The following is a 114,125-nucleotide window of genomic DNA, read 5'->3' as shown; positions in this document are numbered from 1 at the left end:
ATCTCGGTCAGATGGCTATTGGTCTGCTCCGTCCCCTCTTCCACCTCCTGCAGATAGTTCATCACGCGGCCCTTGGCCACTGCGGCCACGGGATCCTTGATGAGTTCTGCACGCATGGCGCGGGTACGCTCGGCCAGCGCATCCTGGCGGTTCTGTGTCACCTCGACCTGGCCCAGCACCTTGTTGGCAGCTTCGCCCGTCAGGCGAGCGATATAGGACAGGCGGCTTTGCGCATCGGGCAGCTCCCCTGCACTGCCGCGCAAACGATCCGCATAGCCCAACTCGTTGAGCGAGTTATGCAACTGGCGCGTGAGCACGCCAATCTTGTAGTGGACGTTGGCGGAAGCCTGGTCGCTACTCATGGCTCAGAGGTCTAGTTTCTTGATGATGAGATTGACCTTCTCTTCCAGCGTGGCCTTGGTGAAGGGCTTGACAATATAGCCGGCCGCGCCGCCCTGGGCGGCAGCCACGATATCTTCCTTGCGGGCTTCGGCGGTCACCATCAGCACCGGCAGATGCTTGAGCTTTTCATCCTGCTTGATCTCTGTCAGCAGCTGAAAGCCGTTCATGTTCGGCATATTGATGTCGGTCACCACAAAGTCGAACTTGCTAGCACGCAGCTTGGTAATGGCCACCACACCATCTTCGGCCTCATCGGCATCGGCAAAGCCACTCTCCTTGAGCAGATTGCGCACGATGCGGCGCATGGTGGAGAAGTCGTCAACAATCAAAAATCGCAGGGCATTAGCCACGAGAGGCCCTTTCGGTCGGAATAGGTGCGTGGGAACAAGTTTTCACGCCGTGATGGTAACAATTTGTCAACCTCATGGCGTTGGACGTGCATTGTCAGGCTTTTCGACAGCCTCTGTAGCAACTTCAGGGTTTGTTACAACAAACTCTTCCTTGGCATCCAGAGACTGCTTGTCGACAGCGCTGGGTACTGCGCGCCGGGCCTTGGGTTGGTTGATCGTGCTGGCTGCCTCCTCGGCACTGGCCACGCGCTCCATGCTGCGCTCCTTGTCGTTGCCCAGCACACGGCGCTCGGCCTCCTTGGTCAGCACGGTAATCGTGATGCGGCGGTTCTGCGCGGCACGCGGCTCCTCCGGCAGCAGCAGGTCGCTGCTGGACATGCCCACTACGCGCGCCAGCTTGTCCAGCGGCATGCCGGCAGCCACCAGTTCGCGGCGCGATGCATTGGCGCGGTCGGCCGACAGCTCCCAGTTGCTGTAGCCGCGATCGGCATTGCCATAGGGCGCGGCATCGGTGTGACCCGAGAGACTGATACGATTTTCGGCATTGCCCATGGCCGCACCGATCTCGCGCAGAATGTCGCGCATATAGGGCTTGACCACGGCGCTGCCGCTGTCGAACATGGGGCGGTTCTGGTCATCGACGATCTGAATCATCAGGCCGTCATGCGTGATCTCCGTGCGAATCTGCGAGCGGAACTCGTTCAGGCGCGCATTGTTGGCAATCATGGTGTCCACCTTGGCCTTGAGCGCATGCAGACGCTGGGCGTCGCGCGCGGACTCATCGGCCCGCCCCATGGTCTGGCTGGAGCGGCGGTTGGCATTGTCTTCGGACTCGGAGCGACGCACCTGGCCGTGCACCTTGGAGAGGTCGTTGCCGCCGCCGGGCACGATGCTGGAGCTGTTGCCCGCACCGCTGCCGCCCGACATGGCCACCTTCAGCGGCGAATTGAAATACGCGGCGATCCCCTGCAGCTCGCCCTGAGCGGTCGAGCCCAGCAGCCACATCAGCAGGAAGAAGGCCATCATCGCCGTCACAAAGTCGGCATAGGCAATCTTCCAGGCACCACCATGGTGGGCATGGGCGGTCTTCTTGACGCGCTTGATGATGATGGGCTGCAGCTTCTTGTCAGCCATGGCAGGGCTCCATCACAACATCCTGATGAGAGGGCGCACTCATCACTTCTTACCCTTGACGTGCGACTCCAGCTCCAGAAAGCCTGGGCGCTCGGTGGAGAACAGCACCTTGCGGCCGAACTCGATGGCCGTGCCCGGGTTGTAGCCCTGCATGCTGGCCAGCAGCGTCGCCTTGATGCACTCGAACTCCTTGGCCGCATCCTGTGCACGCTGCTCCAGCAGCGCGGCCATGGGCTCCACCAGCGCATAGGCCAGCAAGATCCCGAGGAAGGTCCCCACCAGCGCCGAGGCAATCATGCCTCCCAGCACCGCCGGAGGCTGCCCCACGAAAGCCATGGTGTTCACCACACCCAGCACGGCCGCAATAATGCCGAAGGCCGGCAACGCGCCCGCCAGACGATTCAGTGCCATCACCGGCGCATGTGCCTCGGCATGATGGGCCTCGATTTCGCTGTCCATCAACGCCTCGATCTCGTGCGAGTTGAGATTGCCCGAAACCATCATGCGCAGATAGTCGGTCAGGAACTCGACGACATGGTGGTCGCCCATCAGCTGCGGATAGTTCTGAAACACCGTCGAGGACTGCGGATCTTCCACATCGGACTCGATCGACATCAAGCCTTCCTTGCGCGCCTTCTGCAGCAGCTCGTACAGAAGCGCCATCACTTCCATATAGCGCGCCTTGTTGTAGCGCGAGGGCTTGAGCGCCGAAGGGATCGCCTTGGCCGTGGCCTTGAGCACCTTGGGCTGGTTGCTGACGATGAAAGCGCCCAGGGCGCCACCGCCAATGGTCACCATCTCGAACGGCAGCGCCTTGACAAGAACGCCCACGCTGCCGCCGTGCAGCACATACATGCCGAAGATGCAGCCGAAGGCGACGATATAACCGATGAGAACAAGCATGGGAAGTGATTGTGAGGGGGCGGGCCGTGATTGTTAACGGAAAAAAGCCGGGTGATTGCTCTCTAGATCGGCAGCTTCAGGCTCTTTTGTAGGGCCGCAGCCGAATTGAAAGGTAAAGACGTACCTGTTCATGGGCTGTCATTGGGGGTCTTAACTCGCCGATGAGCAAGAGTGCGACAGGTATATTGAGGTGGCACCATATCGGGCTCTCTACGCACAGCACGCCAGTGCATTTTTTGCATTTCTCTGGGTACCAATGTCTTCCCCCTCCACCACCGCGAACTCAACACCGCAGCAAGCCACGCCATCGGAGCTTGAAGAGATCCATCAGCTGATCAAGACCAATCAGTTTGTGCCTGCGCTCACCGCCTTGATGCAGCAGGTAGCGCAGGACGTTCGCAATCCGAAACTGTGGCTGCTGATCGGCCTGGCCTATACGCGCATGTCGGACTGGAAGCCTGCGATCGAGGCGCTGCAGACGGTGCTGGAGCTTGATCCCAGGGAAGTCCAGGCCGAGCATCTGATGGCCATGGCCCTGTTCAGCACGGGACGCAAGCAGGAAGCCTGTGACCTGATAGACAAGGTTGTCAAGAAAGGCAATCTTGGCCCGCAATGGATGATGCGCGCCTACATCCACGCACACACCAGTCGTGACCCCATGCTGGCACTGCAAGCGGCACGCGACTGGGGCAGGCGCTTTGCCGATCCGCTGACGCGCAAGGCCAAACCCTTGAAAGTGGTAGACCGCAGCCCGCGCAAGAAGCTCAGGGTGGGTTACGTAACGGCAGACTTCCGCCAGCACTCGGTGGCCTTTTTCATGCAGCCCGTGCTGGCCCATCACAATCCTGACAACGTCGAGGTGCATGTCTACTCCAATGGTCCCAGCGACAGCACCACTGAACACATGCGCTCCCTGGTGCCGCATTGGCTGGATGTGATGGAAATGGATGATGAGGCGCTGTGCGAAAGAATCCGCCAGGACGAAATCGACGTGCTCGTGGATTTGTCCGGATTCACGCAAGGCCACCGCCTCGGCGTTTTTGCGCGCCGTGCCGCACCCGTGCAGGTGACCTGGTTGGGCTATATGCAGACGCTGGGTATGAAAGCTATGGACTACCGCTTGGGAGGCCCTGCAAGTGTTGAGAAAAATTATTTCGAGACATTGTTTCGTCTAGATTTCCCATTTTGCTATACGCCACCATTTTATGACCCGTTATGTGAAGAGCCTCCCATGCTTCGAAACGGGTATCCTACCTTAATATCTCTGAATAACTCCTCAAAAATAACCGATGAAATGCTTCGCCTGTGGGCGCGCATTTTGCATAAAAGAACAGATATTCGTCTGATCATTATGGTAAAAGAGGAAAATCCAGAGGCCGCACAAGCACATATGCAGCCCAGAGTAGAAGCCGCAAATTTACCGCTGGATCGCGTTTCGGTACTGCACCAGCAACCGCTGGATAGGTTCATGGAGCTTGGTCACATCGCGGATATAGCACTGGATACCTCGCCTGTTTCCGGGGGCACCACCACCTTGCATGCTTTATGGATGGGGCTGTTAATTGTTGCCTTGGATGTAAAAGAGGATATTGGAGCAACGACCAGCCGCGCCTTGCGCAGCTTGAAGCTTGGCGGGGAAATTGCAGAGAATGAGGACGACTACATAGATTGCGTCTTGAAAATAATAGATGATCCTTCGAGAATGCAACGGCAGCGTCATGAAGCGAGGGATCTATTAAGGAATAGTTTCCTGATGAATTTCCCACGAATGGTCAAAGGGCTTGAGAAAGCATATCGTCTGATGTGGCTCAACTTCATTAATGATAAAAAAGAATTTCTTCATGTAAATGAAAAAATAGAGAATTTTATCTAATTGGAGAAAACAATGGACGATAAAAAAAAGATAGACGTACTGCCTTTGCTGGTTCCAGATATTCCTGAGCCTCAAGAAATACTGCCATTCTGGGAACGTATACATGCATCAAGAAGCTACACGAATTTTGGTCCCTTGGTAAAGGAACTAGAAACCAGATTCTCAGAAAAATTTGACCTGAGTAATGAATTCATCACAACAGTCGCAAATGCAACCCTGGGTCTGGAGCTGGTGCTTCAAGCCTTGAATTTACCCAAAGATGCACGTGTTCTGGTGCCGGCTTTTACCTTTGTTGCCACAGCTACAGCGGTATTGCGAGCGGGGTATCAGACGGTACTGGCTGACGTGGATGTAGATACATGGATGCTGACCCCAGAAATAGCTAGGGCAGCCTGTGCCCAGACGCGGATCGATGCTGTGATGCCTGTTGCAACATTCGGTATGCCGCATGATATGGGTGCCTGGGAGCTCTTTGAGAAAGAGACCGGAATCCCTGTTGTCATCGATGCTGCTGCTGCATATGGTAGTCAATGGTTGCAAGGCAAGAAGGGGACTTTGGTATTCAGTCTGCATGCGACCAAAAGCCTGCCTGCCGTTGAAGGTGGGGTGGTCGTTTCTACACGGCCTGGCCTGGCTGAGCGTGTGCGGCAACTTTCAAATTTTGGAATCAATCTGAATCCGGCCGCTGGTTTACCTATAGGTGCACTCAGTCAATGTGGAACCAATGCCAAAATGAGCGAGTACCATGCAGCCATTTGCCTGGTGTCTTTACAGAAATGGGAGCAGCGAGCAAGGCAACGCCGTGAATTACAGACTGAGATGATCCAGGAGTTGGATAAAGCAAGTGCCTACCATCTAACATGGCAAAAAAGTGGTACTGGTGGCTCCTTGATGGCACCCACGTTGTTGTGTGCTCGTCTTCCTGATCAGGGAATGCGTAATCAGTTAGAAAAAAACTGTAAATCAGCGAATATTATGACGAGGCGCTGGTATCAGCCATTGCTATCCAATATGCCTGCATTGCATCCACCCCGTACTCTATGCCTGGATGCTCCTCACGCGCAGTTGCTGGACAAAACTCTGCTTGGACTGCCATTTTTCCTGGAAATGAACTCGTCGCAGAAGAATAGAGTCATCAAGATATTCGAGGATTTGTTCCAGAACTGAAATCTTTTAGCTTTCGATTTTATACTGCTTGAGCAACTCCACAATTTTCTGTGGAGGACACCACATAAGAACATCAAGCATGGAAAGATTTTTCTCAAAAATGTACCTGGAATTACCTTGCATGTAATTCTGGGTTTCATTCTTCATAAATCCAATATCTATATTATTCTTGGCGAAGCTTTCTTTTCTATATAAATCTCTGCCCCCTGCAGCATTGTGATAACTGCTACATTTCTTCAATTTGCAGATCTCGATAATTCTATCTTCTCCGCTGTAGGAATCAGAAATATTCAGTTCGGATGAAAAAGAGAATGAGCGCGGGATCTTCAGATATTGAAAAACACATATCAGCGTTTTTGAATTTATCTCTGCAACGTTAAATTCCTCCGACTGAAGAATTTCCTCAACCATACTCATCACTGGCGTAAAGAATGGGGCAGCCCTATAAGCCAAAGTGAGATGATTTCTGAATTTCCTGAAATCCTCAATATAAAAGTGTTCGTTTATCTTTTTAAACTGGCTGATGCCATGAATAGGTAGATTGAACCTGAAACGCTCTTTATTCAGGAGAATTTCGTTCCTGTTAATATAGCCCTTCTTTATGAAGTTGACATCATCAAAGAAAATAAATTCATCCACTGAATAAGCCAGCTGATAATATCCAATGTATGGAAAAAAATACGGCTGCATTATGCTTATTTTCATTTTCAATGATGCTTCACTAAAGACACATTGATTGCACAGATGAAACAGGTGCAATCAATGCATTGCGTTATTATTTCTTGAAATTCCAGTAATAGAAATCACCAAGTTTCATTTCCTGGTGGAAATCGGGAGGGTTTCCATCATTCCATTTCAGGAATTCTTCATATGTTATTCCTTTTGTCTCCTCCATACCTTTGGGAATATATTCCCTACCTCTAGGAGTTACGATGATCAGATTCTCACCTAGTTTTTTGGCTTCATTGAATGCGATATCTTGAAAAGGGGCCAGATATTGAAAAACGCGCAAGGCCACAATCGCTTTGTATTTCTTCTCAGGAGGCCATGGCGTTTTTCGGGCATCGTGTAGATACGTTGGATTTTTACCTTCATAGTTCCAATAACCCTCGATATCCATGGTTTCGCTGCCTGGCAGCAACTGCATGCCCACTGTACCAATTTCCAGCACCTCATCCGGATTGCTGATCTGCAGTGATTTCAGTATTTGAATCGATTTTTCATGGTACTCCCACCGGTTCTCCAACGGCTGAGTCTTCCAATGCTTGCTGTTATTGAGCTCAGCGATACGAACAAAATCTTCTCTAGTTATGAAGTCAACTGAGCATGGATGCTCATCGATAAAATTCCGGGCTTTCTCTATATTTTCCATATTGTCCTCTTCCAAATTGATGCACATTACTGTAGCACCCATCGATTTAACCAAATTGTAAATCTCTTCACCTTCATTCACAGAAATTTCTATCATCTCCTGGATTGATCTTGAGTTTTTTTGTGCATACCCATACCAATCATTAGAAGCGCCGGGGGTTTTCTGATGACGCTCCTTTAGGTTATCCAATATCTTTTCTGAAGATGCTTTGAAGTAAATAATTTTCCTGTTACGAAGAAGCTTCTGAACTTCGTTATATTTTTCTTTTGATTCGCCTAATATTTCTCTTGAAAAATTGTGAAATATGCCATCATCATTTATTAACTTCAAGTTCTTTGAGCTTGAAACAAGCTGATCCAATGTGATGATTTCTTCAAAATAATCACCAATGAACTTTTTCTGAAATTCCGATCGATTGAGTTTCTCTAAATTATCTCTCTTACGAGAAATTATCGTTCTGACAATGTCATCCGGCTCACTGATATCTTGAGTCTTTGCGATTTCTCTGACATCATCCATACCCAACCAAGAAGGGTTAATTACACTTTTTAAATGATTGAAAAATGTGGTTTTACCAATCCCGCTTGGCCCAATAAACTCGATTACTTTAAAGTTCATTTCTAGCTATCTATTTTTCTTCTGATTCAAGGTATTCTTTTTCTAGTCTTAGTGCATCCTGCTTTCTTGATCTTATTATTTTTGCAGGATTACCAAAATAGATAGTCCATTCTTTTGTGGACTTTGTAACCATTGAATTAGCCCCCACAGATGTTCCTTCTGCCAGAATGACCCCGGGGAAAATAATGGAGTTGGTTCCCACAATCGAATGCTTCTTGATCAGGATTGGTTTTTTAGTTTCTTTTCTGTAGCGCTCAGGAACTGTTGGGTTGGTCAGGGCATCGCCTGCATAGCTATCACTTTGGGTGAAAACATGACATCCGAAAGCAAGGCCAGAAAAATCCTCCAGAGTGATTCCCGGTCCCCCTCCAACCACATTGCAGAAAGTCGCAATATGCACATTGCGCCCAATTAGCAATGTCCCGGAAATGATGCAAAAATCATCAATACGGGAGTTGTCTCCAATCTGAATTCTCTCGGGGTTGTAAATAGAGGCTTTTTCGCTTATTTTTACATTTTTCCCTACATATTTAAAGCCGATATCATTTATCTGGTCTTGTGTGAGGAATGCCATGATTTTCCTTCATCAACTAAGCTGGTCGCGTCCCAGGAGTTCCAAATTTTGAGTTTCCACCAAGTATTTTCAATACTTCATTGGAAATATGTTCAACATCTTCTTGATTTAGTTGATGATTACATGGCAGAAGAACAATCTTGCTAACCAACAAGGTCAATACCCCAACTTCCTTAAGCTGATTGAAAACAGTCTCACACAAAATTCCGTGATGATGCAATGCAGTTATGAAAAAAGGTGCAGGAATGTGATCAGGCAGTACAAATGGAAAGAAATTTGGGGCAAAGTCTATATTCTTATTTTTCTCAAAAAATGAATAGCCTCCCAACTTCTCATTCAAGAAGTTGAAGTTGTATTGCGTTCGAGAAATCACAGATGGAGCAGAAATTCTTTTGAGCATGGCCATGCTCAAGGAACTCATGGCACCCACTGGCATGGGATTCTTGATAGTAATGGCCTGACTGAGGATTTCTGAAAAATCCTGAGAATTGCAATCTAATTGCTGCACCAGCAATTTCTGGCGCTGCTCAATCCATGAATTATCATCGGTGATTGTTTCAGGAGCAACTTCCTGCAAACTGGATAAACCATCTCCAACTAATATGCACCCATCTGGAACGCCCAGCACTTGGGCCGGTGTGTAGATGGTGACATTCGCTTCATTATTATGAGATGGAGTACTTGTTTGCGAGCGATCCTCGATCCAGTAAATATTCTTACGCGTTGCAATGGAATTCTTTATACTTTCCTGGAATGGTTGACCCAGCCAAGACTGAATCAAAATCGCATCGCCAGATTTTGCCTGCTCTATGAAATCTATATTTGGAGAAAAATCACTGTTAACACAATATATGTAATAGGGTATTTTCAATGCATCCAATTGCTCTATCAATGTAGAAGCAATAGTGCTTGGCAGCCACAAGGTTTTTATTCTCTGGTTGTACGCCCAACTTATCAAAGCTGAATTAAATGACGAGAATGTCGAGAATTCTTTATTCTTTGTCCAGCTTTTCCAAATGCTGTCTTCGACCTCGGCAATAATTTCTACATCCAGCTTCTTCATACCGCCAACTTTTTTATTTTTTGGCTGAGAGTTCTTTATTTTCTGCCATGGAGGGGAGTAATTCTTATCTTCTGGAAAGGCCAGTTCCATGGCATGGAATATCGGAGCATTATCCTTAAAGAATTTACTGCACCATTCTTCATACTTTTCCAGTATTCTTTGAGCTGCAGGAAGATTCCCCGTCTCAAGATGGTTGCTCACCATGTTGCGTATGGAAAGCAAAATCCTCTCTCGGATCTGATAATGGAATCTACCTGCAAAAAATTTATCCATTTCCTGATAAATATTTATCCAGCCATGGCCCTCCTTTTGGAAGAAAGTGCCTTTGTCTACATTTTGCAGCCATGAGAACCCGGTTTCATTTCTTCGCCAAACACTCATCACCTCATCAAAGTATTTTGTTTTTCCTTCGACCGCGTGCAGCATCAGTATGGCATGATCAAACGTCATCCACTTTCTAAACCACTTTGGAAGGCCTTCACTGAATCTATACCGAAAAACAAATGAGCTTGTATGCAGGAAGTAGTTGGAAATCAGTTCGTCGGCGTAAAAAATCCCTTCTCGAATTCTTTCGTCGCTGGAGGTTAAATCCTTGTAAACATATTGCTTTTGGTTGAATGTGGCTTTCTCGAACTGCATCTCCACTTTGTGGACACACACAGAGAAATCAGGATTCTCTTCTAGAAAATTTATTTGCTTTTCCAGTTTTGTATCCGAAACCCAGTAATCATCGCCTTCACAGAAGGCAATATATTTACTGCTGATGTATTGGTAGCCGTCAAAATGATTGTTGATACCGCGACTATTGCTCGGCTGCTCCAACAATGTAAGATTCTTATATTTCTTCTGAAATTCTTTTACGATATCCGCTGTTTTGTCGGTTGAGGCATCGTCGCAAACAACCAGCTCAAAATTAAAACTTGTTTTTTGCTCAAGAATACTTTTTAGTGCTTGCTCTATATACGGCGCATGATTATATGTTGCCATCAATATGGAAACCAGCGGAAGAGGATTATCATTATCTTTAATGATAGTCAGATTTTTCATTTTTAATGCAGATAGATGATGAAATACCAGACTCCCCCTTCAACAAGGGGAGATGGCCATGCGCATGCCACCGCTGGATTTCCGTCTTTGAGCCTGTGTGGCGGATAGCTGATGTTATCAGCGCTAGTGCAAGTGCCGAACAGCGAGAAATGATAAAAAAATAGCTGCTACTGCTTGCTATGCCTCGCTTTCAAATAGATTTCTATCTGAAAGCCAAGACTGGCAAGCGATAACAGCTTATTTTTTAAGTTGAGAGTTTGGGCGGCGTCGAAGCACCACCCCGAGACATTACTTTTGCAGCAGTTGCAGCACTTGCTGGGGAATCTGGTTGGCCTGGGCCACCATGGCTGTGCCTGCCTGCTGCAGGATCTGCGTGCGGCTCAGGTTGGCGGTTTCCTTGGCAAAGTCTGCATCGACGATGCGTCCTCGTGCGGCCGAGAGGTTTTCGGACTGGATGTCGATATTGTTGACCGCGTTCTCGAAACGGCTCTGCATGGCGCCCAGCGTGGCTCGTGCGCTGTTGATCTGATCCACTGCGCTGTCGATCTTCTGCAAGGCAACCCAGGCACCGGCCTGGGTGGATACATCAATGTTTTCGATGCCCTGGGCCTTGCTGATCGAACCTGCTGCAGGAGCGGCACCGCCGGTCAAGCTGATACCTGCAGGATTGGCGGCTGGGTTGAGGCCCACGCTTGCCGCACTGAAGTCCGCTCCGCCAAAGGTCACGGATACGGGGTTGCCGCTGCCGTCAAGCTTGTTGGACAGAATGTCCACCTGGTAGTTCTCGGAGCCATCGATCTTGGTCAGGTAGGCGGTCACGCCGGTATCGCCGGTCTTGTTGTTGATGGCTTCCACGATCTGGCCCAGGCGTTCCTGGGGGCTGCCTGCTGCCGCCAATGGCCCCAGGTTGATCGCCGCGCCACCGCCAACGGTGATGGTCACATCGGCTGCCGCCGCACTGAAATCAGCAAGGGGCTGGCCTGCGGCAATGGGCTGGGCAGTCGCGACCGAGGAGACGGTCGACTGCCCATAGGACACCGAGGACAGCTGCGAGGCCCGTGTATCGGCCAAAGCGCCCAGCGTGATGTTGTCGCCCGAGTTAGCGCCTACCTGGAACACTGCGCCCGCAAAGCTGCCTTCCAGCAGCTTCTGACCGTTGAAATTGGTCTGCTTGGCAACACGATCGATTTCCGAGGACAGTTGCTTGACTTCGGCCTGCAGCGCTTCGCGGTCGCTCTTGCTATTGGTCGCATTGCCGGCTTGGACGGCCAACTCGCGCATGCGTTGCAGCATGTCGCCGACCTTGCCCAAGGCACCTTCTGCCGTCTGGGCCAGGGAAATGCCGTCATTGGCATTGCGCGATGCGACCTGCAGGCCACGCACCTGTGTATTCATACGTTCGGCAATGGCCAGGCCGGCCGCATCATCCTTGGCGCTATTGACGCGCAGGCCCGAGGACAGGCGTTGCATGGAGGTCGCCAGCGAGGTGCCTGAGAGGGCTAGATTGCGCTGGGCGTTGATCGAGATGATGTTGGTGTTGATGGTAGCAGCCATGTCTAGAAACCTCCGGAATTAGGGCTTGGAGCATCGCTGCAGTGACCAAAGAGACTGGTTAAGCGATTGGCAAACCTAGCGATGAGAGGATTTTTCTATGAACCGCCGGCCTGCATACGACCGAATAAAGCGCCAATTCCCCGCCTTCTTGCTGCTTTCCCAGGCTTTGCAGCCAAGCCCCCCAGGCATCAGCGGCCAGCTCTCAACCATGGAGCTGACCCAAGTCAAAAAGCTTGAATGCGTTTTCTGTCAACCGCATGTTGCTATTGATGCGGAAGCTTTTGTCATGGAGCTGCCCGGCGCTTCAAGCCCTGGGACGACTTGCTGCAGGCGAGATGAAAAAACGCTAAAGAAAAAAAAATACAGCCCGATAACTGCATTGTACGGAGCAGGCAAGCCGCAAAAGCGGCAGGCAAAGCCCAAAGAGGCTCGCAATGCAAGGCTCCGGCAACCAAGCAAACCATTCATCCATACCGTCTGCATAAAGGAATTCCATCATGGCCATGACCATCAACACCAACGTTGTTTCGATCAATGCCCAGCGCAACCTGGGCCTGTCGGGCAGCTCGCTGGCGACCTCCATGCAACGCCTGTCCTCAGGCCTGCGTGTCAACAGCGCCAAGGATGATGCCGCAGGCCTGGCCATTGCCGAGCGCATGAGCACCCAGGTGCGTGGCCTGTCCGTGGCTTCTCGCAATGCCAACGATGGGATTTCTCTGGCCCAGACGGCAGAAGGTGCCTTGGGCAAGGTCGGCGACATGCTGCAACGCATGCGTGAACTGGCCGTGCAGTCGGGCAATGCCACCAATAGCAAGTCTGACCGCGAAGCCCTGCAGGCGGAGCTCTCGCAACTGCGTGACGAAGTGGATCGCGTCGCCAAGACGACCACCTTCAACGGTCAGAAGGTGCTGGACGGCAGCTTCACCGGTGGCGTGTTCCAAGTGGGTGCGAACTCGGGCGACAACATCACCGTGGGTGCTTTGGCTAATACCAAGGTGGATGAGTTGGGCAAGTCTGCTTATGGCGAGGTGACAGGCGGTCTGGCTGCGGCAACGGTCAAAACTGACGCACAGGCGGCAATTTCGGCTGGTGATGTGACGATCACGATCACCGGTGCCAATGGCAAGGCAGCAGCCAATGTCACGATTGCCAAGGATGCCAACGTAACCGAGGACGAGGCCCTGGGCAAGGTGATCGCAGCCATCAATACCCGGACTGCCGACACAGGAGTGACCGCTTTCCTGAGCGACGACAAGACGAAGATTGAACTGCGTGCGACCGAAAACCCCGCCAATGGCGATGCACTCTCCAATGTTTCTATCAGCAGCAGCATTGCCTCGGTGGACGCCGCAACATTCACCGAAGCCGGCGGCAAGGGCATTGACAAGGTAAACATCAGCACCCAATCCGGTGCCTGGGAAGCCTTGCAACGCATCGATCAGGCCATCGACAAGGTGAACTCGGCCCGTGCCGATCTGGGCGCCATCCAGACTCGCTTCGAGAAGTCGATTGAGAACATCGACATCCAGAGCGAGAACCTCTCGGCAGCGCGTGGCCGCATCACTGATGCCGACTTTGCCAAGGAGACTGCCAACCTGAGCCGCACACAGATTCTGCAGCAAGCTGGCACGGCCATGGTGGCCCAGGCCAACCAACTGCCTCAGCAAGTGCTGAGCCTGCTTAAGTAATGAGGTCAGGCCTTGACGATGCGCTCCTACAGCAAGGCCTGACATGAACACAAAGCCCTGCACTGCAACTCCCCAGCTTCAGTGCAGGGCTTTGGCAAGGACGGGTAGCCAGACTGCCTGAAAAAAGGAGTCGATGGAAATGCGCATGTTTCTCGTGTGTCAGCAACCATCGGATTCCATATCACCGAGTGAGCGTTAGAAAAAGGGGAAACTCAAATGGCAATGACCATTAACACCAACGTTGTGTCCATCAATGCACAACGCAATCTGGGGCTGTCTGGCAACTCGCTGGCGACCTCCATGCAGCGCCTGTCTTCGGGCCTGCGTGTCAACAGCGCCAAGGATGATGCGGCCGGCCTGGCCATTGCCGAGCGCATGAGCACCCAGGTCCGTGGCCTGTCCGTGGCATCGCGCAATGCCAATGACGGCATTTCCCTGGCCCAGACAGCTGAAGGCGCACTGGGCAAGGTCGGCGACATGCTGCAACGCATGCGCGAACTGGCTGTGCAGTCGGGCAATGCCACCAACAGCAAGAGCGACCGCGAAGCCTTGCAGTCCGAACTGTCCCAGCTGCGTGACGAAGTGGACCGCGTGGCCAAGACCACCAGCTTCAACGGTGCCAAGCTGCTCGACGGCGGCTTCACTGGTGCGGTTTTCCAGGTGGGCGCCAACTCCGGCGACAACATCACCGTGGGCGCTCTGGCCAACACCAAGGTCGACGAGCTGGGCAACTCGACCTATGGCAAGGCAGCGGATGTCACTGCAGCAACGGTCAAGACACAGGCACAGGCTTCGATCTCGGCTGGCGATGTGACAATCAAGATCACGGGCTCCAATGGCACCGAGACTTCGGTCAAGATTGCCAAGGATGCCAATGTGACTGGCGATGAAGCCCTGGGCAAGGTGGTTGCGGCCATCAACTCCAAGACCGCAGACACCGGCGTGACTGCCTTCCTGAGCGACGACAAGACCAAGATCGAGCTGCGCGCCACCGAAAATCAGGCCAATGGTGACGATATTTCCAAGGTCAAGATTGACACGGGCAGCAGCATTGCTGCGGTGGACGTTGCAGCCGGTGCCGCCACTGCGGGCGGCGGCAAGGGCATTGACAAAGTGGACATCAGCACTCAGTCCGGTGCCTGGGAAGCTCTGCAGCGTATCGACAAGGCCATTGACAAGGTGAACTCTTCCCGAGGTGATCTGGGTGCCATTCAGACCCGGTTCGAGAAATCGGTTGAGAACATCGACATCCAGAGCGAAAACATCACTGCAGCCCGCGGCCGCATCACCGATGCCGACTTCGCCAAGGAAACCGCCAACCTGAGCCGCACGCAGATCCTGCAGCAGGCTGGTACGGCGATGGTGGCCCAGGCCAACCAGCTGCCCCAACAGGTCCTGAGCCTGCTGCGTTAATGACGGTAGTTGCCTGCGTCGTCTTGATGAGAGGCATCGCAGGCAAGCTTTAGTGAAAGTTTGCTTTTTGATGGCGGTCTTGCGAATGCGAGACCGCCTTTTTTGCATGGACCTCTAGAAAGCACTCAAGTTCTCATTCAAAAAGCCGAGAAAGAGGCGGGAAAAGCTGCGAGCCAGGAGTCCAAAGCCGCGATAGACAAGGCCTCATGCTGCTTTTCATGCTTTTGAATTTTTCTTCTTGGCCCAGAATGGGCGGCAGTGATTGGCATGGACTGCTGGAGTCCACAGCCGCAAGGAGTAGAAAATGGCAGTTTCCTCTGTAGGTATCGGCAGTGGCCTGAATGTCTCGGACATCATCAGCAAGATGGTGTCGTTGCAGAAGCAGCCTTTGGCAGGACTGCAGGCCAAACAGCAGACCATCCAGACCCAGATTTCGACCTATGCTCAGATCAAGTCGCTGTCGAGCACGCTGGCCGATGCGAATGCCAAGCTCACGCGCGATAGCGGCTGGAATTCGATGACCATCAACTCCAGCAACTCCGCAGTGTCGATGACGGTGTCGGGCATCACCAGCGCAGCGACGTATGACGTGTCGGTGACCCAGCTCGCTCGATCGCAGACATCGGTGAATACTGCGCGAGCCGTGGATCAGAAGATGGGGTCGACAGGCACGTTGAGCATCCAGAACACCAAGACCGGTGTGCCGGTGAATGTCGACTACACCAGCAGCGACACACTGACCACGCTGGCCGCGAAAATCAATGAAAAGGCCTCCGGCATGCAGGCCCTGGTGATGCGCGATGGCGCGGGCAACGAGCAATTGATGCTGCGCTCCAAGGCGACGGGGGCAGATGCTGCATTCAGCGTGACGGATAGCGGTTCAGCGGTGGGTAGTTTCTCCATCCCTGCCAACCAAGGGGCGCAGGATGCCAAGATCACCATCAATGGCGTGACGCAAGCCTCCAGCACTGACAACTTCGACAATGTGTTGCCGGGCTTGAAGATCACGGTCAACCAGGTTACCGTTGATCAGGCGACCAATGTGGACAAACCTGCGCGCGTCTCCGTGACGGCCGACAAGGCCGCCACCAAGAAGAACATCCAGGACTTCATAGACGCTTTCAATGCCTTGAACGACTTGCTGACCAAGACCACCAAGGGCATGCGGGACGAGAGCGGCAAACAGACATCCTCGACCGACGAAAACGACCCGTCGGGACTGTTCCAGGGCGATTCAGCCACGATCAGTCTGCAAAGCAGCCTGCGCTCCCTGCTCAGCGGCTCGGCCAGCAATGCCACGGGCGATCTCAAGCGCCTGTCGGACATCGGTATCGAGTACAAGGATGGAACCTTGAGCATCACCAAGTCCGAAAAGCTGGACAAGGCACTGGACTCGCCCGATGCCCTCAAGTCGCTTTTCGCAGCCAAGTCTTCCAGCGATGGCACGGGTGGCGGCATTGCCGTGAGCATGAAGAAATTCACGGATGAACTGCTGGCCTATGACGGAACGCTGAACAGCAAGACCGACTCGCTCGAAACGCGCAAGAAGAACAATCTGAAGGACCAGGACAAGATCAATGCGGGAGCGACGACGCTGGAGGCCAAGCTGACGCGTCAATACTCGGCACTGGACTCGCAGATGTCCTCCATTTCGGCGCTCAGTACCTATATGCAGAACCAGATTGCTGCCTGGAACAAGAGCAGCTGAGGATTCGCGTTTTGTGTAAAACGGCTCAGTTCTGCACGGGGCCAAAAAAAACTTGATTTTGGAAAGCGACTGCCGATATCCAAGGCAAGTCGTTGACAAGGAAGCCTGCCATGTATACCCCCTCTTTTTCCCGCGCTGCGAGTGCCTATCGCCAGGTAGGTGCTCAGTCTGGCGTGGAAAGCGCATCGCCACATCGCCTGATTCAGATGCTGTTTGAAGGGCTGTTGCAGAACCTGAATGCCGCACGCGGCGCAATTGAACGCGGCGAAGTAGAGGTCAAGGGCACTCAGCTGGGCCGTGCGGTGCGTATCCTGGAAGAAGGCCTCAAGGGCAGCCTCAACCGCGAACAGGGCGGAGAGCTTGCCGCCAATCTGGGCGCCTTGTACGACTATTGCATTCAGCGCCTGACTCACGCCAATTTGCGCAATGACGTGCAGGCCGTGGAAGAAGTGGTCTCGCTGGTGGAGCCTGTCGCCCAAGGCTGGCAAGAAATCGGTTCCGTTCCTGCTGCTGCAGCTGGGCAATAAAACAATGCATATATGGAGCACACATTGATCGACTTCTACCGCGCCATTGAGGAAAGCAGCGCCAAGATGCTGCAGGCCGCCCAGGCCAAGGACTGGGACGGTGTTGCGCGCTATGAGGGCACTTGTGCCGTGCTGATCGAGCAGCTGCGCTTTCGTTCGCGTGACGAAAAGCTGGCGCCCGAGCTGCGCAAGGAAAAGGCGCGCATCATGCAACGTATCTTGCGCAACGATGCCCAGATTCGCGTTCTTGCCGAGCCCTGGCTGGCCAGCTTCGAGCATATGTTCGACGGCCAGCCGCATGTGATGCACTGATTGCAAAGTCACTCAAAAAAAGCCCTGCTGCAGCGATGCAACAGGGCTTTTTGCATGCAGCGACGATCAGGACATCCATGAACCCGATGCCGCAGAACGCCACACGCTATCGATAGTGATAGCAGAAGAATGCAGCCAGGCCGCTGCGTTGCAAAAACAAAGCCGCCGCGTGGGCAGATGGGATCTGCTCAAGCGACGGCTTCTGTTCTGGTCAATGGCCCGCTCCTGGCGGACTGCTTCAGGTGATCAATGCGAGCGCATCTTGGTGCGCAGGCGGGCGATGGCCTGGCTGTGCAGCTGGCAGACCCGCGATTCGGTCACGCCGAGCACGGCGGCGATTTCCTTGAGGTTCATGTCGTGCTCGTAGTACATGCCCATCACATATTGCTCACGCTCCGGCAGGGCCTTGATGGCCTCGACCAACGCAGAGCGCATGCGCTGGTCGCGCAGCAAGGCAAAGGGGTCGGCGCCCGAGTCGGCCACATGCCGCTCCAGATAGTCGTCGCCATCGTCGCCGTCACCGCCGCCTATGTCCTCGAGATAGACCAGCTGCGTGCCGCGCACCTTGCCCAGCAGGGACTGGTAGTCGTCCAGGGCCATGCCCAGCTCGGCCGCGATTTCCGACTCCAGCGGGGGCCGGCCCAGGCGCTGTTCCAGACGGTTGAGCGCCTGCTCGATCTCCTTCTGGCTTTTGCGCGAACTGCGGCTCATCCAGTCGCCTTCGCGCAGTTCGTCCAGCATGGCGCCACGGATGCGCTGGCTGGCGAAAGTGTCGAATTGCACGCCTTGCTCGCTCTCGAAGCGCGACAGCGCTTCGGCCAGACCGATCATGCCGACCTGGATCAAATCATCCAGCTCGACGTTCGGTGGCAGTTTGGCGATCATGTGCAAGGCAATTCGACGCACAAGCGGCACATGCTGACGAATCAGCGCGTCGCGGTCGAGTTGGCCTTTGGCGGTGTACATGGCAGTCAATGGCTCCAGACAAGAGATTCAGATGCGGCAGCCGTCGTAGGCTGGGCATGCATGGGCAGGATGCAGGCCGTCTTGAGCATGTGCAGCGTGAGCTGATGCAGATCGCTGGCCTGACGCCAGCGCAGGCGCATGAGCACCGGGGCATCGCCCAGATGGCGCTGCGAACACTGTAGCAGTGCATTCAGGCGCTGCAATCGTGTCTGAGCGTTTTGCTGGGCCGTCCGCGAGCTGCTCTGCTTGCGGCTCCAATCGTATTTCTGCGGACCATCAGCCGCGAGCGGCGCTTCCAGCGCGGCAATCGTGCACTCCACACCGGCAAACAAGGCCAGATGCTTGAGCTGACGGTAGCTTTCAATGAGGTGTTCGGAATCGGGCGGCACGACCAACAGCGGCTGCAGGCCCTGGCCTTGCAGCAGCGGCGTCAGGGTCTCGCTGCTCGCATAGATGAGAACGGTGGTATAGCCACGCACATAGGCTTGCAGGGCCGTCAGCATGTCCAGCCCCATCTCGTCGGCCGAGGCCTTGAGCTGCTTGAGACCTACCCGCGCGGGCAGGCTGGCCACCGACTGGGCGTCGCCGACGCTTGCGCGCAGTCCCGCCTGAGCCTGCCAGGCATGCTGTGCCAGCAGTTGGGCAAGACCTGGCGTGTGAAAGGATTCGGCCTGACTGCCATCGAGCACCAGCACCTTCTGCCCCAGGCGCTGCAACTGCGCGCACAAGGGCCAGAGCACGGCCTGCTCGGCAGTCGCGCCGGTTGCGCTGTGCAGCACGGCGAGCACGCGCAAGCCGGCGGTGCTGGCATCGCTCACATGCAGAGCCATGCCCTGATGCAATGGCGAGCGACGCTCAAGCATGGGCTGCCTCCGCGCTGCTGGCGGACGAGGGGGTGAAGAAGAAGTCCAGATCCAGCGACTGGGGATCAAAGGCTGACTTGGCAGCCGAGCGCATGGAGGCCGAAACCAGCAGTTGCGCATTGGCGCGCTCGAAGTCTTCGGGCACGCGCTGGCCATTGGTCACGCCACGCAGCTGGATCTGATGACGAATCAGCGTGTCCACCGATGGGCCGACCTTCACGGCTTCATCGACCTTGGTGAGGATGGCATGTTGCGAGCCGCGCGCCTTGAAGGCCTGCATGACATCGTCCTGCGCATCGCCCTGCGCGGCCGCATTGACTGCCAGCAGCTGCTGCACACCGTCAATGGCCAGCACATCCATGATCTCGTCCTTGCGCGGATCGCGTGGGGCCACGCCAGTGGTATCGATCAGAACCATCTTCTTGCTTTGCAGCAAGCCCAGCAGGTCCTGCAACGCCGCCTTGTCATGGGCCTGATGGGCCACCATGCCCAGCATGCGGGCATAGGTGCGCAACTGGTCATGGCCACCGATGCGATAGGTATCCAGCGTGATCAGGCCCACGGAGGCGGGACCGTGCTTGGCCGCACACAGCGCAGCCAGCTTGGCCGTGGTCGTGGTCTTGCCCACGCCGGTCGCGCCGACCAGGGCAAACACCCCGCCTTGCTCGTAGATGGCGGGCTGGGCGGCATCGGTGCGCAGATTGCGCTCCAGCACCTGCATCAGCCAGCGCACGGCGTCGCCGGCGGAGAGCGTCTCGGGCAGCTTCTCGATCAGTGCACGCGCAAGTGCGGGCGAGTATCCGGCGCGGATGAGCTTGTGCATCAGGCTGGACTGGATCGGGTTCTGACGCGTCTGGCCCAGCCAGGTCAGCGTATTGAAGCGCTCCTCAATCAGATCCTTCATGGACTGCATCTCCTGCATGAAGTTCTGAGGTGCAGCCACGCTGGCGGGTCTGGCGCTTTCCTTGAGCTGAATCTTCTCGGGGCGCAGAGGATTGTGGCGGACCACCGCAGCGCTGGCCGGCTGAGACTTGGCAGCCATGGTCGGGCGCTCGTTATTGCGCTCCTGCACGCGCTGGGCAAAGGTGGGCAGCGCTTCGCTGCTGTCCAGCGACGACTCATGGCGGCGGCGCAGCATGCGCTCGCGCACATAGTCCTGAAAGGTCAGCGTGCTCATGGACAGTTGCTCCACATCGTCTTGCACGGAATGCTGGGCCAGTTCATTGATGGCCTTGACCGGCTTGGCCTGAATCTGCATCTCGCGGGCCTGCTCTTCCTTCGCCGCCTGGCGCGCCTGCACATGCTCCAGCGTGCTCATGGCTTCACCGCCCGGGCTGCGCCTGGCAGCAGCGGGTGCCAGAGGCGAGTGCTCCTTGCGCAGGCTGATGCCTTCGTCGCTTGCGCGGCGCTCCAGCGCTTTTTGCAGCGGCGAGCCGGTCTGCATGCCTGCATCCATGTCCTGAAGGGTCTCTTCGGCCGTGGCCATGACTTCCACTCCGTCCGGCGTCTGGCGGTTGGAGAGAATCAGGGTGCCGTCGCCAAAAACCATGCGCGCCTTGGCCAGGGCCTCGCGGGCAGTCGGGGCGTAAAAGCGTTTGATATTCATGCGGTTGCACCTTTAAGAATCGGGCCGATGCGGATGGTGTGCGTCTCGGGAATCTCGCTGTGCGCGAGCACCTGCAGACGCGGCGCCACACGGCGCAGCAGCTTGGCAAGAGAGTTGCGGATGACGTCCGGCACCAGCAGGCAGGCGGGCAAGCCCAGCTCTTCCTGTTGGTTGGCCACATCGACCGCTTTTTGTGTGAGGATTTCAGCCACGCCGGGGTCCAGCGATGGCGCATTGGGGTTCGACAGTGCCTGCACCAGCAGACGCTCCAGGCCGGGCTCGATGGCAATCACGTTGAGCTCGCGGGTCGGACCGTATATCTGCTGCACGATGGCAGGCGACAGCGCAATGCGCACGCGACGCGCCAGCTCCACCGGATCGGCCGTCTGCGTGGCGTTTTCGGCCAGCGTCTCGATGATGGTGCGGATATCACGAATGTGCACAGAGTCCTCCAGCAGCAGCTGGAGCACTTTCTGGAACGTTGTGATGGGCACCATTTTCGGGATGACTTCTTCGATGAGTTTGGGGGCCAGCTTGGCCACATGGTCAACGAGCTGCTGCGTCTCGGTACGAGACAACAGCTTGGCCGCGTGCACTTGCATCAAGTGTGACAAATGCGTCGCCATCACGGTTTCCGAATCAACGACGGTAAAACCAGCCATTTGTGCCGCTTCCTTTTGCCGCTCGTCAATCCAGTGCGCGGGCAGGCCAAAGGCCGGATCGGTCGTGGCCGTGCCGATCAGCGGCGTGGTGATGCCGCCAGGGTTGATGGCCAGGAACATGCCAGGGAAGGCTTCACCCTCACCCACCATGACGCCGCGCAGCGTCATGCGATAGGCACTGGGCTTGAGCTCCAGGTTGTCGCGCACATGCACGGCCGGCGGCAGAAAGCCCACCTCCTGCGCAAACTTGCGGCGCACGCCCTTGATACGCGTCAACAAGTCGCCCTGACGGCTCTTGTCCACCAAGGCAATCAGGCGGTAGCCCAGCTCCAGGCCCAGCAAGTCCACGGGCTGCAGATCGTCCCAGCTCGCTTCACCGTCACTCTGCGTAGCCTGCTGCTGGGGCGCCGCGGCACTGTTTTCTTCTGCGACGCGGGCTTTCTCCCGCTTGTCCAGCATCCAGGCACCCCAGCCCAGCAAGGCGCCCATGCTGATGAACACCAGATGCGGCATGCCGGGAATCAGGCCCAGCAGGATCATCACGCCGGCCGTGATGCCCAGCACCTTGGGCGACATGAACAGCTGCTGCACGATCTGGCGACCCATATCGGATTCCTTGCCCACGCGCGAGATCACCATGGCCGAGGCCACCGAGATCAACAGACCCGGAATCTGCGCCACCAGCGCATCGCCCACTGCCAGCAGGATGTAGCTGTCGGCCGCCTGGCCCGCGGTCAGGCCGTGCTGGGCCATGCCGATGATCAGGCCGCCGATGACGTTGATCACCAGAATCAGGATGCCGGCAATCGCGTCGCCGCGCACAAACTTGCTGGCACCGTCCATGGAACCGAAGAAATTGGCTTCCTCGCCCACTTCGGCACGGCGGCGCTTGGCTTCCTTCTCGTCGATCAGGCCGGCGTTCAGATCGGCGTCCACAGCCATCTGTTTGCCGGGCATCGCGTCCAGCGTGAAGCGGGCCGAGACTTCGGCAATACGCTCTGCACCCTTGGTAATCACCACGAAGTTGATGACAACCAGAATGCTGAACACGATCAGACCCACGGCAAAGTTGCCGCCGATCAGGAAGTGGCCGAAAGCCTCGATCACCGCGCCCGCAGCGCCGGGGCCGGTGTGGCCCTCCATCAGCACCACGCGCGTCGACGCCACGTTGAGCGACAGGCGCATCAGCGTGGTCAGCAGCAGCACCGAAGGGAAAGCCGCGAAATCCAGCGGCTTGATCATGTAGGCCGCCACCATCATCACCATCAGCGCCACGGCAATATTGAGGGTGAAGAAGGTGTCCAGCAGCCAGGGCGGCACGGGCAACACCATCAAGCCCAGAATGGCCACCACCAGAATGGGAGCAGTCATCCCTTGCAGGGCACCGGCATTGGAGCCAGACCACTTCTGGAACAGTTGCAGACGATTCGACGACATCACAGATTACCTTCTTGCTGCGCAGCAGCATCGACCGCCGCAGGCTGGGTGCGGCCACGGTGCGGATCCAGCTCCACGGGTACGGGGGGCTCGCCCAGGGCATCGGGCATGGGACCCTGGCCGCTCAGTGCGGCCTTGAGACGATAGACATAGGCCAGCACCTGGGCCACGGCCGTGTAGAGTGCGGCGGGGATGGCCTGATCCAGATCGGCATGGGCATAGAGAGCGCGCGCCAGCATGGGCGACTCCAGCACCGGGATCTGATGCGTGCCCGCGATTTCGCGAATCTTGAGCGCCACCAGGTCCGTGCCCTTGGCTATCACCTGGGGCGCGGCCATGGTGGCGTCGTCATAACGCAGCGCCACGGCATAGTGGGTAGGGTTGGTGACCACAAAGTCGGCTCTGGGCACGGCCGAGACGCTGGCCCGGTCGGCGATCTCACGCTGCTTCTGGCGAATCTTGCCCTTGAGCTGCGGGTTGCCTTCGGACTCCTTGTGCTCCTGCTTGACTTCCTCATGACTCATCTTGAGGCGCGACTTGAAGAGAAAAGCCTGCAGTGGCACGTCGATCAGGGCCACCAGCAACACCACGATCAGCAGCAAGGTGACGCCCGTGGTCAGCCAGGACCCCACCATGGCGAGCGCCATGGGCGATGGCTGGGCCGAAATCGATGCAATCTCGGCAATATTGGCACTCATGTACTTCCAGGCCACGAAGCTCAGCACGATGGTCAGGAACACCATCTTGACCACCGTGGTCAGTTGCTGCTTGGAGAACAGATTCTTGAGGCCAGACAAGGGATTGAGCTTGCCAAAGCGCGGCTGAATGGGTTTGAAGCTGAAGATCCAGCCACCTGCAGCCACGCCGGACAACACCGAGGCAGTGGTGGTCACCAGCGCGAAGATCACGGAAATTCCAAGACCCAGCATCAGCATGGACTGAAAGCGCTCCAGCATCAGCGCCGGAGTCTTGGCTGTCGCGGCATTGAACACCAGTTGCTGGGCCATGGCCTCGCGCAGATGATTCATCATGGGCTGAGTGCCCATCAGCACCAGCAAAGCGCCCGTGCCCAGAATTGCCAGGTGCGACAGATCGCGCGAGCGCGCACCCTGGCCGTCTTCACGCGTCTTCTGCAGCTTGCGTTCGGTGGCGGGCAGGTTTTTGTCTTGGGATTCGGACATGGCGCACGGACGGATTGGATGTCCCAATTGTCCGAATCCGGCGCCCCTGCAATGCGTGGATAAGCGGCAGCCAAGCCCTGCTTATGCACGACTCTGCCCCACAGCATATTCATCAATTTGATAGCTTCTATCTCGCACCTACAATGGGATAGAGCCTGTTTTCAGTGAATTTTCATCCAGACACTCAGATCTGAACCTGAGGCATGCCCAGCCTGAGTTCACTGAGCATGCGCAGCAGCATCCGGTTGAGGTCCTCGGCCTCCCACTCCTCCTGCTCTCGCAGCTGCCGGATGGGCGCCGGGTCGCGGCTCTCCAAGGCCTGGCTCATCTGCAGCACAGCTGCATAGGGACCGGTGTGCGCGACGATGGCATCGAAGATGCGCTCGTTCAGCGGTGTGCGTCGCAAGATGGTGGCCACCGGATCATGCAGCAGCAGATCCAGCTGCGAGAACAGGCTGCACAGATACATCTCGCGCTGCAGATCCAGGCTCACCCCGGCCTCGATCAGTTGCTCGGCCAGCCTTGCGCGCAGCACGACCTGAGTGCGCAAAGGCACCAGGTCCTGTTCGGTGCAGGCATGGGGCAGCTGGTCGGCCAGCCAGCGCTCCAGCGTGCCCAGCCCCAGCATCACCAGCCCGCGGCGCAGAGAGTCCACGCCGCGGCGCAGGCCCAGCGCGGCCGAGTTGGTGTAGAGCAGAAAGCGATAGGCCAGCACCGGGTCCGAACCCAGTATCTCTTCCATCACATCCAGGGGCTGTTCCTTGTCGATGGCCTTCATGAGCCTGAAGAGCGCATCGCGCGAGGGCTGGGGCTGCTGCAGCCGAAAAGCCTGCATGGTGTCTGCCACGGGCCAGCCGGCCACGGCGGCCGCTTCGTGCTCGTCGAGACAGGATCGAGCCAGCTCCAGGCTCTGCAGGCTCTGGTACATCTGGCCGTCCAGCAGATTCAGGGGCTGGTGGGCAAAAAAGCCGGAAGCGGCCTCCCTGTCTGCATCCTTTGCCGGCTGGCTTGGACGCACCACATTGGGCAGTCCCGCAGCTCCTTCTGGCGGCAGGCTCAGCAGGCTGCTGGCAAAGCAGCGCGCCGCATCGGCATCGGGCACATCGGCCAGCGATCCTCCCCAGACCAGCATCAGCCCCCGCGCCTTGGCCTTCTGCACCAGCTCGTAGATACCTTCGTCCTGCTGCAACCAGTCGCCGCGCACCTCGATCCAAGGGCTACCCGGAGGTGCATGTTCGAGAAGATTGCACAGGACCTGACGGGACTGTGGCGATATCAGCAGCGGCGGCGCCTGACGGCTCCAGATCTCATCCACAGTGCGCAGAAAATGCGCCATGTCGGCAGAGGTGCCAGAGTCCTCGTGTACATAAAGCTGAATTCCTGCCAGGCGTCGCGTACGTCCCCAGAGCGGCCGATAACCAAGAGTCAAAGAGCTAAGGGCAGACTGGGTCATGGAGGATTTGAACAGGTGAACGACGAGACATCAAGGCGGGCAGAGCCCGCAGGAATCAGCCGATGTAGTTGAACAGTGACAGCTTCTGGATCTGAGCATAAGACTGCAGAGCCGCCTGCAAACCCACGGTCTGGGTTTCTTTTTCAGAAAGCGCGGGAATCATATCCAGATCTTCGGCTCTTGAGCGGTCAGCCTCTTGCTGCAACGACTGTGCGGACAGTCCGGTTTCAATGCGATCGGCACGGTTTAGCAAATCACCCGCAAAGCTCTGCACGGTCTGCATACGGCTCATGCCTGTATCGATTTCCGCCAGGCCCTTGGTGATGGCATGGGTCAATGCCCCCGTCGCCGTCGAGCCGTCGGTATTGCTGCCGTTGCGCACGGCTTCGATCACCTTGTCCAGCACGCTGAAAATGTTCGAGCGCTGGCTGGGTGACACAGTAAAGCTGTCGCCAGCGGCAGGTTCGCCCGTGATGGTCAGCTTCATGCCGGCCACTTCGATCGCCTCACCCGATTTGTAAGGCTTGAAGGTCGCTCCGCCATCCAGGCTGTACTGAGGCTTGCCGTCGGCATCCATGGAGAACTCGACGCTGACAGGCGTGGTCAGCGCCGTTGCGGCGGACGGATCCGAGATCACGCCCACATCGGCCCAGGCCTTGCCCTTGTTGCTCTGGTTTGCATTGACTTCCAGCACGCCGTTTCCGGTCGGCACATTCATCCATGCAGCTGCACCATCGAGCGAGTTGGGAATGCTGTTGTCGCCGCTGCCGGACTGACCGGGCTGGCCCGCAAACGTGTAGCCCTGCACGGGCTGCTCGGAGCTGTCGAGGCCGCGAAACAGCGGCAAGCCATTGCTGTCCTTGCGGTTGGCATAGCTCATGAGCTGGTCGCGCAGGCTCGTCATCTGCGCCACCAATGCATCGCGCGAGGTCTGGTTGAACGTGCCATTGCCCGCATTCACCAGCAGATCGCGGAAATCCTGCAAAGCCTTGTTGGCCTCGCCCAGAGTCGATTCACCGTAGGAGATGATGTTGCGTTGCGCGTCCAGAGAGCGCTGATCGGACTCGGTGCGTGTCAGCCTGGTACGGGCGCGCTCGGCCTGGGCGGCCGCCACCGGGTCGTCGCTGGCGCGCAGCACGCGCTTGCCAGCGGTAATCTTGTCCATCAGATCGACCAGATTGCTCTGGCGCGAATTGATGTTGCGAACCGAGCTGTCATACATGCTGGCCGTGCCAACGCGGGCGATATTGGTCATGATTGGCTCCTTGTTGCGGATCAGCGGCCCACGGCCTGAACCACGCTGTCAAAAATTCCCTGTGCCACCTGCAGCATCTTGGCCGAGGCCTGGTAGGCCTGCTGGAACTGCAGCAGCTTGGCGGCTTCCTCATCGAGGTTGACTCCCGACACAGCCGTGCGGTCAGCCTCCAGATTGTCGGCAATCGTGCTGGAGAGCTTGGCGGCGTAATTGGCACTCTGGGTGCGTGTGCCGACCTGTGCGATCAGCGCCGAGTAACCGTCGCTGAGGCTGGTACCACCATCAAACACCTTGGCGTCGCGCAGATTCATGAAGGCACCTGCATTGCCGGCATTGCGCGTATAGGCGTCACCATACTGAGGATCAAGCGCATCGCCCACCAGTACCGAATCGCCGTCGTGAGGCGTCCCCGTCAGCGTAATGGACCAGCCATCGACTTCAATAGGTTGGCCGGACACATAGGGCTTGCCACTGACGTTGCTGCCGGCGTTGCTGGACCCCGAAACGGTATAGCTGATATTGCCTTGTGCATCGGTTTGAAAGCTCAGTTGCACACCGGTAGTCGTAGGCGGCAGCGTGAAGTCACCCGAATTGACTTTCAGTCCCGCCAACTGCAGATTGCCTTTGTTGCTCTGCGACATGCCCGCTGTAATGGGATTGGCTGCAGCCAGATCGCGCGGTGAGGACACCAGGGCCTTGAAATCATGCGCGACATTGGCATAGGGCTGAAACAGAACGGACTCGCCTTTTGCTCCGGCACCCGACACATTGAAGCGCAGACCATCAACCGTGGTCGTTGCCAGCTCATTGATATCGGCAAAATCCGTGACCTTGTTGTCCGACAGACGAATCAGCGACAACGCGCCGTTGTCCTTGAACAGCACCTTGTAGTCGGAGGCTTGATATCCTGTGTAGTCCAGCGGCGTCTTTGGAATGCTGGTGGAAGCCGTATCCACAAACTGCGCCTGCGCCGTGATGCCTGCAATCGAGGTATGCCCCACCACCGTGCTGGGCACGGTGAACAGGGCAGAGCCCCTTTTGCCGTCCAGAGTCAGGCCGCTTTGCTGCTGCTGATTCATGGCAGCGCCCAGCGTGGCCGCCATGCGGCCCAGCAAATTGCGGCCCTCGGTCAGGTCGGAGTTCTGAAATTGCAGCAGACCCGCCAGCTCACCGCCACCCACCATATTGGCAGTCAGCTCCACCGCCTGTCCGCTGCCTTGCTGGAAGTACAGGCTCATCTGGCCGCTGCCAGGGTATTGCACAGACTCCTTGAGACTGAGTTGCGCGGCAGTCTGCCCCATCACCAGCGGCTGGCTGCCGCCTACGAACAGCGTGATGGAGCCATCGCCGGCGTCGACCTGCGAGGTCTGCACATATTTGTTGATGTCACGCACCAGCTGATCGCGCTGATCCAGCAGGTCGTTGGGCACACCGCCAGTCGCCACAGCCCGGCTGATCTGCGAGTTCAGCGACGCAACCTGGCTGGCCAGGCTGTTGACCACGTTCACATCGTTGGTCATCTGCTGCTTGGTGTTGTAGTCCAGCTCATCAAGCTGACCGGAAGCCGAGCGAAAGCGCGCAGCCAGCTCATTCATGCGTGTGAGCACCACGTTGCGCGAAGTCAGATCCGTGGGAGCACTGCTCACATCGGCAAAAGAATTCAGCATGTCGTTGACTGCAGCGCCCAAGCCATTGCTGCCACCCGAAAACACTTCCTGCATCTGATTGAGCGACTGCGAGCGCGCTGCGTCCGATGCGCTGACCGCGCTGGCCGCTGCGGCCTGGCGGTTGAGCAACTCGCTGAAGTTGCGCAGGATGGTCGCCACATCGGCGCCGTTGCCGATATAGCCGTTGCCGATGTTCTGGCCCGCCGAGGTCTGGAAGGCCACGCTCTGGCGCGAGTAGCCGGCGGTGTTGACGTTGGCGATGTTGTGCCCTGTGGTTTGCAGGGCGATCTGGTTGGCCATCAGGGCGCGTGCGCCCACGTTCAGAAGACTCATGACTGGTTCTCGGTGATCTTGTTGATCTGGGCGGCACGGGCGCTGGCGCCCAGACGGCTTGCGACGTTGGTGCTGCCGGCGTTGGCTACTGTGACCTGGGCCACGCTCTGGATGGCGCGGCTGAGCTTTTGCGCATAGGCCGGATCGGTGGCGTAGCCGGCCTTTTGCAGCTCGCTGGCATAGGCCTGGGCAGAACCGGTCTGGGCCATGGCTTTTTCGTAGCGCGGATTGCTGCCGATCAGGCGTGCGTAGTCGCGGAAGGACTCCTCGTAGGAGTCATAGGCGCGGAATTTGGCCGTCACCTTCTTGGGCGCGCCATTGATATATTCGGTGGTCGTTACTTCGGCAACCTTGCCCGTCCAGCTGCCGCCAGCCTTGATGCCGAACAGGTTGAACGAGTTGCTGCCGTCCTTGTTGCGGATCTCGCTCCTGCCCCAGCCCGTCTCATGCCCTGCCTGGCCGATCATGTAGTGGGCCGGGATACCGCTCTCGCTGGCCACGCGCTGGGCCGCGCCGGTATGCGCGGTGACGAAGTTGTCGCGCCCCTTGGGAGCCGGTGCATAAGCATTGATCGTTTGCGCAGCCTGGCTGCGGCTGCCACTCCAGGCACCGTTGCTGCCCACATTGCGCCAGGCATTGCGGCTCAGACTCAGGGTGGAAGGCACGGCAATTTCAGCATCCTCGGCGGCGTCGACCCCCATGCTGCGCGCCAGCTGCTTGCTGATGGCATCGGTGAGACCGCCGGGCTGTCCCGCCATGGCCACCGAAAGTTGTTGATCCAGCAGGTCGGTGCTGAGATTGCCCTGCGCGCTGTCGAGCAGACCGGACTTCATGGTCGCCTCACGCATGCTCTTGATCATCTCGCGCATGAACAGCGATTCGAGCTGCTTGGCGGTCTCGCGCGCGGCCTGGGGGCTGTTCTCGCCGGCCGCCGTCTTGAGCGCATTGAGAGAACGTGCATCGACAGCCAGCGCATTGCTGGCCGCCAGGGATGAAGAATGGGGCAATGACGTGCTCATATCACCTCCAGCTCGGCGTCCATGGCGCCCGCGGCCTTGATGGCCTGCAGGATGGCCAGCAGGTCCTGCGGCGTGGCACCCAGTGAATTCAGTGCCCGCACCACATCGGTGAGCTGGGGCGAATTGGGCATGTTGATGACCTTGCCGGGCTCCTGCTTGACCTGGATATCGGACTTCTGCGCCACCACGGTCTGCCCCTGCGAGAACGGTGCTGGCTGGCTGATGACCGGCGTGGTGCTGATGGTGATGGACAGGTTGCCGTGCGCAATCGCGCAGGGGCCCAGGGTCACCGCCTGATTGAGCACGATGGAGCCGGTGCGGGCATTGATGACCACCTTGGCCGCCGGCTTGGAGGTCTCGATGGGCATCTCCTGAATCTCGGCAATCATGCGCACGCGCGAGCCCGGGTCGATCGGTGCATTGACCTGCACCGTGCGGCCGTCCAAGGCCATGGCCGTACCGGCCCCCATGCGCTGGTTGATGGCGCGCACCATCTTGTCGGCAGTCTGGAAATCGGTCTGGTTCAGGCCCAGCGTGATCGTGTTGCCCTGGTTGACGGGGGTGGGCACTGCCCGCTCCACCTGTGCGCCCTGCGGCACGCGGCCCGCGTTCAGGTGATTGACCTGCACCTTGGAGCCACCGGCCGCAGCCCCGGCTCCGCCGACCACCACATTGCCCTGGGCCAGGGCGTAGATCTCGCCGTCCGCGCCGCGCAGCGGTGTCGCAACCAGCGTGCCGCCCTTGAGCGACTTGGCGTTGCCCATGGAGGAGACATTGATGTCGATGGCCTGGCCGGGCTGTGCGAAGGCCGGCAGCTCGGCCGTGATGATCACCGCCGCCACGTTCTTGAGCTGCAGCTGGGCCGCATTGCCCGTGGCCGGCAGGGCGATGCCCATCTGCTCCAGGTAATTGGCCAGCGCCTGCTTGGTGTAGGGCATCTGCGTGGTCTGGTCGCCCGTGCCATCGAGGCCGACCACCAGACCGTAGCCTGTCAACTGGTTGCTGCGCACGCCCTGTATGGCGGCAACCTCCTTGATGCGTGTGGCATGCGCAGGCAGGGTGAGCCCGCTGGCGCCGAGGGCTGCGACCACCAGCAAGGCGGTGTGCGCAGGGCGCAGTGACAGGAGCGTGGACAGTACTTTCATACTGCCCATTCTCGGAAGAATCAGAACGGCATAACGTTCAAAAAGAACCGGGACAACCAGCCAATTGACTGGGCTTCACCGGCCTGGCCACGGCTGCGCGATTCGACGCGCAGATTAGCCACCTGGGTTGATGCCACGGTGCTGCCCGGACGCAGCGAACGCGGGTCCACCGTGCCCGTAAAACGCAGCACATCGACGTTGTGGTTCACGCCGATCTGCTTCTCACCGGCAATCACCAGATGGCCGTTGGGCAGCACATCGACCACGGTGGTGGCAATCGAGCCCGTGAAGGTATTGTTGCTGGTGGTGGCACCCGAGCCCTTGAAGTCGTTCTTGCTCTCAGCCCCCAGGGTGAGCGCATCGGCAACCGTCTTCTCGGCGCCGCCCCTGAGCAGCGGCAGCGAGGTAATGCCCGTGCTCAGCTCGTTGGCTCGCCCGACCTTGGAATCCGTGCTCTGGCTGGCCGAAACGCGCTCCACGATCTGCACCGTCACCGAGTCGCCCACCATGCGGGCGCGCTGATCCTCGAACATGGGGCGGTAGCGGCTGGCATTGAACAGGCTGCCGGTGGGATTCTGGGCCGTCTGCTCGCGCGGCTGCAGCACGGGAGGCGCCGTCGAGGGCATGTCCACGGGCGGCGGCGGATTGAGCGTGACGCAGCCCGAAACCAGCAGGGCCCCGGCGAGGGCACAAAGCGGCGGGCAATGGGAAACAATGGCTTTGAACATGGCGGCAAGTCCTTGGCAGTCAGGCGCTTCGCCCCTTGTGCCCTGCGTGCGCAATGCACGCTATTGAAATCAGAGCTTTTAGCGCTTTCCCCGAATGGAAATCAGCATCAAATTGATCTGAAAACCATATGTGTCAAGCGCAAGCTGCTCCTCAATACATGGTGATCAATCAGAGCTGCGCCAGCTTGGCCAGCATCTGGTCGGAAGTCTGGATCGCCTTGGAATTCATTTCGTAGGCGCGTTGGGTCTGGATCATGGTCACCAGTTCCTGGACCACGTTCACGTTCGAGGCTTCCAGATAGCCCTGCTGAATCGTGCCCAGGCCGTTGGTGCCGGGCGTGCCCTGCTGGGGCTGACCCGAGGAGGCGGTCTCGACGTAGAGGTTCTGGCCGCGCGGCTCCAGGCCTGCGGCATTGATGAACTGGCTCATTGCGATATTGCCCACCTGCTGCGGCGCGGCCTGGCCGGGCATGGTGACGCTGACCACGCCGTCATGGCTGATGGACACCTTGGTCGCGCCCTGCGGGATGGTGATGCCGTTGGCCACGGGCAGGCCGCTGGACGTTACCAGCTGGCCCTGGGAATCGACCTCGAACGAGCCATCGCGGGTATAGGCAATCGTGCCGTCGGGCATGTTGACTTCGAAGAAGCCGTTGCCGTTGATCGCCACATCCAGCGCATTGCTCGACTGCTGCAGGCTGCCCTGCAGAAAGTTGCGGCTGGTGGCCACGGTTCGCACGCCCAGGCCCAGATGCAAGCCGGTGGGCAGCTGGTTCTGCTCGGTGGTCTGCGAACCCGACTGACGCAGGTTCTGATAGATCAGATCCTCGAAGACCGCATTCGCGCGCTTGTAGCCCGTGGTGGAGACGTTGGCCAGATTGTGCGAGATCACGTCCAGCTGCGTCTGCTGGGCTTCCATGCCGGTCTTGGCAATGAACAGCGAATTGATCATGACGTATTCCTTTGGCTATCAGCCGTTCATGCTCAGCAGCTGGCTGGCGGATTTATCGTTGGTTTCTGCGGTCTGCAGCAGCTTCATCTGCTGCTCGAACTGGCGCGAGGCGGCGATCATGCCGACCATGGTTTCGACGGAGTTCACGTTCGATCCTTCGATCGAGCCCGACAGCAGGCGTGCCGTCTCGTCGTTGGGCAGCGCATCGCCCTGGGCCGCGCGGAAAAAGCCGTCATCGCCGCGCACCAGCGGCTCGTCGACGGGCGGCGTGACCAGCTTCACTCGGCCCACGGCCACAGGCAACTGATTGCCCATCTTGGCGGTCAGCGTGCCGTCCGAGCCCAGGGAAATCGTGGACTCGGGCGGGATATCGATGGGCGCACCGCCGTCGGAGAGCACGGCCTGGCCGTTGCTGTTGACCAGTTGCCCTTCGGGCGAGATCTCGAACACGCCGTTGCGCGTGTAGGCCTCCTGGCCGTCAAGTCCCTGCACGGCAAACCAGGCGCGCCCCATGGCCATGGCATCCAGCGCACGGCCGGTGCGCTGGGCCGGGCCGGGAGTTTCCTGATAGCCGGAGGTGGCCTCCAGCGCAAACACGCGCGTGCCGGCTCCCGTGCCCTGCAGCGGCACCGAGCGGAAGGTGGACATCTCGGCGCGAAAGCCGTTGGTGCCGGCATTGGCCAGATTGTGGGCCAGCACGGCCTGACGCTGGGCAGCCGCATTGGCCCCAGTCATCGATGTATAAATTATTCTGTCCATGCTGACCTTTCTTGCGTCAAATCACTCGCTTTTTCCGCCTCCCCCCCGGATGCCGGCGCTCAGCCAGGGCGTCCAGTCAGGAGGCGCAAAGCGCCTCGGAGGCTTACCCGTTACCGCAGATTCACCAGGGTGGAGAACACCTGATCCTGCGTCTTGATGGTCTGGGCATTGGCCTGGTAGGAGCGCTGAGCCGTCATCATGTTGACCAGCTCGGCCGTCAGATCGACGTTGGACTCTTCCAGCGCACCCGACTGCAGCGAGCCGAAGGTGCCGGTCTGGGCCGAACCATTGAGCGCAGGACCGGAATCGGAGGTGGCCACCCATTTGTTGTTGCCGATGGAGCCAAGCCCCTGGGTATTGGTGAAGGCCGCCAGGGCGATCTGACCTTCGGTACGTGTGACGCCGTTGGAGTAGGAAGCCACGATGGAGCCGTCGCGGCCCACATTGATACCGGTCAGCGCGCCCGAGGTATAGCCGTCCTGCTTGAGGCTGCTGACGGCAAACTTGGTGCCGAACTGGGTCAGGCCGCCGAAATCGAAGGCCACGTCGAATGCGGGCAAGCCATTGGGATTGGCCGTGCCGCCGCTGATGCTCAGATTCAGCGTGGAGCCCGATCCTGTGGTCGGTGCATTGGGGGTAACGCTGGTGAGCTTGCCGCTGGTATCGAACACGGCCGTACCGATGGGCGTGGCCGAGGCATCGAGCGAGTCGAAGATGTTCCAGGTGTTGCCTGTGGCATCTTTCTCGAAATACAGATTGACGGGAATGGCCGTGCCCTGGGTGTCATACACATTGAGCGAGGTGCCATAGGTGGCACGCGGCGTGGCAGCCACGGGAGGCGTGGCCGTCGCGTCGCCGGCGGCAGCCGTGGCGCGCGCATCCAGATTCAGTTCCACATTCACCGTGGAGGTCTGCTTGGCAGGAATCGGCTGCCCTGTGGGAAAGCTCATCGGCACGGGAGTGGCGCCCGACTGGATCTTGCCGGTCGTAGGATCGACCACATAACCCATGACATTGTCGTTGTCCACGGTCTTGAGGTTGCCCTCCTTGTCCAGACCGAAGTTGCCGGCGCGCGTGTAGGCGATGCTGCCGTCGCTTTGCTTGACAACGAAAAAGCCGTTGCCGTTGATGGCGAGGTCCAGGTTGTTGCCCGTCGAAGTGATGGAGCCCTGCCGGAACTGCTGGGACACTGCGGCCACGTTGACGCCAATGCCGCTGCTCTGCCCGCTGGCCGAGCCGATGGCGCTGGCGATCATTTCAGCGAAGTCGGCGCGCGATGCCTTGAAGCCCGTGGTGTTGGAGTTGGCGATGTTGTGGCCGATGACGTCCAGATTCTTGCTGGCGGCGTTCAAGCCCGAGAGACCTTGTTGAAAACCCATGATGTGCTCCTCAATCAGTAAACGGCCTTGATGCCGGAATAAGCCACGCTGCTGCCGTTATCGAGTTCCAGTGACAGCGCGCCGTTGGCCGAGCTGGCGGCGATCACGGCATGGGGCGCCAGCGGTGTGGATGCCACGGCGGTCGTGCCATTGGTGGCCACCACGCTGTAGCGCAGCTGCGAAGAGTCGCCGCTGTATTTGTCCTTGCCTTCCCAGGTGAAGTAGTTGCGACCGGCCGCGCCGGCACCCAGATCGATGGTGTCCACCAGCTCGCCGCTGGCCGTGGTGATCTGGATCTTGACGCTGGCCGCCTGGTTTTCCAGATCGAAGGCGGCGGTATGCGTGCCGTCTGCCGCCACGCCCAGCGTGTTGCCCTCGGTCAGCACCGTGCGGCCGATCATGGAAGTGCCTTGCAGCACCTGCATGGCGGAGAACTGGCTGGACATGGAAGCCATGGTCTGGTTCAGCTGCTGGATGCCAGTCACGGTGTTGATCTGCGCCATCTGCGAGGTCATTTCCGCGTTGTCCATGGGATTCATGGGGTCCTGGTTGTTGAGCTGGGCCACCAGCAGCTTGAGGAAACGGTCCTGCGCCTCGTTGGGGTCGGTTACCGAGTTCTTGGTATTGCTGGTGGTGTTGGTCGTGGTGCCGTCCACGCTGCTTGCGCCGTAGATCATGTGTGTGTTCCCGGGCTTACTGGCCCATTTGCAGAGTCTTGAGCAGCAGCGTCTTGGCCGTGTTCATGACTTCCACGTTGTTCTGATAGGAGCGTGACGCCGAGATCATGTTGACCATCTCGTCCACGGCGCTCACGTTGGAGTGAGTGACATAGCCCTCGCCATCGGCCAGCGGATTGCTGGGGTCGTGGATGCGGCGTCCGGGCGTGTTGTCCTCGCTGATGGCATTGACCTTGACGCCTGCGCTGCCGTCATTGCCCATGGGAACGGTCTGGAACACGACCTGGCGCGCCTTGTAGACGCTGCCATCGGGGCCGGCCACGGCATCGACGTTGGCCAGATTGGAGGCCACCACGTTCAGACGCTGGGACTGGGCGCTGACCGCGCTGCCCGAGATATTGAAGATGGAAAACATGGACATGGTTTAGCTCCTGGGCTTACTGGCCTTGAATGGCGCTGAGCATGGTCTTGGCCTGGCCGTTGATGAAGCGCAGCGTGGCTTCGTAGCGCACGGAGTTGTCGACAAAGTTGGCGCGCTCGCGATCCAGATCCACGGTGTTGTTGTCCAGGCTGGGCTGGGAATTGACCGCATAGCCGAGCTTGGCCTTGAGTGCCTCGTCCGACATCTGCGCCTGCAGCGGGATATGGCCTGCCGTCGTGACGCTGGCCTGGGTCAAGGGCTTGGGCCCGCTGGTCGCGGCCATCAAGGCTTCGCGGAAATTGAAGTCGCGCGCCACGTAACCAGGGGTGTCGGCATTGGCGATATTGCTGGCAATCGCACGCTGGCGCTCGGCGCGCAGCAGCAGCGCCTCGCTTTGGAAGTCCAGTCGTTCGGTCATTTTGTTCAGCATTGCGGCCTCGCTTTCAGAATTCGGGGATGCCGGAGCCCACGGACTGCGGCATGCGAGGATTATGAAAATCGGCAGCGCAAACTAAAGCGCGAAGAAAGCGGTATTGCGCTGGCACTTCAAGCCATTGCGCAAGCCGGGTCGCGCCTATATTTGCAAGCATCGTCTGCAGCCTTGTGACTGCGGATACTTCAAAGGATTGATGCATGTCTGGCCGCTTTTCCCTGTCTCTGCGCCTTCGCCCCTCTCAAGGTCTGGCTGCGGCATGGGGTCTAGGCGCGCTGCTGCTGACGGCTGGCGCACAGGCCCAGGATGGCGCGGCGCAGCTCAGCCAGATCGGACAGCGCTTTGTCGATGCGGCTTTGCACCAGCCATCGACAGAGACCGTGCAGACCGGCAACGGCATGGCTTTGCGCATGGAGGTCCAGATGGGCCAGCTGGACTCGCGTCTGCGACTGGCAGCCTGCGCCAAGGTCGAGCCCTATCTGCCTGCGGGCAGTCGCCTCTGGGGTCGCACCCGGCTGGGCCTGCGTTGCGTGCAGGGCAGCGTGCCCTGGAACGTGTTCCTTCCCATCACCGTGCGAGCCTATGGCCCGGCCTGGGTAGCGCAGGGCAATATTCCCGCCGGCAAGACGCTGAGCGCCGAGGACGCCGTCCCCGCAGAAGTGGACTGGGCCGAGGACAGCGCTGCCGTATTCGCCAATGCAGAGGATTTCATCGGCATGGTCGCGGCGCGTCCGCTGACATCGGGGCAGGCTCTGCGCCAAAACATGGTGCGTCCGCCAGCCCTGTTCACAGCGGGATCGCCCGTGCAGGTGATGGTCAACGGCGGCGGTTTCAGCGTTGCCGGCTCGGGCAAGGCGATGGCAGCAGCCGGAGAAGGACAACAGGTTCGGGTTCGCATGGATAATGGCCGCCTTGTCACAGGAACGGTCAATGCCAATGGCGTGGTTCTGGTTCAATAACAAGAGAGTGCATACTCACTTTAAAGACCGTGCCAAATATTCCTCAAGTTTTACGCGCCCTTGTCGAAAGCAAGGCTACAGCGCCCTACGCCGATACAGGGCGATTGGAGAACCAGCATGAAGATAGGCAATAAGCCGGACCTGCAGCAGACCGCTGCAGCCGCCAAGCAGGCCCCGAAATCCGCAACTGCGGTTGCCACCGAAGAATCGACCAAAGGCTTGTCCGAGCGCGCCGCCGGTGTGCCCGTGTCCTTTTCGTCCTCGGCCCGCGCCCTGGAGGGCCAAAGCCGTACCAACACCGACTTTGATGCCGATCGCGTCAAGGCCATGCGCGAAGCCATTGCCAATGGCAGCTTCCGCGTCAACGCCGAGGCCGTGGCAGACAAGCTGCTGGCCAATACCGAAGAATTCCTGGTTCACGCCCGCGGCTGAAGCGCCCGCGGCTGAACTCCCGAATAGAGGCTGACCCGATGACCTTGCAGGAAATGCTCGATTCGCTGGATGCGGTGATTCAGACCGTTTCGGCATCGCTGCAGTCACCGGACGCATCCGCGCTGGAGCAGTCCAGCACCCGCCTTCGTGACGCCATGGTGGCGTTCTCCCAGCTCGCCAAACGCTTCTCGGCCGACGACTGGACGCCTGCGCTGCGCGAGCGTGCACAGAATCTGGACCGCGAAATCTCCCTGGTCCGTGACCAACTGGCGCGGCTTTCCGTGCTCAACCAGCGCCGTACCAAGGCACTGGTGCCTGCGGCCGAAGACAGCACCTACGAAAGCAGCCTGCGCGGCGCATCGCAGACCGGCCGCGCACGCATCTATCACGCAGCCAGCTAGGCTCGAATCGGCAACTCCAGCAAAAAGGCGAGCCAGAGGCTTGCCTTTTCTTGTTTTGGCAGGTCTCAGTGCTCGCCCTTGGCGATCTTCACCGGCCGCCAGGCCCAGACGCCATAGGCGCGGGTAAAGCCCTCAGGCAATGGGTCCGGTGCCACTACCACCTCGATGATGCGGGCACTCGGCAGCTCATCCTCGCGAATCCAGGGGCTGTATTGCAGGTTGCGCTCCACATAGACGCGCGGACGCTCGGGCAGCTCCATGGCAATGCGCCCGGCCAGCGCCTGCGGTCCGATGATGATGTCGACAGGGCCGCCCAGTGCCTGATGCGCCGCCGGCGCCAGACCTTCCACGATCTTGTCCACGGGGATATGGTTCTGATGGGTGCTCTTGTAGCCCGACAGCCCCATGGGCGAAGCCAGCCAGAACTGCAGCAACAGCAGCGCCTGCAGAACCCCAAACGTCAGCCAGGCGGCACGCATGTCCCCGGCTGCACCCCAGCTCCGTGGCGAGCGCGCCCACTCCATGACGGCCGGCACGCACAGGAACATGAAGGCCGTACCCCATTGCAGGTGCAGATAGGAGCCCGTAAACAGGCACAGCACCAGCATGGCCAGCAGCGGCACCAGGCCCCAGAGCAGCCAGAACTCGCGCAGCATCCTGTCCGCGTCGACTGGCACCTCCTTTGCAGGCACAGTCTGCGCTCCAGTCTTGCCCGCCCTGCGGCGCCCCCACCAGAGAGCCACACCCAGCACGATCCAGGCAGGCATGCAGCGGTTGAAGATCCAGTCCACCGCAAACGTCCAGGACATCTTGATGCGCGCTGCCGTATCCAGGTGCAAACCCAGGGACGTGCGCTCCGCGTAATGCATGGGCATCCAGTCATGGGTTTTCAGCCAGTACAGATGAGGAGACAGCACCAGCAGGCCGACCGCAGCGGCCAGCGCTGCGCCCTTGACATGCACCGGGTTCTTCCAGGCACCAATGCGCAGCCACCACAGGCCGATCACCCCCAGCGCAAGCACATACTGATATTTGCTGAGCATGCCCAGGCCCGAAACCAGGCCCAGCCAGGCCCAACCCGCCAGGGACGGCTTCTGCGTGACATGCCAGGTCAGCGCCACGGCCAGCGATATCCACAGCATCATCACGACGTTGTGGTTGTAGTAGTAGAGCCGCCCGCAATAGAAGGTGATGCTCAGCGCCGCCAGCAGACCCACCATGGCATACGCCCGGCCCCGCATATCGCACAGCAGCTTCCAGAAAATCGCCAATGAGCCCAGTGTGAGCACGCCGCCCAGCACATAGGTCAGCCCTATGGACGGACCAAAGACAGCCGCAGAGGCAGCCATGATCCAGGTCGGCATCGGCGGATGCTTGAAATAGCCCAGCTCCAGGGAGTGCATCCAGATCAACTGCTCCACGTTGTCCCCGGGCGCAGCCAGGGCCGTCACCCAGTGAATGGCCAGCCAGATCACGCCGTATACGGCGAGCAAGGCGGCAACGGCACGGCCGCCAAGAACAAGAGATTCGCGTTGAGCAGCGGTCATCAGACGATCAGGAAAGAAGCAGGAGCAGTAGGGGCGTGAGTATAACGACGGCCTTTTTGAAGCAGTGCAAACCGTGGCCGGCCCAGCAAGCAGTTACAGACTTGCGCGAAAATCCTGCCCCATGACCGATTTTCACGCCGAATATGCTCCCGCAGCCCCGCCAGCCCAGTTGCCGCGCCAGCCGCTGAGGCTGAGCTGCGTGGTGCCGGCCTATAACGAACAAGCCAATATCGAGGGGTTTCTGCGTGCGCTGGCCGAAACGGTCAGGGCCTTGACGCCCGACTTCGAGATCGTGGTGGTCAACGACGGCAGCCGCGACGCCACACATGAGCTGAGCCTGAGCCTGGCGCAGGAGCTGCCGCTGCGTTATCTGGCCTTGTCGCGCAACTTTGGCAAGGAAGCCGCGCTGTCTGCCGGCATAGACCACGCCCGAGGCAATGCCGTGCTGCTGATCGACGCCGACTTCCAGCATCCGCTGGAGATGCTGGCCGAAATGCACAGGCTGTGGCAATCGGGTTACGAGATGATCTATGGCGTAATTGCCGACCGCGGCGCAGAAAGCGGTGCCAAGCGCATGGGCACCCAGCTGTTCTACCGCGTGATGAACTCGGGCAGCTCGGTCAAGATGCCGCCGAACGCAGGCGACTTCCGCTGGATGGACCGCAAGGTCGTCGATGCGCTCAAGGCTTTGCCGGAGAACAATCGCTTCATGAAGGGTCTGTACGCCTGGGTTGGCTTCAAGACCGTGGCCCTGCCCTTTGTCCCCAGGGACCGTGCGGCGGGCAGCTCCAGCTTCAATCTACGCCGCCTGGGATCGCTGGCCCTCTTGGGACTGACCTCCTTCACCACCCTGCCACTGCGCGTCTGGAGCATGGTGGGAGCCGGCATTTCCCTGCTGGCTCTGGCCTATGGCCTGTGGATTGCGGCCGAAGCCCTATTCTTTGGCAACCCTTTGCGCGGCTGGCCCACACTGGCCGCCAGCATCATGCTGTTCTCGGGCGTGCAACTGCTGTCCATCGGCATTCTGGGCGAGTACATCGGTCGCATCTACGAAGAGGTCAAGCGCCGCCCGATCTATCTGGTGGCCCATGATGAAGACCGCAGCCCGCTGCGCGAGCCATCGTGATCGCGGGCGCGCTGCAAAGACTGCGCCGCCTGCCGCAGCTGCTGCAGTTCGTGCTGGTGGGCGGCTCGGCAGCCGCCACGCATCTGGCGGTGGTCGCCCTGCTGGTGTCACTGCTGGGCCTGCCGCCGCTCGGCGCCAATGTACTGGCGTTTCTCGTGGCCTTTATGGTCAGCTACAACGGTCATGCGCTGCTCACTTTTTCAGCAGCGCAGGCCAGGGGCTGGCCGGTGATGGCGAAATTCTTTGCCGTGGCCTGTCTTTCCTTTGTCGCCAATGAGCTGCTCTACTACATCGCCCTGAACTGGCTGCACTGGCATTACTTCTGGAGTCTGGCCGCCGTGCTGGTGCTGGTGGCCATTGGCACTTTTGTCATGAGCAAGTTCTGGGCCTTCAAGGCAGGCAGCGCCGCATGAATCACATGAAAACCTCCCGCGCCATCCTGCTGTGTGCCGACGATTACGCCCTGCATCCGCTGGTGGACGAGGCCGTGCAGCAGTTGACGCTTGCCGGTCGTCTGTCGGCCACCAGCTGCATGACCACCTCGCCACTCTGGCCGCAAGCCGCGCCGGCATTGCGGGAGTTGCGTCCCCGGCTCTCGGTGGGTCTGCACTTCAACCTGACCGAAGACCATGGCGGACAGCATGGAGCCCGGGCGCTGGGCACGGTGCTACGCCAGGCCTATGCCAGGCAGATACCGCAGGAACTGATGCGCCAGGCCTGGCGCGAACAGCTCGATGCTTTCGAGCAGGTCATGGGCACGGCCCCAGACTTCATAGATGGCCACCAGCATGTGCATCAGTTGCCGGGTCTGCGAGCGGCCATGCAGCAGGAGCTCCAGAGCCGCTACGCCGCGCACGAGATGCCCTGGGTGCGCTCCACGGCACCGGCCGCAGGTCTGTGGCGCAGCCCCAAGGCCGCCATCATTGCCTTGCTAGGCGGCTGGGCCACCACCAGACGGCTACGCCACGCAGGCATCCCCATGAACCATGGCTTTGGCGGCGTCTATGGCTTTGATGCCCCCGACACCGCCAGCTATGGCAGGCAGATGGCCGGCTGGCTACCGCATATGGCGGCTGGCGGCCTGCTGATGTGTCACCCGGCCAGCGGCGTGGTGCAGGGCGATGCCATAGGCAGGCAGCGCCCCGTGGAGTTCGGCTATCTGATGTCGGATGCTTTTGGCGAGCTGCTGCAGCGCACCGGCTGCCATATCCATCAAGGTCCCATACAACTGGGCTAAGACTTTGGGGACTGCTCCCGCATCCCGGCCACCGCCCGCTCAAAGACCCGCCAGAAGGCGGCGTCCTGCGTGGTCGCGAAATTGATGCGCATGCAGGTGCTGGAGCCCCGGCTGGCATGAAACATGGCACCGGGGGCAATCATGTAGCCCTGATCCAGCAGCAGTTGGGTCAGTACCTCGGTATCCACACCGGTATCCACCCAGCCGAACATGCCCGCAGGCTCGGCCACAAAACGGCAACCGGCAGCCTGGGCCAGCGCCACGCTGCGCATGCGCGCCTGGGCCAGATGCTGGCGCAGCCGCTCGGCATGGCGGCGCAGCTGGCCTTGCTCCATGCACAGGGCCAGGGCCTGCTCCATGGGGGTCGGCGTGGACAGTGTAGACAGCAGCTTGGTGTCCAGCAGTCTCTCGACCAGCTCGGGCGGCGCAGCCAGATAGCCCAGGCGCCAGTTGGGCACCAGCACCTTGGCAAAGCCGCTAATGTAGATGCTGCGCTGCAGCCGGTCCAGCACCGACACGCGTGGTGCGTGATCAGACGCAATATGACAGTAGCTATCGTCCTCCACCACATAAAAGCCATGGCGCTGCGCCATCTGCAGCACCTCATGGGCGCTGGCCGCGCTCAGGCTGTAGCCCGTGGGGTTGTGCAGCACGCTGACACTCACATAGAGCTTGGGGGCCATGGTCTCGCAATAGCGCTGCATCACCGCCATGTCCGGCCCCTCGGGTCCGCGCGGCACCGGCAGCACGCGCATGCCCATGGCGGCCAGGCGCGCATATTCCACGGCCCAGCCCGGCTCTTCCACCATCACCGGATCGCCGGGCTGTAGCAGGGCCCGGCTCACGATGTCCAGCGCCTGGGTCGCGCCCAGGGTGGTGATGATCTGGCCCGGCCCGGCAGCGATGCCTATGCGCTGCATGCGCCGTGCCAGCGCCTCGCGCAGCCGGCTGTCGCCCATGGGTTCGCCGTAGCGCACCAGCGATTCGCGCAGCGCCTGCCCGCTGGTGACCTTGCGCATGGCCGCCACCAGAAAGCCGGCATCCAGCCACTCGGCGGGCAGCACACCGGCACCGGGCTGGGGTTTGCCGGCCACGCTCTCCACAAACATGCCGCGGATCAGCATGGTGGCGTTGATGCGCGTGCCCGGCGGGATGCCTACCGGGGTATTGACTGCTCCCTCATTGATAGCTATCTGCGCTTTACTGTCCTGCGTTTGAAGCGGATTTTGCACAATATCGCGCACAAAGAAGCCGCGTTGCGGCCTGGCCTCGACCAGTCCCTGGGCCTGCAGCAGGTCGTAGGCAGCCACCACCGTGTACGGACTCACGCCCTGCTGGCGCGCACATTCACGCACCGAAGGCAGGCGCGCGCCTGCGGGCAGCAGCCTGGTGCGTATGCGTTCGGCCAGACGCTCGGCCAGTTGCTGGGTCAGGGTCAGGGCCGCCTGGCGGGACAGGGAGATGGACATGGTGATGTGCAGCGAACTGTATTGAAGCGGATACCAATACAGAAGTCATAATTGTGAGACTGTCTGTATAGGTACTGTAATGGTCTCAAGCGTATATTGAGTCCATCAACCTCTCTTGGCCGCCCTCCACACAGGGCTATGGTCACGGTCTTCGGCCTCACCGACTGCAGACCACACTGTCGCAATTGCCCGCCAGCCCACACAGGCAAACCGGCCGCGACACAATAAGCCCCACCTGCTGGTGCATAGTTGCAGCGCCTTGCGCACCGCAGCGATTGCATCCCGAGCCCCAAGCTCGGGCCGGCACATGCCCGACAATGGCGTGAGAATGCACACCGGCCAGCCCTGCTCGGGCTGGCAACGTAGAGATCGAGTACTGTTTTATGACAACCTGGACGCTGGCAGAACGTGCTGCCAAGATGAATTCCTCCGCCATCCGCGAGATCCTCAAGCTGACCGACCGCCCCGGCATCATCAGCATGGCTGGCGGCCTGCCCTCCACCAAGGCCTTCCCCTTGGACGCGTTCACCGAAGCCTGCCAGACCGTGATGCAGCGTGACGGCGCCGCAGCCCTGCAGTACTCGACCACCGAAGGCTTTGCCCCGCTACGTCAGGCGATTGCCGACTTCCTGCCCTGGAACGTCGATCCCGAACAGATCCTGATCACCACCGGCAGCCAGCAGGCGCTGGACCTGATCGGCAAGGTGTTCCTGGACAAGGGCAGCCGTCTGCTGGTCGAAAAGCCCACCTACCTGGGCGCCCTGCAGGCCTTCACTCCCATGGAACCCGTGGCCGTGGGCGTGGACAGCGATGACGAAGGCATGCTGATCGACGACTTTGCCAAGCAGATCGGCAGCGGCGCCGGCAAGGCCCGCCTGGCCTATGTGCTGCCCAACTTCCAGAACCCCACCGGCCGCACCATGAGCGACGCGCGCCGTCAGGCTCTGGTCGACAAGGCCAGGGAACTGGACATTCCCCTCATCGAGGACAACCCCTACGGCGACCTCTGGTACGAGCAGGAACCTCCCCTGCCCCTGGCTGCACGCAACCCCGAGGGCGTGATCTACATGGGCTCGTTCTCCAAGGTGCTGGCCCCCGGCCTGCGCATCGGCTTCATCGTCGCGCCCAAGTCCGTGTATGGCAAGCTGACCCAGGCCAAGCAGGCTGCCGACCTGCACACCCCCAGCTTCAACCAGCGCGTGGTGGCCGAGGTCATCAAGGACGGCTTCCTGGACCGCCATGTGCCCACCATCCGCGCCATGTACAAGGCCCAGCGCGATGTGATGCTGATGGCCCTGGAGCGCGAAATGGCCGGCCTCGACGTGAAGTGGACTCGTCCCGTGGGCGGCATGTTCCTCTGGGTCAGGCTGCCTGCGGGCATGGACGCCCAGGCCCTGCTGGCCAAGGCCGTGGAGCGCAATATGGCCTTTGTGCCCGGCGCGCCCTTCTATGCCGGCGATGCGCAAAACAACACGCTGCGCCTGTCGTATGTGACGGTGTCTGCCGAGCAGATCAACATCGGCATCAAGTCCCTGGCCGAGGCCATCAAGGCCAGCTTGTAACTGGTGAACACCCCCTGAGGCGCTGACGCGCCTAGGCGGCCCCGCCTTCCCCCTCTCTCGCTTTGCTGCGCAATGCGGGAGGGGGACGACAGCCTCGCCGCGAGGCGGCTCTTGCTCGCTGTCTCTGATGTGCGATGGCAAGCTCCAGGTCCTATCAACCGGCGCTGTGCGGAACCTCCGTGCAGCGCCGGTTTTTCTTTTTGCCGACAATCGCTGCCCATGTCTGCCTGTGCACATACCAGCCCTATCTCTCGTCCCTATATGACCGTGGACGTGTTCACGCACACCGCGCTGCTCGGCAACCCCGTGGCCGTGGTGCTGGGTGCCGATGGCTTGAGCGAGGCCCAGATGCAGGCCTTCGCGCGCTGGACCAATCTGTCGGAAACCACTTTTGTGCTGCAGCCCACGCCCAAGGGACTGGCTGCGGGCGCCGACTACCAGCTACGGATCTTCACGCCCGCGGGCGAGCTGGCTTTTGCCGGCCACCCCACGCTGGGCAGCTGCCATGCCTGGCTGGCCCAGGGCGGCCAGCCGCGCAACCCCGAGCAGGTGCTTCAGGAGTGCAAGAAAGGTCTGGTAGCCATTGGCTGCGATACGCAAGGCGCGCTGTTTTTCGAAGCGCCTTCGCTCGACTCCCAGGAAATTCCCGAAGTGGAGCTGGCCCCCGTGCTGCAGGCGCTGGGCTTGCAGCGTGAGCAGCTGCTGATGGCGCGCAGCCTCCATAACGGCTCGCCCTGGCTGGGCCTGCTGCTCGACCACCCCGATACAGTTCTGAGTGTGGAGCCGGACTTTGGAGCGCTCAAGAAGCTGGGGGCCAAAGCCGGTCTGGCAGCCATTTATGAGGTGGAAGAGGATGCCCCGCTGATTGGCCGTTCCAGCCGCGAGGCCCGCGCTTTTGCGAAGCAGGCTGAAGAAGCCGCTTATGAAAAAGTGACTTCAGCTCAGCCGCGTCTGGAAGTGCGCGCCCTGGTCGGCGAGACAGCGAGCGAAGACCCTGTCACCGGCAGCCTGAATGCAGCGCTGGCCCAATGGCTGACGGGCGAAGGTCTGCTGCAGACGCCCTATATCGCCGCGCAAGGCGTATGCGTGGGCCGTGACGGCCAGGTCCATGTGCAGACCGCAGCCAACGGCAAGCTCTGGGTGGGCGGCCACACCGTGACCGTCACCTCAGGCCGCGTCCTGCTTTAAACCTCGGGGCCGGCTCAGAGCTGAGCCGGCGTCATCCTGCAAATCTGGTCGGCCATAGTTTCGGCTTCCTGCGCATTGTGCGTGACCAGAATCGCCGTCTGTCCGGCAGACTGCAGAATGTCGCGCACCTCCAGTGTCAGGCGCTCGCGCGTGGCAGCGTCGAGGTTCGAAAATGGTTCATCGAGCAGCAGCAGGGCAGGGGACGGCGCCAGGGCCCGCGCCAGGGCCACGCGCTGCTGCTGGCCGCCGGACAGCTCGTGCGGGAACTTGCTACCTGAATCCGCCAGCCCCACCACGGCAAGCAGTTCCTGCACACGTTTGTCGCGCTCTGGCTTGCCCATACGGCGCAGGCCGAAACCCACGTTCTGTGCGGCCGACAGGTGCGGGAACAGCCCGTACTCCTGGAACATCATGCCCACATGGCGCTGCTCGGGAGGCAGATGCGTGCCGGGGCCGGAGAGCAGCACCTTGCCCAGATGAATGCTGCCCGCGCGCACCGGCTCGAAACCCGCGATGGCACGCAGCACCGAAGTCTTGCCACACCCCGAGGGGCCCAGCAGGCTGGCGATATGGCCGGCAGGTACGTGAAGATCAAAACCCTGCAGGACCGTATGAAAGCCCTGAGGCGATTCGTAGCCCAGTTGCAGCTGTGCAATTTGTAGAGAGGCAGTCATGCAATCACTTCATATTCAATAGCTGCTGACGCAGTGCCCTAAAGCATTTGAGGCAGATTTCATATTATTTCTTCTCATCCGACAGCTGCGTGCGTGCCAGCAGCATGACGGGAATCAGCCCCGCGACCACAATGCACAACGCGGCGATCGCACCCTCCTCATAGGTGCCGCGCGCGGCTTCGGCATAGAGCCAGGTGGCCAGGGTATCGAAATCGGCCGGGCGCAGCAGCAAGGTGGCGGGCAGCTCTTTCATTGCATCGACAAACACCAGCATGGCGCTAGTCGCCATGGCGGGGCGCAGCAGCGGCAGGTGCACGCGGCGCAGCGTGCCCAGGCGGCTTTCGCCCAGCAGGCGCGAGGCCTGCTCCAGCGTCGGCGGGATACGCGCCAGCCCGGCCTCGATACCGCCCACGGGCATGACCAGAAAGCGAATTACGCAAGCAGCGACCAGCACCACGCCCAGACCCATCAGCGGCAAGCCCTTGGCACCAAACAGGCTGGCCAGCCCCGCATCCAGCGCCAACGCGGGAGTCAGCAAACCAATCGCCAGTACCGTGCCCGGCACCGCGTAGCCCAGAGCCGCCACCTGCGCAGGCCAGCGCGATGGCGATCGGGCGCTGATGCCGGTGCGCGTGGACCAGGCGATAACCAGACCGGCCGCCACCGCAATCACAGTGACGCCCAGCGCCAGCCCTAGCGTGTTGAGCAGGCTGGAGACCAGTCCCTCTGACACGCCCGAACCCTGTACCAGTCGCTTGCCGCTTTCCCAGGCCAGATAGGCCGCCGGTGCGGCAAAGCCGATCAGCACCGGCAGGATGCAGGCCAGCGTGGCCAGCCAGGCCTTGCCTGCAGGCAGACGATGCGACTCTATGGCGCGCATGCGCTGGGCAAAGCCAAAGCGCTGGCGACTGCGACCCTGACGCTCCAGCCAGACCAGGGCCACCACAGCCAGCAGCATGGAGCAGGCAATCTGCGCGGCACCAGCCAGATCGGAGCGCGTGACCCAGGTGGTGTAGATCGATACCGTGAGCGTGTGCACGCCCAAAAACTCGGAAGCACCGATATCGTTGAGCGTCTCCAGCAGCGCCAGGCTCAGGCCCACGACCAGCGCTGGTCGCGCCATGGGCAGGGCCACGCGCCAAAAAGCACCCCAGTGGGTCTCACCCAGCGAGCGTGCGGCTTCCATCAGATGCGCCGGCTGGGTCATGAACATGGCCCGCGCCGTCATATACACATAAGGGTAGAGCGTGAACCCCAGCACGAAGATCGCACCGCCCATGGAGCGCAGATCGGGCAGGCGCCACTGCCGCGGGCTGTCGTAACCCAGCAGCCAGCGCAGCGCGCCCTGCACCGGGCCTATGGGGTGCAGCAGATCCAGATAGGCAAAGGCCACGATATAGGCCGGCATGGCCAGCGGCAGCAGCAGCGCCCAGTGCAGCCAGCGCCGTCCCGGAAAATCGCAGGCGGTCACCAGCCAGGCACAGCCCGTGCCCACCACCAGCACCACCAGGCCCACCCCGCCCAGGAGCCAGGCCGTATTGGCTGCGGCATCGGGCAGCACATAGCTCAGCAGATCCTGCCAGTGCGCCCAGTCCGAGCCCAGCGCCAGCCAGGCCAGCGAGGCAATGGGCGCAAACACCCCCAGCGCAATCAACCAGCTTGCGCCCTGCCACACCGGCCCGACGGGCCGCAGCCCTGAACGAAGATAAGAAAACATCAAAAAACCAAAAAGGAAACGGCCCTTGGACAGGCATGCTCCATCAAAGGAACACCGAGCAAGGGCCGCCTCGCAGCGAAGGTGTTGTCCCCCTCCCGCGAAGCCAGAGAGGGCGCCCGGTCAGGGGGAAGGCGCGTCAGCGCCTCAGGGGGGGCTACTTATTTATCAAACCCCACCTTGTCGACCAGCACGCTGGCGGCCTTGCGGTGCTTGGCGATCTCGGTCAGCGGCAGCGGATCAATCTTCAGCTCGCCAATACTGCGGGCCACCACGGGATCCAGCGCCACGCCCCTGCGCACAGGGTGCTCATAGTTGGCTTCAGCGTACATATTCTGGGCCGGCTCGGACACCAGGAACTCCAGCAGCTTCACGGCCTGATCGCGGTTGGGCGCATGCTTGGCCACCGAGGCGCCACTGATATTGATATGCGTGCCGCTCTTGGGATCGTTGAAAGTAGGCTTGACGACCTTGATGGCATCGCCCCACTTGCGTGCGTCCGTACCTTCCTTGGCCGCCTTCATATGGCCCACGTAGTAGGTGTTGCCCAGGCCCACATCGCAGATGCCGCCCAGGATGTCTCGGGCGATGTCGCGGTCGCCGCCCGTGGCCTTGCGCGCCAGATTGGCCTTGACGCCCTTGAGCCACTGTTCGGTCTTGGCTTCGCCGTCATGGGCAATCATGGCTGCAATCAGCGCCGTGCTGTAGGGATGCTGGCCGGCACGGCTGCAGACCTTGCCCTTGAACTGGGGCTTGGCCAGGTCTTCATAGCGGAAGGCGCCGAGCTTCATGTCCTTTTCGGCATACAGCACGCGGGCCCGCATGGACAGTGCGAACCACTGGTTGTCTGCGGCGCGCAACTGGGCCGGAATGGCCGCTTCCAGCACGCTGGACTTGACGGGCTGGGTCACGCCACCGTCCACCAGATCCACCAGATTGCCGATGTCCACCGTCATCAGCACATCGGCAGGCGAGCGCTGGCCTTCGGCCTTGACGCGCTCCAGCAAGCCGTCCTTGACAAAGACCGTCTTCACACCGATCTTGGTCTGCGCCGTGAAGGCTGCCAGCAAGGGCTGAATCAGTGCCGGTTCACGGGTGGTGTAGAGCGTGATGTCCTCGGCGTGGGCGGACAGCGCAGGGGCGCACAGGCTGGCAACGGCGGCCAGTGCAAACAGGGGTCGTCGAAACATGAAGGGCTCCAGGAGGTGAACAGGCATAAAAAAACACGCTCCGCCTCGAAACCGACGACCCTCCTGCCAGCCAAGTGCAGGAGATCCATGAACCAGTATCGAAAGCGGAGCGTGTTTTTATGTTTTTGAGAATAGCTCTCAACTATCTTAACCGAGAGGCATGCCCTGCCCGAACTCCAATCCGGACGTCGGTTGCGGAAATAGGCATCCTGGCGCTGTCGCCCAAGCGCCAGCAGGTCGCAGGCATGACAGCGCCGCAAGCGGGCAAGGCCCAACATCCGCGCCATGGGAAACCTCTACCTTGTGCGCCATGGCCAGGCCTCGTTTGGCGCGGATGATTACGACCAGCTCAGCCCACGCGGCCAGGAACAGGCCGTGCGTCTGGGTGAATACTGGCGTGAGCGAGGTCTGAAGTTCGACGCCGTCTATGCGGGCACGCTCAAGCGCCATCAGCAGACGCTGGCCGGCATCGTCCAGGGCCTGGGCAGCGCTTCCAGCCTCGAGGCACAAAGCCGACCCGGACTCAACGAGTACGACAGCGAAGCCCTGCTACGCGCGATTCACCCAGCCCCCCTGCCCAGGCCCGATACGCCCGAGCTGTACCGCTATCATTTCCGCCTGCTGTGCGACGCACTGGCGCAATGGATGGGAGGCACCATCAGCCCGCAGGGCATGCCCGACTGGAACGGCTTTGCGGACGGCGTGCACCAGGTGCTCGAGGAGATACGCCACCAGCACAGCGGCCAGAACGTGCTGCTGGTCAGCAGCGGCGGCCCCATCTCCACTGCCGTGGGCCAGGTGCTTGGCACCGCGCCCGAGGTGACCATCGCCCTCAATATGCGACTGCGCAATATTGCCGTGACGGAGTTCAGCATCAGCCCCAAGCGCCTAATGCTGCAAAGCTTCAACACGCTCAACCATCTCGATAGCGCCGAATACAGAAGCTGGATCACCAGCGCCTGACTCTCCTCAGGCCCGGAGCCGGCCAACGCAAGGTGCTACAAAGCAGCAATGGACTCCATCTTTCTCAGTCTTGGCGATACGGCGCTGACGCTTGAAATAGGCGCGCAGCAGCACCGGCTGCCCATCGGCATCGCCACCCTGGTCAAGGCCTTTGCCCACCGCATGCCCAATGCGCTGATGCTGGAAAACGCGATTGCCGATGTCGAGGATGCCGTCATGCCGGCCGGGCGCTGGCTGCCTGCAGGCGCCAGCCTGCTGCAAACGACAGACCCGCTGCTGCGGCAACTGATCCATGGCGCCACGGCCGACCCGCAAGCCACCCAGGCGTCACGCGAAGCCATCGAGAACCTGTTCGAGCTGCTGGCTCGCCAGGCCCAGCAGCCTGGCCATGCCGATCCGCAGCTGCCGCAGTTCCCCGGGCATGCCGCCGCACTGCTGATCGTGCGCGAGGCCATGCATCACTGGGGACTGGATACCCTGCAAGCAAGCGGTAACTAGCCATACCTGTGCGGCATAGCAGACAGAACGCTTTGCGGCTGCCTCCGGGCATCTTTCGGCGGCACACTCTCGGAATAAAAGTTTCAGACAGAAGGACAAGCATGAAACGCCGCAGTTTTACCCAATCCCTGATCAGTGCCGCAGCGGGGGCTGCCCTGCTGACCGGGTTTGCCGCCACCGCCCAGGCCGAAGGCCTGTCCAACCGTCCCATCCGCATCGTCGTTCCTTTCGGGGCCGGCGGCGTGGCCGATGTGACGGCCCGTGTGGTGGCCCAGCAGTTGTCCACCCAGCTCGGCCAGCCCGTGGTCATCGACAACAAGCCCAGCGCGGGCGGTATCGTGGCGGCCGACACCGTGGCCAAGGCTGCGCCCGACGGCCATACGCTGTTTCTCATGTCCAACGGCAGCGCCGTCACGGTGAATCTGTTCAACAATCTGCCCTTCGACATGGTCAAGGACCTGACGCCCATCTCCACGCTGGGCTACTTTGACATCGGCGTCATCACCGATGCCAAATCGCCCTTCAAGAATTTGGGCGAGCTCGTGAGCTATGCCAAGGCCAATCCCGGCAAGCTGAATCTGGGCAGCATCAACGTGGGCAGCACCCAGCACCTGGCGGCCGAGTTGTTCAAGACCACGGCCGGCATCGATGCACAGATCGTGCCCTTCAACGGCACGCCCGCCGTGGTGACCGCGCTGCGCGGCAAGCAGATCGATGCGGCCGTGGAAATTCTCACGCCCATCATGGGCCAGATCAATTCCAAGGCCGTGAACCTGCTCGCGGTGACGGGCGAGAAGCGCTCGCCGCTGCTGCCCAATGTGCCCACGGCCCAGGAATCCGGCGTCAAGGGCTTTGTGGCCTCGTCCTGGAATGCGCTGGCTGCACCCTCCAAGACGCCCGCCCCCGTGATCGCACGCCTGAACAAGGAAATCAACACGGCCGTCAACAACCCCGAGGTCGCCAAGAAGCTGCGCGAGCTCAATGTGCAGGCCCAGGCCAGCACGCCAGAGCAGACTGCCAAGCTGCTGCAGTCGGAAATCAAGCGCTGGGGCGATGTCATCACCACGGCCAAGATTCCGAAACAATAAGCTCCCCCTATGGCGCTGGCGCGCCCTCCCCCTCTCTCGCTTCGCGGGAGGGGGACAACGCCTTCGCCGCGAGGCGGCTCTTGCTCGGCGTCTCTGAGTTAGATTGCGCCAGTTTTAGAGTGGTTTGGGTTGATTCTCTACGGTGCTCAAGGGTAGGTCATGAATCTCCCCCAGCAGCCTGACCAGGCCCTGCGCCGATGAATGCACCATGGCCGCACCGCGCTCGGCCGTCGCGGCGGCGGAGTTGCCCACGGCTCCTGCCGGGTTGTAGTCCTCGATGGCCCAGCCCAGCTTGGCGCTGCGGCCATTGCCGATGAAGTGGTATTTGCCGGCCCGCTGCTCAGAGCTGGAAGCGAAGTTATGCGCACGTTCCATATGCACGGTCTCGGGCGCCAGGTGCAGCAGCATTGAGGTCTCCACTTCGCCGCCGTGAATGCCGAAGCGATGCTCATGCGCGCAGAACTGCTGGTTGGCCGCATCGTCCACCAGCCCGAACCAGCTGGCGCTGTAGACCAGCAGGCCATGCCGGATGCGCAGCTCGCGCGCAACGATGTCCATCACGCTGACCTGGCCGCCATGACCGTTGAGCAGCAGCAACTTCCTGATGCCGGCGCGCGCCACGCAGGCGCCCAGCTCCGTCCACAGTGCAATCAGCGTGGCCGGCTGCAGGCTCAAGGTGCCCGCATAGTTCGTATGCTCAACCGAAAAACCGATGTTCTGCGGCGGCAGAAACAGCACCGGCAGCTCGGCTGGCAGCTGCGCCAGAGCGGCATCGATGACGCCCTCTATCAGGCAGGCATCCACCGACAGCGGCAGGTGCGGCCCATGCTGCTCCACCGCCGCCACGGGCAGCACGGCCACGGTGTCTGCGGCCAGGCCATTGCTCTGGGCCAGGGCAAAGTCATGGGCCGAAGCCTGGGCCCAGAAGCGCGAGGGCCAGCGGGCAAGCGCGCTTGCGGGAGTGGTCGGAGTATTGCTCATGGCCATCATCGTAGCTGCGCCAGCGCCCCGAAACCACCACATGCCCCGGATTCCGGGCCCACCGCCCGTCAACCGCAACCAGCCGACATGCCCCACAATGGGCCGATGCCTGAAGCCTCCGCCAGCGCCCCGCGCCAGAGTGCGCGCACCGCCAACTCCAAGCCCCAGACCCGCGACCTGACCCAGGGCCCGATTGCCCGCACCTTGCTGGTCTTTGCCCTGCCGATCCTGGCCGGCAATGTGCTGCAGTCGCTCAACGGCTCAGTCAATGCCATCTGGGTGGGCGGTCACCTGGGCGAGGCCGCGCTGACGGCCACCGCCAATGCCAACAACGTGATGTTTGCGCTGATCGGTGCGGTGTTCGGCATCAGCATGGCAACCAATATCCTGATCGCCCAGAGCATGGGGGCGAAAAACATCGCGCAGGCCAAACGTGTGCTTGGCACCAGCGCTACGTTTTTTGGTGTTGTCTCACTGCTGATTGCCGTCCTGGGCTGGCCGCTGTCGCGCCATCTCATGCAATGGATGAGCACGCCCGAAGCGGCCTTGCCGCTGGCCGAGGCCTATCTCCAGATCATCTTTCTGGCCATTCCGCTGCTGTTCATGTTCAGTTTTGTGACGGCGGCCCTGCGCGGCGCGGGAGACACCCGAACGCCGTTCTGGTTTCTGCTCATCGTCGTGGCGCTGGACATGGCCCTCAACCCTCTGCTGATCTTTGGCTGGGGACCCGTGCCGCGCATGGGCATCCAGGGCTCGGCAATGGCCACGCTGATTGCCAATGCCGTGAGCTTTGCGGCCCTGCTGGGCTGGTTGCGTCTGCGCCGCCATCCCTTGTGGATAGGTCGCCGGCAGCTGGGGCTGTTCAAGCCCGATCTGACGATTGTGCGCACTCTGGTGGTCAAGGGCCTGCCCATGGGCGTGCAGATCGTGATGATCTCGCTGGCCATGATCGCCATGATCTCCATGGTCAACGAGCATGGCGTGCAGACGGCATCCGCCTATAGCGCCGCGCTGCAGCTGTGGACCTATGTGCAGATGCCGGCCATGGCCATAGGCGCCGCCTGTTCGTCCATGGCGGCGCAGAACGTGGGCGCGGGCCTCTGGAAGCGTGTCAGCGCCACGGCCAATGCCGGCATGCTGGGCAATCTTCTGCTGACCGGCAGCCTGATCGTCCTCATCGTGCTGCTGGACCGTCATGTGCTGGGCTGGTTTCTGCCCGGCGGCAGCCCCTCCCTGGAGGTGGCCCGCCACCTCAACCACATTGCCATTGGCTCCTTCCTCTTCTTCGGCGTGACCTTTGTGCTGGCCGGCGTGGTGCGCTCCACGGGGGCCGTCATGGCGCCGGTGCTGATTCTGGCGATTGCCATGTGGGGGATACGCGTTCCCGTGGCGCGCTGGCTGCAACCCGTGATGGGCGTGGATGCCATCTGGTGGAGCTTTCCCATCAGCTCCGTCTGCTCCATGCTGATGATGCTGGCCTATTACCGCTGGGGCAACTGGCGCAAGGCGCACATGCTGCCAGCCCAGGCCGCCATGCCGGCTGCAGAGCCGGCCCGGGAACAGACGCCGGCCGCAGAGCAAGCCGAAGCCCCCATGGACAGCGATGCATTGATAGCCCTGGCCGACCCCTGCGAGCGCATCGCCATCCCTGCCGAGGTGGGCGGCCAGCCGCCCAGTACCGTGGCCACCCTGGCCACGGATGCGGGTGCGGGTGCGCCACCGCGCGACGCTAACCCAGGGTGATGCCCCTTTCCTTGACGACGCGCTTCCAGCGCTCGTGGTCGGCGGCGATGAGCCGTCCGAACTCCTGGGGCGTGCTGCGTCGCGTCAGGTAGTTGTAGCCGGCCAGCCTGGCCGTCACATCGGGCATCTGCATGATCCTGTCCATCTGCTGGGCCAGATAGCCCACGATCTCCTGCGGCGTGCCCTTGGGCGCCAGCAGGCCCGACCAGGAACTGAAATCCATGCCACTGACACCCAGCTCGCGTAATGTTGGCACCTGCGCAAAGGTCGGTGCACGCTGGGGCAGCAGTACGGCCAGGGCCTTGACCTTGCCCGCGCGAATCATTTCCACCGAGGTGAAGGAGTCAAACGAGAAGTCCACCTCGCCCGCCACCACGGCCTGCATCTGAGCGCCAGTGCCCTTGTACTGGGCATTGACGATGCCGGGCACCTCGACCACCTTCTTGAACTGTTCGGTGATCAGCGAGATCATGCTGCTGCCCGAGGAGGCACTCAGCGGCCGGCCCTGCTTGGCCATGGCGATCAGCTCCTGCATGCTGTTGACGGGCAGGTCCTTGCGCGCAATCACCACAAAACCGACATCGCACAGATGACTGATGGGCTCGAAGCTAGCCAGCGCCTCGTAGCCGGTCTTGTAGAGCACGGGACTCAGGGTCTGCGCTCCTGCCGTGTTCATCAACAGCGTGCAGCCATCGGGTGCGGCGCGGGCTGCCAATTCGGAGCCGATGACCCCGTTGGCGCCGCCCTTGTTGTCGACCACAAAGGACTGGCCCGTGATTTCGCCGAGCTTCTGCATGGCAAGCCTCGCCACCACGTCCGTGGTGCCTCCGGCCGGAAACGGCACGATGACCCGTACCGACTTGTCCGGATAGGCTGGCGCAGCGACCGCATGCCAGGGCAGCGCGATGGCAGCACAGGCAGTCGAGGTGGCAAGAAAGCGGCGGCGTGAGGTATTCACCATAATGCTTGTCTCCTGTAATTGCCCGGCAACGGACTCCTGCGACCGGCTCCGGCTGCGGGCTGTTTGAGCCTTGTTGGCCGGGCCATGATGGAGTCCGCCCGCGCCTTCTGTCCAATACCATGCGCCTATGCAAGCATTGGTTTTGCCAATCGGCCGCCCCCGTGCAGGGAACCAAAAACACCGCCACAGACTCCCACCGTCCGCCATGTCTTCTCAAGCCCTTTTCCTGACCACCGGACCCCGCAGCCTCTCGCAGCGCCTTTCACTCTGGCTAATGCTGGCGCTGACCGTCTGGGTCTGTGCCTTCTCCACCGGTGCCGGCGCGCAGATCTTGCTCAAGAATGCGGCTTCGGGTGGCGCCACCGTGCAGACGCCGCGCGTGCAGGCCGAGCTGGTGGCCCAGACCCCCGAGGGCATCACCGCCGGGCAGGTCTTCTGGCTGGGGTTGAAGATCACCCACCAGCCCGAATGGCATACCTATTGGAAGAATGCCGGCGACTCGGGCCTGCCCACGGTGCTGCATTGGCAGTTGCCCCCGGGCCTGGAGGCTGGCCCCATCGCCTGGCCACTGCCTCATGCGCTGCGCGTAGGGCCCCTGGTCAATTATGGCTATGAGGACACGGTGCTGCTGCCCGTACCCATCAAGGTCGCGGCCGACTTCAAGGCACCGGCCTCTGGCATGGTCGACGTGGGCCTGGCCGCCGAATGGCTGGTCTGCCGCGTGGAATGCATTCCAGAGTCCGGGAATTTCCAGCTGCAGATCCCCGTTCAGAGCAGCAGCGCTGCGCAAAACCATGCCTTTGTGCAAGCCCAGGCCGGCCAGCCCCAGACGCTGAGCCAGGGCGGCCAGGCCCTTGTCGAGCCCGGCAAGACCGAAGGCTCGAACCTGCCCGACGACCGTGTGACGCTGCGCATACCCGGACTGCCCGCCAGCCTGAAGGGCAAGACACTGGAGTTCTATCCCGAGAACGCCGACACCTTCAAGCATGCCGCAGAGTCGGGCAAGGACTGGAAGCAGCACTGGGACGGTGACGTCTGGGTGGGCGAAAACATGCCTCTGTCCGATATGCGCGGCGAAACCGCAGCGCAACTGGCCGTGGTGCTTGCCCTGCCGCCCGCTGAGCGCGCTGCGGCGCTGGAGCGGGGCGAAAGCGCTGGCTGGCGCAGCGAGCTGGCCGTGCAGGGCCGCTGGAGCGCCCCCGCGCTCGCAGGCGTTCCCCCGGCCCTGGCCGCAGCGCTGGAGGCCAACAGGACCGCTTCACAGACCATACCTGCGGGCAATACGGCCAGTGCAGGCAGCCTCTGGGCGGCCCTGCTGGGCGGCCTGATCGGCGGTCTGATCCTCAACCTCATGCCCTGCGTGTTTCCCGTGCTGGCCATCAAGGTACTGGGGTTTGCGGTGCATGGCCAGAACCGCCAGGCCCAGAAACTGGGTGGCCTAGCCTATGCCGCCGGCGTGGTGCTGTCCTTTGTAGCACTCGGCGCACTGCTGCTGGGCCTGCGCGCGGCCGGTCAGCAACTGGGCTGGGGCTTCCAGCTGCAGTCGCCCGTGGTGGTATCGCTGCTGGCAGCGCTGTTCACCGTGCTGGGACTGAATCTGGCCGGCTGGTTCGAGTTCGGCAGTCTGCTGCCCAGCAGCATTGCCAGCGCCCAGGCACGCAACCCGATACTGGACTCCTTTCTCTCCGGCGTGCTGGCCGTAGCCATTGCGTCTCCCTGCACGGCGCCCTTCATGGGTGCCTCTTTGGGCTTTGCCATCGATATGCCTGCGGCGCAGGCGCTGACGGTGTTTGCCGCACTGGGCTTGGGCATGGCCCTGCCCTATCTGCTGGCCAGCCTCGTGCCCGCCGTCGTGAGCTGGCTGCCCCACCCCGGTCCCTGGATGCAAACCTTCCGCCACGCCATGGCCTTCCCCATGTTTGCCACCGTGGTCTGGCTGGTCTGGGTGCTGGGCCACCAGGGCGGCATGGATGCCGCCGCGGCTCTGCTGGCCCTGCTGCTGGTGCTGGCCGCGCTGATCTGGACCCTGGGCCTGCGCGGCAAGAGCCGCATGAGCCTCGGCGCCATCGCCTTGCTGCTGGCCGTTGGCGTGGCCTATTACGCCGTGCCGCTGATCAAGGCCGAGCCTGTGGATCAGGTCAGGGCACAGGCCGGCGAACTCTGGCAACCCTGGTCGGCAGACAAGGTTCAGTCTGCCCAGACCTCTGGCCAGCCGGTGTTTGTGGATTTCACGGCCGCCTGGTGCGTGACCTGCCAGGTCAACAAGCGCACCACGCTGAGCAATGCCGAGGTGCTGGCAGCTTTCGAACAGCGCAAGGTGCAGCTGCTGCGCGCCGACTGGACACGCCAGGACCCGGCCATCACCCAGGCACTGCAATCACTGGGACGCAGCGGCGTCCCCGTCTATGTGCTGTACCTGCCCGGCAAGCCGCCGGTGGTGATGAGCGAGCTGCTCTCTAAGAGCGAAGTGCTGGACGCGCTAAAGCAGATCTAGGCCGCTCTCGCGCGCCGGTCGCTGCGCCCCCTCATGCCTGCTGCAGCTCCTCGTGCAAGCAGAGGTAATTGCCTTCCGTGTCCTTGAACCAGGCGGCTTTCTCGGCTCCCAGCACGCAGACATGCGTCGATGGTCTTGAAATCGGGAAAGTCATAGTCTTCAAACACCACGCCCCGGCTTTTCAGCTCCCGAATGCTCGCGGCGATATGGGACACCTGGAAGCTGATCGCCGTGTGCTCGGCCTTGGTGCCTCCAGGCTTGGGAAACAGGGCCAGGGCGCTGCCGCCCACCCGATAGACGAATTTCCCGTCGGGTCGCAGCTCCCCGGGCTGCAGACCCAGGCATTCCTCGTAGAAAGCGCGGGCCCGCGACAGATCCATTACCGGCAGCATCGTCGTCACCGCAGATTGTAAGCATAAGAACTCCTTTGCCCGGCGCCCCAAGTCGAGCAGACCAAGCTTAGTCTCGTGGGCCGGCAGAAGCCAGAGTCGGCGGGTTTCATGAGCCTGGCGCAATCAACTTTACGACTCGGCACACCAGTCTCGCCCTGTCAAACCGGCGGGTTCCAGTCTGGCTTCGGTTCGCGCTGGAACGCGACTCCAAGCACGAGCGCAGCACCTATGGCACAAACCGGACAAAAGCTCTAGACTGGAATTGCCCACAAGCCAGGCACAACCGCAGTTTTCGGCCTTTGCCAGCCTTGCACGCGTTGACTGCTGCGGACCGCCTGAACTGCACAGGAGGTAAGCCATGCATGCCAACCTTATCCATCAGCCGTCTCACAAACGTCTTTGCCTGTTGCGTGCACTGGCGCTAGCCAGCCTGGCCATTGCCGGTCTGGCCCTGCCCTTTGCCTGGGACATCCTAGCCAGCATCAACAGCATGCCCAAGATGCATTGGCTGCAGCAGATACTGGCACAGGCACCGGCCTTCAGCTGGCTGATGATGTTTGTCTGGGGCGGAGCCATACCACTGGTCTTGCTCAAGAGCATGGACCAGACCCCCTCGCACAAGCTGCGCACCACGGTGGTGATGCTGGTCCTGATGTGGGTCGCCGTCACCTGGTATGTGCACATGCCGGCCAGCAATCAGTGCACCGCGCTCTATGCTTCCTGGGAATGGGCCTGCTCGGTTCTCCAATGGGGCTACAGCATGAGTCTGGTGCTGTCCATTGCCGCCTACGCTTTCCTCATGCTGGGCCTGATGGTTACCGCGCTGGGCCTGTTTGCCGAAGGCCTGGAAGATGAGCCCAGCCACGCCGCATAGCACGCCCGCCCAAGCAAAAAGCCTGCGACATCGGCCGCAGGCTTTTTGATTTCTGCTCCCGCCTCAAGCCTTCATGCGCCCGAACAGGCGGCGATAGCGAGAAGGCAGATCCTGCATGCGCATCATGATGGGCAGATCGGCGGTATTGAAGTCGCTATCCCAGGCAGGTGCCCCCAGCACCTTGGCGCCGGCGCGCAGATAGCCCTGAATCAGCGCTGGCGGCTCGACCTTCAGCGCATCCACCGAGACATTGCTGATACATGCCAGCTCTTCGGGCAGCGCCACCCGCGGGCGCACCTGCAACTCGGGCTCGGCCAGATGGCTCTGGCGCAGTTGCTGCCAGATGCGTGCCGGGCCTTCGCCATGGGCCAGACCGGGGTACTGCATGGGAATGCTGGCGCAGCCCACCATGGCCTCCAGTTGGTTGCGCTGCATGAACTCGGCCAATGCCCCCCAGAGCGCCAGAATCACGCCGCCTTGGCGATGCTCCGCATGCACGCAACTGCGTCCCAGCTCCACCATCTGTGCGCGCCAGGCGTTGATGGGCGAGAGGTCGAACTCCTGATCGCTGTACAGACCGCCGGCGCGCTGGGCCTGAGCGGGAGTCAGCAGACGGTAGGTGCCGATCACCTTATTCTGCTCTTCATCACAGACCATCAGATGCTCGCAGAAATCGTCAAAGACATCGATGTCGTGACCTGCCACGGGCGTCTGAAGCACAGCACCCATTTCTTCGGCAAAGATCTGATAGCGCAGGCGCTGGGCCTGGCGAACCTCGTCCAGATGACGGGCCCAACGCACCTGCAGGCGCAAAGCGGGCGCTGCAGCGTGTGCGGGACTGGCGGGGCGATGGGAAAGCGAGGGAGCCGATGACGGTGTCGTCGCGATGCTCTGGCCATTCAGCGCATCAAGAATCTCGGGATGCCTCATGTCTGCTTTCCTCCGGTGTTGGACGCAGTTGGCGGCCTGCCTGTGCCACACGGTGTGTCTGCGTGGCGTCATTGTGGAAAACACAGATGAAGCCCGCGCGACACTTGGATGACGGTTGCATGACAAACCATGGCAGCCACCATCCCTGCACAGAGAGCTGAATTGCTGCTCGGGATTGTGGTGAATGGGAAAGCCGGAGTGGGCGACAATCGACATATGAGTTTCGCCCCCCTGACCAATGACACCTTCCTGCGCGCATGCCGTCGCCAGGCTACTGACTACACGCCCCTGTGGCTGATGCGCCAGGCGGGACGTTACCTGCCCGAGTACAAGGCCACCCGCGCCAGGGCCGGCAGCTTCATGGGTCTGGCCACCAATGTGGACTACGCCACCGAGGTGACTCTGCAGCCGCTGGAACGCTTCCCTCTGGACGCGGCCATTCTGTTCAGCGACATCCTGACCGTGCCCGACGCCATGGGCCTGGGCCTGTCGTTCGCCGAAGGCGAAGGTCCGCGCTTTGCCAAGGTCGTGCGCGACGAGGCTGCCGTGGCCGAGCTGGCGGTGCCCGACATGGACAAGCTGCGCTATGTGTTTGACGCCGTCACCAATATCCGCAAGGCGCTCAACGGCCGTGTGCCCCTGATCGGCTTCTCGGGCAGCCCCTGGACTCTGGCCTGCTACATGACCGAGGGCAAGGGCAGCGATGACTACCGCACCGTCAAGTCGCTGATGTACTCGCGCCCCGACCTGATGCACCGCATCCTGGCAGTCAACGCCGACAGCGTGGCCGCCTACCTGAACGCCCAGATCGATGCCGGCGCCCAGGCCGTGATGATTTTTGACAGCTGGGGCGGCGTGCTGGCTGACGGCGCTTTCCAGGAATTCAGCCTGGCCTATACCAAGCGCGTGCTGGCTGGTCTCAAGCGCTCCGGTGTGGACGGCAGCGACGTGCCCCGTATCGTCTTCACCAAGGGTGGAGGCATCTGGCTGCCCGACATGAAGGACATCGACTGCGAAGTGCTGGGTCTGGACTGGACGGCCAATCTGGGCAAGGCTCGCGCCATCGCGGGCGGCGAGATCGGCGGCCCCGGCAAGGCGCTGCAGGGCAATATCGACCCCAATGTACTGTTTGCTGCGCCCGAGCAGGTCGCCGCCCAGGCGCGTGCCGTGCTGGACAGCTTTGGCAAGCCCCATACCGACAAAAGCACCACCGGCCCCACCCACATCTTCAATCTGGGTCATGGCATCAGCCAGTTCACCCCGCCCGAACATGTGGCCGCGCTGGTCGAAGCTGTGCACAAGCACTCGCGCCTGCAGCGCGCTCAGGGCTGATTCCCGCTGCAACAACGGCCTTGCCGGGCGTTTGTTGCAGCATCACAAGCTCGTATCACCCAAGCGGATCAAGTGGTTATTGGACGACAATTCCTGGCCTGCGACGCAGAGCAATAGCGGCAAGCCATTGATTTCAAACCACTAAATATCAAAACCCTCGAAATTCGGCGCCAGCAGTGTTTGGCGCTTTTTTATTCTTTCATTTCCTCCTGCCTCGATTGAAGGAAGTTATCCACATGTGGATGTTCCGAGGAGGCATCAGGTCTCGCGGATGCTTGCATTCCTGCTATTTTTTTGGGAAGTTAAAGACTTTGCACCATGGTTTGCGCGCAGTTAAGTTTAGGGAGCTTCTCGGTTGACAGTGCCTCGCCACCTGATTTATGCACAGATCTGGCAAGGCAGAGTCCCTGCATGCGCCCCGTCCGCCCCATCTCGGAAAAGCACCAAAAATACATATAAGTATTTGTTTTTAATATATTAATTACTGATGTATTCAGTTCTCCTGCTGGCTTCCAGATGCGAATCGGACTTGACTGGAGCTTTGGCGCATATTTTTTCTCACAAAGTTATCCACAGAGCGCAAAGCCTTGGCAGGCCTCAAAATCTGCTATAGCTCTGAGGAGCTGCGGCCCTGGCAGCACTTTCCCCTTATCCCAGCCCATGTCCCATACCGCTTACGTTGCCGTCCAGACCCCTGCCCATAGCGCCGTAGGTGATCTGTTGAGCTACGGCAGCGACGCGCCACTGGAGCCCGGCACGCTGGTACGCGTTCCCCTGGGAAAAAGGGAGTTGCTGGGCGTGGTCTGGGATACGCCGGCCGCCCCCGAAGCGATTCCCGATGGTGTGGAGCTGCGCAGCATTGCAGCCCAGCTGCAGGGCATAGCGCCGCTGGACCAGGCCTGGCGACGGCTGGTGGCCTTTGCCGCCTACTATTACCAGCGCAGCCTCGGCGAAATCGCCGTCGCCGCCCTGCCACCACAATTGCGTGAGATGTCGCCCGAGCAACTGGCCCGGCGGCTGGCTCCGCCCAAGACAACCAAGACGCCAGCCGGCAAGCGCAGGAAGACACTGGCCGCCGAAGCAGCACCGGCGAGCGCCGCGACGGCGGCTCACACACCTGACGCCGGCAGCGCAATGCCTTTGGTCGCGCTCAGCTCCGAGCAGTCCTCGGTTTTCGAGCAGATTGAGCAAAGCCCCGGCCCCTTCCTGCTCTATGGCAGCACCGGCAGCGGCAAGACCGAGGTTTATCTGCGCGCCGTCCAAGCCATGCTGGATGCCAGGCCCGAGGCACAGGCCCTGGTGATGGTGCCCGAGATCAACCTCACGCCGCAGCTGGAAGAGCGCTTCATCGCCCGCTTCGTGCCACAGTACGGCACGGAGGCCGTTGTCAGCATGCACAGCGGCATGACCAACCCGCAGCGCCTCAAAAGCTGGCTGGCCGCGCACACGGGCCGCGCCCGCATCGTGCTCGGTACACGCATGGCTATTTTTGCCAGCGTGCCGCAACTGGCGCTGATCGTGGTCGATGAAGAGCACGATGCCAGCTACAAGCAGCAGGAAGGCGCGCGCTACTCGGCGCGCGATCTGGCCATCTGGCGCGGCCGTGATACCGGTGCCAAGGTCATCCTGGGCAGCGCCACGCCATCGCTGGAAAGCTGGCATGCCTCTGACCCCGCAGTCGGCCGCTACCTGCGCCTGCATATGCCCAGCCGTATTGGCGCGGCCGGCTCAGGCGCGGCCGGTCTGCCCAGGGTGAGAATGGTGGACATGGGCCAGCAACCCAGGCGCGCCGTGTTCTCGCCACCGCTGATCGAGGCCATTACCGAGCGCGTCAAGCGCGGCGAGCAAAGCCTGATCCTGCTCAACCGCCGCGGCTTTGCCCCCGTACTATTCTGCGCCGACTGCAACTGGAAGAGCGACTGCCCCCATTGCAGCGCCCACCAGGTCTTTCACAAGGGCGACCGCACCCTGCGCTGCCACCACTGCGGCTTTACCCAGCGCGTGCCATTTGCCTGCCCCAGCTGCGGCAACCCCGACATCCTGCCGCTGGGCAAGGGCACGGAGCAGCTGCAGGAAGAGCTGGAGCGGCTGCTGCGCAATGTGCAGCGTCCCGACGGCAATCCGGCCCGCGTGGCGCGCATCGACGCCGACACCACCAAGGCCAAGGGCAGCCTTGAGCAGCAACTGGCCCAGGTGCATGCCGGCGATGTGGATGTGCTGGTCGGCACCCAGATGGTGGCCAAGGGCCATGACTTCCGGCGCATCACGCTGGTGGCCGCCGTTCAACCCGACAGCGCGCTGTACTCCAGCGACTATCGCGCCCCGGAGCGGCTGTTCTGCCTGCTGATGCAGGCCGCCGGGCGCGCCGGGCGCGATGCGCAATATGTGAAGGCCCAGGGCAGCCATCCGGAGATGTGGATTCAAAGCCACGACCCGCAGAACGCCGTCTACACCGCACTGCGCAAGCATGACTATCCGGCGTTTGCCAGGCAGCAGCTCAAGGAACGGTTGGATGCCGGCATGCCGCCCTATGCATTTCAGGCCATAGTCCGGGCCGATGCGCGTACCCAGGAAGCTGCCCAGGCTTTCCTGAATGCCGCCACCCTGGTCGCCAGAGAGGCCAAGCTGCCTTATCTGGACGAGGTGTTCATCTACCCGCCCATCCCCATGGCGGTGCAGCGCGTGGCCAATGTGGAGCGTGCCCAGATGCTGCTGGAAGCCACAAACCGCAGCGCCCTGCTGCGCTTTCTGAATGCCTGGCAGCAGTATCTGCACTGGCTGCGCACTCTGCCCGAGCACAGGCCCCTGGTGCGCTGGCTGGTGGATGTGGATCCGCTCAGCATCTAAAGCCGCTGAAAATTTAAGGGTTTTAAGTCTTAAGCCCTTTACCCATAAGCGCTGACAGCTATCAATTTATATAAACCACAGGCGCCTGGCAAATCCATCGGGATTTGCGCGAATGGGCAAGCCGGCATGGCTATTGCATGGTGTGAGGCTCGGCTCCACAAGAGGCCGTTTCATTCAATCACGGAGCACTACTTCATGCAAAAACAAGTCTTCCGCCAGTCCTTGCTGGCTGCCACCATTGCCGTTCTGGGCATTCTGTCCGCCCCGGGCGCAGCCCTGGCGCAGGATGCATCGCCTGCGGCCGCGCAGGCGGCCAAGGCGCAGGCAGCCAAGCCCAACGTGGTGGTGCTGGCCACGGGCGGCACGATTGCGGGTGCCGGTGCCTCGACCGTCAACAGCGCCACCTACACGGCCGCCAAGGTCCCTGTGGACAAGCTGCTGGCTGGCCTGCCCGAGCTGGCCCAGATCGCCAATGTGCGCGGCGAGCAGGTGTTCCAGATCGCTTCCGAGAGCTTCACCAACGACAATCTGCTGACACTGGCCAAGCGCGTCTCGCAGCTGGCCAAGCAGCCTGATGTGGACGGCATCGTCATCACCCACGGCACGGACACGCTGGCCGAGACCGCCTACTTCCTGAGTCTGACCGTGCACACCGACAAGCCCATTGCCGTGGTCGGCAGCATGCGCCCGGGAACGGCCTTGTCCGCCGATGGCGCGCTGAACCTGGTCAATGCCGTCAGCGTGGCCGGCTCCAAGGACGCCAAGGGCAAGGGCGTCTTCGTCACCATGAATGACGAGATCAACACCGCCCGCGATGTGAACAAGGACATCAACATCCAGACCGGTGCCTTCAAGAGCCAGTGGGGCCCGCTGGGCATGGTGGTCGAGGGCAAGAACTACTGGTTCCGCGCCCCCGTCAAGCGCCACACCATGAACTCCGAGTTCAATATCGACAACATCGACAAGCTGCCCCAGGTGGACATCGTCTATGCCTATGGCAGCGTCCAGCCCACGGCCGTGAATGCCCTGGTCGATGCCGGCGCCAAGGCCATCGTCCATGCCGGCACCGGCAATGGCTCGGTGGCCGACCGCATGGTCAAGCCGCTGCAGGATGCCCGCGGCAAGGGCGTGCTCGTCGTGCGCTCGTCACGCGTGCCCTACGGCTTTGTGCTGCGCAATGCCGAGCAGCCCGACGACAAGTACGACTGGGTGGTCGCCCACGATATGCGCCCCGAAAAGGCACGCCTGCTGACCATGCTGGCACTGACCAAGGGCGCCAACACCAAGGAACTGCAGCGGATGTTCTGGGAGTATTGAACATTCCCCCCTGAGGCGCTGACGCGCCTTCCCCCTCTCTGGCGCTGAGCGCCGGAGGGGGACGACAGCCTCGCTGCGGGGTGGCGGGGCCGCCTAGGCCCTTGCTCGCTGTCTCTTTCGAAAGGGATCTGCATAAGCAAGGGGGGTTAAAAAGCATGAAAAGCGGTTTGCGCAGGCTGGTCTTGCGCAAGCCGCTCTTGTTTTTGATCAGGTCATCAGCGCCACGGCGGCGGAGAAGCTGAGGAAGGCCAGGCTGGTCGATACCAGGATGATGCGCGCCACGCGACCGCTGTGGGCGCCGTAGCGCTCGGTCAGCAGCGACACATTGCTGGCCGAAGGAAGAGCCGCCAGCAGCACCAGCACCACCAGGGTTTCGTGCTGGAGCCCCAGGCCCATGGAGATCGCGGCCAGTCCGACGGCCCAGACCAGCAGCGGATGGACGACCAGCTTGGCCAGCGCAACCGGCACATAGTCCCGCGCTGCCACGCGCTCGTGGCTGTTCATCTGCGAGCGCGCCAGCACGGCGCCTATGGTGAACAAGGCCACTGGTGAAGCCGCTGCCGCCAGCATGGCCACGGTCTTGTCCACCGGGCCGGGCAATACCCAGCCCATGGCCGACGCCAGACCGCCCAGCAGAATCGACCAGGGCATGGGATTGGACGCCATGCCCTTGAGCGAATTGCGCACCGCCAGCCAGATCCCTTGCCCTCCCGCCAGATCGAGGCGGGACAGCGCAATGCAGGCCGAGGTGGTGATGACCATGTCGATGGCCATGGTCACGATCACTGGCCCCGCGCTCTGCGCGCCCAGCAGCGCCGCCAGCATGGGAACGCCCATGAAGCCGGTGTTGGGAAACGCGGCCACCAGAGCGCCGAATGCGGCATCGTTCCAGCCCAGGCGTCTGCGTGTCAGCAGCACGGTCGCGCCTACCATCAGCACCGCACAGAGCAGATAGACCAGGGTGACGTTGATGTCGAGCAGCTGATGAATCGGTGTCTGCGCGCCAAAGCGGTACAGCATGCAGGGCAGTGCGAAGTACAGCACAAAGGCATTGAGGCCGGGGATCGCTGCCTGGGGCAGAATGCCGCGCCATGTGGCGGCAAAGCCGCAAGCCACCAGCGCAAAGAAGGGAAAGGTGATGAATAGAACGGACAGCACCGGCAAATTGTGACAGCGTGCTGTGGCAGACCTCTCAGAGCCTTCGATGAAAATTTTTCAGTGCCGCCCGGGTTCACAAAACAAAGCCTGCGCAAGGCAGGCTACTGTGACGAGTGCAAGGACTGCGCGTCAGAGCTTGAGCTCCTTTTCCACATCGGCAGTCTTGCGGCGCGCCAGTGCCAGATTGGCGCGGGCCTTGTCCAGCACCAGATAGAAGAACACGCCGTCGTTGGCGGCCACGGGACGGATGATGTGATACTGCTTGCCCAGAGTGATCAGGATGTCGTCGATCTGGTCGTTGAGATTGAGCATGCGCATGGTCTTGAGCTTGGCGCGCACCACCTCGGTGTTGCCGGCCGCAGCCAGCTCCATGTCCACGCCGCCGCCGACGCTGCCCATCAGCATGCCGCTGGCGCTGTCCACGAGAGCACCACAGACGGCGCCGTCTGTGGTCATCAAAGCGTTCAGAGAATCCTGGATAGAGGCCATAAATCCACCTTTTTGAAAAGCAAGACAAGGAACCCGTGCGCAGTATGCGCACCCACTCGGACTCAGAACTTCAGTGAACCTGTGATCAGGAAGGCAGGTACCCTGTGGCAACCTCGCCGGCCGCCCAAAGCGCGCGGCCCAGCAAGGCGTTCTGATCGACCACCAGACAGAGAACGGCCGGGAAAGAGCCATTCACCGCCTGGAAGACCACGGTGCCCGACTCCGTCTCGAAGGTCAGGCGCTTGCAATCCTTGTGACCGATTTCATTGGCCACGGCCCTGGCCATGGCCATCAGCGAGCCCGCCATGGCCGACAGCCGCTCGGTCGGCAACTCGCTGCGAATGCGCAGTGCGGCAATCTCGAAGCCGTCAGGGGTACAGAGCAAGGCGATATGGACGCCTGCAACCGGGGCAACCACACGCGCCAGGATTTCCTGGCCGGCCTGCACCGCATGGGCCGGAATCACAAGAGAGGTATGGGTATTCATAGGGTCTGACTTTGCAGGGACAGCAGTGACGCCAGCACGCTCAGCGCATCCAGCATCTGCTGGCGATCACGTGGGTCGGCTTCAATCAGTGGGGTGATCTCATGGCCTCTAGCCACCAGGGCCGAGCTGAATGCCTCCAGCCTTGCTTCGCTGGCGCTGCGGCAGCTGAGAATGAGCATCAGGGGAGCCTGCTCCAGCTCCGCGATCCCCGTCAGCATCTCGCTGGCGTAATCCTCCGCGCCCGCGTCGTTGACATCCAGCATCAGCAGCGCCCCAACCGACGCCGAGAGCACCCAGCGGCGCACGAAATCGAAACGATCCTGGCCGGGACTGCCCACCAGCTGCAGTCGCTCGCCCGAGCCCAGATCAATCTCACCAAACTCCGCCCCTACCGTGGTGAACTCCTTGCTGTGTGCAGCCCTGTCCAGGTTGCGCACATCGCTGCCTGCCATGAGCTCCCCGCACAGGCTGCGCAGCGCCGTGGTCTTACCTATGCCCATGGGCCCAAGCAGACTCACCCGCAGCAGGCCCTGGCCGGGCTGCATGGGCATGAAAGATGTCATGTGCGTCCTCCACGGCTAATCCAGCTCGTCAGTTTGCTGACCCATTGGAGCGTCACCGAAGTGGCGGCCTGCCTTGGGGTGCTTGATTTGCGTGCGTCCGCAGGCTGCTCGGGGCCGCGAGGACTGCAGTGCAGGACGGCCTGAAGCTGAGGCAGGGACAGCAGGGTCGATAGCTGCGGCATTTCGATGCCGGCGTGCTCGGCCAGCGATCTGGCATCGATGGGCCCGCGCGCGAGCAGCGCCAGCACGCGCATGTGCAGCGCACTGTTGGCGCTGCCAGGCAAGGCGACCCAGGACTTGATCTGAAAGCGGTGCGGACAGTCGGCCCCCTGCTGCTGAAGCTCCTGCAGGGCACGCTGCAGCGACAGGGGTGCATCGGTCCTGTGCCGGGCTCTCCAGTCCATGAGGAAAACCGCTGCGCGATCGAGCATGTCGATCAGGTCGGACAGCGTAAAGTCCGCATCAAGATGTGCCGCCCAGCCCTGGGAAGAACGCCCCAGCGGCTGCATGGCAGGCTCGCCACCGAGATAGACTACGCACGGGGCTCTCGCCTCTGCCCTGGCCAGCAGGCTCTCCAGCCCTTCGATCACCAGCACTTCGGCCGCCTGGCGCGGAACCTGACGCCAGGCGGAAAGCGACTTGCGCGCGGCCACGGCGAACAGCGCTTCAAAGCGTTGCTGCACGGCAGGCGTCCAAAGTTCTGCGGCCAAGCTCACTTCACCGATGGTTCTCGCCATGCACAGCACCCTGACTGTTGAGGAAAAGACAATGAATCCCTCAACCACCGAAAATTCGCTGGCGCTCTCGGGATCAAGGCCGGACACGAGGCAATCTTCACGCTACACAACTAACACCTTATTACAACAATTATTCAAGTAACAGCAGAGCGCATGTGTAGGTGAAATGCTCGCTGAGTCCCTGATTTTTGTCAGTTGTGAGCGCTGTCATCAGGGCTCTTCACGGTGAAGCGGTATGCTCCCAGTCCTTGTTTTTGATGATGGGTCACTCTGCTTCATGTCTGCTGGTCTCAACCTCGCTCAGCTCCAGGCCGTGCATTACACCGACGGTCCATGCCTTGTTCTGGCAGGTGCCGGATCGGGCAAGACCCGGGTGATTACGCACAAGATAGGCCGCCTGATCGAAACCGGTCTGCCGCCACGCCGCATTGCCGCCATCACCTTTACCAACAAGGCCGCTGCCGAAATGCGCGAGCGCGCCGCAGGTCTGATCGGCCGCCAGGCCAAGGAGGTGCTGATCTGCACCTTCCACTCGCTGGGCGTGCGCATGGTGCGCGAGGACGGCCACATCCTCGGTCTCAAGCCCCAGTTCAGCATTCTGGACACCGACGACGTCACCGGCATCCTCAAGGACTGCGCAGGCGGCACCACCGATGTGGCGACCGCCCGCCAGTGGCAGTGGACCATCAGCGGCTGGAAGAACCAGGGCTGGGACAGCCGCAAGGCCCTGGCCATGGCGCAGGACGACAACGAGCGCAGCACCGCTCTCATCATGCAACGCTATGAAGAGCGCCTGACCGCCTACCAGAGCGTGGACTTCGACGACCTGATCGGCATGCCCATGCGACTGCTGCGCGGCCACCCCGAGGTGCGTGAGAAATGGCAGCGCCTGCTGGGCCATGTGCTGGTGGACGAGTACCAGGACACCAATGCCACGCAGTACGAGCTGCTGAAATTCCTGGTGGGCGAGCGCGCCCACTTCACGGCCGTGGGAGACGACGATCAGTCGATCTACGGCTGGCGCGGAGCCACGCTAGACAACCTCAAGAAGCTGCCGGTGGACTTTCCGCAGCTCAAGGTCATCAAGCTGGAGCAGAACTACCGCTCCACCAGCGCCATCTTGCGCGCCGCCAACAATGTGATCGGCCCCAACCCCAAGCTGTTTCCGAAGACACTGTTTTCGGAACTCGGCGAGGGCGAACCCGTGCGCATCGTCGACTGCGACACCGAAGAGCACGAGGCCGAGCGTGCCGTGGCCCGCATTCAGAGCCTGCGCGCCAATATGAACCCGCAGCCCGCGTGGAAGGACTTCGCCATCCTCTACCGCGCCAATCACCAGGCCAAGCCCTTCGAGAAGGCGCTGCGCAAGGCCAACATCCCCTACAAGGTCTCGGGCGGCACCAGCTTTTTCGACCGCGCCGAGATCAAGGACCTGTGCGCCTGGTTCCGCCTCTGGATCAACAACGACGACGACCCGGCCTTTCTGCGCTCCATAGGCACGCCCAAGCGAGGCATCGGTCACACCACGCTGGGCAAGCTCGGAGAGTTCTCCGCTGCGCACAAGCTCAGCATGTTCGGCTCGCTGTTCAATGCCATGCTGGAGGAGGCGCTGCCGCGCAAGGCCTTCGAAAGCCTGCTGGAATTCGGCCGCTATATCAACGACCTGGAATACCGCGCCCGCCACACCCTGGGCTTTGAAGCCTCGCGCAGCTTTCTGATCGACTGGCTCAAGGAAATTGGCTACGAACAGTATCTGTATGACAGCGAAGACAGCGAGTCCGTCGCCGCCGCTCGCTGGAGCAATGTGCTGGAGTTCTGCGACTGGATGGCCCAGCGCGCCGGCGGCCAGATCGAGGATGCCGCAGGCGCCGGCACACCGACCGAGGTCAAGAGCCTGCTGGAGGTCTCGCAGAACATTGCCCTGCTGTCCACCATCAGCGAGCGCGAGAAGGAGCAGGACATGGTCGTGCTCTCCACCCTCCATGCCTCCAAGGGCCTGGAATGGCCCCATGTCATGCAGGTCGGCGTCACCGAGGGCATGCTGCCGTTCAAGCTGGACGACGACGACGGCAAGCAGCAAAAGGTCAGCGATGAAACGGCGGCGCGGCTGCAGGAAGAACGCCGCCTGATGTATGTGGGCATCACCCGCGCCCAGCGTACGCTGGCCGTGAGCTGGACCAAGCGCCGCAAGAAAGGCCGCGAGATGGTGGCCTGCCAGCCCAGCCGTTTCATCAAGGAAATGGGCCTTGATGCGGCCACGGCCAAGGAGGACCCGCGCGAGAAGCTGCGCAAGCTGCGCGAGGAATTTGCCGCACGCAAGAACCAGGCGGCGCCGGGCGCCGCCAACTGAAGACCCGAGATGACTTTGAGAACTCTGATTTTCATAGCTGCCAGCGCTTTATCCCTAAGCGCTTGCGCCCAGTTTGACTCCAGATCAGCCAACACTTGCCCGCAAGACTGGCAGATGAGCGACAAGCAACTGCAAGGTGAATGGACTGGCTCCGTCACCGGCAGCGAAGAAGCCACCCGCATGGTGCTGGGCCCGCATCCCGAATGGGCAGGCAACGTCAAGGGCAGCATCAGCCGCCCGGGCGGCAGCCACCCCATGGTCGGCGATGTGAACGACGGCACGGTCACGCTCGAAGAAAGCGCTGACGGCTCACGCATCACCGGCACCTGGCTGGGAGAAGTGGTCGACGGCAGCTGCGGTACAGAAATTCACGGCAGTTACCAGGAGGGAGAGAATGATCCACCCCGCGCGTTCATCATGCGCAAGGTCCAACCCTGAGCAGGGCTGGGCCTTGTCCTGCGTGCATTGATTGATCCCATGAGTATTCGCTTCTTCACCCCGCCGCCCCTGACCCTGAGCATAGGCTTGACACTGGTCGGCGGCCTGAACCCAGCCACCGCCAGCAGCGCGGAACTGCCGCCCCCCGAAAGCTGGCAGCAATGTGCTGCCACCACCAGCAACAACGACCGCCTGGCCTGCTTTGATGCCTGGGCACGCAAGCAAGGCCCGGCGGTTGCGCCCCAGGCCACCGGTTGGAGTGCGCCTGCAACCAGCACACAAGCTGCGCCTGCTCTCACTGCCGCTACCGCCTCGGCGAACAACGCCGCGCCCTCCAGTGCGGCTGCGGCGACTGTCGCCAGCGCCGACCGCGGCCTGGGTCTCTCGCCCAACAACGGCGGCTGCCGCGATCCGCGCTACACCGAGGTGTCGCGCTACTTCGAGCTGGAGCCCGGCACGGACTGCGGCACCTTCAACTTCCGCGGCTACCGTCCCATGTCGGTCTCCGTTGTCATGGGTGACGAGGTCAATCAGCAGCCCTATTCGCCCAGCCGCGGCCTGGCGACCGAGCAGCCCTACCAGAAGCACGAGATGCGCCTGCAGCTCTCGGCCCGCACCAAGATTGCCTCCGGCCTGCTGACCGGCCCCACCTCGAAGGGCAAGGATTCGCTGTGGTTCGGCTATACCCAGCAGTCCTACTGGCAGTTGTTCAACGGCGATATCTCGCGGCCCTTCCGCACCACCGACCACGAGCCCGAGGTCTTCTACGTCTACCCGACGGACGCCCAGTTGCCGCTGGGCTGGCGCTGGCGCTACTCGGGCATAGGCATTGCGCACCAGTCCAACGGTCAGAGCAATCCGCTGTCGCGCAGCTGGAACCGCTGGTATCTGATGACCGGCGCCGAGCTTGGCAACCGCTGGCAGCTGCATCTGAAGGCCTGGCAGCGCATGAAGGAAAGCGCGCTCGAGGACGACAACCCCCACATCCAGGACTACATCGGCCGCGGTGAAGTCAAGCTGGGCTGGAACGTCAACGACCAGAACTACCTGGGCCTGACCGCACGCGGCTCGCTGGGCCAGGGCAAAGGCTCCGGTCGCATCGAATGGCTGCGCACCCTGGGCGAAGGCTGGAACGGCGGCAAGAGCAATCTGCGCCTGCATGTACAGCTGTTCAGCGGCTATGGCGACAGCCTGGTCGACTACAACAACAAGCGCACGGTACTCAGCGTGGGCCTGAGCCTGCTGGACTTCTAAGCGCCGCCCGAGGCTCTGCGCCCGGGCGGCCACTCGCCCGCCCCCTGGGGCGAGAGGCTACGGAACGGCCCAGGCTCTCTGCCTCCGGCTTGCACAGTGCCGGCTGCACGGATCACCCATATTTCATAGCATGTAGCGCTTGCTTCTCCTTTATTTCAGACTTAAAAAGCCTTGAAATTAAATAGACACAAGCGCTAGCAGCTATCAAATCAAAGTCACTCGGGCACCACGGCCGTCACTTCGATCTCCACCTTGGCCCGGTCCTCGATCAGGGCCGCCACCTGCACGGCCGTCATGGCCACGCTGAATGAACCAATCAGCTCGCGATAGGCCTTGCCGATCTCGGCTTGCTGCGCCAGATATTCCTTCTTGTCGGTGATGTACCAGGTCATGCGCACGATGTGTTCGGGCCTGGCGCCACCGGCCTGCAGCACCTCGACGATATTGTGCAGAGCCTGTCTGGCCTGCGCCGCGAGGTCATCGGTATGGAACCGGCCCTCGGCGTCCCAGCCGATCATGCCGGCCACATAGATCTGGCGGCCACTCACAGATACTCCATTCGCATATCCCTTGGGCCGGGGCCAGCCCGGCGGCAGCAGTACTTGCATGTTCAACTCCTGTTTTCTGTTGGATTGGATGAACTCAGCCAGCGTTCGATGGCGCGGCGAATTGCGGGTGGCGCGCTGATCGCCTGATGGGTTTGAAGGCTGGTGAAGACCAGCACTTTCTGCGCCGTCACGCGCAGCTGTCCCTCGGGGCCTGTGCAGTCCACTTCGAGTGTCAGCGAACGATTGCCCAGCTTGGCAACCGACAGGCCCAGCGCCACGGTTTCCCCCATGCGGGTGACGGCACGAAAATCGCACTCCAGGTGCACGATGGGCAGGCCCACCCTGTCCTTTTGCACCATGTCCGCATAGCTCAGGCCCAGCGCGTTGTTGAACCAGTCTTCCACCAGTCCGTTGAACAGCACCAGATATTGCGGAAAGAAGATGATGCCTGCCGGGTCGCAGTGCGCAAAGCGAATCGGCACCTGCGTCACAAAGCGTTCTGAAGCCATTGGTACTTCACTCATAGCCAGACTGTTCTTTCAATCAAATTTGCGTGCAGCACCTGCCCATCAGGCGCAGGCCGCTTGAAAAACATGGCCATCAGGTTTCATGCAGGCGAAAGCGCTGCAACTTGCCCGTGGCCGTGCGCGGCAGCTGGTCGACGAACTGCACGGCCCGTGGGTATTTGTAGGGCGCGACCTGACTCTTCACAAAGTCCTGCAGCTCCATGACCAGGGCATCGCTGGCCATATGGCCGGCACGCAGCACCACAAAGGCCTTGACGATCTGGCCGCGCTCGCTGTCGGCCACGCCGATCACCGCACATTCGGCCACGGCCGCATGCAGCAGCAGGGCCTCCTCGACTTCGGGAGAGGCAATGTTGTAGCCGGACGAGATGATCATGTCGTCGGTGCGCGCCTGATAGACAAAATAGCCGTCGCCATCCATCAGATAGGCATCGCCCGTCAGATTCCAGCCCTGGCTCACATACTTGGTCTGACGGCTGTCGTTGAGATAGCGGCAACCCGTGGGGCCTTGCACGGCCAGCTTGCCCACGGTGCCAGGAGAAACCTCACGGCCCTCCTCGTCCACCACCTTGGCACGGTAGCCGGGAACGGCCTTTCCGGTGGCGCCGGGGCGCGCATCCTCTTCGCGGTGCGAGATGAAGATGTGCAGCATCTCGGTGGAGCCGATGCCGTCGATGATTTCAATGCCGGTCGCATCCTTCCACAGCGCCCGCGTGGAGGCAGTCAATGCCTCGCCCGCCGACACGCATTTGCGCAGCCGGGTGCGGCGAATGCGTTCGCCCTGCTGGGCCATCACGCGGTAGGAGGTAGGAGCCGTGAACACCACGGTGGCGCCAAATTTCTCAATGCCGTCCACCAGTTGCGCGGGGCCGGCCTTCTCCAGCAAGGCCATGCTGGCCGCTATGGACATGGGGAACAGCACCTGTCCGCCCAGCCCGAAAGTGAAAGCCAGCGGCGGGCTGCCGATGAACACATCGTCGGCATTGGCGCGCAGCATATGCACAGGCCAGCAGGCGCAGACCGCCATCACGTCGCGATGAAAATGCATGGTGGCCTTGGGCACGCCCGTGGTGCCCGAGGTGAAGCCCAGCAGGCAGGTGTCCGTGGCGGCAGTATCCACGGCCGTGAAGCTGGCAGACGCGGCCTGCATCAGCGGCTCCAGCGCGTCCGCAGCAGCGCCTTGGCCGTTGAAGAACAGAACCTTCTGCAGCCGTGCGGATTTTCCTTGGGCGCCCTGCACCTCGCTGCGCAAGGCCTCGTCGCACAGCGCATGGCCGATCTGCGCAATGTCGACAATCGCGGACAGCTCCTTGGCTCGCAGCAGCGGCATGGCAGCCACCGCTATCCCGCCAGCCTTGATGACGCCAAACCAGCAGGCCACCATCATCGGATTGTTGGGCGCGCACAGCAGCACGCGGTTGCCGGGCACCAGGCCAAGCTGCCCGGTCAGCACGTTGGCAATGCGGTTGGCTTGCGCCTGCAGCTGGGCATAGGTCCAGCGCACTCCCTCGGCCTGAATGCACAGGCGATCGCCCCGACCTTGCGCCACATGTCTGTCGAGCAGCTCCACGGCACAGTTCAGGCGCTCCGGGAACTGCAGCTCGGGCAGCTCGAAACGGAACTCGGGCTGCAGTTCGGCAGGCGGCAGATTGTCAGCGGCAAAGGTATCGATATGCGCGGTGTACGACATGACTCACACTCCTTTTGGCCAAAACAGGCGGATGTTCTCTATTCGTGAGCGCTTTCAGCCATGGTTCTTGATGAGGTCGCGCCCGATGATGAGCTGCTGCACCTCTGTCGCGCCTTCGTAGATGCGCAGTGCCCGAATCTCCCGGTAAAGCCGCTCCACGGGCTGCTCGCTGACCACGCCCAGTCCGCCCCAGATCTGCACTGCCGCATCTATCACCTGCTGGGCGTTTTCCGTCGCCGTCATCTTGGCCATGGCAGCCTCACGTGTCACGCTCTCGCCCTGGTCACGCAGCCAGGCAGCGCGATAGGTCAGCAGCGCTGCGCTGTCGATCTGCGTGGCCATCTGCGCCAGCTTGGCCTGGGTGAGCTGGAAGTCGGCCAGCACCCCGCCGAACATCTTGCGACTGGTGGCACGCTGCAAGGCCTCATCCATGGCGCGACACGCAAAGCCCAGCGAGGCGGCGGCCACCGAGGTGCGGAACACATCGAGCGTACGCATGGCCACCTTGAAGCCCTCGCCGGCCTCGCCCACGCGCTGCGCTGCAGGCACGCGGCAGTTGGAGAACTTCAGGCGCGCCAGCGGGTGCGGTGCGATGACCTCGATGCGCTCGGCCACTTCGAGGCCCGGTGTGTCCGCATCCACAATCAGCGCCGACAGGCCACGCGATCCCGGAGCCTCGCCGGTGCGCACAAAAACGACATAGAAGTCGGCAATGCCGCCGTTGGAGATCCAGGTCTTCTCGCCGTTGATCACATAGTGATCACCTTCGAGTCTGGCCTCGCAGGCCATGGCAGCCACGTCCGAGCCGGCATCGGGCTCGGACAGTGCAAAGGCCGAGATCGCCTCGCCCCTGGCCACCCGGCTCAGGTAGCGCTTTTTCTGCTCTTCGCTGCCCGTCAGAGAGATAGCACCCGAGCCCAGGCCCTGCATGGCAAACGCAAAGTCGGCCAGACCGCTGTGACGCGCCAACGTCTCCCGGATCAGGCAGATGGCTCTGGTGTCGATCTGCTCTCCTGCGCCACCATGGATCTCACCCGCAACCGCATGCCGCAGCCAGCCTGCTTCGCCCAGGGCCTTGACCAGTTGCCGGCATTCTGCATCCACATCGGGGCCATGGGAATGCGTAATGTTCTGCCTGGCCCAGGCATCCAGCGACTGGGCCAGACGAGCGTGATGGGCTTCAAAAAACGGCCACTTCAGATAGCTGGTGTCTGCCATATCAGTTTCCTTGAAAGACTGGCTTTTGCTTGGCCACGAACGCGTGATAGGCACGCGAGAAATCCTCGGTCAGCATGCACAGGGCCTGGGCCTGGGCTTCGGCTTCGATGGCCTGCTCTATGGTCATGGCCCATTCCTGGTGCAGCATGGTCTTGGTAATGCCGTTGGCAAAGCTGGGGCCGGCAGCCAGATCGGCAGCCAGCTTATGCGCCTCGGCCAGCACGCTCTCAGGTTCGCACAGACGGTTGAAGAAGCCCCAACGCTCGCCCTCCTCACCGCCCAGGCTGCGTCCCGTATAGAGCAGCTCGCTCGCACGGCCCTGGCCGATGATGCGCGGCAGCATGGCGCAGGCACCCATGTCGCAGCCCGCCAGCCCTACGCGGTTGAACAGGAATGCCGTCTTGCTGCGCGCAGTGCCCAGGCGCATGTCCGAGGCCATGGCCATGATGGCCCCTGCCCCCGCACATACGCCATCGATTGCCGCAATGATGGGCTGGGGGCAGGCACGCATGGTCTTGACCAGCTCGCCCGTCATGCGGGTGAACATCAAAAGCTCGGGGGCCTTGAGTGCCACCAGCGGACCGATGATTTCATGCACATCGCCACCCGAGCAGAAGTTGCCGCCGGCGCCGACCAGCACCACTGCCTTCACATCCTGCGCCCACTTGAGCTGGTGAAACAGGTCGCGCAGCTCGGCGTAGGAATCAAACGTCAGCGGATTCTTGCGCTCCGGGCGATTGAGAGTGATGGTGGCCACACCATCTGTCACCTGCCACTGGAAATGCGTGGCCTGATAGCCGGCCAGCGGCTTGTGGTTGCCAGCTTGCAGCGCTGGATCGATTGCGTATTCGCTCATGTCTGCCTCCAAAAACTCCGGGTCACATGACTTCGCCACCGGCGACGGCGATGGCTTGCCCGGTAATGCTTGATGCGCCGCGCCCACACAGCCACTGGACGGCGTCCGCCACCTCCTGCGGCTGCACCAGACGGCCTTGGGGGTTGGATTTGACGAACTCGGCCATGGCCTGCTGCGGCGTGCGGCCGGTCTTGGCCACCACGCGGTCTATGCTGGTTTTGACGATCTCGGTTTCGGTATAGCCAGGGCAGACGGCGTTGACGGTGATCCCCGTTCTGGCGTACTCCAGCGCCAGAGCGCGTGTCAGGCCCACCACACCATGCTTGGCCGCCACATAGGCCGCGACATAGGCATAGCCCACCAGACCGGCTGTGCTGGCCACATTGACGATACGTCCCCAGCCCGAAGCGGACATGGCTGGCAGCACCTGCTGAATGCAGTGCATGGTTCCGGTCAGGTTGACCGCCAGCATCTGCTGCCAGTGCGCGGCATCCATCTTCATGAAGGGCGCGCTGCTGGCCTGGCCGGCGTTGTTGACCAGAATGCTGATGTCACCATGCACGGCTGCTGCCTGCGCGAACGCTGCTGCCACCTGCTTTTCGTCGGCCACATCGGCCAGTACCATCTGGCATTGACCAGGGTGCTGCTCCACCAGCTTTTGCAGCGGCTCGGCGCGACGCCCAAGCACCGTGACGCGAGCGCCCTGAGCCAGCAGCCGGCGCGCAATCGCCTCGCCAATGCCCTGGCCCGCGCCCGTCACCAGCGCATGTTGCTCGTTCATATCGCCTGTCATTGAATTCTCCAGGCCTGCGGCCCACAAGACTGGTGCACTCCGGCCCGGGGCCACCGGGCAAGGGAGACCCCGCAGCGCGGGCTGCGTCTGCGCGCGTTGACCGAGGGTGAAGGCGCGAAGCGAATCAGGGGATGTTTCATTTGGCTGCGGCTTGCTGCGCTTTCTCGCGCTCGAACAAGGCTTCCATCTGGCGCTTGCCCTGGAAGTATTGTTTGGGCCAGACGATAGGCGTGTAGCCAATCTTGGCGGCCTCGGTCAACGTCCAGGCCGGGTTGGCCAGATGCGGTCTGGCAATCGCGCATAGATCGGCACGTCCAGCAGCAATGATGCTATTGGCATGGTCGGCCTCGCTGATCGCGCCCACGGCCATGGTCGCAATGCCGGCCTCCTGGCGAATGCGGTCGGCAAACGGGGTCTGAAACATGCGCCCGAACACAGGTTTTTCTGCCTTGCTGACCTGACCCGACGAGCAGTCGATCAGGTCCGCACCCGCAGCCTTGAACGCCTTGGCGATCTCCACCGCGTCTTCGGGGGTGATGCCGCCGGGCACCCAGTCATGGGCCGAGATGCGCACGGACATAGGCCTGTCCTGCGGCCAGACGGCGCGCATGGCCTTGAAGACCTCCAACGGATAGCGCAGACGGTTTTCCAGACTGCCGCCATATTCATCGCTGCGGTGATTGGTCAGCGGCGAGATAAAGCCCGACAGCAGATAGCCGTGGGCGCAATGCAGCTCCAGCCAGTCCACGCCGATGTCGGCCGCCATCTGAGCGGCATACACAAACTGCTGCCGCACCTCATCCATATCGGCGCGTGTCATGGCCTTGGAGATCTGGCTCACTCCCTGCAGATATTGCTGCTCCGACGCGGCCATGATGGGCCAGTTTCCCTGCTCCAGCGGCAGGTCCGTACCTTCCCAGGCCAGCCGAGTCGAGGCCTTGGCGCCCGCATGGCCGATCTGCATCGCGAACTTGGCATCGGTGTTGTCATGAATCCAGTCCGAAATGCGCTTCCAGGCCTGCTTCTGCTGCGCCGAGTAAGTCCCGGGGCAGCCCGGCGTGATGCGCCCCTCGGGGCTGACACAGGCCATCTCGGCAAACACCAGCCCCGCCCCGCCCATGGCGCGCGCGCCCAGATGCATGAGGTGATAGTCTCCGGGCACGCCGTCCACGGCCGAGTACTGGGCCATGGGCGAGACCACGATGCGGTTCTTGAGCGTAAGCCCGCGCAGCTTGTAGGGCAGGAACATCGGCGGCGGCGCCTTGCCATCCGTGGTCACACCATTTCTTTCGGCTAGCCAGCGCTCATAGCCGTCCAGCCAGGCAGCATCGCGCAGGCGCAGATTCTCGTGGCTGATGCGCTGGCTGCGCGTCAGCATGGAGTACATGAACTGCTCGGGCTCGAGCTGATCGCAGTAGCGCTGGCCGCAGACCTCGAACCACTCCATTGCATTCCAGGCCGCGTTCTGCAGGCGCAGCGTCTCCACGCGACGCGCCTCCTGGTAGGCTGTCAGCACCTCCGGGATATGCACCACCGCATCGCCGATCTGCTTGAACTGACGCGCCAGCTCGATGGCATCTTCAATCGCCAGCTTGGTCCCCGAGCCGATCGCGAAATGCGCCGTGTGCACAGCATCTCCCATCAGCACCACATGGCTGCCCCTGGCATTGCGCAACCACCATTGGTCGCAGACCACACGCTGAAAATTGATCCAGGCCGAGCCGCGCAGGTGGCGGGCATTGGTCATCAGCTTCTCGCCCTGCAGATTGTCTGCGAACAGCTTTTCGCAGAAGGCAATGGACTGCTCCTGGTCGGCGCCATCGAGGCCGCTGGCCTTCCAGCATTCCTCCGTGGTCTCGACGATGAAAGTCGAGGTCTTGTCGTCGAACTTGTAGATATGCGCCTGGAACCAGCCATGCTCGGTGCGCACGAAATCAAAGGTGAAGGCCTCGTAGACCTTGTTCGTGCCCAGCCAGATGTAGCGATTGGGACGGGTGACGATATCGGGTTTGAAGGTGTTCTCGTACTTGCTGCGGATGCGGGAGTTCACGCCGTCGCAGGCAATGATGAGGTCTGCATCCGGATACTCCTCGTCGCTCTGCACATCGGTCTCGAACACCAGGTTGACACCCAGCTGCTCGCAGCGCGCCTGCAGGATGTTGAGCAGGTGCTTGCGGCCAATCCCCACAAAGCCATGTCCGCCGGAGCGAATCCTGCGCCCCTTGAACAGCAGTTCGATATCGTCCCAGTGGTTGAAGGCCTGTTCGATCTGCGTCGCCGTCACCGGGTCCCAGACGCGCATATTGTCCATGGTGGCATCGGAGAACACCACGCCCCAGCCGAAGGTGTCATAGGGCAGGTTGCGCTCCACCACCGTCACCTCGTGCGCAGAGTTCATCTGCTTCATCAGCAGCGCGAAATACAGGCCGGCGGGGCCGCCACCTATGCAGACGATCTTCATGACAGCAATCCCTTCCTGGCGCATCGAGAAATGGCGCATCGAAAATTACTTTATGTCTAAATTATTAACGCATGAACTTTTCACTAAAATCAGGCCAAACCCTGAAGCCAAGCTCAGGCGCTTGAAACACTATGTAGACCATGGACAAACACCATCTGGACTCTTCCATCGATATGCCGGACACCCCTGGCCGCGAGGCCGGTCTGTCTGACTCCGACCATCAGGCCGTTCGCCTGTGGCTGCGCTTGCTGACCTGCAGCACGCAGATCGAGCAAGTCATACGCAGCCAGCTGCGCACGGAATTCAGCACCACCCTGCCTCGCTTCGACTATCTGGCCCAGCTCAGCCGCTTTCCGAAGGGGCTGCGCATGAAGACCTTGTCGGAATATCTGATGGTGACCGGAGGCAATGTGACGGGGCTGACCGATCAGTTGGTCGCCGAAGGCTGGGTGGAGCGCGTGGCCGACGAAGAAGATCGACGCGCCATGATCGTTCGGCTGACGCGCATGGGCAGAAAGCAGTTCAAGGCCATGGCCACCGCCCATGAGCAATGGCTGCAGCAGTTGCTGGCACCGCTGGACAGCGGAAGTGCCAGCGATCTTTACGAACAGTTGGGCAAGCTCAGGCAGGTATTGAGCTTGTCAGAAGGTGCCTGAGCCCGAAAAACCACCGTTTAGTGACAATTTCATGGAGAATGCCCTGCACGCAGTCCTGCGTGACACAGGCTTTGGGGGCATGGTTCATGGATTTAATGCATCTGCGATATCGGCTCAGCTCCGGGTACTACTACCTCTACGACATGCGTGATGCGCTCAATGCCATCACGGGAGAGCGCCCCTATCGCCTCAAGACCGAGCTGGTCGCCATCGCCTTTGATCGCATCACCGGCCGCGTGCACCAGCATGGTCACCCCACTCGCATCCACTCCTGGGCCATGGGTGCGCAGCGCCGGCTGCGCATGGCAGGAGACTGGGAGGGCGCGGACCGGCTGATCGTGGTCTCCGGTCCCTTGCCCGAAGAAGAAATCAACAAATGCCTGAGCGTTCAGGGCTATTGCCGCTGGATGCTGATGCGTCTGGCCAGCATGCCGCATGGCAAATTTTCCACCCACCGCGCAGGCAGCCGCAGCAGCTGGCAAAGACGCGAATCCGGCCAGCAGCGCCGCGCGGCCTGACTTCACCCCCAAGCGCCCCTGCTGCGTATTGCGCAGGGTCATCCCGTCAGGAGTCTGCCTCCTCGTCGGAGCCTTCATCCAGCTCCGCGACTTCCGGCATTTTCACGATCGTCACCGGCAGCCGGCTGTGCCTGGCCACCTCGCGTGAAACCGAGCCGATCAGAATGCTGCCCAATCCGCTCTGGCCCGTGGCGCCGATGATGATCTGATCGCATTCATTGCTCTCGGCAATATCGATCAAGGTGTTCGCCTCTTCGCCCAGGCTGATCTCCACCTCATAGGAGGCTCCGGCTTCTTTGAGCAGATCCTGCGCCGGTGCCACCAGATCCATGCCGGCTTCGATGCTGGCGTTGGCGATCAGATCGGAATCTGTGGTTGCAAGCTCCAGCAGCGATGCCTCCTTCTGCACATGAGCTATCACAAAGTGAGCATCCAGTCCGCTCTGCAAAAGCTTGATGCCGTAGCGTACGGCCTCAAGCGCGACATCCGATCCATCCACCGCAAGCATGATCTTGAGCATGGCAACCTCCTGTTCGTCTTGTGCACCAGTGTAGGGCCAGGCAGCAAAGACGGGTTACGAATCTGGGCCAAGCATCGGCTATTGCAGCAGTGCTTGCAAGCATCTGGGAAAATAGCGGACTATGCTGCAGTTTGACCTTCTCAAGACCGACCCGAACAGCCACGCGCGCCGTGGCACCTTGACGCTTAACCACGGCAAGGTTCAGACCCCCATCTTCATGCCTGTGGGCACCTATGGCACCGTCAAGGGCGTGATGCCGCGCAGCCTCGAAGAAATGGGCGCGCAGATCATCCTGGGCAATACCTTCCACCTGTGGATGCGTCCCGGCCTGGACATCATGAAGTCCTTCGGCGGTCTGCACGACTTCGAGAAGTGGGACAAGCCCATCCTGACCGACTCGGGGGGCTTCCAGGTCTGGTCGCTGGGCGCCATGCGCAAGATCACCGAAGAAGGCGTCCATTTCCAGAGCCCCGTGAACGGCGACAAGCTGTTCATGTCGCCCGAGGTCAGCATGCAGATCCAGACGATTCTGAATTCGGACATCGTCATGCAGCTCGACGAGTGCACGCCCTACGAGACCAACGGCAAGAAGACCACCGAAGCCGAAGCACGCAAGTCCATGGAGATGAGCCGTCGCTGGGCCAAACGCTCCAAGGAGGAGTTCCAGCGCCTGGAGAACCCCAATGCCTTGTTCGGCATCGTGCAAGGCGGCATGTACACCAATCTGCGCGAGGAATCGCTGCAGGGTCTGCTGGAAATCGATTTCCCCGGCTATGCCGTGGGCGGCGTCTCCGTGGGCGAGCCCAAGGACGAGATGCTGGAGATCATGGCCCACACACCGCACCTGCTGCCCGCCAACAAGCCGCGCTACCTGATGGGCGTGGGTACGCCCGAAGACCTGGTGCAAGGCGTTGCCGACGGCGTGGACATGTTCGACTGCGTGATGCCTACCCGCAATGCACGCAACGGCACCATCTTCACGCGCTACGGCGATCTGAAGATCCGCAACGCTCGCCACAAGGTGGATCACCAGCCCATAGACACCACCTGCACCTGCCATGCCTGTGCCGGCAAGAGCGGCGTGAGTTGGGACGATGGTGGTCGCGACGGCTTCAGCCGCGCCTATCTGCACCATCTGGACCGCTGCGGCGAAATGCTGGGCCCCATGCTGACCACCATCCACAACCTGCACTACTACCTGAACCTGATGCAGGAAATCCGCAATGCGCTCGACGCGGGCACGTTTGCCGAGTTCCGCGCCCGCTTCAAGGCCGATCGCGCACGCGGGGTCTAAGCCTTCGACTCCATCTGCTGCAGCAGCCCCCCAAAAGCCAGAGCGAGTCTCTGGCTTTTTTCATTCGGCAGCTGACATCGCGCTTGCTCAGCAGGCCATCAATTGAAAAACATCGTCAATAGCGCGCTGCAAAACCGCGTGAACTCTCGTTTTTCTGTATGTTTTTGTTAAAACTACAACATCTGACGGCAACAACAGGCATTTTTGGCGATCGACATCGAATTTGCAAAGAGCCATTGAAGAAAGTTTCACGAAACGCCTGCGACCCCTCTCCCATGACCGAAGCCTCCGCCCCCAAGCCAACGCCGCTGCTGCAGACCGCTGCCCCCAGGACATGGGCCGCAGCGCTCGCGCTTGGGAGCCTGGTGTTTCTGGCCGCCTTGCTGGGCATACTGGCGCGCCCCATGGGATTTCTCTCGCCGATCTGGCCCGCAAACGCGCTGCTGCTGGGCTTTTTGCTGCACCGCCCTGACTGGCTGCGCCCGAGCGCTGTGCTGACGGTCTCGGCAGCCTATATCGCCGCCGACCTGCTCATGGGCAGCCGGCTCGATGTGGCAATCCTGCTGAGCATCGCCAATATGGCCGGTGTGGGTGCAGCCTGGACGCTGATGCACAGGCAGCGCCATGCCACCTTGTTCATGCAACGCCAGTCCTCCGCCCTGCTGCTGTTTGTGGGCAGCGGCCTGGGCGCACTGACGGCCTCGCTGCTCGGAACTCCGGTGCTGAGCGCCGTTTTCGGGACGCCGCACTGGCAGGCTTTTTCCATGTGGCTGAGCAGCGAGTGGCTGAACTACATGATGTTTTTACCGATTGTTCTGGCCTGGCCTGCGAGCAGGCAGCCCTCCGCGCATCCGGGCGAGCCCTCTGCGCTGCGCCGCATCCTGCCACTGCTGGCCGTGATTGCCCTGGAAGCCATCAGCTACTGGATCAAGGGCCCGGGTTCGCTGGCTTTCTCGCTGCCGGCTCTGATTTGGTGTGCGCTGAGCTATCGCATCTTCAGTCTGACGCTGATCACGGCCTCGCTGTGCCTGAGCAGCATCCTCTTTATTTCGCTGGGCACGCTTGAATTCACACCCGATCATTTTCTCGAAGCACTGTCATTTCGCATGGGGCTTTGCATGCTGGTGCTGGGGCCGCTGGCGGTGGCAGGATCGCATATGGCGCGCAACGAGCTGATGCAAAAGCTCAGCCATGCCGTCAACCACGACTTCCTGACCGATATGCTGGCACGCGGTGCCTTCATGAAGCAGGGGCAAAGAATACTGGAGCGCTGCCGCCAGGACGGCCAGCCTTTTGCCATCCTCATGCTGGATCTGGACCATTTCAAGCAGATCAACGACAGCTTCGGCCATGCGGGCGGCGATCAGCTGCTGCGCAGCTTCTGCCAGACGCTGACCCAGGTGCTGCGCGCTCAGGACATCGTGGGCCGCATGGGAGGCGAGGAATTCGCCGTGGCTTTGCCCCAAGTGAATGCCGCGGCGGCGCAGGAGATTGCCAAGCGCATCAATCGCGCCATCCGGGAGCTGCGCGTGCCCATGGATGACAAAGTGATGAGCGCCACGGTCAGCATAGGCTTGGTCCATACCGACCGGCTGCAAGCACATCAAAGCCTCGATCTGCTGCTGCAGCAAGCCGACCAGGCTTTGTATGAGGCCAAGGCGGCCGGGCGCGACCGCGTCAGTTCGCAGCTTTGCTGAGTGCGGGTTCAGCAGCCGGATTGCCCGGCCAGCGTTCACCGGATCTCGTTCGCCTCGGATGCCGGCTGAGCCGCTGGTGCCGCATCCAGGCGCGGCAAGATCTTGCCCGCCGCAGTGCCGCAGCTATGGCAAAAGCGTGAGAACGCGCTCTTGCGGGTGTCGCAGCTGCCGCAGTGGTCAAACAGGCCGATACCGCAGTGGGGGCAGAAGTCGATCTCGGTGTTCTTGAGATCCACCGGGCGCTCGCAGCCCGGGCATACATTCTTGGACAGCCGCTCCAGCGCCACGTCGTAGCTCAGCTCTTCACGGCGCTGCTCTTCGGGCAGAGACTCCTGAAGCTTCTGTTTTTCCAGATAGCGGTTGAGCGCCAGAATGGCATAACGCCCCAGCAGAACCGTCACCACGATGCCAACGATGTAGCGCACATAGCCACCGTAGTCGGGCAGATAGGGCACCAGTTCGACAAAGAAGGCAAACAGCGCGAAAAAGATGAAGCCCCAGACAAAAGGCCACCAGGTGCTCTTGCGCTTCTTGGCAAACAGCCAGCCCGCCACTACCAGCAAAGGCAGGGTGATGGCCAGACGGAACAGAAACACGCGCAGCTCGCTGGCACGCATGGCGGCTTCATACGGGGGATAGGCCTGCTCGCGCAGGCTGCTCATCTCAGCCTCGGCGTTGGAGACAGCCTGATTGGCTTCCAGATGGGTCTGGGCTTCCTTCTCGCGCTCTTGGCGGGCCATGTCTTCGGCCTGCTTGAGCGCATCCAGCGCCTTGCTGCGCGCCACCAGTTCGGCATCCTGCTCCGGGCGATCCGTGGCCCGACGGGTCGCCACCCAGTTATCAAAGGTATCGCGCGCCGACTGATAGCGCGCGCGCTCGGCATCGAACTTGAGTTGGGCCCTGTCCAGGGCCTTCTGGGTCACGCCGGCCGTCTTCCGGGCCTGGTCGATTTCGGCCTGCACGCGCTGTGCATCCGCCTGCGGAATAAAAGACTCAATCTCCAGCGAGCGATCGGGCTGCGGCAGGTTGCCCACCACCAACCCACCCAGACCGATCAGGAAAAAGGCAAACACCAGCGCCACCAGCCAGAGGCCGCGGCGAAACCATTTTTCGGGCAAACGCAGAGACTTGCTCATTTTCAATTACTCCAAAAACGTAGCGCAATGCGCATATTCAGCAAGGATTTGAAGCCAACAGGACTCAAGCTCATTGCACGGTACGCACGGTCGATGCGAGTTGCGTGCGCTGCAACCACTGGGTCACGGAGTCCACGGTCACCGTCTCGATGCGGCTGGCAAATCGCTTTTCATTCGGATGATCGTCAAACGCGATATTGGCTGCCGTCATGCGCCCGCCCAGCCGCGAGAACGCGCGAATGATGAGCGCGCTGGGCTCGTAACCCTTGGCCTGCAGCCAGGCCTGAGCCTGTGCGCGATTCTGAATCGCCGCCGGCTCCATGGCCGCGGCCAGCGTCTCGGTTGCCCATTGATTCGACTGCTGGTACTTGCTGCTCCAGACATAGCTGACCATGCTGTAGGGCTCGTTTTGCAGGCGCAGCACCGTGGGAGCGCTCAGGAACTTGAGCAAGGCCTGCTGCACCGCCGGTGTCGGGATTTGAATGGCGGCTTCGTAGCGCCACATATCGTCAAGAAAGAACTCGCCCAGGCCCTGGCGGTAGATATGGCCGGATCCGGTGCCACACTCATTGAGCTTGTGCGCCACGCGCCAGGGACCGGCGGGCGTTCTGTAAGCCCAGCCATAGTGCGAATACTTGAGATCGTATTTGCTCAAGTCCTGTCCTTGCCGCGCCAGCAGCACGACCTGTGTGCCGTTCTTCTGAAACTCGGCATCCAACGCCTTGGCGGTACGCGCAGCCAGGTTCAACCCCTTGGCCATGACATCGGCAGTCAGCGGCCGATCCTCACAGCTGCGGCCTGCCTGGGCTGAGCCCAGCGCAGCGCCCAGCGCCAGCACCACAGGGCCGGGAATGGGCATGCCGGTGCGTTGGGCGGGTGCCATGGCTTGTACAACGCTTGTCGGTTTCTTGATCATGCGAGCCTCCAGCTTCTTGAATTACAGACGCTCGTTGTGCATCAGTGCCTTGCCGATTTCGTTGGGGATGAAGGCCAGCACCTTGCCTGCCGTGGACAGAATCACGCCGGCCGCCGTGGCGCTGGTCTGCACCACCGTGCCCACACCGACCGACAAGGCGCCTGCGGCCTGGCCGGAGACCTTGACCACCGCCGAGGTGCCGTCGGCCACATTCTTGAGCACATAGGTAACGCCTGTGGCACTGCTCTCCACGGCCTCAACGATCACGGAGGCACCAGCGGCCGACAGAAACAGGGGTATTGCCACGACTTCCTCCGAAGCGCCACCCGATACCGCTGCAACCACCGATGTCACAGGCAGGGCCGACAGCACCAGAGAGGCTTCGCTCTGGGCGTGGACTGCGCTGCCGCCCAGCAAGGCAAAGGCCGCGCCCAGAGCGCACAGGCTGTTGCGAAGAGGACGGATAAAGGTCAAGACGTTGATCACAAATGGCTCCCGATGGTTGTTGAAATGAACCGCGATTTCCATGCGGCGACGAACGAATCATCCACGCGCCCGAAACTTTGGCCCTGTGTTTTGTCAAAATCAGCAATTGGCAGATCTTTCAGTATCTCAACCCGATACTTTCAGTCCGCTGCTACCCCCGAACCGGTGGCAGTGTATGCATCCTGTCCGATTTCCGCGCCCACAACTTTTAAAAATCATCAGGCAATCCATGCGGTTTCACTCTCAGACCTTTGTCCAGCGCAAACCTTCGCCTTCGCGGATCTGGCTTGCGGCAGCGCTCGCCACCGTCATCTCCACCTTGGCTGTCCCTGGCCTGGCACAGGGCAGCGGCATTCCTGCTTTTTCGCAAATGCCGCCGGGCCCACTGGGCGGGCCCTGGCACTTTGCCACCCTGCCCAACAAGAACCCGACGGCCTTCAATGTGGTGGACCAGGACGGCGGACATGTGCTGCGCGTGAGCACACATGACGCTTACGGCAATATGGTGCACACCCTCCACCAGGCTGCCGCGCCCGATCTGCAGCTGCAGTGGCGCTGGCGCGTGGATCAGCTGATCGACAAGGCCGATATCAAGACCAGAGCCGGCGACGATGCGGCGCTCAAGCTCTGTGTGTCCTTCGACTTTGACAAGTCGCAGCTGAGCTTTGGCGAACGGGCCAAGCTGCGCCTGGGCAGAATCAGCACCGGCGAGGACATCCCGGCCGAGACCCTGTGCTATGTCTGGGACAACAAGCAGCCCGTGGGCACGGTCATGCACAACGCGTTCACGCATCGCATGCGTTACATCGTGCTGCAAAGCGGTGACGCACACAAAGGCCAGTGGGTGACGGAGCAGCGCCATCTCTCCTCCGACTACCAGCAGGCCTTTGGCGACGAATCCCAGGGCATGCCCACCATCATCGGCGTCACCGTCTCGGCGGACTCGGACAACACCCATGGCGAAGGACTTGCCTTCATGGGTGATATCCGGCTCGCGCCCTGATCATCCGGCCTCAACGCCGGAGCAATTCCGCCACGTTCTGCTGCAGCAGGGCTGGCGTGACCGCAGCAGCCGCCACGGGCTCGCCCACTTCCAGCCCCACACGGTTGAACAGGCCGCGGCGCAGCGGCTTGACCATGGCCACATTTCTGCCGCCACGCAACTCGATGCGGCTGAAGTAGGAGCCCCAGAGATTGGTCAACGCCATGGGAATGACGGGAACCTGCAGGCCGTCGTCTCGAGCGTGGTCGAGAATCTTCATGATGCCGCCCTTGAACGGCTGCAGCTGGCCGTCAGAGGTGATGCCGCCCTCGGGGAAGATGGCCAGCAGATCGCCCTCGCGCAGTACCTCTGCCGCCCGCGCGAACGCTGCTTCATAGGTCGCAGGATCCTCCTTGTGCGGTGCGATCGGGATCGCCTTGGCCAGCTTGAACAGCCAGCCCAGCACCGGCGCCTGGAAGATGCGGTGATCCATCACGAAGTGAATGGGGCGCGGGCTGGCCGCCATGAGCAAGATGGCGTCGACAAAGCTCACATGGTTGCAGACCAGCACGGCCGCGCCATCGCGTGGAATATGCTCGTCGCCACGCACCTTGAAGCGGTAGACAAAGTGGGTGATGACCCAGGCCACAAAGCGCAGCAGATATTCGGGCACCAGCAGGAACACATAGAGCGCCACGATGGCGTTGGCGATGCCGGTGATCAGAAACACCTGGGGAATGCTGCAACCTGCGGCCAGCAGGGCGCCGGCCAGCACGGCAGAGGCGATCATGAACAGCGCGTTCAGGATATTGTTGGCCGCGATGATGCGTGCGCGGTGCGTGGGCTGGCTGCGCATCTGGATCAGCGCATACATGGGCACGCTGTAAATGCCCGCCGACAACGCCAGCAGACCCAGGTCCAGCATTACGCGCCAGTGTTTGGCTTCTCCAAAAAAGGCGCTCACGCCCATCAGCTCGGACGGTGGCAGCGCGCGCGTGGCAAAGAACAGATCAATCGCAAACACGCTCATGCCGATCGCGCCCAGCGGCACCAGGCCGATCTCCACCTGGCGACGGCTGAACACTTCGCACAGCAGCGAGCCAATGCCGATGCCCACCGAGAAGATCACCAGCAGCAGCGATGCCACATGCTCGTCGCCATGCAGCACCTCCTTGGCAAAGCTGGGAAACTGCGAGAGAAACACCGCGCCGAAGAACCACATCCAGCTGATGCCGAGCAGCGAGCGAAACACCACGGGCTGCTGGCGTGCCAGCTGGAGGTTGCGCCAGGTTTCGGTGAACGGGTTCCAGTTGATGACCAGGCCCGGGTCGGTGGCCGACGCGTGAGGAATGAACTGCGCGCAGATGCGGCCCACGACCGCGACGGCCACGCAGGCCATGGCGACCTGCATATGACCGACCTGCGGCACGGCGATCAGCAGGCCGCCAGCGACCTGACCCAGCAGGATGGCGACAAAGGTACCCATCTCCACCATGCCATTGCCGCCCGTGAGTTCGCGGTCATTGAGCACCTGGGGCAGATAGGCGAACTTGACGGGGCCGAACAACGTGGAGTGCAGTCCCATGAGGAACACGCACAGCAACAGCACCGGCACATTGGCCTGGATGAAGCCCCAGGCCGCAATCAGCATGATGCCGATTTCAAGATTCTTGACCAGGCGGAACATGCGGGTCTTGTCCCACTTGTCGGTCAGCTGGCCCGAAGTGGCCGAAAACAGCAGATAAGGCAGGGTGAACAGCGCACCGATCACCAGGCCTGCCATGGAAGGTGGCAGCCACGAGACGCTGAGCTGATAGGTGACCATCACCGTGAAGGCGAACTTGAAGAGATTGTCATTGCCCGCACCGGCAAACTGCGTCCAGAAAAACGGCGCAAAGCGGCGCTGGCCCAGCAGGGCGAACTGGTTGGGGTGGGCATGCTGCTGTGCAGAGGCGGCCGTATGCACGGTCGGCGTGGAATTCATGGATCTCTCCCTGTGGCGCTGCTGGCATTGTGCCAACTTGCCCGGATTTTTTTGTAGGTTTTATGCGGCTGACGCTGGTTGAACATGCGCCAGCCGCTATGAATATTACGACTCGCGCCACTGCTGCAGGGCACGCAGCACAGGCCACGCGGCGGCGGCGGCCACCCAGTGCTTGAGGCTGTGGCCGGAGATTGCGTGCGCGGTCACATCGAACACATCGCCATCCGACAGCTCCAGCAGTTTGGCCACGAGGTACAGACCGATCACCCAGCCCAGCTCCACGGGCAGCGCATGACGACGCGGCGCCACAAAGGCCAGCCACAGAAGAATGAGCATGCCGCCGCCCTGCACAAGGACCCAGGGCAGCACATTGCTGGTCTGCGCCCAGACCGCCACGCTGGCAGGTGCGGCCACCAGCAATACCCCGGCAGTGATGCGGGCGCTGATGTCGTCAATGCGCGTCTGCACCGCCAGACCCAGCAAGCCGGCGAAAGCCAGACTCATGCCCAGCCGGTCCCAGACCAGGCTCGAATCCTGCGGTGCCCAGTGGTACCAGGCCGACCCCGCCCCCGAGCACAGCAGGCCCGCAAAGAACAGTGCGCACAGGGCACGCGCCGTGCCATTGAGCTTCTGATAATCGGCACGCCACAGCGCCAGCCCGCCCACCAGTCCGGCCAGCACAAACCCCAGATTGCTCAGTACATCGGCCGCATGCGGCAGGCCCAGCCAGCCACGCTGGTCGGCAAAGGCGTGATAGTGCTCCGGCTGGGCCATGCCAGGCATCAGCAGTGCCAACGTGAACAGCAAGGCCATGCCCCCGAACAAGGCAAAGCGCTGCTCCAGCGTGCCCGAGGTCTCGGGGCTCGTCATTTCCACGTTCGTGATCGATGAGGTATGCAGTTGCATGGCGCTTCCTTGTGTGAATGCCGCGCAGTATGAAAATCAGCCGAAGCAGCGGCATCAATCTTCTAAACTTGCGCCATATCGCTGCACTGCCAGTACTACCAACCGATACCATGAGCACGACCGCCGATCTCGTCACCGCCATCAAGAAAGAACTCAAGGCCGCGCAGATGACCTATGCCGACCTGGCCCAGTCCATAGGCATGGCCGAATCCAGCGTCAAGCGCATGCTGGCCAAGGGCGACATGCCGCTGTCGCGCATCGACGAGATCTGCCGCGCCCTGCACCTGGACTTTGCCGACCTCGCGCGCAATGTGGCCGACAGCCGGCCGCTGCTGCAGCAGATCACGCGCGAGCAGGAGATTGCCGTGGTTGCCGACCGCAAGCTGCTGCTCACGGCCATCTGCGTGCTCAGCCTGTGGACGCTGGAGCAGATCGTCGCCACCTACCGCATCAGCGAACCCGAGGGCATTGGCTATCTGGCACAGCTGGACCGCATCGGCATCATCGAGCTGCGTCCCGGCAACCGCTACAAGCTACGCCTGGCCAAGACCTTCCGCTGGCAGACCAACGGCCCGGTGATGGACTTCTTCCGCGAGAACGCCGTGCTGGACTACTTTGGCGGCACTTTTGCCGGCGAGGACGAGACCATGCTGCTGGTGCATGGCTCCATCGCCCCCAGCCTGGCCCCCAGCTTCGTGGAGCGCATCCAGCGCATCGGTCAGGACTTTTCGCAGCAACATCTGCAGGATCAGCGCCTGGGGCCCAACAAGATCGAGGGCTACACCCTGGTGCTGGGCATGCGCAAATGGGAGCTGCCCGCCTTTGCGGCCTTGCGTCGGTAGACCTTCACTCCCAAATATGTAGCTAAATGCGCTTGCTACATCTGCGTTATCTGCCTGTTCCATACATTCTTCACCAAACAGACACACAAGATTGCAAGACTTCGCACAGCGGCAACCCACGGTTGACGCTGGCCTTCCAACATGGAGCCCGAGGGATGCCTGAACCCACAGACAGCCCGTTACCCATGAAGGAGGCGTATATGCTGACAATCCGCAACACCATCCACACCGTCGCTGCCGCAGGCGCACTCGCCCTGATGGGCTTTGCCGGTAGTGCACAGGCCCAAAACGCTTACTGGGCGGGTGCCAGCCAGGGCGCCTATGTGAACGTGCAGTTCAACGCACCGCCCCCCGTCCGCTATGAAGCCGTGCCCGCTCCGCGCCGTGGCTATGTCTGGGCCCCTGGCTACTGGGAGCCGCGCGGACACCGCCATGTCTGGCGTGCCGGCCACTGGGTGCAGAACCGCCCCGGCTATGTGTACCGCCAGCCCGCATGGGTGCAGCACGGCAACCGCTGGGACTACCGCGCCAGCCGCTGGGACAGGGATGGTGACGGCGTGCCCAACCGCCATGACCGCAACCCCAACAATCCCTACCGTCGCTAAGCGCCTGTTGACGCTTTAAGCCTTGATCGCTCCCTCCGCTGGCCCTCCGAGTCATCACTTTCCAGCGGATTTCAGCCCATGTCTCGCAAGAGATCTGGGCTTTTTTGCATTAACCCCACAAGCTTAATGCTGCATAAGCATATAGAAGCAAATCATTAAATTACGGACACAATTCACAGCATTCAAGGATCCTCTGGACAAGTCCCATCATGCGTTTGCTGCCCCGTTTCATCTCCGGTCTTGTTGCCACAACGGCGGCCGCCGCCCTGTTCCCCTTGGCCAGTCAGGCCGCCGATCCCGGCGCCGCCAGCTATCCACACCAGCCCATCACCATGATCATGGGCTTCAACGCAGGCTCGGGTGTGGACGTGATCGGCCGCGTGGCGCAAGAGCCCCTGGGCAAGATCCTGGGCCAGCCCGTAATCATTGACTACAAGAGCGGCGCCGCCGGCAATATCGGCAGCGAGTTTGTGGCCCGCGCCAAGCCCGATGGCTACACCATCTACTTCGGCACCGCAGCCACCCATGGCAGCAATGCCGCCCTGTACAAGAAACTGCCGTTCGACGTGGAGGCCGACTTCGTGCCCGTGGCACCGTTGGTGGACGTGGCCAATGTGCTGACCATCAATCCCAGTGTGATCAACGTCAAGAACCTCAAGGAGTTCGTCGACGAGGTCAAGGCCCATCCCGGCAAGTACAACTACGCCTCCACCGGCAATGGCGCAGGCACTCATATGGCGTTCGCCGAATTCAACTCGCGTCTGGGCCTGGACATGGTGCATGTGCCCTACAAGGGTGGCCCCGAAGCCATCACCTCGGTGCTGCGCGGCGAGACCTGCTGCATCATGAACCAGGTGCAGACCGTGCTGAGCCACTACAAGGCCGGCAAGGTGCGCCTGCTGGGCGTGACCACGGCCAAGCCCGTGGAAGCCGTCAAGGAAGTGCCCACTATTGCCGCCAGCGGCCTGCCGGGCACCAAGGGCTTCAACAGCTCCATCTGGTTCGGCATCTTCGCGCCCAAGGGCACGGACCCGGTGATCATCAAGAAGCTCAACCTGGCGGTCAACGACGTGCTCAAGCAGCCCGAGGTGCGCGAGCGCTTTGTTTCCCAGGGCAACACCATCCGCGAAGAGACACCCGAGCAGTTCAAGAAGACCGTGCATGAAGATCGCATCAAATGGGCCAAGGTGGTCAAGGATGCCAAAATCAGTATTGACTAACACCCCCTGAGCGGCCCTGCTGCTTCCCCCTCTCTCTACGCACTGCGTGCCAAGGGAGAGGAACGACACCCTCGGTGCGGGGCGGCCCTTCCTCGGTGTCTCTCACTGGGTCCTGCTTCGAGTTCAAGCAGTGTTAAGTTATCGGTGTTTGTTTGGTGCGTCTGCGGCTCAAGCCTCAGGCGCTTTTGGGTTTTAGCTATGTCAATTTCACCTTCTACGACAGCCGCCACATCAGGGCTGGCAACGCTGGAAGAACGTCTGCGTGACGACTTCGTCACTCTGGGCTGGCCTGCCAAGGCCTGGATTCCCCCCTCCACGCGCAAGGGACTGCCGGTGCATGACGTGCTCGTCATCGGCGCCGGCCAGGCCGGTCTTGCGCTCAGCATGGCGCTGCAGCAGGTCGGCATCAAGCCTGTGCTGCTGGACAGGTCCGCGCCGGACTTCGAAGGCCCATGGGCCACCACGGCGCGCATGGAAACCCTGCGCTCGCCCAAGGAACTGACCGGCCCCGCCATGGGGGTTGCAGCACTGTCCTTCCGCGCCTGGTTCATCGCCCAGTTCGGTCTGGATGCCTGGACGGCGCTGGACAAGATCCCGCGGCTGCAGTGGATGGACTATCTGCGCTGGTACCGCCGCGTGACCAACGCCGATGTGCGCAACGGCCATGAAGTCGTTGCCGTGCGCCCGCAGGCCGATGGCGTGGTGGAAGTGGATGTCAAGGCCAATGGCGTGATCGCCACCTGGCAGACCCGCCGCCTGGTGTTGGCCACGGGCCGCGACGGTCTGGGCGGCGCCACGGTTCCCGCCTTCATGCGAGGCGTGGACAGGAAGTTCTGGGCCCATTCCTCCGACGCCATGGACTACGCCACGCTGGCCGGCAAGCATGTGGGCGTGGTCGGTGCCGGCGCCTCGGCCATGGACAGCGCCGCGACGGCTCTCGAAAACGGCGCTGCCAGCGTGGACATGCTGATCCGCCGCCAGCAGCTGCCGCTGATCAACAAGTCCAAGGGCTCGGGCGTGCCCGGTCTGACCCACGGCCAGTATCTGCTGCCCGATGCGTGGAAATGGCGCATCCGCCACTACATCAACGCCCAGCAGGTGCCGCCCCCACACGGCAGCACGCTGCGCGTCTCGCGCCATGACAACGCCTTCTTCAACCTGGGCTGTGCCGTGCAGGCCGTGGAGAAAGCGGGCGACAAGCTGCAGGTGCAGACCTCGGCCGGCGTGTTCGTGCTGGACTTTCTCATCGTCTCCACGGGCTTTGCCATCGACTGGAGCCTGCGTCCCGAGTTTGCCGACATCGCGCCGCATGTGAAGCTGTGGAACAGCCGCTTCACGCCCGAGGCCGCCGATGAGGATGCCGAGCTGTCGGCATCGCCCGATCTGGGGCCGCTGTTCGAGTTCCAGGGCGATCTACCCGGTCTCGACCAGATCCACTGCTTCTGCTACCCCGCTGCGCTCTCGCACGGCACGGTGTCAGGCGACATTCCCGCCATCAGCGACGGAGCACGCAAGCTCGCGCAAGGTCTTGCCTCGCTGTTCTATCTGAAGGATATCGAGCAGCACTTCGACAAGCTCAAGGCCTATGCCGAGCCCGAACTGGACGGCACGGAATGGACCGCCGCCGACAGCGCCGCACGCATCCGCCAGCTGCAACCCTAAATCACGAGACTTCGCATGACAGACACCATCGACCGACTGGCCGGCCTTGAACAGGGCAGCCCCACATTCACCACCCGCCACGAGCGCGAAAAAGTCGCTCTGGCCACCCAGGCCTGCGAAGACCTGCTGCTGGGCAGTCAACTGGACAGCGCACTGAGCCAGGCCGAGCGCCTGGTGCTGGCTGCCGAGCAGGCCCGCGTCAGCGGGGTGAGCACGCTGGAGGCCGAATACCGCAGCCGCGCCGAGGCCCTGGGCGACGCCGTCACGCCCGAGCTGCGCGCCATCCTCGATCAGCCCGGCACCCAGACCGGCAATGCGCGCCTAGACGCCATGCTGCACTTTGTGCGCACGCTGGCCCTGAACCCGGCCCAGAGCGATCAGGCTGCGCTGCTGGCCATCCCGGCCGCCGGCCTGTCGCTCAACGACACCGTGCTATTGGCCCAGCTGATCGGCTTTGTGGCCTATCAGGCCCGCCTGCTGGCGGGTGTGAAGGCCATGGGCGAGCTGGGCGGCGTGACCGAAGCGCCTGCCGCTCAGCCTGTCGATGCCGCCCCCTTTGTCCACCCCGCCAACCTGCCGCCGCCCGGCGAGCCGCTGCGCCGCAACGGCTTCACCAGCGAGACCCTGGACTGGAAGGCCTGGCTGCAGGTGCTGGACCCCGGCACCGCCACGCCCGAGCAGCAGCATGTGCTGGAAGTCAGCCACCCCAAGGCCAAGAGCATGGACTTCTACCTGCTGCTGGCCCGCCAGCCTCAGGTGCTGCTGGAGCGCTCCCAGGCCTTCAACGCCATCATGTATGCGCCCGGCGGCCTGTCCCGCGCCGAGCGTGAGGTGGCAGCTACTGCCGTCTCTCGCTCCAACGGCTGCGTGTACTGCGCATCGGTGCACGCTCAGCGCTTCGAGCAGTTGGCCAAGCGCAACGATGTGATGGCCCAGCTATTTGACGAGCCCGACACTGCCGGCACCAATGCCCGTGAGCGCGCCATCATCCAGGCTTCGCTGACACTGACGCGTGCGCCGGGCAGCTTTGGCCCGCAGCAGCTGCAGCCGCTGCGCGATGCAGGTCTGTCCGATCTGGAAATCCTGGACATGCTGCACTCGGCCGCACTATTCGGCTGGGCCAATCGCCTGATGCTGAACCTGGGCGTGGAACTGTATTCCACCCCCTAAGCGGCCCCGCCGCTTCCCCCTCTCTGCTTCACGGAGGGGGACGATGCCATCGCCGCGACGCGGCTCTTGCTCGGCATCGCTGATTTCAGGCCGCACCAGCTTTTGGGGTGAATTTCTTTTTTTGATAGCTGCTTAAGCTCTTTAATTCATGACTTCAGAGCCAATTGAATCTGAAAACCATTTGAATCAAGCGCTAGCAGCTATCAAATTTCAGGCTATTTGCCGGTGAACACCGTCAGCACGCCAGCCAGCTGATGCACATGCGCATCCATCAACTGGGCCTCGGCCACTAGGCCGATCAGGGGCACCGGTCCTAGCGCATGGCGCAGCAGCTTGAGCTCGGCATCGACGCCGCCAAACAGCTCGCTGCCCCGCCCCTTGCTGCTCACATAGATGGCACCGCGTACATGCTGCGGCACGGCCGCCTCGGCCATGGTTTCGGGGCCGACATCGGCAAAGTCGGGCTGTAGCGCATCCTTGAGGGCCGCGCCCATCTGCATCAGCTCATGACGGGCCGCACTGCTCTGGCGCTGGCAGAAGATCACCGTGTGCTCGGCCTCCACGGGCGACGACAGCGCAATGCCCTGGCGCACCGGGTCCAGCCCCACGATATGCAGCACCTGGGCCTCGTCGGTCAGCGCGCCGCGCTCCAGACCACGGCCCAGCGGTGCGATCGCCGCCTGGGTCTTGCGCAACTGGGACAGCGCAGCCTGCCAGCCGCCGCCGGCGCTGGGGCTGGCTTCCACATCCAGCATCTGCAGCAGTCGGGGCAAGGCGGGCTCGCCTTCGAGCTCCAGCACCACAGGACCCCTGGCCTCGGTAATCTCCAGTCCCGCGCCCAAGGGCGCACAGCCCTGGGCCAGCCTGGAGATGCAGGCCACGTCGGCATCGAAGGCCACCCCCGAAAAGCCGGCATGAAAGATGCCGACGCTGGCCTGGGCACGCAAGCGGGGCAGGTCTTCGGCGCGGCAGGCAAACTGCACGCCCTGCTCGCTGCTGAGCGCACCGAACAGATTTCCAGAGCTGATGCGCTCGGACAGCTCCAGCAGCAGCTCTGCCAGATCGGGCTGGTCGATGCTGGAGTGCACCAGGGCCGAATGGGCTTCGAATCCGGCTTCGGCGCCGCTTTGCGCCAGCGGTGCCACACCGGAGTAGACGCGGTAATGGGCAGCCGGCAGGTCCAGCAGCATCACCGCCAGCGAGGAGCTTTCGGAATACTCATGCTCCATGGCCAGCACGGCATGGCCGGAGCTGCCCACCCAGTCGGTGACCTGGGGCAGCTCGCGCGCCAGCAGCGCCAGCAATTGCTGCGCATGGGGCACCAGCCCCTGGGCGATATAGATCAGACCCAGGCGGTGCGGCTGCAGCGACTGGCGCAGCAGTTGCTCGCGCAGTTGCAGCACGACTTGCTCTGCCGCAGCGCGCCAGTCTTCATGAGCGGCATGAGCGACGGGAAACAATGACATAAGCCCTCCTGTTCTTGCTGGGGCGTGGATGCCTTGCAAGCACGATTTTCCACCTTGGCCGCAACGGCTGGCTCAGGGCTTGCGCGAATTGGGAGAAGCTTTACCTGCCGTCTTCCTGGCCGGTGGCTGCTTGGCCGCCGTTTTTTTGGCAGCTGCCGTCTTGCTGGCTGGCGCTTTGGGCTGGCTGCTCTTGGCCGCAGCCTTGCGTGCAGGCTTGGGTTCCGCGGTCGCGGCACTCTTTGCCGCACTTGTCGGCGCAGTTTTCGCCGCAGCTGAAGTGCCAAAGCCGCCAGCCTGCGCCATCACCTTTTCCATGGTGGATTTGGCAAAGCCGCTGGCCATCTCGGTCGCGCGCTGGGCTGCGGCCAGGGTCTCGGGCGGCACAGGCTCGGCCATGGCCTTGGCGGCAATCTGCTGGAACTGCTGGGTCAGAGCACCCCACCATTGCATGGCCTGGCTCAAGCCGGCTTGAGAAGACGGCTCGGCCTGGGCCTTGGCATCCGCTTCGGTCGTTGCGGGCTCTGCCTCGGGCTCCGGCACTGGCGCCGCTGATGGCTCTGCGGCTGCCGTCCTAGCCGAGGCGCTGCCCATGGGCCACCCGGTATTGCTGGTATTGCCGGTCGCGTCGGCCTCGGCCGGCGCCGCACCGGGGAAGGGAAAGGACTTGGCCAGCTCGCTCATGCTGACATTCATGTCCTTGAGCGTGGACAGCGTCATGCGCTGCACTTCCAGCGCCTGGATGGTGGCGGCCAAGGCGCGGCTGTTTTGCTCCAGCCAGAACTGCACGGCCTTGAGCTCGGCAATGCGCTTGTCCACCTCCTCCACGCTTACCGTGGGGGCCACCCATTGGGGCACGCGGCCCATGGGATTGGCCGCGGCGCCAGCGCTCTGCGCCAACCCCTGCAAAAAGTCAAAGCCGGGAATGAACTTGCCGAAACCAAATGCCGATGCGTCACCGCTCATAGTGCTCTCCGCTGCAGGGATGGATACCAGAATCCGCATCCGGACAGGGCCGGACGCGGAACTAGCTTACTGCACTTGCGATGTTTGCTGCAAACAAGGGAGCAGGCGGCAGGCCTGGCTCATGGCCTCAATGCTGATGCCCGCCATGGCCCATGTGCTGATTTCCAGCTCCGGCAGCTGCTGGTGCCGTCGCACGCACCGGCAGCTGCAGGCTCAGGCGCGAAAGGGCGCCCTTGGCATCCTTGAACACCAGCGTCACGGGCACCTGGCTGTCCTTGACCAGCGGAGCCTTGAGCTGCTGCAGCATCAGGTGATAGCCGCCGGGCTTGAGATCCACCGCCACGCCCTGGGGCAGATCCAGGGCCTCGATGGCGCGCATGCGCATCACATCGCCCTCCATCTTCATCTCGTGCACCTCGGCCACGGCGGCGGCCGTGGTTTCCACACCCACGAGCTTGAGCGGCTCCTGGGCCGTCAGGCGCATAAAGGCCCCCGAGGCCTGCTGCCCCACCACGCTGGCGCGGGCCCAGGCGTTCTCGACCTTGACATGGGCGGCATCGGCATGGGCCCAGGCGGCCCCCGAAACCAGCAACGAACCGACCAGCGAACCCAGGGCCATCACGGTAAAACGACGCGTATTCATGAAACCATCTCCATTCAAATTCAGTCTGGACTTACGCACACAAGAATGCATCAAGCATGCTCTGCTTGAAACCAAGCCCTTGCCTGGGCCTGATTTGCGCAAGTCGTGTCAATCTCAAATCGAACTGAAGCGCTTGACCATCAAGCGCCTTCAGCTATGTTTTTCAAGGTTTCAAAGGGCGGTGCACGTACGGGCGGCAGGGTCGAGACAAAAGCTCTATGTGCGACCTCAGCCCAGGGCTGGGCATCGAGAACGGCACGGTGACTGCCCGGGCCTGGCTGCTGCGCGGGCGGCGGCGCCAGCAGCGGCAGGCACAGCGCGCAATCCAGTCCATGCGGGGTGGCAGCATCGTCGCTGGCGGGGCTGGGCACCCAGTGGGTGCTGCCACTGGCCGTGCACACCGCCTCCCAGCCGGCAGGCGGCGTGGCGCGCGCCCAGGGCGTGAGCATGCTGACCAGCAAAACGCAAAACCATGCACCCAGCGCCCAGCGCGCCATAAGGGCTGCCGGTTGGTGCCTAGGAGGGTGTGCGCGCCAATGCATGGGGCGATTGTAGGAGCCGGACCGCTATCCGGTTGGCGACGCAGGGCTTGCGCCACTTGCCTCTACGATGACTGGCCACGGATACCTATTCACAACCACCGATCAGGAGACAAGCATGCTGACTTTGTGCGGATTTTCGGCCAGCAACTACTACAACAAGGTCAAGCTGGCCTTGATGGAAAAGCAGATTCCCTTCGCCGAGGAGCTGGCCTGGCTGGGCAGCACCAATCCCGAGGAATCGCCGCTGGGCAAGGTGCCGTATCTGCGCACCCTGCATGGCGCCATCAGCGAGTCCGACGCCATCATCGAATATGTGGAAGCGCTGTCCAGCAAGGTGCCGCTGCTGCCCGCGGACCCGTTTGCTGCGGCCAAGGTGCGTGAGCTTTGCGTCTATCTGAACCTGCACCTGGAGCTGGTGGCGCGCAACCTCTATCCCCAGGCATTCTTCGGCGGCAAGATCAGCGACTCCACGCGCGACAAGACGCTGGAGCAGCTGAAAAAAAACATCGCGGCCTTTGCCAAGCTGGCCCGCTTCGATACCCCGTTCATCGCGGGTGACAGCTTCACGCTGGCCGACTGCAGTGCCATCGTGCACCTGCCCCTGGTCAGCAGCGCCTGCAAGATCGTGGGTGGCAGCGATCTGCTGGCCGAGCTGCCGGTGCGCGACTATCTGGCGCGCATGAGCGAGCGCCCCACGGTGCAGAAGGTCAACGCCGATCGCAAGAGCAATACCGAAGAGCTGATGGCCCGCATGCAGGCCAAGGCTGCGCGCTGATGCTGCAGGGCCTGGTCTAGCCGGGCCTAACCTGGCCGGGCCGGCCCGCTGATGCTACGCTTGAGCCCATCATGCAAAGCGCTTTTCATCTCGCCTACCACGTCACCGATCTCGACCAGGCCCGCCGTTTCTACGGCGGCGTGCTGGGCTGCCGCGAGGGTCGCAGCACCGACACCTGGGTCGATTTCGACTTTTTCGGCCACCAGATTTCCCTGCACCTGGGCCAACCCTTTGCCGTGAGCAACACCGGCAAGGTCGGCAACCATATGGTGCCCATGCCCCACCTGGGCGTGATCCTGCTCAAGCCCGATTGGCTGGCCCTGGCCGAACGCCTCAAAGCCGCGGGCACGGCCTTCATCCTGGAGCCGCAAGTGCGCTTCGAGGGCGAGCCCGGCGAACAGTGGACGATGTTCTTCACCGACCCTTGCGGCAACCCGATCGAGGTCAAGGGATTTGCCAACTGGGAAGCGGTTTACGAACACTAAACCCCTGAGCTGTTCGCGTCTTGCAAGATTGAGCGAAATCAGCCTCAAACGCTTACCTGGATTGCGTCAGAAGCTATCAAAACAGGACCTCACCCCTAGACGACCGGGCACTCTCCATGAATCCCAGCAAACCGCTGCTGCGCTGCGTGGGACTGCCCATCGCCGACACCAGCAGGCCGGGCACTTCGGCCCACAGCGAGAAGGCCTTGCGCGCCCGTGTGATGCCGGTGTAAACCAGCTCGCGGCTGAGCACATTGCCGCCCTGCGCGGCCAGCACCAGGGCCGTGTGCTCGAACTCCGAACCCTGACTCTTGTGCACCGTCATGGCAAATGCGGTCTCCACATGGGCCAGGCGCGCCGTGCTGACATGGTGCAGCTGCTCGCCCTGCATGAAGTACACGCGCAGCCGCGCCGGGTCGGCAAAGCTGGGCAAGGCCATGCCGATGTCCCCATTGAACACGCCCAGCTGCGCATCGTTGCGGGTGACCATCACCGGACGGCCCATATACCACTCGCCCTCCTTTCGTATGGCGCCCACGGCCTGCAGGGCCTGCTCCACCGCGCGGTTCAGACCCGCCACACCCCAACTGCCGTCGCGCACGGCGCACAGCAGGCGGTAACGGTCGAAGGCGGCCAGCACGTCCCTCACCCATTGCTGGTGCTCGGTATCGGTGGCAAAACCGCGTCCCTTTCCCTGTCCATGTTGTGCCAGCACCTCGGCATAGGCCGCATAGCTGGCCATACCGCCACGGCCCTGCACGGCGCTGCGCACCACGGCATCGACCTCTCCGCCTTCACGCGCCCAGAGTTCGGCATGCAGGCCGGCCTGGGTTTGCGTGCGCAGCAGCGCCATGGCAGAGGGTGCATCTCCGGCATTCACGGCCTGTGCCAGCTGACCGATAGGCCCGCCAAAGCGGCGGCTCTCGCGCAGCATGACGGTGTGCTGGGCCAGCGGCAAGGCCCTGGCCGACGTCAGGTACTGCGCTGGCAGGGGCTGGTCCGTCACGCGCTCGGCATAGGCCGCAGTGTCCCGCGTGTAATTGCCCCGCTGCGCATCGCGGCACAGATCGCCCAGCACGGCACCGGCCTCCACCGAGGCGAGCTGATCCTTGTCACCCAGCAGAATCAGGCGCGCCGTGGGCGGCAGGGCCTGCAGCAGCGCGGCCATCATCTCGAGGTGGATCATGGAGGCCTCATCGACGATGAGCACGTCGACATCCAGCGGATTGCCCGCATGGTGGGCAAAGCGCCGCGTATCGGGCCTGGCGCCCAGCAGTGAATGCAGGGTGCGTGCCGCCCCCATGCGCTTGACCAGTGCTTCCAGATCCAGCTCGCGGCCCACGGCCTCCTTCAGCTCCAGCAGCGAGCTGTCGATGGACTGCTTGAGCCGCGCCGCCGCCTTGCCGGTTGGCGCAGCCAGCGCGACGCGCAGCTGGGCGGCATCCGGCGCCGTGGCAAACAGCAGCGCCAGCAGACGGGCGGCCGTATAGGTCTTGCCCGTGCCCGGCCCACCGGTGATGACGGACATGCGCCCGCGCAGCGCCAGCGCGCAAGCCAGCTTTTGCCAGTCCGGCGCCGTCGCGGCATCGGCCGGGGCGGTGAAAAGCCGCGCCAGCCAGTCGCGGACCCTGGGCTCGTCAAGCGCCACCGCATCGGCCGCCGTGCGCTGGGCGATATGGGCGGCGACACTGCGCTCGTAGTCCCAATAACGGCGCAGATACAGCAAGGGCGCAGCGCCATCCAGCAACACCAGTGGCTGGCCTCGGTCAGCCGTTACCGCTCCTGGCTGCACAACACGCACCACGGGGCTGCGACGCAGGGCCTGCAGCCAGTCAGCCAGCCGGCCGGGTAATTGCTCCCATAGCGATTGCTGCAGTCGCTCGGCCTCCTTGGGCCAGGCGAGAATCTGATTGGGATCGCCAGCCAGCGCCTGCAGGGGCAGGCAGCTGTGTCCGCGCCCCTCCATCTGCGCCAGCACGGCGGTGGCCACCAGCAGCGCTGGCCCGGCCTCGCCGTCCTGCGCGGCCACAAAAGCCGCCAGGGCGCTGTCCAGGCGACGCAGCAGGCCGGCATCGGCCAGGCGCTCCAGGGCGGCCAGCCAGTCCGTGGTGTCCGGCGCAATCGTGTCCCCATCCGCGAGGGCTGCAAACAGGTCCAGCGTCTGCAGATCGGCTTTGCGGCGGCCCTTCATGACTGCACCTCCTTCGATTCTTGCTCGCAGTCGCCAAGTAGCGCCTCAAGCCCCTGCAGCAGCGCCAGCGGCGGCTTCAGCACATGCATGCCGGCGGCCTCGCCATCGAGACCGCGCAGGAAAAAATAGAGCGCGCCGCCCAGTTGTTCCCGGGGGTCGTAGGCCGCGCCCAGCCGGCTTTGCAGCAGACGATGCAGAGCCAGCAGATACAGCGCCGCCTGCACGTCATAGCGGTGCTCGAGCATGGCCTGCTCCAGCGCCCCGGGGCCATAGGCCGCAGCGTCCTGACCCAGATGATTGGTCTTGTAGTCCAGCACCCAGTAACGACCGGCATGGTGAAAAACCAGGTCGGCAAAGCCCATCAGCATGCCGTGCAGCTCGCGCTCTGGCAGCACCGGGCGCGGCTGACCGGGCAGGATATGCCGGCGGCACAGCGCATCGATGTGCGGTGCCGACAGGCGCCGCGCCGGCAGCCAGAACTCCATCTCGGGTAACAGCGCATCGCCTTCGCCCAGCTGGGCCAGCGAGACACCGAGCGGCGCCAGCGGCTGGTGCACCACGGAGCGCAGCCACTGCAGCACATCGGCGGCCTGCTCCTTGCGGCCCGCGCGCTCGCAGCGGCGCAGCAGACGGGCCGCCAGGGGCTCGCTGTTGTCGGGATCATCCTGAGCCTGCAGCGCAAAGTCCTCTGCGGCCAGCCATTCCAGCTGGTCGTGCAGGAAATTGCCCACCACCGGGCCACGCATGAAGCGGTGCCAGACCGCCGCATCGCTGCGCGCGCCAGCGCCGGATCTGGTCAAGGTGGGCAGGGCGCTCATGACGTCGTTGATGATGCCCAGGTCCAGCGCAGCCTCACCAGCCTCCTGGGCCTGCAGCGCACGCTCGTCCTCGGCAGGGCTTTGTGCGGCCACCGGCAGTACCGGCAGGCTGGGTGCGGCCATGGCGCGGGTCAGCGACGAAAAGCTGCCAATGCCCCAACGGCGGTCGAACTGCGCCGCGTACACCGGCACGACGGCCAGGGCGGGCAAGGCCTGAGCGGCCACATAGCGCGAGGGCACGGGCAGTTCGGCCGGCAGATCCACCACGGCGATCTCCGAGCAACGCTCGCTCAGGGCCTGGATGCTGGCGCGCCAGCCCGCTGCTGACTGCGAAACATCTCCGGCCAGCAGATAGCCCGCAGCCCCCTGTTCGTTCGCACAGTTTTTGCTGCTGCCGCGCTTCATGGGGGCCAGCCCCATCCACAACGCATGGCGCGAACGGGTCAGCGCCACATAGAGCAGTCGCAGATCCTCGCGCAGGCGCTCCTTGTCGGCCTGCGCCAGCTGCGCATCGTCGTAGTCCAGCACCAGCTCACGCGCAGGTGCGCCATCGATCTGCACGGGCAGCGAAAGATAGGCTGCCTTGCCATCCACAGGCCGGAAGCTGCCGCCAAACGGCAGGCAGACCAGCGGATACTCCAGCCCCTTGCTCTTGTGCACGGTGACGACCTTGACCAGATCGGCGTCCGATTCCAGCCGCACGATCTGCGCATCGCCGGCCGCGCCCGGACTCTCGATCTGCGTGGCCAGCCAGCGGATCAGCGCCTGCTCGCCCTCCAACTGGGCGCTCGCAGCCTGCAGCAGCTCGGCCAGGTGCAGATAGTTGGTCAGACGGCGCTCGCCGCCCATGTCCTGCAGCCAGCGCGCCGGCAATTCAAAGCGGTACAGCGTCTGGCGCAGCATGGCCAGCACGCCCAGGCGCAGCCAGAGGCTATGCAGTTCCTTGAGCAGCTCGCTGCGCGTATCGAAGGCCTCGTCATCGCTGGCCAGCCAGGCCAGCTCGTCAAACGACAGCCCCATCATGGGCGTGGCCAGACCGGCGCGCACGGCAAGTGCGTCCAGGGGGGCGGCCACGGCACGCAGCCACAGCAGCAGATCCTGCGCCTCGCTGCTGGCGAAGACCGAGTCCTGATCGGAGAGATAGACCGAGGCCACATTGCGCCGCGCCAGCGCGCGGCGCACGGCAGTGGCCTCCTTGCCCGTGCGCACCAGCACCGCTACATCGGCCGGGCGCAGGCGCTGCAGCGGCTGGCCGGCCTCGGCAAAGCCCGTGGCACCGTCCATCAGCCACTGCACGATCTGGCTGGCGCAGAACTCCGCGCCACGGCGGCGGATGTCGTCATTGCTCAGCGGTTCATCACTGCTGCCATCCCAGGCGATGGTCAGCGCTGCCATGTGCTGGCTGCCCTGCATCAGCCGCTCCTTGCGGCCATTGGCCTTGACGCTCTCAAACGGCAGCGGATTGTTCTGCCCGGCGCGGAACAGGAACGCGCCCTCGCCTTCGCGCACTTCAGCCTGCACAAACCACTGGTTGACCGCATCAACCAGCGCCTCAGTGGAGCGGAAATTGGTGTCCAGCACATAGTGGCGGCCCTTGGTCGCCTGCCTGGCCTGCAGATAGCTGTAGATATCTGCACCACGAAAGCCGTAGATGGACTGCTTGGGGTCGCCGATCAGCAGCAGCGCGCTGTCCGCGCTGTTGTCTGCCGTGCGGTAGACCTGGTCGAACAGCCTGTATTGCAGCGGCGAGGTGTCCTGGAATTCGTCAATCAGCGCCACCGGGTACTGGGCCAGGATACCGGCCTGCAGCGCGGGGCCGTTATCGCCGGCCAAGGCGGCATCCAAGCGCTGCAACATATCGGCAAAGCCGAAAGTGCCGGCCTGGCGCTTGAGCCACAGCAGGCGCTGCTGGACATGGACTGCAGCATGCAAGCGCAGCGCCACCTTGATCGACGGCAGCTCGGTCAACGCTTTCAGCAATTGCTCCAGTTCGGAAAACTCAGTGGGCAGCAGCAAGTCCATGGTCGAGCCCTTGAAGGCCTCGGCCATACCCTCTGAGCACAGGCGCTTGCGGGCGGAGTCGCTGAGCTCCAGAGGCTGGTTCAGCGGGTCTTGCGCCCACACGGTCAGCGCCCCAAACCAGCCTGTGTAGTAGCGAGCCTGCAGCTTGCGCTTGTCCCACAGCGCGGCGCGGCCGTCTAGCTCTCCCTCAATCCAGCGCAACATGCGCTCGGCCTTGGCTTCCCAGCCATCGGCAAGCACTTGCAGTCGCTGCGCACGCTCTGCACGTGTCTGCGCAATGCATTCGCTCAGCGACCCGACACCTGCCACAGCGGGCACGCTTTCACGCAGCAGCGATTGCATGTCTTTGACCAGCGCATGCACATCGGGCCAGACCTGCAGTGCCGTCTCCAGCACCTCGCCCGATAGCGGGTAGCACTGCTGGCGCCAGTAATCCTGGGCAGCCTCGGTCTGACGCTGGCTTTCATCGGCCTCCAGCGTTTCATCAAACAGATTGCCGCTGTCGAACGCATGCTCGCGCAGCATGCGCTGGCACCAGGCATCTATGGTGTGGATGGCGGCATCGTCCATGCACTGGGCAGCCATGTCCAGCCGCCAAGCAGCGGTGTCACGCTCCACTCCTTCGGCATAGGAGTCGCGCAGATCGCGCAAGAAGCTGTCGTGCGCCGCCGGCTCGGCCTCGCCGCGAAAGCATTGCACGGCCTCGATCAGCCGGGCACGAATGCGGTCCGACAGCTCGCGCGTAGCGGCCCGCGTGAAGGTCATGACCAGAATATCGGGCGGCATCAAGGGCCTGGCAAAGCCGTTCTCGGCGCCATGGCCCAGCACCAGCCGCAGATAGAGCGCTGCAATGGTCCAGGTCTTGCCTGTGCCCGCGCTGGCTTCGATCAGGCGCGAGCCCCAGAGCGGGAAATGCAGAGGCTGCAGCGCCTGGCTGCCGGGCTTCATCGGGTTGGCGGGCGCGCTCATACCGGCTCTCCTGGTTGTTCGTCCTGGTCTGCACGCTGCATCAGGGGCAGGGCCTCGGTCTGCACCTGCGCGGCCAGCCAGTCATGCAGCGGGCCATAGACCTGCTTGGCCAGGGTATGAAAGCGCAGATCGGCCGTCAGCGCCTCCCAGTCGGGGTAGCAGCGCGCCCAGCTGGGGTCTTCGCATTCGCCGCCCAGCATGTAGCCACCCTCGTAGGCCTGTGCGGCGGCGCTCAAATCGTCCAGGCCGGCTGCGATGGCGCTTTTGAGAGGCAGCGGCAAGGGCTCGTTCTGGCCCGCCAGCCAGAGCTGCATCAAGGCTTGCAAGCGCTGCGTGGCCACCTCCGGCTCCAGCGGCTGCACCCAGACCAGGGTGTCGCGTGCGATCACACCCATGAGCGTGTCGACGCCCGTGCTTGAAAGCGCCAGACTGCGCACATAGATCGGCAGCAGCTTGTGGGCCTGCAGCTCGCCCTTTTTGTTCAGCAGCGTGCGCGGCTCCAGCGCGAACCAGCAGCGGCTGTGGCCCGCATCCGAAGACGGCTCTTCGCGCTCCTGCAAGCCATCCATCCAATCGTCCAGCGTGACCGCGCCGGAGTGCAGCAACAGCCGCTCGCGCGGCGCCGCATGGGGCCATAGCCGCATCTGCTGCTGCCAGGCCAGCAGCGACGGTGTGGCCTGGGCCTGCAAGGCCTCGGCCTCGCGCCTGCCAAGACCTGCCAGCGGCAGCACGCCGGCACGCCCCAGACGCTGCACCTGGCGCTGCACCTGCAGGCCCACGTCCAGCGCCGCATCATGCGCCAGCTGCGTGCGCACGCCTTGCTGCAGCTGCTGAATCAGGCCGTAGGCGGTCAGACCATCGACGCTGAAAAGCTCGTCGTCCTCCAGCAGCTCCTCGTCCTGCTCAAAGCGCACCTGCAGGCGGTTGCGCAAAAAGCTGCGTGCGGGATGGCGCAGAAATTCCGTCAGTCGCGCCAGTGTCAGCGGCACCTCGGGGTCGGGCTCGAAGGCAGCCACGACCGGCAGCGCCTGCGCTGCCCGCTCTTCATGCGCGCCATACCATTCGCGTGCGAAGGTCGACAGCCCTGAAGCCTGTTCGAAATAGCGGCGGCTGAAGGGCTGCAAAGGATGCTGGCGGGTACGCTGGGCCAGCAGCAGATCCCCGCGCTCGCTGGCGCAAAGGTCTGCACTGCCTTCGCCCTGCCAGCCTTGGCTCAGATAGTCGCGCAACTGCGAGACCAGCACCGAGGGGGGTTGCTCGCTGTTGTCGCGCACATGGCGGCCGGCCCAGCTGATGTAGAGCTTGCTGCGGGCCGACAGCAGGGCATCCAGCATCAGCTGGCGGTCATCGTCACGGCGCGCGCGATCACCGGGGCGCTGCTGACCGGGCAGAGCCATCAGATCGAAGTCCACGCGCATGGCGCGGCGCGGGTAGTCGCCATCGTTCATGCCCAGCAGACACACCACTTCGAAGGGGATGGCCCGCATCGGCATCAGCGTGCAAAAAGTCACGCCGCCGGCACGAAAACGCTGGTTGAGCGCGGGCTCGGACAGGGCCTGCAGCCAGGCCTCCTGCGCCACTTCCAGCGGAATCAGGGCCTCAAAACCCGCTTGCTCGCAGGCAGCCTGCCAGCCGACCAGGGCCGTGTCGAGTGCGTTGCACAGGGCCTGGTCTTCATCGCCCTGCGCGACAAAGAAGTCGTCCATCAGACCGCGAAAACGCTGGGCCCAGACCTCGGGAGCCGCGGCCGTTGCAGCCGTTTGCCACCACTGCAGCATGCGCCCCAGCAAGCTGGCCAGCGATCCGGCAAGCTCGGCCGCCAGGCCGCCCACCTCGTCATAGGGCTCCATGCCGGCAAAAGCCTGCGCCTCGTCGAAGGGGGCCTGCAGCGCCGGTCCGCTGGCATAGCCCAGCAGCATGCGGCGCAGGCCGAACCAGGCGCTGTTGGGATCACCACAGGCTGCCAGACCCAGCTGGGCGCGCTGCGCATGGTTGAGCCCCCAGCGAATGCCCGCGCCGGCCATCCAGTGCGTGAGCTGGGGCAAATCGTCGGCCGCCAGCCCCACGCGCGCCGCCACGGCGGGCACATCGAGTAGGTCGCACAACTCGCTCAGCCGGCAGCGCTGCTGAGGCAGCTTGAGCAACCATTGCAGCGCCGTCACCAGCGGGCTGCTGGCGCGCGCGCCCACGTCGGCGATATCAAACGGAATATGGCGCGCATCGTGGCGGCCGTACTGACCGAACACGGCGCGGATGGCGGGCGCAGCTTCTTCGATCGACGGCAGCATGACCACCACCTCACGCGGTGCCGGTGCTGCGCAGCCCGCAGCGGCAGGCTCGGCCAGCCATTGCAGCAACTGGTCGTGCAGCACCTCAAGCTCGCGCACCAGGCCATGGGCCTTGTGAAAGACGATGGACTGGTCGGCCGCCGCGATCTCGACCGCTGGGTGCTCCGACATGGGCACCAGATCGCGAATGCGCTGCTGCACCTGGGTCAGCAGCGGTGCGTCGATCAGCTCGCTCGCGTCAGCCTCGTCATACACATCCACACGCGGCCAGCCCCATTGCACGGCGGTGTCGCCCGTGGTGTCGAAGGCATCGAGCTGGCGCACATAGTCGCGGCTCTGCCGACCCCAAGCCGCCAGCAGCGGATGGGCATGGGCGTGCATGGCGGCCAGGGGAATCTGCGCCAGGTCCTTGCCGCCCTTGTCGGCATGGCGGCGGCGCTGCTGGCGAAGCAGCTCGCGCCCGTCGATGGCATCGGCCCAGTGAAAGCGGCAGGGGTTGGGAACGGCAATCAGCACCTGGCTGTGCTGGGCAATGCCGCTCAGAAACTGCATCAGCGACAGAGGCATCTGGCTCATGCCGAACACCACCACGCGGCGCGCCAGCGGCGTGACCGGCGGCTGACCGCTTTGCAATGCGTCCAGAATTCGTGCCAGCAGGGCCGGGCGGGTGGCGGCACGCTCCTGCTCATCGAGCTCGGCCAGCACCTTGCGCCACAACTGGGGCTGCCAGAGCTGCCCTTCAGGCACGGGCGCGTCGGGGCGGCCCGCCGTGCGCAGCACATCCTCGCCCTGCTCCCAGGCGGCCAGCCAGTCGGCGCGGTAGATCTGGTACTGGTCGAACAGGTCGGCCAGCTTTTCGGCCAGCTGCAGCAGGCGCTGCGGCTCTCCGGGACGCAGAAAGTTGGCAATGGGCGCAAACGCAGGCTCGCCCAGACACTGCGGCAGCAGACGCATCAGGCGCCAGATCATGGGCGTCTTGTCCAGCGGCGATTCGCGCGGTACCTCGTGCCGGCCCAGAATCTGCCGGTAGCTGCGCCATACAAAGCGCGCTGGCAACTCGACCTGTGCTGCGGCGCACACGCCCTGCTGCTCGGCCATGCGCATCTTGAACCACTCGGCCATGCCGTTGCTTTGCACCAGCACGATCTCGGGCTCCAGTGCCTGCAAGGGATGCGCGGCCAGCCAGGCCAGCACAGTATCGGCCAGAGCTTCGGTCTGGTTGCCGTGGATGGCGATCAGGCCCGGCTGCCAGTTCGCGGCCGGTTGCGACGCCCTTGGTTGCTGCTCTGCTGTCACACGCGCTCCTGTGCCTGTCTGTGCACGATGAAAGCTGCAAGCTTAACGGCAGCATGCGAGCGCTATCAAATGAAAAGCTGGTTGCGCATACCTACAAAGCGAACAGGAGTTGAAACACCTTGAAATCAAGCCAAAGCAAGCGCAAGCCGCTCTGTTTTTTGCTGCCCACGGCCCGTTGCAGACATTCAAGGCAGCAATGAGAAAAGCCCCAGATCATTGCTGATCTGGGGCTTCATGTTTGGTGGCCTGGGACGGAATCGAACCGCCGACACAAGGATTTTCAATCCTCTGCTCTACCGACTGAGCTACCGGGCCTTTGCTGTTCAGCAACTTGAATGTGCTGAAGCAGCGATTATAGGCATATTTTTCCGCATCCCGCCCCGCCTGGGCATTCCAGATTGCAGCACTCGCCGGTCTGCGAAAGCCTCCGGACACGGATCAGATCTAGATGCAGAAAAGCCCTGGATCATTGCTGATCCAGGGCTTTGAATCTGGTGGCCTGGGACGGAATCGAACCGCCGACACAAGGATTTTCAATCCTCTGCTCTACCGACTGAGCTACCGGGCCTTCATCAACACCCTTAAGTGCCGAAGCCACGATTATAGGCACACTTTTCGACCTCAAATCGAAAAATGCGAATTTTTTGGAAATTATCCGCGGCGATTACGTCCGAGATCCACGCCCAGCTGGCGCAGCTTGCGGTACAGATGGGTGCGCTCCAGACCGGTCTTCTCTGCCACGCGCGTCATGGAGCCGCCTTCGCGGGCCAGGTGGAATTCGAAATAGGCTTTTTCAAAGCCGTCGCGCGCCTCGCGCAAGGGACGGTCAAGATCGAAGCCCTGGTGTGAATTGGGCAGATTGTCTTCCGCCGCCTGCGCCGTGATGCTGACCACGGTCGATGGCGCCGTGCCGCTGCTGGCATGGGATGCGGTTTCCGAGCCCT

At 62.0% G+C, this 114,125-nt stretch carries 99 protein-coding genes, 2 tRNA genes and 1 pseudogene (2 of these 102 running past the window's edge); 39 read left to right on the top strand and 63 right to left on the bottom strand.

From position 1 onward, the window contains the following. The 4 genes from F3J24_RS23500 to motA form a co-directional block, all read right to left on the bottom strand. Positions 1-362, bottom strand: the 5' portion of a protein-coding gene (locus F3J24_RS23500; RefSeq protein ID WP_003059158.1) for a protein phosphatase CheZ. The gene continues 256 nt to the left of window position 1, outside the view; only the first 362 of its 618 coding nucleotides appear in the window; it begins with the start codon at positions 360-362; its stop codon lies beyond the left edge, outside the window. Between the two features lie 3 nt (positions 363-365). Beyond that, positions 366-752 carry a chemotaxis response regulator CheY gene (cheY, locus tag F3J24_RS23495; protein WP_003059161.1) on the bottom strand — a complete coding sequence of 129 codons (387 nt, stop codon included), beginning with the start codon at positions 750-752 and terminating at the stop codon, positions 366-368. 72 nt (positions 753-824) lie between these two features. Next, a complete protein-coding gene (gene motB / locus F3J24_RS23490) occupies positions 825-1,886 on the bottom strand; it encodes a flagellar motor protein MotB (RefSeq protein WP_043370714.1) in 1,062 nt (353 codons plus the stop codon). 42 nt (positions 1,887-1,928) lie between these two features. Beyond that, positions 1,929-2,789, bottom strand: coding sequence for a flagellar motor stator protein MotA (motA, locus tag F3J24_RS23485; RefSeq protein ID WP_167011115.1), 861 nt, complete (start codon positions 2,787-2,789; stop codon positions 1,929-1,931). 256 nt (positions 2,790-3,045) lie between these two features. Between motA and F3J24_RS23480 the strand changes: the two genes are divergently transcribed. Then, on the top strand, positions 3,046-4,662 hold the full coding sequence (locus F3J24_RS23480) for a glycosyltransferase (RefSeq protein ID WP_167011113.1): 1,617 nt from the start codon (positions 3,046-3,048) through the stop codon (positions 4,660-4,662). A 12-nt stretch (positions 4,663-4,674) separates the two neighbouring features. Next, the gene (locus F3J24_RS23475) at positions 4,675-5,829 is read left to right on the top strand and encodes a DegT/DnrJ/EryC1/StrS aminotransferase family protein (RefSeq protein WP_167011111.1); all 1,155 of its coding nucleotides are present in this window, start codon (positions 4,675-4,677) and stop codon (positions 5,827-5,829) included. Positions 5,830-5,835: 6 nt separating this feature from the next. On the opposite strand, the gene F3J24_RS23470 is transcribed toward F3J24_RS23475, so the two are convergent. The 5 genes from F3J24_RS23470 to F3J24_RS23450 all read right to left on the bottom strand — a co-directional run bounded on the left by F3J24_RS23470 (position 5,836) and on the right by F3J24_RS23450 (position 12,057). Further along, positions 5,836-6,534: a WbqC family protein gene (locus F3J24_RS23470; RefSeq protein WP_167011109.1), complete on the bottom strand. Its 699-nt coding sequence runs from the start codon at positions 6,532-6,534 to the stop codon at positions 5,836-5,838. A 70-nt stretch (positions 6,535-6,604) separates the two neighbouring features. Then, on the bottom strand, positions 6,605-7,819 hold the full coding sequence (locus F3J24_RS23465; RefSeq protein ID WP_167011107.1) for a hypothetical protein: 1,215 nt from the start codon (positions 7,817-7,819) through the stop codon (positions 6,605-6,607). Positions 7,820-7,829: 10 nt separating this feature from the next. Next, positions 7,830-8,393 carry an acyltransferase gene (locus F3J24_RS23460; RefSeq protein WP_167011105.1) on the bottom strand — a complete coding sequence of 188 codons (564 nt, stop codon included), beginning with the start codon at positions 8,391-8,393 and terminating at the stop codon, positions 7,830-7,832. Between the two features lie 16 nt (positions 8,394-8,409). Continuing rightward, on the bottom strand, positions 8,410-10,503 hold the full coding sequence (locus F3J24_RS23455; protein WP_167011103.1) for a glycosyltransferase: 2,094 nt from the start codon (positions 10,501-10,503) through the stop codon (positions 8,410-8,412). A gap of 288 nt (positions 10,504-10,791) precedes the next feature. Next, positions 10,792-12,057: a flagellin gene (locus tag F3J24_RS23450; RefSeq protein ID WP_167011101.1), complete on the bottom strand. Its 1,266-nt coding sequence runs from the start codon at positions 12,055-12,057 to the stop codon at positions 10,792-10,794. 497 nt (positions 12,058-12,554) lie between these two features. Between F3J24_RS23450 and F3J24_RS23440 the strand changes: the two genes are divergently transcribed. The 5 genes from F3J24_RS23440 (at position 12,555) to F3J24_RS23420 (ending at position 17,705) form a co-directional block, all read left to right on the top strand. Further along, positions 12,555-13,745 (top strand): flagellin, encoded by a 1,191-nt coding sequence (locus F3J24_RS23440; protein ID WP_167011097.1) that lies wholly within the window; start codon positions 12,555-12,557, stop codon positions 13,743-13,745. A gap of 216 nt (positions 13,746-13,961) precedes the next feature. Next, positions 13,962-15,158 carry a flagellin gene (locus F3J24_RS23435; RefSeq protein WP_167011095.1) on the top strand — a complete coding sequence of 399 codons (1,197 nt, stop codon included), beginning with the start codon at positions 13,962-13,964 and terminating at the stop codon, positions 15,156-15,158. A gap of 304 nt (positions 15,159-15,462) precedes the next feature. After that, positions 15,463-16,866, top strand: coding sequence for a flagellar filament capping protein FliD (gene fliD / locus F3J24_RS23430; protein ID WP_167011094.1), 1,404 nt, complete (start codon positions 15,463-15,465; stop codon positions 16,864-16,866). A 110-nt stretch (positions 16,867-16,976) separates the two neighbouring features. After that, positions 16,977-17,393: a flagellar export chaperone FliS gene (gene fliS, locus F3J24_RS23425; protein WP_043006475.1), complete on the top strand. Its 417-nt coding sequence runs from the start codon at positions 16,977-16,979 to the stop codon at positions 17,391-17,393. Between the two features lie 12 nt (positions 17,394-17,405). After that, positions 17,406-17,705: a flagellar protein FliT gene (locus tag F3J24_RS23420; RefSeq protein WP_003059178.1), complete on the top strand. Its 300-nt coding sequence runs from the start codon at positions 17,406-17,408 to the stop codon at positions 17,703-17,705. A 246-nt stretch (positions 17,706-17,951) separates the two neighbouring features. On the opposite strand, the gene F3J24_RS23415 is transcribed toward F3J24_RS23420, so the two are convergent. From F3J24_RS23415 to flgB, 17 genes are all read right to left on the bottom strand, one after another. Further along, positions 17,952-18,671 carry an RNA polymerase sigma factor FliA gene (locus tag F3J24_RS23415; protein WP_003059180.1) on the bottom strand — a complete coding sequence of 240 codons (720 nt, stop codon included), beginning with the start codon at positions 18,669-18,671 and terminating at the stop codon, positions 17,952-17,954. A 5-nt stretch (positions 18,672-18,676) separates the two neighbouring features. After that, the gene (locus F3J24_RS23410; RefSeq protein WP_167011093.1) at positions 18,677-19,534 is read right to left on the bottom strand and encodes a hypothetical protein; all 858 of its coding nucleotides are present in this window, start codon (positions 19,532-19,534) and stop codon (positions 18,677-18,679) included. Beyond that, positions 19,527-21,140 carry a flagellar biosynthesis protein FlhF gene (gene flhF / locus F3J24_RS23405; RefSeq protein WP_167011092.1) on the bottom strand — a complete coding sequence of 538 codons (1,614 nt, stop codon included), beginning with the start codon at positions 21,138-21,140 and terminating at the stop codon, positions 19,527-19,529. The genes F3J24_RS23410 and flhF overlap by 8 nt, the downstream gene beginning before the upstream one ends. Beyond that, positions 21,137-23,239, bottom strand: coding sequence for a flagellar biosynthesis protein FlhA (gene flhA, locus F3J24_RS23400; RefSeq protein WP_167011091.1), 2,103 nt, complete (start codon positions 23,237-23,239; stop codon positions 21,137-21,139). The genes flhF and flhA overlap by 4 nt, the downstream gene beginning before the upstream one ends. Beyond that, positions 23,239-24,420 (bottom strand): flagellar biosynthesis protein FlhB, encoded by a 1,182-nt coding sequence (locus tag F3J24_RS23395; protein WP_167011088.1) that lies wholly within the window; start codon positions 24,418-24,420, stop codon positions 23,239-23,241. The genes flhA and F3J24_RS23395 overlap by 1 nt, the downstream gene beginning before the upstream one ends. Positions 24,421-24,604: 184 nt before the next feature. Next, the gene (locus F3J24_RS23390; RefSeq protein ID WP_205244931.1) at positions 24,605-25,756 is read right to left on the bottom strand and encodes an HDOD domain-containing protein; all 1,152 of its coding nucleotides are present in this window, start codon (positions 25,754-25,756) and stop codon (positions 24,605-24,607) included. Between the two features lie 172 nt (positions 25,757-25,928). After that, complete coding sequence (flgL, locus tag F3J24_RS23385) at positions 25,929-27,128, bottom strand: flagellar hook-associated protein FlgL (protein ID WP_167011084.1); 1,200 nt, start codon at positions 27,126-27,128, stop codon at positions 25,929-25,931. Between the two features lie 20 nt (positions 27,129-27,148). Then, on the bottom strand, positions 27,149-29,128 hold the full coding sequence (gene flgK / locus F3J24_RS23380) for a flagellar hook-associated protein FlgK (RefSeq protein ID WP_167011083.1): 1,980 nt from the start codon (positions 29,126-29,128) through the stop codon (positions 27,149-27,151). After that, the gene (flgJ, locus tag F3J24_RS23375; protein ID WP_053281776.1) at positions 29,125-30,147 is read right to left on the bottom strand and encodes a flagellar assembly peptidoglycan hydrolase FlgJ; all 1,023 of its coding nucleotides are present in this window, start codon (positions 30,145-30,147) and stop codon (positions 29,125-29,127) included. Before flgJ ends, flgK begins: the two co-directional genes overlap by 4 nt. Next, positions 30,144-31,292, bottom strand: coding sequence for a flagellar basal body P-ring protein FlgI (locus F3J24_RS23370; RefSeq protein ID WP_003065520.1), 1,149 nt, complete (start codon positions 31,290-31,292; stop codon positions 30,144-30,146). The genes flgJ and F3J24_RS23370 overlap by 4 nt, the downstream gene beginning before the upstream one ends. Before the next feature lie 20 nt (positions 31,293-31,312). Beyond that, positions 31,313-32,020: a flagellar basal body L-ring protein FlgH gene (locus F3J24_RS23365; protein ID WP_167011081.1), complete on the bottom strand. Its 708-nt coding sequence runs from the start codon at positions 32,018-32,020 to the stop codon at positions 31,313-31,315. Positions 32,021-32,189: 169 nt separating this feature from the next. Further along, entirely contained in the window at positions 32,190-32,972 is a 783-nt protein-coding gene (gene flgG, locus F3J24_RS23360) for a flagellar basal-body rod protein FlgG (RefSeq protein WP_003059201.1), read from the bottom strand. An 18-nt stretch (positions 32,973-32,990) separates the two neighbouring features. Further along, entirely contained in the window at positions 32,991-33,731 is a 741-nt protein-coding gene (flgF, locus tag F3J24_RS23355) for a flagellar basal-body rod protein FlgF (protein ID WP_167011079.1), read from the bottom strand. 110 nt (positions 33,732-33,841) lie between these two features. Beyond that, positions 33,842-35,110 (bottom strand): flagellar hook protein FlgE, encoded by a 1,269-nt coding sequence (flgE, locus tag F3J24_RS23350; protein ID WP_167011076.1) that lies wholly within the window; start codon positions 35,108-35,110, stop codon positions 33,842-33,844. A gap of 14 nt (positions 35,111-35,124) precedes the next feature. Beyond that, positions 35,125-35,787 carry a flagellar hook assembly protein FlgD gene (locus F3J24_RS23345; protein WP_043006485.1) on the bottom strand — a complete coding sequence of 221 codons (663 nt, stop codon included), beginning with the start codon at positions 35,785-35,787 and terminating at the stop codon, positions 35,125-35,127. Positions 35,788-35,803: 16 nt separating this feature from the next. Further along, a complete protein-coding gene (gene flgC, locus F3J24_RS23340) occupies positions 35,804-36,208 on the bottom strand; it encodes a flagellar basal body rod protein FlgC (protein ID WP_003059205.1) in 405 nt (134 codons plus the stop codon). 16 nt (positions 36,209-36,224) lie between these two features. After that, on the bottom strand, positions 36,225-36,638 hold the full coding sequence (gene flgB, locus F3J24_RS23335; protein ID WP_003059206.1) for a flagellar basal body rod protein FlgB: 414 nt from the start codon (positions 36,636-36,638) through the stop codon (positions 36,225-36,227). 203 nt (positions 36,639-36,841) lie between these two features. On the opposite strand from flgB, the gene flgA reads away from it, so the two are divergent. The 3 genes from flgA (at position 36,842) to F3J24_RS23315 (ending at position 38,433) form a co-directional block, all read left to right on the top strand. Then, positions 36,842-37,600, top strand: coding sequence for a flagellar basal body P-ring formation chaperone FlgA (gene flgA, locus F3J24_RS23325; protein ID WP_167011072.1), 759 nt, complete (start codon positions 36,842-36,844; stop codon positions 37,598-37,600). Positions 37,601-37,717: 117 nt separating this feature from the next. Beyond that, positions 37,718-38,032 (top strand): flagellar biosynthesis anti-sigma factor FlgM, encoded by a 315-nt coding sequence (gene flgM / locus F3J24_RS23320; protein WP_167011070.1) that lies wholly within the window; start codon positions 37,718-37,720, stop codon positions 38,030-38,032. A 38-nt stretch (positions 38,033-38,070) separates the two neighbouring features. Next, positions 38,071-38,433 (top strand): hypothetical protein, encoded by a 363-nt coding sequence (locus F3J24_RS23315; protein ID WP_167011068.1) that lies wholly within the window; start codon positions 38,071-38,073, stop codon positions 38,431-38,433. A gap of 65 nt (positions 38,434-38,498) precedes the next feature. On the opposite strand, the gene F3J24_RS23310 is transcribed toward F3J24_RS23315, so the two are convergent. Then, positions 38,499-39,980, bottom strand: a complete 1,482-nt coding sequence (locus tag F3J24_RS23310) for a glycosyltransferase family 39 protein (protein WP_167011066.1) — start codon at positions 39,978-39,980, stop codon at positions 38,499-38,501. Between the two features lie 121 nt (positions 39,981-40,101). Between F3J24_RS23310 and F3J24_RS23305 the strand changes: the two genes are divergently transcribed. Genes F3J24_RS23305 through F3J24_RS23295 form a run of 3 tightly spaced genes read left to right on the top strand, consistent with a single transcriptional unit; the run spans position 40,102 to position 42,343 of the window. Continuing rightward, positions 40,102-41,106, top strand: coding sequence for a glycosyltransferase family 2 protein (locus F3J24_RS23305; RefSeq protein ID WP_167011064.1), 1,005 nt, complete (start codon positions 40,102-40,104; stop codon positions 41,104-41,106). Then, positions 41,103-41,519: a GtrA family protein gene (locus tag F3J24_RS23300; protein WP_370527768.1), complete on the top strand. Its 417-nt coding sequence runs from the start codon at positions 41,103-41,105 to the stop codon at positions 41,517-41,519. Before F3J24_RS23305 ends, F3J24_RS23300 begins: the two co-directional genes overlap by 4 nt. After that, positions 41,516-42,343, top strand: a complete 828-nt coding sequence (locus F3J24_RS23295; RefSeq protein ID WP_167011062.1) for a ChbG/HpnK family deacetylase — start codon at positions 41,516-41,518, stop codon at positions 42,341-42,343. Before F3J24_RS23300 ends, F3J24_RS23295 begins: the two co-directional genes overlap by 4 nt. On the opposite strand, the gene F3J24_RS23290 is transcribed toward F3J24_RS23295, so the two are convergent. Next, a complete protein-coding gene (locus tag F3J24_RS23290) occupies positions 42,340-43,812 on the bottom strand; it encodes a PLP-dependent aminotransferase family protein (protein WP_167011060.1) in 1,473 nt (490 codons plus the stop codon). The two genes, F3J24_RS23295 and F3J24_RS23290, sit on opposite strands and share 4 nt — an antisense overlap. Positions 43,813-44,195: 383 nt before the next feature. Here F3J24_RS23290 and F3J24_RS23285 point away from each other — a divergent pair, with 383 nt between their 5' ends. Beyond that, the gene (locus F3J24_RS23285; protein ID WP_167011057.1) at positions 44,196-45,374 is read left to right on the top strand and encodes a PLP-dependent aminotransferase family protein; all 1,179 of its coding nucleotides are present in this window, start codon (positions 44,196-44,198) and stop codon (positions 45,372-45,374) included. A gap of 261 nt (positions 45,375-45,635) precedes the next feature. Continuing rightward, entirely contained in the window at positions 45,636-46,562 is a 927-nt protein-coding gene (locus F3J24_RS23280; protein WP_205244941.1) for a PhzF family phenazine biosynthesis protein, read from the top strand. A gap of 14 nt (positions 46,563-46,576) precedes the next feature. Here F3J24_RS23280 and F3J24_RS23275 read toward each other — a convergent pair whose 3' ends face one another. The 3 genes from F3J24_RS23275 to F3J24_RS23265 all read right to left on the bottom strand — a co-directional run bounded on the left by F3J24_RS23275 (position 46,577) and on the right by F3J24_RS23265 (position 50,140). Further along, positions 46,577-47,236: an ABC transporter ATP-binding protein gene (locus tag F3J24_RS23275; protein WP_167011054.1), complete on the bottom strand. Its 660-nt coding sequence runs from the start codon at positions 47,234-47,236 to the stop codon at positions 46,577-46,579. 64 nt (positions 47,237-47,300) lie between these two features. Then, on the bottom strand, positions 47,301-48,953 hold the full coding sequence (locus F3J24_RS23270; protein ID WP_167011052.1) for an iron ABC transporter permease: 1,653 nt from the start codon (positions 48,951-48,953) through the stop codon (positions 47,301-47,303). A gap of 158 nt (positions 48,954-49,111) precedes the next feature. Further along, positions 49,112-50,140, bottom strand: coding sequence for an extracellular solute-binding protein (locus F3J24_RS23265; RefSeq protein WP_167011050.1), 1,029 nt, complete (start codon positions 50,138-50,140; stop codon positions 49,112-49,114). 285 nt (positions 50,141-50,425) lie between these two features. On the opposite strand from F3J24_RS23265, the gene F3J24_RS23260 reads away from it, so the two are divergent. The 3 genes from F3J24_RS23260 (at position 50,426) to F3J24_RS23250 (ending at position 52,689) form a co-directional block, all read left to right on the top strand. Further along, positions 50,426-51,103: a histidine phosphatase family protein gene (locus F3J24_RS23260; protein WP_167011048.1), complete on the top strand. Its 678-nt coding sequence runs from the start codon at positions 50,426-50,428 to the stop codon at positions 51,101-51,103. Positions 51,104-51,151: 48 nt separating this feature from the next. Beyond that, positions 51,152-51,601, top strand: a complete 450-nt coding sequence (locus F3J24_RS23255; RefSeq protein ID WP_167011046.1) for a hypothetical protein — start codon at positions 51,152-51,154, stop codon at positions 51,599-51,601. Positions 51,602-51,702: 101 nt separating this feature from the next. Continuing rightward, complete coding sequence (locus F3J24_RS23250; RefSeq protein WP_167011044.1) at positions 51,703-52,689, top strand: tripartite tricarboxylate transporter substrate binding protein; 987 nt, start codon at positions 51,703-51,705, stop codon at positions 52,687-52,689. Between the two features lie 114 nt (positions 52,690-52,803). Here the strand turns inward: F3J24_RS23250 and F3J24_RS23245 are convergent, their stop codons facing one another. Continuing rightward, positions 52,804-53,679, bottom strand: a complete 876-nt coding sequence (locus tag F3J24_RS23245) for a creatininase family protein (RefSeq protein ID WP_167011163.1) — start codon at positions 53,677-53,679, stop codon at positions 52,804-52,806. A gap of 96 nt (positions 53,680-53,775) precedes the next feature. On the opposite strand from F3J24_RS23245, the gene F3J24_RS23240 reads away from it, so the two are divergent. Then, entirely contained in the window at positions 53,776-55,413 is a 1,638-nt protein-coding gene (locus F3J24_RS23240; protein ID WP_167011042.1) for an MATE family efflux transporter, read from the top strand. On the opposite strand, the gene F3J24_RS23235 is transcribed toward F3J24_RS23240, so the two are convergent. Next, positions 55,400-56,374 carry a tripartite tricarboxylate transporter substrate binding protein gene (locus F3J24_RS23235; protein WP_167011040.1) on the bottom strand — a complete coding sequence of 325 codons (975 nt, stop codon included), beginning with the start codon at positions 56,372-56,374 and terminating at the stop codon, positions 55,400-55,402. The two genes, F3J24_RS23240 and F3J24_RS23235, sit on opposite strands and share 14 nt — an antisense overlap. 205 nt (positions 56,375-56,579) lie before the next feature. Here F3J24_RS23235 and F3J24_RS23230 point away from each other — a divergent pair, with 205 nt between their 5' ends. Beyond that, positions 56,580-58,868, top strand: a complete 2,289-nt coding sequence (locus F3J24_RS23230) for a protein-disulfide reductase DsbD (protein ID WP_167011038.1) — start codon at positions 56,580-56,582, stop codon at positions 58,866-58,868. Between the two features lie 31 nt (positions 58,869-58,899). Here F3J24_RS23230 and F3J24_RS23225 read toward each other — a convergent pair. Then, a pseudogene (locus F3J24_RS23225) lies at positions 58,900-59,260 on the bottom strand (VOC family protein). Between the two features lie 358 nt (positions 59,261-59,618). Between F3J24_RS23225 and F3J24_RS23220 the strand changes: the two are divergent. Beyond that, positions 59,619-60,134 (top strand): hypothetical protein, encoded by a 516-nt coding sequence (locus F3J24_RS23220; protein WP_167011036.1) that lies wholly within the window; start codon positions 59,619-59,621, stop codon positions 60,132-60,134. A 63-nt stretch (positions 60,135-60,197) separates the two neighbouring features. Here the strand turns inward: F3J24_RS23220 and F3J24_RS23215 are convergent, their stop codons facing one another. Beyond that, positions 60,198-61,064, bottom strand: a complete 867-nt coding sequence (locus F3J24_RS23215) for a GNAT family N-acetyltransferase (RefSeq protein WP_043006507.1) — start codon at positions 61,062-61,064, stop codon at positions 60,198-60,200. 216 nt (positions 61,065-61,280) lie between these two features. Here F3J24_RS23215 and hemE point away from each other — a divergent pair, with 216 nt between their 5' ends. The 3 genes from hemE (at position 61,281) to F3J24_RS23200 (ending at position 66,560) form a co-directional block, all read left to right on the top strand. Then, positions 61,281-62,396 (top strand): uroporphyrinogen decarboxylase, encoded by a 1,116-nt coding sequence (hemE, locus tag F3J24_RS23210; protein WP_167011034.1) that lies wholly within the window; start codon positions 61,281-61,283, stop codon positions 62,394-62,396. Between the two features lie 660 nt (positions 62,397-63,056). After that, complete coding sequence (gene priA, locus F3J24_RS23205) at positions 63,057-65,243, top strand: primosomal protein N' (RefSeq protein WP_167011032.1); 2,187 nt, start codon at positions 63,057-63,059, stop codon at positions 65,241-65,243. A gap of 195 nt (positions 65,244-65,438) precedes the next feature. After that, entirely contained in the window at positions 65,439-66,560 is a 1,122-nt protein-coding gene (locus tag F3J24_RS23200; RefSeq protein ID WP_167011030.1) for an asparaginase, read from the top strand. A 207-nt stretch (positions 66,561-66,767) separates the two neighbouring features. On the opposite strand, the gene F3J24_RS23195 is transcribed toward F3J24_RS23200, so the two are convergent. The 5 genes from F3J24_RS23195 to F3J24_RS23175 form a co-directional block, all read right to left on the bottom strand. Continuing rightward, positions 66,768-67,718, bottom strand: coding sequence for an AEC family transporter (locus F3J24_RS23195; protein WP_167011028.1), 951 nt, complete (start codon positions 67,716-67,718; stop codon positions 66,768-66,770). A 129-nt stretch (positions 67,719-67,847) separates the two neighbouring features. Continuing rightward, positions 67,848-68,207: a hypothetical protein gene (locus F3J24_RS23190; protein WP_003059256.1), complete on the bottom strand. Its 360-nt coding sequence runs from the start codon at positions 68,205-68,207 to the stop codon at positions 67,848-67,850. 85 nt (positions 68,208-68,292) lie between these two features. Further along, positions 68,293-68,694, bottom strand: a complete 402-nt coding sequence (locus F3J24_RS23185; protein WP_167011026.1) for a roadblock/LC7 domain-containing protein — start codon at positions 68,692-68,694, stop codon at positions 68,293-68,295. Then, positions 68,691-69,257 (bottom strand): ATP/GTP-binding protein, encoded by a 567-nt coding sequence (locus tag F3J24_RS23180; protein WP_167011024.1) that lies wholly within the window; start codon positions 69,255-69,257, stop codon positions 68,691-68,693. The genes F3J24_RS23185 and F3J24_RS23180 overlap by 4 nt, the downstream gene beginning before the upstream one ends. Continuing rightward, positions 69,254-69,994, bottom strand: a complete 741-nt coding sequence (locus tag F3J24_RS23175) for a hypothetical protein (RefSeq protein ID WP_205244929.1) — start codon at positions 69,992-69,994, stop codon at positions 69,254-69,256. The genes F3J24_RS23180 and F3J24_RS23175 overlap by 4 nt, the downstream gene beginning before the upstream one ends. A 277-nt stretch (positions 69,995-70,271) precedes the next feature. On the opposite strand from F3J24_RS23175, the gene F3J24_RS23170 reads away from it, so the two are divergent. The 3 genes from F3J24_RS23170 to F3J24_RS23160 all read left to right on the top strand — a co-directional run bounded on the left by F3J24_RS23170 (position 70,272) and on the right by F3J24_RS23160 (position 74,036). Beyond that, on the top strand, positions 70,272-72,344 hold the full coding sequence (locus F3J24_RS23170) for an ATP-dependent helicase (RefSeq protein ID WP_167011020.1): 2,073 nt from the start codon (positions 70,272-70,274) through the stop codon (positions 72,342-72,344). A gap of 114 nt (positions 72,345-72,458) precedes the next feature. Continuing rightward, positions 72,459-72,782, top strand: a complete 324-nt coding sequence (locus F3J24_RS23165) for a hypothetical protein (protein ID WP_240154452.1) — start codon at positions 72,459-72,461, stop codon at positions 72,780-72,782. A gap of 39 nt (positions 72,783-72,821) precedes the next feature. Then, positions 72,822-74,036 (top strand): phospholipase A, encoded by a 1,215-nt coding sequence (locus F3J24_RS23160; RefSeq protein WP_167011016.1) that lies wholly within the window; start codon positions 72,822-72,824, stop codon positions 74,034-74,036. Between the two features lie 215 nt (positions 74,037-74,251). On the opposite strand, the gene F3J24_RS23155 is transcribed toward F3J24_RS23160, so the two are convergent. The 7 genes from F3J24_RS23155 to F3J24_RS23125 all read right to left on the bottom strand — a co-directional run bounded on the left by F3J24_RS23155 (position 74,252) and on the right by F3J24_RS23125 (position 82,129). After that, the gene (locus tag F3J24_RS23155) at positions 74,252-74,644 is read right to left on the bottom strand and encodes a RidA family protein (RefSeq protein WP_167011014.1); all 393 of its coding nucleotides are present in this window, start codon (positions 74,642-74,644) and stop codon (positions 74,252-74,254) included. Positions 74,645-74,646: 2 nt separating this feature from the next. After that, positions 74,647-75,108: a thioesterase family protein gene (locus tag F3J24_RS23150; protein ID WP_167011012.1), complete on the bottom strand. Its 462-nt coding sequence runs from the start codon at positions 75,106-75,108 to the stop codon at positions 74,647-74,649. 76 nt (positions 75,109-75,184) lie between these two features. Beyond that, positions 75,185-76,801 (bottom strand): benzoate-CoA ligase family protein, encoded by a 1,617-nt coding sequence (locus F3J24_RS23145; protein ID WP_167011010.1) that lies wholly within the window; start codon positions 76,799-76,801, stop codon positions 75,185-75,187. Between the two features lie 54 nt (positions 76,802-76,855). Further along, positions 76,856-78,019 carry an acyl-CoA dehydrogenase family protein gene (locus F3J24_RS23140; protein ID WP_167011008.1) on the bottom strand — a complete coding sequence of 388 codons (1,164 nt, stop codon included), beginning with the start codon at positions 78,017-78,019 and terminating at the stop codon, positions 76,856-76,858. A 1-nt stretch (position 78,020) separates the two neighbouring features. Then, positions 78,021-78,875, bottom strand: coding sequence for an enoyl-CoA hydratase family protein (locus F3J24_RS23135; protein ID WP_167011006.1), 855 nt, complete (start codon positions 78,873-78,875; stop codon positions 78,021-78,023). A gap of 22 nt (positions 78,876-78,897) precedes the next feature. Continuing rightward, positions 78,898-79,668 (bottom strand): SDR family NAD(P)-dependent oxidoreductase, encoded by a 771-nt coding sequence (locus tag F3J24_RS23130; RefSeq protein ID WP_167011003.1) that lies wholly within the window; start codon positions 79,666-79,668, stop codon positions 78,898-78,900. 136 nt (positions 79,669-79,804) lie between these two features. Continuing rightward, a complete protein-coding gene (locus F3J24_RS23125) occupies positions 79,805-82,129 on the bottom strand; it encodes a bifunctional salicylyl-CoA 5-hydroxylase/oxidoreductase (RefSeq protein WP_167011001.1) in 2,325 nt (774 codons plus the stop codon). Between the two features lie 140 nt (positions 82,130-82,269). Between F3J24_RS23125 and F3J24_RS23120 the strand changes: the two genes are divergently transcribed. Continuing rightward, positions 82,270-82,785, top strand: a complete 516-nt coding sequence (locus tag F3J24_RS23120) for a MarR family transcriptional regulator (protein ID WP_167010999.1) — start codon at positions 82,270-82,272, stop codon at positions 82,783-82,785. 95 nt (positions 82,786-82,880) lie between these two features. Next, complete coding sequence (locus F3J24_RS23115) at positions 82,881-83,303, top strand: hypothetical protein (RefSeq protein WP_167011162.1); 423 nt, start codon at positions 82,881-82,883, stop codon at positions 83,301-83,303. Between the two features lie 46 nt (positions 83,304-83,349). Here the strand turns inward: F3J24_RS23115 and F3J24_RS23110 are convergent, their stop codons facing one another. Next, the gene (locus F3J24_RS23110) at positions 83,350-83,823 is read right to left on the bottom strand and encodes a universal stress protein (RefSeq protein ID WP_167010996.1); all 474 of its coding nucleotides are present in this window, start codon (positions 83,821-83,823) and stop codon (positions 83,350-83,352) included. A 121-nt stretch (positions 83,824-83,944) separates the two neighbouring features. On the opposite strand from F3J24_RS23110, the gene tgt reads away from it, so the two are divergent. Next, positions 83,945-85,117: a tRNA guanosine(34) transglycosylase Tgt gene (gene tgt, locus F3J24_RS23105; RefSeq protein WP_043007918.1), complete on the top strand. Its 1,173-nt coding sequence runs from the start codon at positions 83,945-83,947 to the stop codon at positions 85,115-85,117. A 275-nt stretch (positions 85,118-85,392) separates the two neighbouring features. Then, positions 85,393-86,814, top strand: a complete 1,422-nt coding sequence (locus F3J24_RS23100; RefSeq protein ID WP_167010994.1) for a GGDEF domain-containing protein — start codon at positions 85,393-85,395, stop codon at positions 86,812-86,814. A gap of 35 nt (positions 86,815-86,849) precedes the next feature. On the opposite strand, the gene F3J24_RS23095 is transcribed toward F3J24_RS23100, so the two are convergent. From F3J24_RS23095 to F3J24_RS23085, 3 genes are all read right to left on the bottom strand, one after another. Then, positions 86,850-87,950, bottom strand: a complete 1,101-nt coding sequence (locus F3J24_RS23095) for a serine endopeptidase (RefSeq protein ID WP_167010985.1) — start codon at positions 87,948-87,950, stop codon at positions 86,850-86,852. Between the two features lie 70 nt (positions 87,951-88,020). Next, positions 88,021-88,866, bottom strand: a complete 846-nt coding sequence (locus F3J24_RS23090; RefSeq protein ID WP_205244927.1) for a DUF2145 domain-containing protein — start codon at positions 88,864-88,866, stop codon at positions 88,021-88,023. A 21-nt stretch (positions 88,867-88,887) separates the two neighbouring features. Continuing rightward, positions 88,888-89,394 (bottom strand): hypothetical protein, encoded by a 507-nt coding sequence (locus F3J24_RS23085; RefSeq protein ID WP_167010983.1) that lies wholly within the window; start codon positions 89,392-89,394, stop codon positions 88,888-88,890. Between the two features lie 187 nt (positions 89,395-89,581). On the opposite strand from F3J24_RS23085, the gene F3J24_RS23080 reads away from it, so the two are divergent. Next, positions 89,582-90,355, top strand: a complete 774-nt coding sequence (locus F3J24_RS23080) for a DUF3047 domain-containing protein (protein ID WP_167010981.1) — start codon at positions 89,582-89,584, stop codon at positions 90,353-90,355. A 10-nt stretch (positions 90,356-90,365) separates the two neighbouring features. Here F3J24_RS23080 and F3J24_RS23075 read toward each other — a convergent pair whose 3' ends face one another. Both F3J24_RS23075 and F3J24_RS23070 read right to left on the bottom strand, forming a co-directional pair. Next, on the bottom strand, positions 90,366-92,318 hold the full coding sequence (locus F3J24_RS23075) for an MFS transporter (RefSeq protein WP_167010979.1): 1,953 nt from the start codon (positions 92,316-92,318) through the stop codon (positions 90,366-90,368). A 105-nt stretch (positions 92,319-92,423) separates the two neighbouring features. After that, positions 92,424-93,224: a hypothetical protein gene (locus tag F3J24_RS23070; protein ID WP_167010977.1), complete on the bottom strand. Its 801-nt coding sequence runs from the start codon at positions 93,222-93,224 to the stop codon at positions 92,424-92,426. 110 nt (positions 93,225-93,334) lie between these two features. On the opposite strand from F3J24_RS23070, the gene F3J24_RS23065 reads away from it, so the two are divergent. The 5 genes from F3J24_RS23065 to F3J24_RS23045 all read left to right on the top strand — a co-directional run bounded on the left by F3J24_RS23065 (position 93,335) and on the right by F3J24_RS23045 (position 98,723). Beyond that, positions 93,335-94,066, top strand: coding sequence for a helix-turn-helix transcriptional regulator (locus F3J24_RS23065; protein WP_003059305.1), 732 nt, complete (start codon positions 93,335-93,337; stop codon positions 94,064-94,066). A gap of 200 nt (positions 94,067-94,266) precedes the next feature. Beyond that, positions 94,267-94,671: a YXWGXW repeat-containing protein gene (locus F3J24_RS23060; protein ID WP_167010975.1), complete on the top strand. Its 405-nt coding sequence runs from the start codon at positions 94,267-94,269 to the stop codon at positions 94,669-94,671. 209 nt (positions 94,672-94,880) lie between these two features. Continuing rightward, positions 94,881-95,891, top strand: a complete 1,011-nt coding sequence (locus tag F3J24_RS23055) for a tripartite tricarboxylate transporter substrate binding protein (protein ID WP_167010967.1) — start codon at positions 94,881-94,883, stop codon at positions 95,889-95,891. A gap of 198 nt (positions 95,892-96,089) precedes the next feature. Beyond that, positions 96,090-97,553, top strand: coding sequence for an NAD(P)-binding domain-containing protein (locus F3J24_RS23050; RefSeq protein ID WP_167010964.1), 1,464 nt, complete (start codon positions 96,090-96,092; stop codon positions 97,551-97,553). A 15-nt stretch (positions 97,554-97,568) separates the two neighbouring features. Then, a complete protein-coding gene (locus F3J24_RS23045) occupies positions 97,569-98,723 on the top strand; it encodes a peroxidase-related enzyme (RefSeq protein ID WP_167010962.1) in 1,155 nt (384 codons plus the stop codon). 215 nt (positions 98,724-98,938) lie between these two features. On the opposite strand, the gene F3J24_RS23040 is transcribed toward F3J24_RS23045, so the two are convergent. From F3J24_RS23040 to F3J24_RS23025, 4 genes are all read right to left on the bottom strand, one after another. Further along, positions 98,939-100,189 carry an FIST N-terminal domain-containing protein gene (locus F3J24_RS23040; RefSeq protein ID WP_167010961.1) on the bottom strand — a complete coding sequence of 417 codons (1,251 nt, stop codon included), beginning with the start codon at positions 100,187-100,189 and terminating at the stop codon, positions 98,939-98,941. A 72-nt stretch (positions 100,190-100,261) separates the two neighbouring features. Next, positions 100,262-101,152 carry a PhaM family polyhydroxyalkanoate granule multifunctional regulatory protein gene (locus F3J24_RS23035; protein WP_167010959.1) on the bottom strand — a complete coding sequence of 297 codons (891 nt, stop codon included), beginning with the start codon at positions 101,150-101,152 and terminating at the stop codon, positions 100,262-100,264. 127 nt (positions 101,153-101,279) lie between these two features. Further along, positions 101,280-101,795, bottom strand: a complete 516-nt coding sequence (locus tag F3J24_RS23030) for a copper chaperone PCu(A)C (RefSeq protein WP_167010958.1) — start codon at positions 101,793-101,795, stop codon at positions 101,280-101,282. Positions 101,796-101,935: 140 nt separating this feature from the next. Further along, positions 101,936-102,337 carry a hypothetical protein gene (locus F3J24_RS23025; RefSeq protein WP_240154451.1) on the bottom strand — a complete coding sequence of 134 codons (402 nt, stop codon included), beginning with the start codon at positions 102,335-102,337 and terminating at the stop codon, positions 101,936-101,938. Positions 102,338-102,452: 115 nt separating this feature from the next. Here F3J24_RS23025 and F3J24_RS23020 point away from each other — a divergent pair, with 115 nt between their 5' ends. Together F3J24_RS23020 and F3J24_RS23015 are read left to right on the top strand one after the other, a co-directional pair. After that, positions 102,453-103,112 (top strand): glutathione S-transferase, encoded by a 660-nt coding sequence (locus tag F3J24_RS23020; protein ID WP_167010957.1) that lies wholly within the window; start codon positions 102,453-102,455, stop codon positions 103,110-103,112. 71 nt (positions 103,113-103,183) lie between these two features. Continuing rightward, entirely contained in the window at positions 103,184-103,597 is a 414-nt protein-coding gene (locus F3J24_RS23015) for a VOC family protein (protein WP_034352961.1), read from the top strand. A 76-nt stretch (positions 103,598-103,673) separates the two neighbouring features. Here the strand turns inward: F3J24_RS23015 and recD are convergent, their stop codons facing one another. From recD to F3J24_RS22985, 6 genes are all read right to left on the bottom strand, one after another. Beyond that, positions 103,674-105,788, bottom strand: a complete 2,115-nt coding sequence (gene recD, locus F3J24_RS23010; RefSeq protein WP_167010956.1) for an exodeoxyribonuclease V subunit alpha — start codon at positions 105,786-105,788, stop codon at positions 103,674-103,676. Next, positions 105,785-109,597: an exodeoxyribonuclease V subunit beta gene (gene recB, locus F3J24_RS23005; RefSeq protein ID WP_167010955.1), complete on the bottom strand. Its 3,813-nt coding sequence runs from the start codon at positions 109,595-109,597 to the stop codon at positions 105,785-105,787. Before recB ends, recD begins: the two co-directional genes overlap by 4 nt. Next, positions 109,594-113,181 (bottom strand): exodeoxyribonuclease V subunit gamma, encoded by a 3,588-nt coding sequence (recC, locus tag F3J24_RS23000; protein ID WP_167010953.1) that lies wholly within the window; start codon positions 113,179-113,181, stop codon positions 109,594-109,596. The genes recB and recC overlap by 4 nt, the downstream gene beginning before the upstream one ends. A 239-nt stretch (positions 113,182-113,420) precedes the next feature. Next, a tRNA-Phe gene (locus F3J24_RS22995) sits at positions 113,421-113,496 on the bottom strand. 177 nt (positions 113,497-113,673) lie between these two features. Further along, positions 113,674-113,749: transfer RNA gene (locus F3J24_RS22990), tRNA-Phe, on the bottom strand. Positions 113,750-113,832: 83 nt separating this feature from the next. Beyond that, on the bottom strand, positions 113,833-114,125 hold the 3' portion of the coding sequence (locus F3J24_RS22985; protein WP_167010951.1) for a response regulator. 373 nt of this gene lie beyond the right edge of the window; only the last 293 of its 666 coding nucleotides appear in the window; its start codon lies beyond the right edge, outside the window; its stop codon occupies positions 113,833-113,835.

The organism is Comamonas sp. Tr-654 (genome assembly GCF_011752915.1).
Taxonomy (GTDB): Bacteria; Pseudomonadota; Gammaproteobacteria; order Burkholderiales; family Burkholderiaceae_C; genus Comamonas.
Note: the sequence above shows the minus strand (reverse complement) of the source record. Positions and strands in the feature narration are given on the sequence as shown.

What these genes read in the sequence shown, in the direction of transcription:
- F3J24_RS23125 (WP_167011001.1), bottom strand. Translation starts at nt 82,129, where the DNA reads ATGAAGATCGTCTGCATAGGTGGCGGCCCCGCCGGCCTGTATTTCGCG.
- F3J24_RS23470 (WP_167011109.1), bottom strand. Translation starts at nt 6,534, where the DNA reads ATGAAAATAAGCATAATGCAGCCGTATTTTTTTCCATACATTGGATAT.
- F3J24_RS23020 (WP_167010957.1), top strand. Translation starts at nt 102,453, where the DNA reads ATGCTGACTTTGTGCGGATTTTCGGCCAGCAACTACTACAACAAGGTC.
- F3J24_RS23090 (WP_205244927.1), bottom strand. Translation starts at nt 88,866, where the DNA reads ATGATCAAGAAACCGACAAGCGTTGTACAAGCCATGGCACCCGCCCAA.
- fliD (WP_167011094.1), top strand. Translation starts at nt 15,463, where the DNA reads ATGGCAGTTTCCTCTGTAGGTATCGGCAGTGGCCTGAATGTCTCGGAC.
- F3J24_RS23055 (WP_167010967.1), top strand. Translation starts at nt 94,881, where the DNA reads ATGCGTTTGCTGCCCCGTTTCATCTCCGGTCTTGTTGCCACAACGGCG.
- F3J24_RS23155 (WP_167011014.1), bottom strand. Translation starts at nt 74,644, where the DNA reads ATGCAAGTACTGCTGCCGCCGGGCTGGCCCCGGCCCAAGGGATATGCG.
- F3J24_RS23315 (WP_167011068.1), top strand. Translation starts at nt 38,071, where the DNA reads ATGACCTTGCAGGAAATGCTCGATTCGCTGGATGCGGTGATTCAGACC.
- F3J24_RS23395 (WP_167011088.1), bottom strand. Translation starts at nt 24,420, where the DNA reads ATGTCCGAATCCCAAGACAAAAACCTGCCCGCCACCGAACGCAAGCTG.
- F3J24_RS23265 (WP_167011050.1), bottom strand. Translation starts at nt 50,140, where the DNA reads ATGTTTCGACGACCCCTGTTTGCACTGGCCGCCGTTGCCAGCCTGTGC.
- F3J24_RS23365 (WP_167011081.1), bottom strand. Translation starts at nt 32,020, where the DNA reads ATGTTCAAAGCCATTGTTTCCCATTGCCCGCCGCTTTGTGCCCTCGCC.
- F3J24_RS23475 (WP_167011111.1), top strand. Translation starts at nt 4,675, where the DNA reads ATGGACGATAAAAAAAAGATAGACGTACTGCCTTTGCTGGTTCCAGAT.
- F3J24_RS23280 (WP_205244941.1), top strand. Translation starts at nt 45,636, where the DNA reads ATGACCGTGGACGTGTTCACGCACACCGCGCTGCTCGGCAACCCCGTG.
- F3J24_RS23465 (WP_167011107.1), bottom strand. Translation starts at nt 7,819, where the DNA reads ATGAACTTTAAAGTAATCGAGTTTATTGGGCCAAGCGGGATTGGTAAA.
- F3J24_RS23100 (WP_167010994.1), top strand. Translation starts at nt 85,393, where the DNA reads ATGACCGAAGCCTCCGCCCCCAAGCCAACGCCGCTGCTGCAGACCGCT.
- F3J24_RS23200 (WP_167011030.1), top strand. Translation starts at nt 65,439, where the DNA reads ATGCAAAAACAAGTCTTCCGCCAGTCCTTGCTGGCTGCCACCATTGCC.
- F3J24_RS23260 (WP_167011048.1), top strand. Translation starts at nt 50,426, where the DNA reads ATGGGAAACCTCTACCTTGTGCGCCATGGCCAGGCCTCGTTTGGCGCG.
- F3J24_RS23140 (WP_167011008.1), bottom strand. Translation starts at nt 78,019, where the DNA reads ATGGCAGACACCAGCTATCTGAAGTGGCCGTTTTTTGAAGCCCATCAC.
- F3J24_RS23305 (WP_167011064.1), top strand. Translation starts at nt 40,102, where the DNA reads ATGACCGATTTTCACGCCGAATATGCTCCCGCAGCCCCGCCAGCCCAG.
- F3J24_RS23175 (WP_205244929.1), bottom strand. Translation starts at nt 69,994, where the DNA reads ATGGCGAGAACCATCGGTGAAGTGAGCTTGGCCGCAGAACTTTGGACG.
- recD (WP_167010956.1), bottom strand. Translation starts at nt 105,788, where the DNA reads ATGAAGGGCCGCCGCAAAGCCGATCTGCAGACGCTGGACCTGTTTGCA.
- F3J24_RS23435 (WP_167011095.1), top strand. Translation starts at nt 13,962, where the DNA reads ATGGCAATGACCATTAACACCAACGTTGTGTCCATCAATGCACAACGC.
- hemE (WP_167011034.1), top strand. Translation starts at nt 61,281, where the DNA reads ATGAGTTTCGCCCCCCTGACCAATGACACCTTCCTGCGCGCATGCCGT.
- F3J24_RS23080 (WP_167010981.1), top strand. Translation starts at nt 89,582, where the DNA reads ATGCGGTTTCACTCTCAGACCTTTGTCCAGCGCAAACCTTCGCCTTCG.
- F3J24_RS23420 (WP_003059178.1), top strand. Translation starts at nt 17,406, where the DNA reads ATGGAGCACACATTGATCGACTTCTACCGCGCCATTGAGGAAAGCAGC.
- F3J24_RS23035 (WP_167010959.1), bottom strand. Translation starts at nt 101,152, where the DNA reads ATGAGCGGTGACGCATCGGCATTTGGTTTCGGCAAGTTCATTCCCGGC.
- F3J24_RS23275 (WP_167011054.1), bottom strand. Translation starts at nt 47,236, where the DNA reads ATGACTGCCTCTCTACAAATTGCACAGCTGCAACTGGGCTACGAATCG.
- F3J24_RS23045 (WP_167010962.1), top strand. Translation starts at nt 97,569, where the DNA reads ATGACAGACACCATCGACCGACTGGCCGGCCTTGAACAGGGCAGCCCC.
- F3J24_RS23135 (WP_167011006.1), bottom strand. Translation starts at nt 78,875, where the DNA reads ATGAGCGAATACGCAATCGATCCAGCGCTGCAAGCTGGCAACCACAAG.
- F3J24_RS23075 (WP_167010979.1), bottom strand. Translation starts at nt 92,318, where the DNA reads ATGAATTCCACGCCGACCGTGCATACGGCCGCCTCTGCACAGCAGCAT.
- flgJ (WP_053281776.1), bottom strand. Translation starts at nt 30,147, where the DNA reads ATGAGCACGTCATTGCCCCATTCTTCATCCCTGGCGGCCAGCAATGCG.
- motA (WP_167011115.1), bottom strand. Translation starts at nt 2,789, where the DNA reads ATGCTTGTTCTCATCGGTTATATCGTCGCCTTCGGCTGCATCTTCGGC.
- F3J24_RS23390 (WP_205244931.1), bottom strand. Translation starts at nt 25,756, where the DNA reads ATGGCGCATTTTCTGCGCACTGTGGATGAGATCTGGAGCCGTCAGGCG.
- F3J24_RS23190 (WP_003059256.1), bottom strand. Translation starts at nt 68,207, where the DNA reads ATGGCCTCTATCCAGGATTCTCTGAACGCTTTGATGACCACAGACGGC.
- flgM (WP_167011070.1), top strand. Translation starts at nt 37,718, where the DNA reads ATGAAGATAGGCAATAAGCCGGACCTGCAGCAGACCGCTGCAGCCGCC.
- F3J24_RS23250 (WP_167011044.1), top strand. Translation starts at nt 51,703, where the DNA reads ATGAAACGCCGCAGTTTTACCCAATCCCTGATCAGTGCCGCAGCGGGG.
- F3J24_RS23180 (WP_167011024.1), bottom strand. Translation starts at nt 69,257, where the DNA reads ATGACATCTTTCATGCCCATGCAGCCCGGCCAGGGCCTGCTGCGGGTG.
- F3J24_RS23030 (WP_167010958.1), bottom strand. Translation starts at nt 101,795, where the DNA reads ATGAATACGCGTCGTTTTACCGTGATGGCCCTGGGTTCGCTGGTCGGT.
- F3J24_RS23150 (WP_167011012.1), bottom strand. Translation starts at nt 75,108, where the DNA reads ATGAGTGAAGTACCAATGGCTTCAGAACGCTTTGTGACGCAGGTGCCG.
- F3J24_RS23215 (WP_043006507.1), bottom strand. Translation starts at nt 61,064, where the DNA reads ATGAGGCATCCCGAGATTCTTGATGCGCTGAATGGCCAGAGCATCGCG.
- F3J24_RS23235 (WP_167011040.1), bottom strand. Translation starts at nt 56,374, where the DNA reads ATGGTGAATACCTCACGCCGCCGCTTTCTTGCCACCTCGACTGCCTGT.
- F3J24_RS23480 (WP_167011113.1), top strand. Translation starts at nt 3,046, where the DNA reads ATGTCTTCCCCCTCCACCACCGCGAACTCAACACCGCAGCAAGCCACG.
- F3J24_RS23240 (WP_167011042.1), top strand. Translation starts at nt 53,776, where the DNA reads ATGCCTGAAGCCTCCGCCAGCGCCCCGCGCCAGAGTGCGCGCACCGCC.
- F3J24_RS23230 (WP_167011038.1), top strand. Translation starts at nt 56,580, where the DNA reads ATGTCTTCTCAAGCCCTTTTCCTGACCACCGGACCCCGCAGCCTCTCG.
- F3J24_RS23065 (WP_003059305.1), top strand. Translation starts at nt 93,335, where the DNA reads ATGAGCACGACCGCCGATCTCGTCACCGCCATCAAGAAAGAACTCAAG.
- F3J24_RS23110 (WP_167010996.1), bottom strand. Translation starts at nt 83,823, where the DNA reads ATGCTCAAGATCATGCTTGCGGTGGATGGATCGGATGTCGCGCTTGAG.
- F3J24_RS23130 (WP_167011003.1), bottom strand. Translation starts at nt 79,668, where the DNA reads ATGACAGGCGATATGAACGAGCAACATGCGCTGGTGACGGGCGCGGGC.
- F3J24_RS23295 (WP_167011062.1), top strand. Translation starts at nt 41,516, where the DNA reads ATGAATCACATGAAAACCTCCCGCGCCATCCTGCTGTGTGCCGACGAT.
- F3J24_RS23050 (WP_167010964.1), top strand. Translation starts at nt 96,090, where the DNA reads ATGTCAATTTCACCTTCTACGACAGCCGCCACATCAGGGCTGGCAACG.
- F3J24_RS23255 (WP_167011046.1), top strand. Translation starts at nt 51,152, where the DNA reads ATGGACTCCATCTTTCTCAGTCTTGGCGATACGGCGCTGACGCTTGAA.
- flgB (WP_003059206.1), bottom strand. Translation starts at nt 36,638, where the DNA reads ATGCTGAACAAAATGACCGAACGACTGGACTTCCAAAGCGAGGCGCTG.
- fliS (WP_043006475.1), top strand. Translation starts at nt 16,977, where the DNA reads ATGTATACCCCCTCTTTTTCCCGCGCTGCGAGTGCCTATCGCCAGGTA.
- flgL (WP_167011084.1), bottom strand. Translation starts at nt 27,128, where the DNA reads ATGACCAATATCGCCCGCGTTGGCACGGCCAGCATGTATGACAGCTCG.
- flgA (WP_167011072.1), top strand. Translation starts at nt 36,842, where the DNA reads ATGTCTGGCCGCTTTTCCCTGTCTCTGCGCCTTCGCCCCTCTCAAGGT.
- F3J24_RS23270 (WP_167011052.1), bottom strand. Translation starts at nt 48,953, where the DNA reads ATGTTTTCTTATCTTCGTTCAGGGCTGCGGCCCGTCGGGCCGGTGTGG.
- flgG (WP_003059201.1), bottom strand. Translation starts at nt 32,972, where the DNA reads ATGATCAATTCGCTGTTCATTGCCAAGACCGGCATGGAAGCCCAGCAG.
- F3J24_RS23085 (WP_167010983.1), bottom strand. Translation starts at nt 89,394, where the DNA reads ATGGAAATCGCGGTTCATTTCAACAACCATCGGGAGCCATTTGTGATC.
- F3J24_RS23245 (WP_167011163.1), bottom strand. Translation starts at nt 53,679, where the DNA reads ATGATGGCCATGAGCAATACTCCGACCACTCCCGCAAGCGCGCTTGCC.
- F3J24_RS23040 (WP_167010961.1), bottom strand. Translation starts at nt 100,189, where the DNA reads ATGTCATTGTTTCCCGTCGCTCATGCCGCTCATGAAGACTGGCGCGCT.
- tgt (WP_043007918.1), top strand. Translation starts at nt 83,945, where the DNA reads ATGCTGCAGTTTGACCTTCTCAAGACCGACCCGAACAGCCACGCGCGC.
- F3J24_RS23115 (WP_167011162.1), top strand. Translation starts at nt 82,881, where the DNA reads ATGCATCTGCGATATCGGCTCAGCTCCGGGTACTACTACCTCTACGAC.
- flhF (WP_167011092.1), bottom strand. Translation starts at nt 21,140, where the DNA reads ATGAATATCAAACGCTTTTACGCCCCGACTGCCCGCGAGGCCCTGGCC.
- F3J24_RS23185 (WP_167011026.1), bottom strand. Translation starts at nt 68,694, where the DNA reads ATGAATACCCATACCTCTCTTGTGATTCCGGCCCATGCGGTGCAGGCC.
- F3J24_RS23415 (WP_003059180.1), bottom strand. Translation starts at nt 18,671, where the DNA reads ATGTACACCGCCAAAGGCCAACTCGACCGCGACGCGCTGATTCGTCAG.
- F3J24_RS23095 (WP_167010985.1), bottom strand. Translation starts at nt 87,950, where the DNA reads ATGAGCAAGTCTCTGCGTTTGCCCGAAAAATGGTTTCGCCGCGGCCTC.
- flgF (WP_167011079.1), bottom strand. Translation starts at nt 33,731, where the DNA reads ATGGACAGAATAATTTATACATCGATGACTGGGGCCAATGCGGCTGCC.
- F3J24_RS23160 (WP_167011016.1), top strand. Translation starts at nt 72,822, where the DNA reads ATGAGTATTCGCTTCTTCACCCCGCCGCCCCTGACCCTGAGCATAGGC.
- F3J24_RS23460 (WP_167011105.1), bottom strand. Translation starts at nt 8,393, where the DNA reads ATGGCATTCCTCACACAAGACCAGATAAATGATATCGGCTTTAAATAT.
- F3J24_RS23060 (WP_167010975.1), top strand. Translation starts at nt 94,267, where the DNA reads ATGCTGACAATCCGCAACACCATCCACACCGTCGCTGCCGCAGGCGCA.
- F3J24_RS23145 (WP_167011010.1), bottom strand. Translation starts at nt 76,801, where the DNA reads ATGTCGTACACCGCGCATATCGATACCTTTGCCGCTGACAATCTGCCG.
- F3J24_RS23070 (WP_167010977.1), bottom strand. Translation starts at nt 93,224, where the DNA reads ATGCAACTGCATACCTCATCGATCACGAACGTGGAAATGACGAGCCCC.
- F3J24_RS23015 (WP_034352961.1), top strand. Translation starts at nt 103,184, where the DNA reads ATGCAAAGCGCTTTTCATCTCGCCTACCACGTCACCGATCTCGACCAG.
- F3J24_RS23370 (WP_003065520.1), bottom strand. Translation starts at nt 31,292, where the DNA reads ATGAAAGTACTGTCCACGCTCCTGTCACTGCGCCCTGCGCACACCGCC.
- F3J24_RS23310 (WP_167011066.1), bottom strand. Translation starts at nt 39,980, where the DNA reads ATGACCGCTGCTCAACGCGAATCTCTTGTTCTTGGCGGCCGTGCCGTT.
- F3J24_RS23025 (WP_240154451.1), bottom strand. Translation starts at nt 102,337, where the DNA reads ATGCATTGGCGCGCACACCCTCCTAGGCACCAACCGGCAGCCCTTATG.
- flgC (WP_003059205.1), bottom strand. Translation starts at nt 36,208, where the DNA reads ATGTCCATGTTTTCCATCTTCAATATCTCGGGCAGCGCGGTCAGCGCC.
- flhA (WP_167011091.1), bottom strand. Translation starts at nt 23,239, where the DNA reads ATGTCGTCGAATCGTCTGCAACTGTTCCAGAAGTGGTCTGGCTCCAAT.
- F3J24_RS23120 (WP_167010999.1), top strand. Translation starts at nt 82,270, where the DNA reads ATGGACAAACACCATCTGGACTCTTCCATCGATATGCCGGACACCCCT.
- priA (WP_167011032.1), top strand. Translation starts at nt 63,057, where the DNA reads ATGTCCCATACCGCTTACGTTGCCGTCCAGACCCCTGCCCATAGCGCC.
- F3J24_RS23285 (WP_167011057.1), top strand. Translation starts at nt 44,196, where the DNA reads ATGACAACCTGGACGCTGGCAGAACGTGCTGCCAAGATGAATTCCTCC.
- F3J24_RS23450 (WP_167011101.1), bottom strand. Translation starts at nt 12,057, where the DNA reads ATGGCTGCTACCATCAACACCAACATCATCTCGATCAACGCCCAGCGC.
- F3J24_RS23290 (WP_167011060.1), bottom strand. Translation starts at nt 43,812, where the DNA reads ATGTCCATCTCCCTGTCCCGCCAGGCGGCCCTGACCCTGACCCAGCAA.
- recB (WP_167010955.1), bottom strand. Translation starts at nt 109,597, where the DNA reads ATGAGCGCGCCCGCCAACCCGATGAAGCCCGGCAGCCAGGCGCTGCAG.
- F3J24_RS23455 (WP_167011103.1), bottom strand. Translation starts at nt 10,503, where the DNA reads ATGAAAAATCTGACTATCATTAAAGATAATGATAATCCTCTTCCGCTG.
- F3J24_RS23440 (WP_167011097.1), top strand. Translation starts at nt 12,555, where the DNA reads ATGGCCATGACCATCAACACCAACGTTGTTTCGATCAATGCCCAGCGC.
- F3J24_RS23410 (WP_167011093.1), bottom strand. Translation starts at nt 19,534, where the DNA reads ATGCTTGAGCGTCGCTCGCCATTGCATCAGGGCATGGCTCTGCATGTG.
- F3J24_RS23165 (WP_240154452.1), top strand. Translation starts at nt 72,459, where the DNA reads ATGAGCGACAAGCAACTGCAAGGTGAATGGACTGGCTCCGTCACCGGC.
- motB (WP_043370714.1), bottom strand. Translation starts at nt 1,886, where the DNA reads ATGGCTGACAAGAAGCTGCAGCCCATCATCATCAAGCGCGTCAAGAAG.
- flgK (WP_167011083.1), bottom strand. Translation starts at nt 29,128, where the DNA reads ATGAGTCTTCTGAACGTGGGCGCACGCGCCCTGATGGCCAACCAGATC.
- F3J24_RS23220 (WP_167011036.1), top strand. Translation starts at nt 59,619, where the DNA reads ATGCATGCCAACCTTATCCATCAGCCGTCTCACAAACGTCTTTGCCTG.
- flgE (WP_167011076.1), bottom strand. Translation starts at nt 35,110, where the DNA reads ATGGGTTTTCAACAAGGTCTCTCGGGCTTGAACGCCGCCAGCAAGAAT.
- F3J24_RS23345 (WP_043006485.1), bottom strand. Translation starts at nt 35,787, where the DNA reads ATGATCTACGGCGCAAGCAGCGTGGACGGCACCACGACCAACACCACC.
- F3J24_RS23170 (WP_167011020.1), top strand. Translation starts at nt 70,272, where the DNA reads ATGTCTGCTGGTCTCAACCTCGCTCAGCTCCAGGCCGTGCATTACACC.